The 82,878-nt window shown below is 72.4% G+C and carries 61 protein-coding genes, 1 other RNA gene and 2 pseudogenes; 27 read left to right on the top strand and 37 right to left on the bottom strand.

Annotated features, from left to right (window positions below; all coding sequences use genetic code 11):
* Positions 1 to 224 precede the first annotated feature (224 nt).
* The 8 genes from ACIHAA_RS30515 to ACIHAA_RS30480 form a co-directional block, all read right to left on the bottom strand.
* Positions 225 to 506, bottom strand: coding sequence for an HU family DNA-binding protein (locus tag ACIHAA_RS30515; protein WP_007498188.1), 282 nt, complete (start codon positions 504 to 506; stop codon positions 225 to 227).
* A 478-nt stretch (positions 507 to 984) separates the two neighbouring features.
* Positions 985 to 2,409, bottom strand: coding sequence for an NAD-dependent malic enzyme (locus ACIHAA_RS30510; protein WP_399822832.1), 1,425 nt, complete (start codon positions 2,407 to 2,409; stop codon positions 985 to 987).
* 417 nt (positions 2,410 to 2,826) lie between these two features.
* Positions 2,827 to 5,136 carry a HelD family protein gene (locus tag ACIHAA_RS30505; protein ID WP_399822830.1) on the bottom strand — a complete coding sequence of 770 codons (2,310 nt, stop codon included), beginning with the start codon at positions 5,134 to 5,136 and terminating at the stop codon, positions 2,827 to 2,829.
* A 148-nt stretch (positions 5,137 to 5,284) separates the two neighbouring features.
* Entirely contained in the window at positions 5,285 to 6,112 is an 828-nt protein-coding gene (locus ACIHAA_RS30500) for an anti-sigma factor family protein (protein ID WP_399822828.1), read from the bottom strand.
* Positions 6,109 to 6,645, bottom strand: a complete 537-nt coding sequence (locus ACIHAA_RS30495; protein WP_399822826.1) for a sigma-70 family RNA polymerase sigma factor — start codon at positions 6,643 to 6,645, stop codon at positions 6,109 to 6,111. Before ACIHAA_RS30495 ends, ACIHAA_RS30500 begins: the two co-directional genes overlap by 4 nt.
* Before the next feature lie 601 nt (positions 6,646 to 7,246).
* Positions 7,247 to 7,834 (bottom strand): CGNR zinc finger domain-containing protein, encoded by a 588-nt coding sequence (locus ACIHAA_RS30490; protein WP_399822824.1) that lies wholly within the window; start codon positions 7,832 to 7,834, stop codon positions 7,247 to 7,249.
* A gap of 157 nt (positions 7,835 to 7,991) precedes the next feature.
* Positions 7,992 to 8,654, bottom strand: coding sequence for a DUF4328 domain-containing protein (locus tag ACIHAA_RS30485; protein WP_399822822.1), 663 nt, complete (start codon positions 8,652 to 8,654; stop codon positions 7,992 to 7,994).
* 283 nt (positions 8,655 to 8,937) lie between these two features.
* Positions 8,938 to 9,918 (bottom strand): LysR family transcriptional regulator, encoded by a 981-nt coding sequence (locus ACIHAA_RS30480; protein ID WP_399822821.1) that lies wholly within the window; start codon positions 9,916 to 9,918, stop codon positions 8,938 to 8,940.
* An 83-nt stretch (positions 9,919 to 10,001) separates the two neighbouring features.
* Here ACIHAA_RS30480 and ACIHAA_RS30475 point away from each other — a divergent pair, with 83 nt between their 5' ends.
* Entirely contained in the window at positions 10,002 to 11,231 is a 1,230-nt protein-coding gene (locus ACIHAA_RS30475; RefSeq protein WP_399822819.1) for an MFS transporter, read from the top strand.
* Here the strand turns inward: ACIHAA_RS30475 and ACIHAA_RS30470 are convergent.
* Together ACIHAA_RS30470 and ACIHAA_RS30465 are read right to left on the bottom strand one after the other, a co-directional pair.
* A complete protein-coding gene (locus ACIHAA_RS30470) occupies positions 11,204 to 12,247 on the bottom strand; it encodes a hypothetical protein (RefSeq protein WP_399822817.1) in 1,044 nt (347 codons plus the stop codon). The two genes, ACIHAA_RS30475 and ACIHAA_RS30470, sit on opposite strands and share 28 nt — an antisense overlap.
* A gap of 198 nt (positions 12,248 to 12,445) precedes the next feature.
* A complete protein-coding gene (locus tag ACIHAA_RS30465; RefSeq protein ID WP_399822815.1) occupies positions 12,446 to 13,051 on the bottom strand; it encodes a hypothetical protein in 606 nt (201 codons plus the stop codon).
* Positions 13,052 to 13,066: 15 nt separating this feature from the next.
* Between ACIHAA_RS30465 and ACIHAA_RS30460 the strand changes: the two are divergent.
* Positions 13,067 to 13,354, top strand: a pseudogene (locus ACIHAA_RS30460) (MFS transporter); the annotation flags it as partial.
* Positions 13,355 to 13,370: 16 nt separating this feature from the next.
* On the opposite strand, the gene ACIHAA_RS30455 reads toward ACIHAA_RS30460, so the two are convergent.
* From ACIHAA_RS30455 to ftsE, 6 genes are all read right to left on the bottom strand, one after another.
* Positions 13,371 to 14,000 carry a hypothetical protein gene (locus tag ACIHAA_RS30455; protein WP_399822813.1) on the bottom strand — a complete coding sequence of 210 codons (630 nt, stop codon included), beginning with the start codon at positions 13,998 to 14,000 and terminating at the stop codon, positions 13,371 to 13,373.
* Positions 14,001 to 14,171: 171 nt separating this feature from the next.
* Positions 14,172 to 14,540: a transfer-messenger RNA gene (gene ssrA / locus ACIHAA_RS30450) on the bottom strand.
* 152 nt (positions 14,541 to 14,692) lie between these two features.
* Complete coding sequence (gene smpB / locus ACIHAA_RS30445; protein ID WP_399822811.1) at positions 14,693 to 15,172, bottom strand: SsrA-binding protein SmpB; 480 nt, start codon at positions 15,170 to 15,172, stop codon at positions 14,693 to 14,695.
* Positions 15,173 to 15,281: 109 nt separating this feature from the next.
* Entirely contained in the window at positions 15,282 to 16,457 is a 1,176-nt protein-coding gene (locus ACIHAA_RS30440) for a S41 family peptidase (protein ID WP_399822809.1), read from the bottom strand.
* A gap of 67 nt (positions 16,458 to 16,524) precedes the next feature.
* Positions 16,525 to 17,445, bottom strand: coding sequence for a permease-like cell division protein FtsX (ftsX, locus tag ACIHAA_RS30435; protein ID WP_399822807.1), 921 nt, complete (start codon positions 17,443 to 17,445; stop codon positions 16,525 to 16,527).
* Positions 17,446 to 17,473: 28 nt separating this feature from the next.
* Positions 17,474 to 18,163, bottom strand: a complete 690-nt coding sequence (gene ftsE / locus ACIHAA_RS30430) for a cell division ATP-binding protein FtsE (protein WP_359396975.1) — start codon at positions 18,161 to 18,163, stop codon at positions 17,474 to 17,476.
* A 247-nt stretch (positions 18,164 to 18,410) separates the two neighbouring features.
* Here ftsE and ACIHAA_RS30425 point away from each other — a divergent pair, with 247 nt between their 5' ends.
* Positions 18,411 to 18,602 (top strand): hypothetical protein, encoded by a 192-nt coding sequence (locus ACIHAA_RS30425; protein WP_399822804.1) that lies wholly within the window; start codon positions 18,411 to 18,413, stop codon positions 18,600 to 18,602.
* Positions 18,603 to 18,796: 194 nt separating this feature from the next.
* On the opposite strand, the gene ACIHAA_RS30420 is transcribed toward ACIHAA_RS30425, so the two are convergent.
* From ACIHAA_RS30420 to ACIHAA_RS30405, 4 genes are all read right to left on the bottom strand, one after another.
* Positions 18,797 to 19,438, bottom strand: coding sequence for a hypothetical protein (locus ACIHAA_RS30420; protein ID WP_399822802.1), 642 nt, complete (start codon positions 19,436 to 19,438; stop codon positions 18,797 to 18,799).
* A gap of 333 nt (positions 19,439 to 19,771) precedes the next feature.
* Positions 19,772 to 20,878, bottom strand: coding sequence for a peptide chain release factor 2 (prfB, locus tag ACIHAA_RS30415; RefSeq protein WP_399822800.1), 1,107 nt, complete (start codon positions 20,876 to 20,878; stop codon positions 19,772 to 19,774).
* A gap of 160 nt (positions 20,879 to 21,038) precedes the next feature.
* Positions 21,039 to 22,271: a serine/threonine-protein kinase gene (locus tag ACIHAA_RS30410; protein WP_399822798.1), complete on the bottom strand. Its 1,233-nt coding sequence runs from the start codon at positions 22,269 to 22,271 to the stop codon at positions 21,039 to 21,041.
* Positions 22,272 to 22,638: 367 nt separating this feature from the next.
* Positions 22,639 to 24,348, bottom strand: coding sequence for a serine/threonine-protein kinase (locus ACIHAA_RS30405; RefSeq protein WP_399822796.1), 1,710 nt, complete (start codon positions 24,346 to 24,348; stop codon positions 22,639 to 22,641).
* Positions 24,349 to 24,808: 460 nt separating this feature from the next.
* Between ACIHAA_RS30405 and ACIHAA_RS30400 the strand changes: the two genes are divergently transcribed.
* From ACIHAA_RS30400 to ACIHAA_RS30370, 7 genes are all read left to right on the top strand, one after another.
* A complete protein-coding gene (locus ACIHAA_RS30400) occupies positions 24,809 to 28,546 on the top strand; it encodes an FHA domain-containing protein (RefSeq protein ID WP_399822794.1) in 3,738 nt (1,245 codons plus the stop codon).
* A 221-nt stretch (positions 28,547 to 28,767) separates the two neighbouring features.
* Positions 28,768 to 30,156: an ABC transporter substrate-binding protein gene (locus tag ACIHAA_RS30395; RefSeq protein ID WP_399822792.1), complete on the top strand. Its 1,389-nt coding sequence runs from the start codon at positions 28,768 to 28,770 to the stop codon at positions 30,154 to 30,156.
* Between the two features lie 79 nt (positions 30,157 to 30,235).
* Entirely contained in the window at positions 30,236 to 31,516 is a 1,281-nt protein-coding gene (locus ACIHAA_RS30390) for a carbohydrate ABC transporter permease (RefSeq protein ID WP_399822841.1), read from the top strand.
* Positions 31,513 to 32,421: a carbohydrate ABC transporter permease gene (locus ACIHAA_RS30385; RefSeq protein WP_399822790.1), complete on the top strand. Its 909-nt coding sequence runs from the start codon at positions 31,513 to 31,515 to the stop codon at positions 32,419 to 32,421. The genes ACIHAA_RS30390 and ACIHAA_RS30385 overlap by 4 nt, the downstream gene beginning before the upstream one ends.
* A gap of 164 nt (positions 32,422 to 32,585) precedes the next feature.
* The gene (locus ACIHAA_RS30380; protein WP_399822788.1) at positions 32,586 to 34,838 is read left to right on the top strand and encodes a CDP-glycerol glycerophosphotransferase family protein; all 2,253 of its coding nucleotides are present in this window, start codon (positions 32,586 to 32,588) and stop codon (positions 34,836 to 34,838) included.
* A gap of 155 nt (positions 34,839 to 34,993) precedes the next feature.
* Entirely contained in the window at positions 34,994 to 37,186 is a 2,193-nt protein-coding gene (locus tag ACIHAA_RS30375; RefSeq protein WP_399822786.1) for a CDP-glycerol glycerophosphotransferase family protein, read from the top strand.
* Positions 37,187 to 37,190: 4 nt separating this feature from the next.
* Positions 37,191 to 39,404: a CDP-glycerol glycerophosphotransferase family protein gene (locus ACIHAA_RS30370; RefSeq protein ID WP_399822784.1), complete on the top strand. Its 2,214-nt coding sequence runs from the start codon at positions 37,191 to 37,193 to the stop codon at positions 39,402 to 39,404.
* A 198-nt stretch (positions 39,405 to 39,602) separates the two neighbouring features.
* Here the strand turns inward: ACIHAA_RS30370 and ACIHAA_RS30365 are convergent, their stop codons facing one another.
* Complete coding sequence (locus ACIHAA_RS30365; protein ID WP_399822782.1) at positions 39,603 to 40,016, bottom strand: organic hydroperoxide resistance protein; 414 nt, start codon at positions 40,014 to 40,016, stop codon at positions 39,603 to 39,605.
* A gap of 129 nt (positions 40,017 to 40,145) precedes the next feature.
* Between ACIHAA_RS30365 and ACIHAA_RS30360 the strand changes: the two genes are divergently transcribed.
* The gene (locus ACIHAA_RS30360; protein WP_399822780.1) at positions 40,146 to 40,658 is read left to right on the top strand and encodes a MarR family winged helix-turn-helix transcriptional regulator; all 513 of its coding nucleotides are present in this window, start codon (positions 40,146 to 40,148) and stop codon (positions 40,656 to 40,658) included.
* Here the strand turns inward: ACIHAA_RS30360 and ACIHAA_RS30355 are convergent.
* Positions 40,570 to 42,345, bottom strand: a complete 1,776-nt coding sequence (locus ACIHAA_RS30355; protein WP_399822779.1) for a hypothetical protein — start codon at positions 42,343 to 42,345, stop codon at positions 40,570 to 40,572. The two genes, ACIHAA_RS30360 and ACIHAA_RS30355, sit on opposite strands and share 89 nt — an antisense overlap.
* A 128-nt stretch (positions 42,346 to 42,473) precedes the next feature.
* On the opposite strand from ACIHAA_RS30355, the gene ACIHAA_RS30350 reads away from it, so the two are divergent.
* The 3 genes from ACIHAA_RS30350 to galE are packed head-to-tail and all read left to right on the top strand — an operon-like array spanning position 42,474 to position 46,442.
* Positions 42,474 to 43,778 (top strand): glycosyltransferase 87 family protein, encoded by a 1,305-nt coding sequence (locus ACIHAA_RS30350; protein ID WP_399822839.1) that lies wholly within the window; start codon positions 42,474 to 42,476, stop codon positions 43,776 to 43,778.
* Positions 43,779 to 43,833: 55 nt separating this feature from the next.
* Positions 43,834 to 45,435, top strand: a complete 1,602-nt coding sequence (locus ACIHAA_RS30345) for a glycosyltransferase (protein ID WP_399822837.1) — start codon at positions 43,834 to 43,836, stop codon at positions 45,433 to 45,435.
* Positions 45,436 to 45,461: 26 nt separating this feature from the next.
* Complete coding sequence (gene galE, locus ACIHAA_RS30340; protein ID WP_399822777.1) at positions 45,462 to 46,442, top strand: UDP-glucose 4-epimerase GalE; 981 nt, start codon at positions 45,462 to 45,464, stop codon at positions 46,440 to 46,442.
* Between the two features lie 48 nt (positions 46,443 to 46,490).
* Here galE and ACIHAA_RS30335 read toward each other — a convergent pair whose 3' ends face one another.
* The gene (locus ACIHAA_RS30335) at positions 46,491 to 47,429 is read right to left on the bottom strand and encodes an oxidoreductase (RefSeq protein ID WP_399822775.1); all 939 of its coding nucleotides are present in this window, start codon (positions 47,427 to 47,429) and stop codon (positions 46,491 to 46,493) included.
* A 100-nt stretch (positions 47,430 to 47,529) separates the two neighbouring features.
* Here ACIHAA_RS30335 and ACIHAA_RS30330 point away from each other — a divergent pair, with 100 nt between their 5' ends.
* Both ACIHAA_RS30330 and ACIHAA_RS30325 read left to right on the top strand, forming a co-directional pair.
* Positions 47,530 to 48,135: a TetR/AcrR family transcriptional regulator gene (locus ACIHAA_RS30330; RefSeq protein ID WP_399822773.1), complete on the top strand. Its 606-nt coding sequence runs from the start codon at positions 47,530 to 47,532 to the stop codon at positions 48,133 to 48,135.
* A gap of 80 nt (positions 48,136 to 48,215) precedes the next feature.
* Positions 48,216 to 49,143: pseudogene (locus ACIHAA_RS30325) on the top strand (ADP-ribosylglycohydrolase family protein).
* Between the two features lie 81 nt (positions 49,144 to 49,224).
* Here ACIHAA_RS30325 and ACIHAA_RS30320 read toward each other — a convergent pair.
* Positions 49,225 to 49,863 carry a TetR/AcrR family transcriptional regulator gene (locus tag ACIHAA_RS30320; RefSeq protein ID WP_399822771.1) on the bottom strand — a complete coding sequence of 213 codons (639 nt, stop codon included), beginning with the start codon at positions 49,861 to 49,863 and terminating at the stop codon, positions 49,225 to 49,227.
* Between the two features lie 249 nt (positions 49,864 to 50,112).
* Between ACIHAA_RS30320 and ACIHAA_RS30315 the strand changes: the two genes are divergently transcribed.
* Together ACIHAA_RS30315 and ACIHAA_RS30310 are read left to right on the top strand one after the other, a co-directional pair.
* The gene (locus ACIHAA_RS30315) at positions 50,113 to 51,027 is read left to right on the top strand and encodes an ABC transporter permease (RefSeq protein WP_399822769.1); all 915 of its coding nucleotides are present in this window, start codon (positions 50,113 to 50,115) and stop codon (positions 51,025 to 51,027) included.
* On the top strand, positions 51,020 to 51,865 hold the full coding sequence (locus ACIHAA_RS30310) for an ABC transporter ATP-binding protein (RefSeq protein WP_399822767.1): 846 nt from the start codon (positions 51,020 to 51,022) through the stop codon (positions 51,863 to 51,865). Before ACIHAA_RS30315 ends, ACIHAA_RS30310 begins: the two co-directional genes overlap by 8 nt.
* 156 nt (positions 51,866 to 52,021) lie before the next feature.
* Here ACIHAA_RS30310 and ACIHAA_RS30305 read toward each other — a convergent pair whose 3' ends face one another.
* The 3 genes from ACIHAA_RS30305 to ACIHAA_RS30295 all read right to left on the bottom strand — a co-directional run bounded on the left by ACIHAA_RS30305 (position 52,022) and on the right by ACIHAA_RS30295 (position 59,255).
* A complete protein-coding gene (locus ACIHAA_RS30305) occupies positions 52,022 to 53,581 on the bottom strand; it encodes a hypothetical protein (protein WP_399822766.1) in 1,560 nt (519 codons plus the stop codon).
* The gene (locus ACIHAA_RS30300) at positions 53,578 to 54,102 is read right to left on the bottom strand and encodes a GtrA family protein (protein WP_399822764.1); all 525 of its coding nucleotides are present in this window, start codon (positions 54,100 to 54,102) and stop codon (positions 53,578 to 53,580) included. Before ACIHAA_RS30300 ends, ACIHAA_RS30305 begins: the two co-directional genes overlap by 4 nt.
* A 212-nt stretch (positions 54,103 to 54,314) precedes the next feature.
* Positions 54,315 to 59,255 (bottom strand): NAD-glutamate dehydrogenase, encoded by a 4,941-nt coding sequence (locus ACIHAA_RS30295; protein ID WP_399822762.1) that lies wholly within the window; start codon positions 59,253 to 59,255, stop codon positions 54,315 to 54,317.
* 761 nt (positions 59,256 to 60,016) lie between these two features.
* On the opposite strand from ACIHAA_RS30295, the gene ACIHAA_RS30290 reads away from it, so the two are divergent.
* Entirely contained in the window at positions 60,017 to 60,583 is a 567-nt protein-coding gene (locus ACIHAA_RS30290; RefSeq protein ID WP_399822761.1) for a DJ-1/PfpI family protein, read from the top strand.
* Positions 60,584 to 60,656: 73 nt separating this feature from the next.
* On the opposite strand, the gene ACIHAA_RS30285 is transcribed toward ACIHAA_RS30290, so the two are convergent.
* Both ACIHAA_RS30285 and ACIHAA_RS30280 read right to left on the bottom strand, forming a co-directional pair.
* Positions 60,657 to 61,322 carry an HAD family hydrolase gene (locus ACIHAA_RS30285; protein ID WP_399822759.1) on the bottom strand — a complete coding sequence of 222 codons (666 nt, stop codon included), beginning with the start codon at positions 61,320 to 61,322 and terminating at the stop codon, positions 60,657 to 60,659.
* A 136-nt stretch (positions 61,323 to 61,458) separates the two neighbouring features.
* Positions 61,459 to 61,974 carry a DUF6912 family protein gene (locus ACIHAA_RS30280; protein ID WP_399822757.1) on the bottom strand — a complete coding sequence of 172 codons (516 nt, stop codon included), beginning with the start codon at positions 61,972 to 61,974 and terminating at the stop codon, positions 61,459 to 61,461.
* Between the two features lie 315 nt (positions 61,975 to 62,289).
* Between ACIHAA_RS30280 and ACIHAA_RS30275 the strand changes: the two genes are divergently transcribed.
* Positions 62,290 to 63,105: an Rv3235 family protein gene (locus ACIHAA_RS30275; RefSeq protein ID WP_399822755.1), complete on the top strand. Its 816-nt coding sequence runs from the start codon at positions 62,290 to 62,292 to the stop codon at positions 63,103 to 63,105.
* A gap of 101 nt (positions 63,106 to 63,206) precedes the next feature.
* Here the strand turns inward: ACIHAA_RS30275 and secA are convergent, their stop codons facing one another.
* Complete coding sequence (gene secA, locus ACIHAA_RS30270; RefSeq protein ID WP_399822754.1) at positions 63,207 to 66,020, bottom strand: preprotein translocase subunit SecA; 2,814 nt, start codon at positions 66,018 to 66,020, stop codon at positions 63,207 to 63,209.
* A gap of 309 nt (positions 66,021 to 66,329) precedes the next feature.
* On the opposite strand from secA, the gene ACIHAA_RS30265 reads away from it, so the two are divergent.
* Together ACIHAA_RS30265 and ACIHAA_RS30260 are read left to right on the top strand one after the other, a co-directional pair.
* Positions 66,330 to 66,908, top strand: coding sequence for a GNAT family N-acetyltransferase (locus ACIHAA_RS30265; RefSeq protein ID WP_399822752.1), 579 nt, complete (start codon positions 66,330 to 66,332; stop codon positions 66,906 to 66,908).
* Positions 66,909 to 67,132: 224 nt separating this feature from the next.
* On the top strand, positions 67,133 to 68,335 hold the full coding sequence (locus tag ACIHAA_RS30260; RefSeq protein ID WP_399822750.1) for a winged helix-turn-helix domain-containing protein: 1,203 nt from the start codon (positions 67,133 to 67,135) through the stop codon (positions 68,333 to 68,335).
* 41 nt (positions 68,336 to 68,376) lie between these two features.
* Here ACIHAA_RS30260 and ACIHAA_RS30255 read toward each other — a convergent pair whose 3' ends face one another.
* From ACIHAA_RS30255 to mtnA, 7 genes are all read right to left on the bottom strand, one after another.
* Positions 68,377 to 69,123 carry a response regulator gene (locus ACIHAA_RS30255; protein ID WP_399822748.1) on the bottom strand — a complete coding sequence of 249 codons (747 nt, stop codon included), beginning with the start codon at positions 69,121 to 69,123 and terminating at the stop codon, positions 68,377 to 68,379.
* A 216-nt stretch (positions 69,124 to 69,339) separates the two neighbouring features.
* Positions 69,340 to 70,032, bottom strand: coding sequence for a ribosome hibernation-promoting factor, HPF/YfiA family (gene hpf, locus ACIHAA_RS30250; RefSeq protein WP_399822835.1), 693 nt, complete (start codon positions 70,030 to 70,032; stop codon positions 69,340 to 69,342).
* Between the two features lie 311 nt (positions 70,033 to 70,343).
* Positions 70,344 to 71,201: a ComF family protein gene (locus ACIHAA_RS30245; RefSeq protein WP_399822746.1), complete on the bottom strand. Its 858-nt coding sequence runs from the start codon at positions 71,199 to 71,201 to the stop codon at positions 70,344 to 70,346.
* Positions 71,202 to 71,324: 123 nt separating this feature from the next.
* Positions 71,325 to 73,163 carry an LpqB family beta-propeller domain-containing protein gene (locus tag ACIHAA_RS30240; RefSeq protein WP_399822745.1) on the bottom strand — a complete coding sequence of 613 codons (1,839 nt, stop codon included), beginning with the start codon at positions 73,161 to 73,163 and terminating at the stop codon, positions 71,325 to 71,327.
* A gap of 21 nt (positions 73,164 to 73,184) precedes the next feature.
* On the bottom strand, positions 73,185 to 75,200 hold the full coding sequence (gene mtrB, locus ACIHAA_RS30235) for an MtrAB system histidine kinase MtrB (protein WP_399822743.1): 2,016 nt from the start codon (positions 75,198 to 75,200) through the stop codon (positions 73,185 to 73,187).
* Position 75,201: 1 nt separating this feature from the next.
* Complete coding sequence (mtrA, locus tag ACIHAA_RS30230) at positions 75,202 to 75,891, bottom strand: two-component system response regulator MtrA (protein ID WP_311692199.1); 690 nt, start codon at positions 75,889 to 75,891, stop codon at positions 75,202 to 75,204.
* A gap of 8 nt (positions 75,892 to 75,899) precedes the next feature.
* Positions 75,900 to 77,045 carry an S-methyl-5-thioribose-1-phosphate isomerase gene (gene mtnA / locus ACIHAA_RS30225; RefSeq protein ID WP_399822741.1) on the bottom strand — a complete coding sequence of 382 codons (1,146 nt, stop codon included), beginning with the start codon at positions 77,043 to 77,045 and terminating at the stop codon, positions 75,900 to 75,902.
* Positions 77,046 to 77,186: 141 nt separating this feature from the next.
* Here mtnA and ACIHAA_RS30220 point away from each other — a divergent pair, with 141 nt between their 5' ends.
* From ACIHAA_RS30220 to ACIHAA_RS30200, 5 genes are read left to right on the top strand one after another with little or no spacing between them, the layout of a single operon-like run.
* Complete coding sequence (locus ACIHAA_RS30220) at positions 77,187 to 78,494, top strand: hypothetical protein (protein WP_399822739.1); 1,308 nt, start codon at positions 77,187 to 77,189, stop codon at positions 78,492 to 78,494.
* A 4-nt stretch (positions 78,495 to 78,498) separates the two neighbouring features.
* Positions 78,499 to 79,215 (top strand): DUF4129 domain-containing protein, encoded by a 717-nt coding sequence (locus tag ACIHAA_RS30215; protein ID WP_399822737.1) that lies wholly within the window; start codon positions 78,499 to 78,501, stop codon positions 79,213 to 79,215.
* Positions 79,212 to 80,402: a DUF4350 domain-containing protein gene (locus ACIHAA_RS30210; protein WP_399822735.1), complete on the top strand. Its 1,191-nt coding sequence runs from the start codon at positions 79,212 to 79,214 to the stop codon at positions 80,400 to 80,402. Before ACIHAA_RS30215 ends, ACIHAA_RS30210 begins: the two co-directional genes overlap by 4 nt.
* Positions 80,402 to 81,391 (top strand): AAA family ATPase, encoded by a 990-nt coding sequence (locus ACIHAA_RS30205; RefSeq protein ID WP_399822733.1) that lies wholly within the window; start codon positions 80,402 to 80,404, stop codon positions 81,389 to 81,391. The genes ACIHAA_RS30210 and ACIHAA_RS30205 overlap by 1 nt, the downstream gene beginning before the upstream one ends.
* On the top strand, positions 81,391 to 82,701 hold the full coding sequence (locus ACIHAA_RS30200) for a DUF58 domain-containing protein (protein WP_399822731.1): 1,311 nt from the start codon (positions 81,391 to 81,393) through the stop codon (positions 82,699 to 82,701). Before ACIHAA_RS30205 ends, ACIHAA_RS30200 begins: the two co-directional genes overlap by 1 nt.
* Positions 82,702 to 82,878: the final 177 nt, after the last annotated feature.

The raw sequence follows: 82,878 nt of genomic DNA, 5'->3' as shown, positions 1-82,878 counted from the left end.
GGGGGGGGGGGGGGGGGGGGGCGCGCGGGGCGGGGGGGGGGGGGTGTTTGGGGGGGGGGGGGGGCCCCCCCCCCCCCGGGGGGGGCCCCCCCCCGGCGGGGGGCCCCCCCCCCTTGGGGTCCTGCTGGGCCCGTACGCCGTCCCGAGGGGGCGTCAGCGGGCCGTGGGCGCCGCGGCCGGAAGCCACGGCTCCGTACGCCGTTCCACGGCGTACGACGGCAAGGTCACTTGCCCTTCGCGGCTTCCTTGAGCTTGGAGCCCGCGGAGACCTTCACGCTGTAGCCGGCCGGGATCTGGATGGGGTCGCCGGTCTGCGGGTTGCGCGCGGTGCGAGCGGCACGGTGGGTGCGCTCGAAGGTCAGGAAGCCAGGGATGGTGACCTTCTCGTCGCCCTTGGCAACGACCTCGCCGACGGTCTCGGCGAACGCGGCCAGCACGGCGTCGGCGTCCTTGCGGGTCACCTCGGCGCGGTCGGCCAGCGCGGCCACCAGCTCACTGCGGTTCATGTTGTTACTCCCGTGTTCTTCTTGCCGTTGAGGCGTGCCACGCGGCGGAGCCGCATGATGGGCACAGCGAAGTCGATGCTGCCAGGGTCCTCGGTGAGTCCCCGGACCCGGGTCCTTCGTCAGACCCTCGCGCCCGAAGACGCATCCTGCCCCCACCTGCGGCGGGAAAGCCAATCCGGCACCCGCAGGAGTCGCGAGAACACCCTTGGGAGTCACACGGAAAGCGCCACCGCCCCGGCATGGTGACGTTCGGTCCACTCCGGGCAACGCTTCGCAGGGCCTTGGGGGGCAAGAGCCTGCCCGCCACCCTAGGGGGCGCCCGGGACCGAGACCCTGAACGACGCGCCGCGCCTACGCACCGTGGCAATGGTCACAGCCCGCACACCGCCCCCGGGCGGCCGTACGGCCGCCCGACGGGCCCGGGGAACCGTCGGACTGACGGTCCGGCAGCTCCCCCGGATCCCTCGAAGGGCGGTGGCTACGCGCCCGTCGCCGACTCGCCCGCCGCCTTCACCGCGTCCCGCACCGCCCCGGCCACGGCGCCCGCGACCTTGTCGTTGAAGACGCTCGGGATGATGTAGTTCGGGTTCAGCTCGTCCTCGGTGACCACGTCCGCGAGGGCGGTGGCGGCGGCCAGCATCATGTCCGTGGTGACCGTGCGGGACTGGGCGTCCAGCAGGCCGCGGAAGACACCCGGGAACACCAGGACGTTGTTGATCTGGTTCGGGAAGTCGGAGCGGCCGGTGGCCACAACTGCCGCCGTCTGGCGGGCGATTGCGGGCTCGACCTCGGGGTCGGGATTCGCGAGCGCGAACACGATCGCGCCCTCGGCCATGGCCGCCACGTCCGTGCCGTCGAGGACGTTCGGCGCGGAGACGCCGATGAAGACGTCGGCGCCGTGCACGGCCTCCTTGAGGGTGCCGGTCAGGCCCTCGTGGTTGGTGTTGTCGGCGATCCAGCGCAGCGGGGAGTCCGGGGCGGCGTCCACCAGGTCCTCGCGGCCCGCGTGCACCACACCGTGGATGTCCGCGACGACGGCGCTCTTCACACCCGCCGCGAGCAGCAGCTTGAGGATGGCGGTACCGGCGGCTCCGGCGCCCGACATCACCACGCGGACGTTCTCGACGGCCTTGCCGACCACACGCAGCGCGTTGGTCAGCGCGGCGAGCACCACGATCGCGGTGCCGTGCTGGTCGTCGTGGAAGACCGGGATGTCGAGGGCCTCGCGCAGCCGGGCCTCGATCTCGAAGCAGCGGGGGGCGGAGATGTCCTCCAGGTTGATGCCCGCGAAGCCGGGGGCGATCGCCTTGACGATCTCCACGATCGCGTCGGTGTCCTGGGTGTCCAGGCAGATCGGCCAGGCGTCGATCCCGGCGAACCGCTTGAAGAGGGCCGCCTTGCCCTCCATGACGGGCAGCGCGGCCTTGGGGCCGATGTTGCCGAGGCCCAGCACGGCGGAGCCGTCCGTCACGACCGCAACCGAGTTGCGCTTGATGGTGAGGCGGCGGGCGTCCTCGGGGTTCTCCGCGATCGCCATGCACACGCGGGCGACGCCCGGGGTGTAGATCATGGAGAGGTCGTCACGGTTGCGGATGGGGTGCTTCGACGCCATCTCGATCTTGCCGCCGAGGTGCATCAGGAACGTACGGTCGGAGACCTTGCCCAGGTTGACGCCCTCGATGCCGCGCAGCTGCTGGACGATCTCCTCGGCGTGGGAGGTCGAGCTGGCGGCGATGGTGACGTCGATACGGAGCTTCTCGTGACCGGAGGCCGTGACGTCGAGGCCGGTGACCGAGCCTCCGGAGGACTCCACGGCGGTGGTGAGCTGCGAGACGGCGGTTCCGCTCGCGGGCACCTCCAGCCGGATCGTCATCGAGTAGGAGACGCTGGGCGCCGTTGCCATGGCCGACTTCCTCTGCTTTCACCGTGTGGCTGAGTTGTGCCGTCCGATCGTCGCACCTACCCCCGAGTACGTGGTAGTCGCCATGGATTACGAACGTTTTGTTCCGCCTGTACAGGCAACTTCGGAAAAGCTTTTCCACGATACGAGAAGTTCCGGAGCAAGAGAAGAGGCCCACGTCACACGGTGACGTGGGCCTCTTCTGTCGTTCAATGACACCGACCCGCCATGCTCGCCTCGCGGCAAGTGGTCGCTCGCGGCGACTAAGGTTGGGCCCGGGGGCTTGGATCGGGCCGGTGCCACACCCAGGCTAACAAACAGAAGCCGTAAGGCCATTCCCGGAGCGAGAGTTCATCTTCCGTACGGGTCCCGCACCGCCCCGGACGGCTCAGCGCGGGTTCCCGGGCGCCCCCGGACGGCTCAGTCGCGGAGCAGGTCGGGCACCCCGGCGGCGTCCGGCTCGTCCCGCTCGCCCGAGACCACCGTCAGCTGCTGGGTCGCCCGGGTGAGCGCCACGTACAGCACCCGCAGGCCCGCCGGGCTCTCATCGGCGATCTCCGCGGGCGAGACCACCACCGTCGCGTCGTACTCCAGACCCTTGGCCTCCAGGCTGCCCAGCGCCACCACCCGGTCGCCGAGACCCTCCAGCCAGCGGGCCGCCTCCTCCCGCCGGTTCATGGCGACGACCACCCCGACCGTGCCCTCGACCAGGCCGAGCAGCCGTGCCGCCTCGTCGCGCACGGTCCCCGCCAGACCGTCCCGGACGGCGGCGAAGCGCGGCTCGACGCCCGTGGAGCGCACCGCGGCCGGGGAGGTGGAGCCCGGCATGGCCAGCGCGAGCACCTTGGCCGCCAGCTCGGCGATCTCCGCCGGGTTGCGGTAGTTGACGGTGAGCGTGAAGCGGCGGCGGGGCCGGGTGCCGAGGGCCTCCTCCCGGGCCTCCGCGGCCTCGTCCGGGTCGGACCAGGAGGACTGGGCCGGATCGCCGACCACGGTCCAGGTGGCGTGCCGGCCGCGCCGCCCCACCATCCGCCACTGCATCGGGGTGAGGTCCTGCGCCTCGTCGACGATCACATGCGCGTACTCGGTGCGCTCCTGGGCGAGCCGCTCCGCGCGCTCGCGCTGCGTCTCCTCGCGCACCGGCATCAGCTCTTCGAGGCCGGTCAGCTGGTCCAGCGGGTCCAGCTCGCGCTTCTTCCTGGGCCGGGCCGGGAGACCGAGGACGGCCTGGAGTTCGTCCAGCATCGCCACATCGTGCACGGACAGCCCGTCCCGTCTCAGGGAGCGCGCGACCCGGCGCACCTCGCCGGGGTTGAGGATGCGCCGGGCCCAGCGCCCGAGCCGCTTCTCGTCGGCCATCGCCCGCAGCACGGCCTGCGGGGTCAGTTCGGGCCACCAGGCGTCCAGGAACTCCAGGAAGGAGTCCTCGAGGGAGACGTCCTCGTCGAAGGAGGAGCGCAGTTCGGCGGCCAGCTCGGGGTCGGCGTGCCGGTTCCCGGCGCCGGAGCGCGCGTACAGCGCGTCCAGCAGCAGCTTGCGGGCGCGCGGGCGCAGCAGGTTCACCGGGGCGGTGCCGCTGAGCGCGGTGTGCCGGATGCGCTCCAGTTCCTCGCCCTGGAGTTCGAGGCGGCGGCCGAAGGCCACGACCCGCAGCCGGGTGGGCGCGCCGCTCAGCTCCAGGGCCCCGCGGGCCGCCTTCCTGAGCACCTTGAGCATGCGGTACGAGCCCTTGGCGCGGGCCGTGGACGGGGAGTCGTACAGGGTGGCCTCGGCGCCGTCGACCAGCGAGCCGATCGCCCGGATGGCGACCTGGCCCTCCTCGCCGAGCGAGGGCAGCACGCCCTCGGTGTAGGCGACCAGCAGCGGGGTGGGCGAGACGATCAGGATGCCGCCCGCGTATCTGCGCCGGTCCTGGTAGAGCAGATACGCCGCCCGGTGCAGGGCGACGGCCGTCTTGCCGGTGCCGGGACCGCCCTCGACGTACGTCACCGAGGAGGCGGGGGCGCGGATGACGAGGTCCTGCTCGGCCTGGATGGAGGACACGATGTCCCGCATGCTGTGGGTGCGGGCCTGGCCGAGTGCGGCCATCAGGGCGCCGTCGCCGATCACGGGCAGTTCCCGGCCGTCGAGCGACGCCGTCAGCTCGGGGCGCATCAGGTCGTCCTCGACACCGAGCACCCGGCGCCCCTTGGAACGGATGACCCGGCGGCGGACCACCCGGCCGGGGTCGACCGGGGTGGAGCGGTAGAAGGGTGCGGCGGCCGGCGCCCGCCAGTCGATGACCAGGGGCGCGTACTCCTCGTCGAGGACGCCGATGCGGCCGATGTGCAGGGTCTCGGCGATGTCGGCGGTGTTGTCGGGCCGCACCGCGCCCTCCGCGGGCTCCACGGCCGTGTACGCGCCGTCCGGGCCCTTCTTGCCGTCCTTGCCGAGCAGCAGGTCGATCCGGCCGAAGAGGAAGTCCTCGAACTCGTTGTTGAGCCGGTTGAGGTGGATGCCCGCCCGGAAGACCTGGGCGTCCCGCTCGGCCAGCGCGCCGGGCGTGCCGACATGGCCGCGCCGGGCCGCGTCGGCCATCAGGAACTCCGCCTCGTGGATCTTCTCCTCGAGGCGCCGGTACACCCGGTCCAGGTGTTCCTGTTCGGCGCTGATCTCCCGGTCGCGGAGCGAGTCCTGCGCGGACCTGCCGACCGGACCGCGCACCGTTTCCTGTTGAACCTGAGCGGCCACCGGGCCCCCTTCTGACGTGCTGCGCAGCCGTCCACCGTACGCGAAGGAGGCCCGTACAGGCTATGGACCTGCCACGGGCCCCGCGCGCACGTCGGCCCGCGGCGTGCTCTGCTCGCCGCGGGGGTGCTCGGGCGGATGCGCCGAACGCTTACGCGTTCACCTCCACCAGCCGCTTTCCGTCGAAGGTCATGACCTCGAAGTGGTCGATCTGGTTGGGGGTGAAGGCGGCGCCGCCGTGCACGTAGAGCGGGTTCTTCGCCTTCTCGCTCTTGGCGTCCGGCATGCCGTAGCCCCAGGTCGGGACGGACCAGGAGGTGACCGTCTCGCGCTCGCCGTTCTTTCCGACCGCGATCAGGGAGCACTTGAGCGGCCCCTTGACGTTCTTCAGCTGGAGGACGGCGTGGGTGCCCCAGTCCCTGGGCTCCACCGCGACCACGGCGTTGACCTTGGTGGTCGGGTCGGTCGCCGCGTGCTTGTCCTTCATGACCTGGAAGGCCTGCTGGGCGGGGCCCATGGCCATCGGGTCCTGGGCCATGGAGCTGTCGCTGCCGCCGCCGTTCACCGCCATCACGGTGAGCGGGCCGCCGATGATCAGCGCGGCCGCGGCCGCCACCAGGTAGAAGCCGCGGCGGCGCTTGTGGGCGCGGCGCTCGGAGACCTCGTCGACCAGCCGCTCCACCAGCCGTGGGCTGGGCTTCGCGGACAGGGACTCCCCGATGACGGGGCTGCCCTGACTGCCGGGCAGGTCCGCGAGGGCGGCCAGCATGGGTTCCATGCCCGCGAGGTCGTCCAGTTGCTGGGCGCACCAGTCGCAGGTGGCGAGATGGGCCTCGAAGGCCGTCGCCTCGGCGTCGTCCAGGATCCCGAGGGCGTAGGCGCCGACGGTCTCGTGGATGTCACCCGGTCCCTCGGGTCCTTGGGGACCTCTTACGGCTCCGGGGCCACCAGGGCCGAACCCCCCGTACAGATTGCTCATGCCGTCACCCCCCGCTCCTCCAGTGCCAGCTTCATGGACCGCAGGGCGTAGAACACCCTGGAGCGCACCGTTCCGCTGGGGATGCCGAGCGTTTCGGCCGCCTCATTGACCGTACGCCCTTTGAAGTACGTTTCGACCAGGACCTCCCTGTGTGCCGGGGTCAGGTCGTCCAGCGCGTCCGACAGTGTCATCAGCCACAACGCCTTGTCGATCTCGTCCTCCGCGGGGATGACCTCCAGCGGCGACGGGTCGACCTCCTGCGGCCGGGCCTGCCGGCTGCGGTGGCCGTCGATGACGATGCGCCGGGCGACCGTCACCAGCCAGGGGCGTACCGAACCGGTCGCTCGATTGAGCTGACCGGCGTTCTTCCAGGCACGGATGAGCGTCTCCTGCACGACGTCCTCGGCGCGCTGCCGGTCGCCCGCGACCAGGCGCAGCACATAGGCGAGCAGGGGTCCCGCGTGTTCCCGGTACAGGGCGCGCATCAGCTCCTCGTCCGGCTCGGTCGAGGATGCCGCCGGGGACGAGGTCATGCGATGTCGGGCCCTTGGCCTTCGTTCATCAGCCACGGCGGAATCCTTGCGCACGCCTACCTCCGGTGTCCGGGGGTTCCCCCAGTCGGTCGCTCGCATCCGGGTACGCAGACGGGGGCCGTCGTGTTCAAAGCGACAGCAGAATTTTCTGGGAAGAGGTGTGGGCAGCCCCGTTTTTGGGCACCCATTCCTGCCTCAACGGGACATACGGTCGACCGCCGGAGAGACCCAGGTCACAGCACCATCAGGGCTTCACTTCCGGAATCCCACTCCCCCACTCTGTGAAAATCCCGCTTGACCCCGGTGGAGAAAGTGTCGAGGCTCGCGAATTCAACCATCACTTTCAGCCACCGTTGCCATGACTCGCCCGTTTTCCGCGAGTTCCGCGAATCCCCCCATTTACCGCTTACCTCCGGAGTCCGTGTTCACAGGAGAGATTCCGGCCCACTTGGGGCGGGTGAGGGGCCCGCTTGGGCCGGATGAAGGCCCCGCTCGGGCCGGACGAAGGCCCCGCTCGGGCCGAGTGAGGAACCCTCCGGGACTGGGCGAGGCTCCACTTGGACCTGGACGAAGGCCCCGTCTGGGCCGGATGAAGGCCTGGCTAGGTGCGGGCGAGGGCCGCGCGGCGGCGGTGGCGGGCGACGCGCTCGCGGTTGCCGCAGGTCTCGCTGGAGCACCAGCGGCGGCGACGGCCGCGGGAGGTGTCCAGGTAGACGAGGGGGCAGTTGTCGCCCGCGCACTGCCGCAGGCCCGCCCGCGCCCCGGGGTCGGTCAGCAGCTCGATCGCCTCCCGGGCCACCAGGGCGAGCAACTCCTCGGGCCCGGGCGCCGTCCGCAGCCGCCGCACCAGCACTCCGTCGTCCGCGCGGACCGCGCACGGCACCGGCGGCGCCTGCCGGGCCACCGCGTTCACCCGCGCCAGCGCCCCTTCCGCGGGCCGCCCGTCCAGTTCGGCGCACACCAACACCCCGAGGTGGAGGCGGAGTTCGCGGAAGCCCGTCAGCCACCGGACGTCCACCGCCGTGAGCGGGGTGCCCGCGGGCACCAGACCGGCACCGGTGACCCAGTCCCGCAATCGCTCCACCGAGTCGAGGCGTTCCTCGGGATGCGTCGTCGCCAGCAGATCCAGACAGATTCGCCCGGAGTCGAACCGCAGCTCGCAGGGGGCCGTTGCCGTGGCCACCGCCATATGCCTGTCACCGCCTTGGAGTTGCCGCCGTGAGCGACGGCCGGTGAGGTCCGCCGGGGGCGCGTCCGCGCGGGGGCGCCCGGGGCTCGCACCCTCGTTCGTACCCTCCACAGTGCCCGCCCTCACCTGCTCCGGGAAGGCTCCGCGGCGAAGCGGGTCAGCTCCGGTCGAGCGGTCCGGCGGCCGGGTCGCTCCGGACGGCGGCACCCTGGAGGGCCGTGATGTCCTGGATCACGCAGATCACCAGCACGCCCGCGGCGGCGAACAGCACGCCCGAGAGCGCCGCCAGGGCCGGGCCCCAGGCAGCCCGGGACACCACGGCGAGCACGGCGAGCACGACGCGCGCGACCCACGCCGCCCACCAGGCGTTCACCAGGCCACGCCGGTCCGCCTTCCCGCTCGCGGCGGCGCTCGCCCGCCGCACCTCCAGCAGAAGCTGCCGCGGCACCCACAGGTTGACCACCGGAATGAGCCAGGCCAGCACCGCCCAGCCGGCGGACCCGGCGACGGAGCCGGTAGAGAGCAGCAGCGCGGTGCGCCGGGCCCGGCTGAACCAGATCAGAAAGAGCACGGCCGCCGCCGTCATCGCATACACCAGCACCATGGAGGCGAGCCCCGACGCGCTCACCGAGGCGTCCGTGGACCCGGGGTGGCGGTCCCTCTGGCCCACCACCCCCTGGACGACCCCGGCGACGGTCGCCACGGCGATCGCGCCCTGTGCGAACCGGGCGAGGAGCCAAGGGGGTTGGACGGCAGGAGCGGGAGTGGGAGCGGGGGCCGGGTCGCGGGAGGCGGCATCGGCAGAGTTGGTCATGGCCATGACCGGATCTTATGGGCACGAGAGGGAGAAGCGGGACGGATTTCCGCTCCGGCGTGCGGGGCCGTTCCGGCACGCGGGTCCGTTCCGTCCGCGGCACGGACTTCCGCTCCGGCACGCGGGCCCGTGCCATCCGCGGGACGGACTTCCGCTCCGGCACACGGGTCTGTTCCGTCCGCGCGGCCCGGAGTCCGCCGTCGGCCCGCAGTCCGCCGCCGGGCCGAGGGCCGGACGGCAACCGCACCCGATCACCCTCCGGATCGGTCGAGCGTGGTGGCGTCCCCCCTCAGGGTCCGGCCGCGCGCATGACCTCCGCGTCGGCCGCCGGGATCCAGGCTCCGGGTGGCCGCCGCAGCCATCCCCCGGCGGCAGCGGTCTCGGTCGCGGCGCGTCGCAGTGCGTCGATCCCCGGGTGGGCCGCGCCCCTGCGCCACACCAGCGAGACCGGGGACAGCGGCACCGGGTCGACCAGCGGCCGCAGGACCGTACGCGGCATGGGCGGGAAGTCCGTCACCGCCAGGACCGGGTGCCCCTTCTTCGCCATGATCCGCTGGAACTCCTCCGCTCCGACGGCCAGCGGGGCCGGGGGCGCGATGCCGATGCCCCGGTTCTCGAACAGCGCGCGGGCGAGGTCGGTCCACTCCGGGGTCCGGGGGTTGCCCGCGCCCGCGTACACGGTCTCGCCCGCCAGGTCGGACAGCCGCACCTCGGTCAGCGGCGCCAGGCGGTGGCCCTCGGGCAGGACGATCGCCATCGGCTCGTACCGCACGGGCTGCTGCTCCAGCCGGGCCTGCACCACCGGGTCGAGCCCGGCGAACCGGCCGAACGACACATCGAGCCGCCCGGCGAGGATCTCCACGGCGGCCCCGGTCAGACCGCTCTCGTAGCGCGCCATCAACTCGGCGTCCGGGAGCAGTTCACGGGCGCGGTCGAGGATCCGGCAGCCGAGGAGGCCCGGGCTGTTGACGTCCACCAGCAGCGGGCGGTCCGGGTCGCCGTCTCGCCCGAACGCGGCGAGCAGCGCGCTCTGCGCCTCCAGCACCCGGCGCGCGTACGGCAGCAGACGCGCGCCCTCCGGGGTCAGGGACACCTGCCGGGTGGTGCGCACGAACAACTCGGCGCCCAACTCCCGCTCCAGCCGCCGGACATCACGGCTGAGCGCCTGCTGGGCGACGTAGAGGCGGGTCGCGGCACGGCTGAAGTGCAGTTCCTCGGCGACGGCGAGGAAGGCACGGAGCAGCCGGGGGTCGACGGTGGCGGCGGGCACCCGCAGAACCTACAACCGGGGTGCGTCAATCGCCACGGAGTAAGTGTTGGACCGCAGGTCAGGGGGCGGGCGACGGTGGCCGTATGCCGCACCCCGCCCCGGGCACCACCGTGTCCCGCAATCCGTACCGCCGTCTCTTCGCCGTACCCGGAGCCCGCGCCTTCACCGCCGGGAACCTCGTCGCGCGCCTGCCCATCGGCATGTTCAGCGTGAGCGCGGTCATCATGATCGCGGGCGCCCGGGGCTCGTACGCCCTCGCCGGTGCTGTCACCGCCACCGGGCTCGCGGCGACAGCCGTGGCGGGCCCCTGGGTCGCACGGCTGATCGACCGGTACGGACAGGCGCGGGTCGCCGTGCCCGCCACCGTGTTCGCCGTCCTCGGCGGGGTGTCCCTGCTGCTCTGTGTGCACTACGACGCCCCCGGCTGGACCCTCTTCGCCGCCTACGCCGCCACCGCCACCACCCCCAACATCGGCGGTCTGTCCCGGGCCCGCTGGGCCCATCTCCTGCACGACGACCCGGACGCCCTGCACATCGCGAACTCCTTCGAACAGGCGGCGGACGAGCTGTGCTACCTGCTGGGCCCGGTGCTCGCCGCCTTCCTCTGCGGCTCCCTCTTTCCGGAGGCGGGCACGCTCGTCGGGGGGATCCTGCTGCTGACGGGGATGCTGCTGTTCACGGCCCAGCGCGCGACGGAACCCCCACCGGGCGGCGGCGACCGCGCCTCGGCCCCGTTCCGGGCGCCCGGTATGCCCCCGCTGCTGCTCGGACTGCTCGCCACGGGGGCGGTGTTCGGCTCGATGGAGGTCGTCACCATCGCGTTCGCGGACGCGCAGGGACACCGGTCCGCCGCGGGCGCCGTCTTGGCATTGCAGGCGGCCGGCTCGTGCGCCGCCGGACTGCTCTACGGCGCGCTGAAGCCGGGCGGGCCGCCCGGGCGCCGCCATCTGTGGTGCCTGGCCGCCATGACGGCCCTGATGACGCTGCCCCTCCTCGCGGCCCGCACCACCGGCTCGCTGGCCGCGCTGGCCCCCGCCCTGCTGCTGGCGGGCATGGCCACGGCTCCCACGATGGTCACCGCGATGTCCCTGATCCAGCAGCGCACCCCCGAGGGCCGTCTGAACGAGGGCATGACCCTCGCGGTAACGGCCCTCCTGGGCGGCGTCGCCTGCGGCTCCGCAACGGGCGGCTGGGCAGCGGACCACTTGTCCCCCACAACAGGCTTCGCCCTACCGCCCACAGCAGCGGCACTGGCCCTGCTGACCGCCGCGGGCAACCGCCGCGCTCACTGGACCAGTTCGAGGTGCGGATGATCCAGGGACACCGGACAGACATGGAGTTGCAGATCGTAGCCCCGGGCGAGGATGAGCCGGGTGTAGTTCGCCGGGGGAACACCGGGGGGAAGCGGGTCACGGGCCTGGTCTCCCTCGGGGGCCCAGCTGTTGCTGCCGCGGTTCCATTCGGTCGTGGCCATGGTCAGCAGCGGGTCCATCCCGGTGCCGCAGGCGGAGCAGACCCGGGGCATGGGGTCGGTGAGGCCCCAGCGGGTCCAGCCACCGGCCTTCCAGCCGGGAGAGACGGACAGGCTGTCCTTGTAGAACTCCTGCGGCGCCACGGCGTAGGCGCTGTCCACCGCTGCTCCGGCCGGCTGCCACCTGCTCCAGTCCGCCAGCTCCGCCTGCGACTCCTTGCTCAGTTCCAGGAAGTTCGGGTACTCGGTGACCTCCTCCGGTGAGAACAGGCACGGCTCGGGCACGTAGTCGGCGAACTGGACCGCGGGCGGCTCGGGCGGTGCGCCGAGGACATCGGTGACCGCGGCGGCGGACCGCCAGAACAGCGCGGTCCTGGGATGGTCCGGGTGGTCGAAGGGGCACCACAGCACCTGGAGCAGGTCGGCGTCGGCATGCCCGGGCGGGCGCAGCGAGGGGATGTCACGCGTGTACAGCTGGGCCACGGGCAGCATGGCGACCGGGCCCTCGGGCCAGGGGCGGCCGGCATTGATCCGCTCAATGACCGCCCGCTCCTCGGGCGTGTAAGGGGACGTGTAGGGATCGCCCTGCGGCCGGTTCGCTGCGGCCGCGTGGATGCGCCGCTGCACCCGTACGTCCTCCGCTGAAGTGGGCTCGTTCACCCCGTCCCACTCGTGCGGCCCGTCGCAGTACGGCCACGGCTCGTCGGCGGGCCACAGCAGCGGGCCGCCGACCGAGCTGTCCTGCGGCGACGGAGAACCGGAGCGGGGATGCAGCCGGGTCGCCATGCGCGCCATCGGGGCCAGTTGAGGGAAGAGCGCGGCGACGTCGAGCGGCCGCGGCGGGGTGATACGACTCATTGTGGCTCCCGAGAGCGCGATGCGACTGAGGTCATTTTTCCGAGATTGTGCGGCCCGCTGCTTCCCCGGGCATTGATGATGTGGACGTCGGGGAACGGTGGCTTGGGGGCCCGCATCGGGTACGGGGAGAAGCGCCGAACGGCGTACTCCTCGGGAAGTCGTCCCGGAGAGAACGCCGTTCGTAGGTCTGGGAATCGCTCACTGGTCCTGTTCGACCAGGTATCTGATGTTGTCCACGACGAATTCACCGTACTGGAGGGCCGAACCGATGGCCTCCAGCCTCGCGTACTGGTCCGAGGTCAGCGAGGCGCCCGGGGTGCAGCCGATCGCCCTCAGGAGCACCCGGAACGCCACGTCAGGGGTGCAGCGGCGCGCGCAGTCGGTCAGTGCCGTCCGCACCTGGGCATCCAGGAACCGCGCTCCCTCGATCTCGGCGACGACCGCGTCGAGACAGGCCGTTCCGTCCTCCGTGTCCGCCCCCTTGAGCGGGCGCACATCGGCCCGTGTGGCCAGGCGGGCATCACACAGGTCGACCACCGTCCGCGTCCACTCCGCTCCTCCCCCGATCCGCTCCGGGCCGGGCAGGTAGTCCGTCCCGGCGTCCCACAGCACCTCCAGCGTTTCCGAGGAGAGATTGCCGAGAACCTGCGCGTCCCGGCGCACCGCCACAGCCGACTCGTCGATCCACTCCGCGAGGTGATGCGCAACGATGTCGGCGGCCGTGTCCCCGTAGTGGGTCGCGTCCTGATGGAAGAAACCCATCACCCATGACACACCGAAGTCGAAATCCGTGAACCGCGGCATTCCGCCTCCCCTCCCTCACTGCTGCTGGCGGGCATGGCCACGGCTCCCACGATGGTCACCGCGATGTCCCTGATCCAGCAGCGCACCCCCGAGGGCCGTCTGAACGAGGGCATGACCCTCGCGGTAACGGCCCTCCTGGGCGGCATCGCCTGCGGCCCCGCAACGGGCGGCTGGGCAGCGGACCACCTGTCCCCCACAACAGGCTTCGCCCTACCGCCCACAGCAGCGGCACTCGCCCTACTGATTGCTGCGGGCCACAGGTCGCTGCTGGCGAAGACAGCGGCGTCCGGACTCGAACCATGACTGTGGGTCGCTCACATCAGCCGTCGGCCACCAGGTGCTTCACCTCGGACACGACATACGGCCCGTAGTGCATGGCCGAGCCGAGCCTCTCCAGTCTCGCGTACTGGTCCGGAGACAGCGGCATGTCACATCCCTTCACGCTTCCGGGGATCGCCCTCAGCAGGAGCCGGAAGGCCAGGTCGGGAGTGCAGCGGCAGACACACTCCTCCAACGCGTGCCGGACACCGTCCGGCAGGAATCGGGCCTGTCCGACCTCACCGAGGACGGCGTCCGCCACCTTTGCCCCGTCTTCCGTGTCCGCGCCGCTGAGCGGGCGAATGTTTCCCTTACGGGACAGCCGTTCGTCGCACAGTCCGGCGATCGTCCCCATCCACTCGTCACCCGACGTGAAACCCCGCTCCGGATCTTGGAATCTGCCGTCGGGATACGTCCCCGCCTGCCACAGGTTTTCGATCGTGCCGGGGGTGAGACGCTCCAGAAGGAGTCGGGCGTCACGACGAAGACACAGGACCTCTTCAGGATCCTGTTCCGCTCCCAGGTGATATCGGACTGCTTCAGCACCGGTCTCTCCGTTGTGCGTCCAGTCGTAGTGGAACATGGACATCAGCCACGAAATCCCGAAATCCGACTCGGTGAAACGCTGCATGATTGGCACCTCCTCTACGGCAACGGGAACGCCGTGTATACGGCATGAGTCACCCAGCCAAGGGAGTTCCACACCCCGAAAGCCCCTTCCCATACCTTCTCCTGCGATGTCCACGGAAGGCACGACAAAGGCCCCACCGCTCGGGAGCGGCAGGGCCTTGGTCACATGGGGTGGTGGAGATGGCGGGAATCGAACCCGCGTCCAACGGTGCAGAATCAGGGCTTCTCCGTGTGCAGTCCGCTTCGATTTTCTCAGCCCCGGAGATCACGCGGACAAGTCTCCGACGGGCTCAGTCACTGTTTGGTTTCCCTCTTCACCCCGTGACCGGGATCAAGGTTTAGTCCCCTAGCTGATGCCAGGATCCGGGTCGGGAACAGCCCCGGGCTGACACTTCGCAAGTCGCTACTTAGGCAGCGAGGGCGAAGGAATCGCGCTTGGTGTTGGCGATTATTGTTTTCGGCCTGTGGTTTACGAGATCATGGCCGCTTCCTCGACACGCTTCCCCTGCTTCGACAGCCGCTGTCGAAACCGATCATCCCCATGTTGATTTTTCAATGCTCACACCGTCTTGCGGTGCAAGCAGCATCGTACGTGACCAACGCAGGTCGATGCCACTGTATTCCCGGCGGTCACCCCGTGGGGGTACCCGGTTCAAGGGTGCCGGGGCTCCGGGGCGGGCCCGGGCGGGAGGCTCAGGCCCGCTGCCGGCGGCGTGCCGCGGCCACCGCGCGGTCGGTCTCGCGGCGGTCCTGCTTCTCGCGGAGCGTCTGCCGCTTGTCGTACTCCTTCTTGCCCCGCGCCAGAGCGATCTCGATCTTGGCCCGGCCGTCCTTGAAGTACAGGGCCAGGGGCACGATCGTGTGACCCGTCTCCTGGGACTTCGACGCCAGCTTGTCGATCTCTGCGCGGTGCAGCAGCAGCTTCCGCTTGCGGCGGGCGCTGTGGTTGGTCCAGGTGCCCTGGGTGTACTCCGGCACATGCACGTTGTGCAGCCAGGCCTCGTCCGCGTCGAGCTGCACAAAGCCGTCGACCAGCGAGGCCCGCCCCTGGCGCAGCGACTTGACCTCGGTCCCGGTCAGGACGAGACCGGCCTCGTAGGTGTCGAGGATGTGGTAGTCGTGCCGCGCCTTCTTGTTCTGCGCGATCAGCTTGCGCCCTTTTTCCTTAGCCATAGTGCCGACCATTTTCGCACTACAGGGGGGTGTCGGGGGAAGCCGATTACGGAGGGTGCGGTCGTTCGGTCACGGAGCGTGCCGCAAGCCGGTCACGGGGGCGGTGCCGTCAGGGTGTCCGGCCCAGGCCGCCGAGGACCGTCCTCGCCCGGTCCAGCGCCCGGTCCCCGGCCTCCAGGTCCGGGGTGATGCCCCGGCCGTCGACGGTGTGGCCCGCGGGGGTGCGGTAGTGCCCGACGGTCAGCTCCGCCACGGAGCCGTCCGGCAGGCGGCTCGGCATCTGGATCGAGCCCTTGCCGAAGGTGCGGGTGCCCACCACGACCGCCCGGCCGCGGTCCTGGAGCGCCCCGGTGAGCAGCTCGGCGGCGCTCATGGTGCCGCCGTCGACGAGCGCGACCAGGGGCCGGGCGGTGTCGCCGCCCGGGGCGGCGTGCAGGGCGCGCTGGTCGCCGTTGACGTCGTAGGTCGCCACCAGGCCCCCGTCGAGGAAGGCGGAGGCGGCGGTGACGGCCTCGGTGACCAGGCCGCCGGAGTTCCCGCGCAGGTCGAGGATGATCCCGGCGCCCGCCGGGGCACGCTCGACCGCGTTCCGTACGGTGTCGCCCGAGCCCTTGGTGAAGGCGGCGATCCTGATCAGGGTGGCGCCGCCGGGCAGCCGCCGCACGGTCACCGAGTCGGTGGACAGCCGGGCCCGCCGCAGTTGCTCGGTCCAGGTGTGCGTGCCGCGCTGGAGGCCGAGCCGGACGCGGGTCCCGGCGGCCGCGTCGTCGCCGCCGCCCGAGTCGCCGCGGAGCAGGGAGACCACCTCGGTGACGGGCCTGCCGTCCACACTGCTGCCGTCGATGCTGCGCAGCCGGTCGCCGCCGCGGATCCCGGCGGCGGCCGCGGGCGAGCCCGGCCGCACCCCGGTCACCTCGATCCGGCCGTCGCGCTCGCGCCGGGCGGACAGGCCGACACCGGTGTACCGGCCGTCGAGGGCCTCCTGGAACTCCTGGTACTCGCCCTGGGAGTAGACGGCGCTCCAGCGGTCCCCGCTGCGGCTGACGGCGCGCTCGGCCGCCTCCATGGGCGACTTCCCGTCGGCCATGGCGCGGGCGGCCGCCTCGGTGACGGCGTCGCCGTACGCCGCCGGGGCCGGGGCTCCGGTGCCGTGGGCCCGGCGGGCACCGCCCTGGCCGAAGGAGCCCGTCGCGGCGCCCGCGATGAGAACACTGGCGAAGACCAACGTCAGAGCCGCCCCGTGGCGCACGCGGCGGGGCTGACAGAACAGGTCACGGCCGGACATGCGGGTGAGTCTAGGACAACGCACAGGGCCGTACGGACGGTTGCCCGTACGGCCCTCTTGGTGTGCGTCACACCTTCAGGTACTTGCGCAACGCGAAGAACGCGGCCAGCGCCGGCATCAGCAGGCTGGTGGCGAGTATCAGCGGGAGCTTGGTCAGCACGGCGTCCCAGCCGATGAAGTTGATGAGGTTCAGCTTGTGGGACAGATCCAGGCCGTGGTCGATGATGAAGTACCGGGCGACCAGCAGGAATCCGCACGCCAGGGTGCCACCGATGACTCCGGCGACCGCGGCCTCCATGATGAACGGCGCCTGGATGTAGAAGCCGGAGGCGCCGACCAGGCGCATGATCCCGGTCTCGCGGCGGCGGCTGAACGCGGAGACGCGCACGGTGTTGACGATCAGCATCAGCGCGACCACCAGCATCATCGCCATCACCGCGCGAGCCGCCCAGTTCATGCCGTTCAGCAGGCCGAAGAGGTTGTCCAGGATGCCCTTCTGGTCCTGCACCGACTGCACACCGTCACGGCCGTTGAAGGCGCTCGCGATGACCTGGTACTGCTCCGGGTTCTTCAGCTTGATGCGGTACGACTCCTGCATCTGGTCCGGGGTCAGCGAACTGGCCAGCGGGGAGTCGCCGAACTGCTCCTTGTAGTGCTTGTAGGCGTCGTCCTGGGACTCGTAGGTCACCTTCTGGACGACGGACGTCATCTTGTCGAGATCGCCGAGGATCTGCTTCTTCTGCTCCTCGGTGACCGCGCCCTTGGAGCAGTTGGGGTCGGACTCCGCATCGCTCTTGTTGCACAGGAAGATCGAGACGTTGACCTTGTCGTACCAGTAGCCCTTCATCTGGTTGACCTGGTCGCTCATCAGCAGTGAACCGCCGAAGAGGGCGAGGGAGAGGGCCACCGAGACGATCACCGCGAAGGTCATCGTCAGGTTGCGGCGGAGACCGACACCGATCTCCGACAGAACGAACTGGGCGCGCATGGCGTCTGCTCAAGCCTTTCCGTGGAACTCAGTGCTGGTAGCCGTAGACGCCGCGCGCCTGGTCGCGGACGAGACGGCCCTTCTCCAGCTCGATGACGCGCTTGCGCATCTGGTCCACGATGTTCTGGTCGTGGGTCGCCATCACCACGGTGGTGCCCGTCCGGTTGATCCGGTCGAGCAGCTTCATGATGCCGACGGAGGTCTGCGGGTCGAGGTTGCCGGTGGGCTCGTCCGCGATCAGCAGCTTGGGCCGGTTGACGAAGGCCCGCGCGATGGCGACGCGCTGCTGCTCACCGCCGGACAGCTCGCCGGGCATCCGGTCCTCCTTGCCGCCGAGCCCGACGAGGTCGAGCACCTGGGGCACGGACTTGCGGATCTCGCCGCGCGACTTGCCGATCACCTCCTGCGCGAAGGCCACGTTCTCGGCGACCGTCTTGTTCGGCAGCAGGCGGAAGTCCTGGAACACCGTCCCCAGCTGGCGGCGCATCTGCGGCACCTTCCAGTTGGAGAGGCGTGCGAGGTCCTTGCCCAGCACATGCACCTGCCCGGTGCTGCACCGCTCCTCGCGGAGGATCAGCCGCAGAAAGGTGGACTTTCCGGAGCCGGAGGACCCCACGAGGAACACGAACTCGCCCTTCTCCACCTCCAGGGAGACATCCCGGAGGGCAGGGCGGTTCTGTTTGGGGTAGACCTTGGACACGTTGTCGAATCGGATCACGGATGCACCACGGGCCGTTGGAGTAGGTGAGCGTGACCATACGCGAAGCGGGTGTGCAAGCGCAGTCGCCGGGAGGGGTTGCACGAGAGTTGCACGTTTTGTCCCCGCGTCCGAGGGTGCCCGCCGCCGGATGCGCGCGCTGCCGACCCCGCGCAGCGGCTCGCGGAACCTGGCACAGTGGTGTGGGGAACGGTCGCGTTCCCGTAGGCGTTGTGCATGTGGAAGCGGCACAAGGAGGGCGAGGCGCATGACGTACGACCGATTGGTGTGCGCTAACTGTGCGGCGCCCGTCAATGAGGGCCGCTGCCCCGTCTGCCGCGCGAGCCGGGAGCGGCTCCAGCAGGAGAGCCCCTGGGCGGGCCTCAGCCCCGCGGCGCTGATCGCGCTGCTGGCCGTGCTGATCGCGGCCGTGGCGCTGCTGGCGCACCAGACGGCATAGCGCACGGCGGTACGGCCGCCGCCGCGAGCCAGGACGTACGGCGTACGGGAAGGGCCCGGGGCGATGGCCCCGGGCCCTTCTCACGCGTTTCTTGCCCTGCCAGGCCTTCTCACCGTGCTCCTGCCTCCCCGGGGGGCGGGTGGGGCAGGCGGACGCCTGTCACTGCCGGGCGGGCGGGCCTACGGGCCCGCGGGTCAGGCGGCAGCCTGGCCGCGGCCCTCCATGAGGCGCGGCAGCACCCGGAAGCCGATGCCACCGGCGATCATGGTGGCGGCGCCGACCAGCAGGAACGCGGTCTGACCCGCACCCGTCTCGGCCAGCTGCTTGCCGCCGCCCTGGGCGGTGGCGTTCGAGGCGTCCGAACCGGTGTCGGTCAGGCCCGAGGAACCCTTGCCCTGCTGGACCGGGCCGTTGCCGCCGTCCGGGTTGGTGTCGTTGCCGCCACCGCCGCCGCCCTGGCTGCCGCCGCCGCTGTCGGACGGCTCGTCCGTCGGCTCGGTCGGGTTGTCCGTGGGCTGCGTCGGCTCATCGGTCGGGCCGGTGGGCGTCACCGGGTCCGTCGGCGTGCTCGGCTCGTCCGTCGGTGTCACCGGGTCCGTCGGCGTGCTCGGCTCGTCCGTCGGCGTCACCGGGTCCGTCGGCGTGCTCGGCTCGTCCGTCGGGATCCCGGTGTCGCTGGGCGACGGAAGGGTCGGGTCGTCGGGCCCGCCGGTGACGGAGATGCCGACGTTCACGTCGAGCGCCGAGGCTGCGCCCGCGGCGGTCAGCGACGCACCCGCGGCGATCACGACGCCTGCGGCTATCCGCGCCACGCGGATCCGCGTCTTCTTGGTCATCTGGCTGCTACCCCCAGTAGCTGATCGTCATTGGAGCAGCGCACGGGGCCACGGCGTGGGGGGCGAATGCGCTGAGCCCCCCGGTTCACATGCGCCCCTTGGATACGCATGCCGAGCCTCACCTTCCCGATTTTTCAATGCAACGTCAAGGTCGTTGCGTACGCGATGTCCGGTAAGGCGTCTTTTGCGAGAGAGGTTGGGCTGTAAGTGTGATGCAAAACCCAGACATTGGGGAACGGAAAAGGCAACTGCCCCTGATCCCGGGGCAGTTGCCTTGTCGATAAAACGTTGTTTCGGGGGGTGGTGCCGCAGATGCCGCGGAGGCGGGCGGTACTACTTCTCCTGCTGCTTGCGCCAGCGAATTCCGGCCTCGATGAACCCGTCGATCTCACCGTTGAACACGGCCTCGGGGTTGCCGATTTCGAAGTTGGTCCGCAGGTCCTTGACCATCTGGTACGGGTGCAGGACGTAGGAACGCATCTGGTTGCCCCAGGAGTTTCCGCCGTCGCTCTTGAGGGCGTCCATCTTGGCCTGCTCCTCCTGCCGACGGCGTTCGAGCAGCTTGGCCTGGAGGACGTTCATCGCGGAGGCGCGGTTCTGGATCTGCGAGCGCTCGTTCTGGCAGGTGACCACGATGCCGGTGGGCAGGTGGGTGATGCGCACGGCGGAGTCGGTGGTGTTGACGCCCTGGCCGCCGGGGCCGGAGGAGCGGAACACGTCCACCCGCAGATCGGACTCGTCGATCTCGACATGGTCGGACTGCTCGACCACCGGCAGGATCTCGACACCGGCGAAGGAGGTCTGGCGCCGCCCCTGGTTGTCGAAGGGGGAGATCCGGACCAGGCGGTGGGTGCCCTGCTCGACGGAGAGGGTGCCGTAGGCGTACGGGGCCTGGACGGCGAGGGTGGTGGACTTGATCCCCGCCTCTTCCGCGTACGACGTCTCGTAGATCTCCGTCTTGTATCCGTGCCGCTCCGCCCAGCGCAGATACATGCGCTGGAGCCGCTCGGCGAAGTCGGCGGCGTCGACGCCGCCGGCCTCGGCCCGGATGTTGACGAGCGCCTCGCGGGCGTCGTACTCACCGCTGAGGAGCGTCCGGACCTCCATCTCGTCCAGCGCCTTGCGGACGTCGGTGAGCTCACCCTCGGCCTCGGCCCGGGCGTCCGGGTCGTCCTCGGCCTCGGCCAGCTCGAAGAGCACCCCGAGGTCGTCGATGCGGCCGCGCAGGCTCTCGGCCTTGCGCACCTCGGCCTGGAGGTGGGAGAGCTTGCTGGTGATCTTCTGCGCCTCGTCCGGGTTGTCCCAGAGGGACGGCTCGGCCGCCTGCTCCTCGAGCACGGCGATGTCTGCCCTCATCCTGTCGAGGTCCAGAACGGCCTCGATCGACTCCATGGTCGAGGAGAGGGACTTGAGCTCTTCGGATACATCGACGACTGCCACGCATCCAGCGTAACGGCTCCACCGGCGAGCCAGTGCCCGTCAACCACCGGTTTCCGGGGAGACGCGCCCCGGGAGCGCGCCCGCCGCAAGCCCGGTCACCCAGCGCCGCCCCCTGGTCACGCAGGGCACCGGCACCGCCCCGGAAAGGCGGAATCCCCGGTTACGGAGACGCCGGGGCCGAGTTCCGGGTGTCCGAGGGGCCCGACGCGTCGTCCCCCGAGGTGGCCAGCCAGGCGCCCACCCCGACCGCCGCCAGGAGTGCCGCCGTGGCCGCGCCGAGCGCGATCCGGCGGCGGCGGGCCTGCGCGCGGTGGCGGGCCGAGCCCGGGCGGGGGGCGCCCGGGGTCCGGGGCGCGCGGGCCGTGCCGCGGGCGCCGCCCGCCAGCTCGTCCGGGGCGGGCACCCGCATCGACGTATGGGTGTCCCGGCTGGAGTCCGGCTTGGCCCCGGGCACCAGCGGCACCGCCCCGCGCCGCACCCGGGCTGCCGCGGGCTCCCCGGGCTCGGCCGTTTCGAGGGGCTCCTCCGCCGCCTCGGTGTCCGGCTCGTCGACGTCCAGCGGCGGCATTCCGGCCAGCAGCGGCAGCTGCTCCCGCAGCCGGGCCGCCAGCTCCGAGGCGCGCAGCCGGGACGCGGGGGCCTTGGCCAGGCACTGGACGATCAGCTGCCACAGCTCCTCGGGGATGCCGGGGAGCGGGACCACGGTCTCGGTGACATGGCGGCGCAGCACCGCTCCGGGGTGACCGCCGCCGAAGGGGGTGAAGCCCGCCAGCAGCTCGTAGAGGAGCGTGGCCAGCGCGTAGATGTCCACCGCGGCCCGCGGGGGCAGCCCCTCCACGATCTCCGGTGCCAGATAGTCCGGGGTTCCGATGATCTTGGTCGCCTTGGTGCGGCGCGGCGAGTCGATCAGCTTGGCCACGCCGAAGTCGGTCAGCAGCGCCGGGTGCGCGCCGCCCGGCCCCAGCGGACCCTGCATGTCCAGCAGCACGTTCTCCGGCTTGACGTCCCGGTGCACGATGCCCGCCGCGTGCGCCGCCGCCAGACCGTCCGCCACGTCCGCGGCGATCGCCACCGCCGCCTCGGGCGCGAGGCGGCGCTCCCGCTCCAGCCGGGTGCGCAGATCGGTGCCCCGGACCAGGTCCATGACCAGCGCCAGATCGGTGCCGTCGACCACCATGTCCCGTACGGAGACCACATGCGGATGGTCCAGCCCCAGCAGCGCCGTGCGCTCCTGGACGAAGCGGCCCACCAGCTCCTGGTCGGAGGCGAGGTCCTCCCGCAGAAGCTTGATGGCGACGGGGCCCTCCGGACCCTCACCCAGCCACACCGTGCCGGCGCTCCCCCGTCCCAGGATCTGGTTCGCGGTGTACCGGCTGCCGATCTTCCGTGCCAAGACTGCTCCTACTGGGACGCCTGTTGCCGACGCTGCGCCGTGCGGGGTCCTGGCGGCGCGTGAGCGGCCGGCGCCGCGGGCGCGTCCGGCCCCCGATCGACAAAACTACGCGTCCGGAGGGGCAACCTTCACCGCCGAGGCGGAAATCACCCCCCGGATGTCGACAAATCCCCAAACTCGCGGCCCGGCCAGGGTCTTTCGTTGGGATCGGGCCGGATCAGGGAGCGGGGTCTGGTGCCGTGCACCGCAAGGCGGAGGAGGGCGTCATGGCGGAGCCATGGCAACCGACGACAACGCCGCGAGGCGCGGTGCCAGGGCCCGCGAGCCCGGCATGATCCACACGAGAGGCCCTGGGCCGCCGGGTCCGCTAACGGGAGCTCAAGTCGCCGATCCAGCCGCTCACTTTGTCGAACCAGCTGCTCAGCAGCCCCCAGTACGACTTGGTGGTGCCGATCCAGTCCTGGAGCGGACTGAACTCCCAGACCAGCCATCCGGCGACGAACAGGATGACGATGACGAACAGGCAGCCCTTCAGGCAGCCGAGACCCGGGATCCTCATCGGGTTGGCGCTGCGCTGGCGCGGGGGCCGCGGCTCGCGCGCCGGACGCGGCTCCGGCCGCTGGGGCTGCTGCTGCGGCTGCTGTTGCTGGGGCGCATAGCGCTGCTGGGACTGCTGCTGGGGCGCGTACCGCTGCTGCGGTTGCTGCTGCTGCGCGGGGGCGTACTGCTGCCGCTGGGGCGGGTACCCCTGGGGCTGCTGCGGCTGGCCGTAGCCCGGGCCCTGCTGCTGGCGGGGCTGCTGGGGGCTCTGCTGCGGGCGTGCCACCTGGCGCTGCGGGCGGCGGCGCAGCGGGTCCTCGCCGGGGTCGAGATACGACTGGACCTGTGTCTGCTCGTTGCGGTCGCGGGCCGCGCGCAGCTGGTTCTGCCAGGGGTGCGGCTCCTCGGGGCCGGGGCCGCCACCGGGCCCGTTCTGCGGTACCGGCGGCATCACGGCCGTCGGGTCGGCCGCGCCCCGGTTCGGCAGGACGGCCGTGGGGTCCGCGGCGCCCACGGGGCCCGAGGTGTGCGGCAGGAAGCTGGTCGCCGCGTTCGGGTCGTACGCACCGGCCGCGCCCTGCGGCAGCACCTGGGTGGGCTCGGCGGAGCCGGGCACGGGGGCGGGGTCCGGGTCGGGGGCGAGCAGTGCGGTCACCCCGTCCGCGGCGGCGATCTGCGCGGCGCTCGCGTGCACACCGACGCCCTCGGCGACCACCCGCAGCGCACGCGCCAGGTTCTCGGCGCTCGGCCGGTCCTCCGGGTTCTTGCGCAGACACCGCTCCATGACCGTCCACAGCGGTTCGGGCACGGTCGAGGGGCGGCGCGGCTCGGCGCTCAAGTGCTGGTGGAGGACCTCGAGGGCGGTCCCGCCGGAGAACGGCGGACGGCCGGTGACCAGCTCGTACAGCAGGATTCCGGCGCCGTAGATGTCGACGGCGGAGGTCTGCGGGCGGCCCTCGGCGGACTCGGGCGCGACATACGCGGGTGTGCCCACGAACTCATGGGTGCGGGTGAGGCCCGGCGAGTCGGCCAGCCGGGCGATGCCGAAGTCGGTCAGCATCGGGTGCATCTGGCCGTCCTGCTGCGCCAGCAGGACGTTCGCGGGCTTCAGATCGCGGTGGACGACGCCGTCGGCGTGGCTCGCGGCCAGCGCGTCGGCGACCTGCGCGGTGAGCAGAGCCGCGGCGACCGGGGTGAAGGGCCCGTTCTCGCGGAGGTAGCGGTGCAGGTCGGGGCCGTCGACGAGGTCCATGACCAGCGCCAGCAAATCGCCCTCGACCACCAGGTCGCGCACCCGGACGATATTGGGGTGGGTGAGCCGGAGCAGGACGGAGCGCTCCCGAAGGAACCGCATGACGATGTCCGGGTCGCTCGCCAGCTCCTCCTTGAGGACCTTGATCGCGACCGTCTCGCCGGGCTGGCCGGCCACGGCCGCCTCGGCACCCGCGGTCTCCCGCTGGCGGGCCCGCCAGACGGTGCCCGTGGCGCCGCGTCCGAGCGGCTCCTCGAGGAGGTACTTGCTGCCTACCGGCCGCACGTCATGCGCTCCCTGCTGCTTGCTTGCCTGGTCCGTACCCCCGGCTCCGGTCACCGCCCCGGTGCGCCGAGCGTGTTCCGACCCACTGTAGTGCCGCACGGGACGGCACTACCTGTCGTCCGGGTCGTCCTGTCCGTCCCGCGTTCCGCTTCCCGCGCGTGTCCGCAGACGTGTGTTCGAGGAGAAGACGCTCCCCCGGGTCGCTTGGTTGCCGCGGCCGGACGTGACCGATCTCAAGCGGCCACCGGCCGGGCTATGGTCAGGCACTTTTGCGGGCAGAGCCGACCAATCAAGATCACTTGGCCCGGGAGGGCGGGCGCGTTGTCGGTGGCAGGTGCAAGGATGCATTCCGTACTGGCCGCTGTGCTCGTGCGCGGTGGGGGGAGTTCGCGGTGGGGGGACCGCGGCGCGGCTCCGCCCTCGTGCGCGGGCGCCCGCGCAGAAGGGACCGCAGACGGCGATGCAGATCCGGCTGACCGTCGTAGACCCGGGGAGCCCGCTCCCGGAGTCCCGGGTGCGCCCCGCGAGCTGCGACGTCCTGGTCACCGCCCCCGCCGGTACGGCACTGGCCGCGGTGTCCTCGGGCCTGGCCTCGGCGGTCGGCGCGGCCGGGGGAGCCCCCGCGCCCGAGCGCGGCCGGGAGCCCGGCGCCGGTGCCCCGGTGCTCTACGCGGGCTCCGAGCGGCTGGATCCGCAGCGCTGCACGCTGGGCGAGCCGCCGCTGCTGGACGGCGCGGTGCTGACCCTGGGCGCGCCCGCGGAGCCGGGCCCCGAGCCCGACGAGGACGCCGCCCAGCTGCATGTGGTGGCGGGTCCGGACGCGGGCGGTGTCCATCTGCTGCACGGCGGTGCGGTGCGCATCGGCCGCTCCGCCGACGCGGACGTCCCGCTGGACGACCCCGATGTCTCCCGGCTGCACTGCGCGGTCACGGTCGCCGCCGACGGCCGTGTCTCGGTCGCCGACCTGGGCTCCACCAACGGCACGGTGCTCGACGGCAGGCAGGTGACCGACCGCCCGGTACGGCTGGCCCCGGGGGCGCTGCTGCGCCTCGGGGAATCGGCCCTGCGGCTGGCTCCCCCCGGCGCGCACCGACGCGTGCGGACGGCACCGGACGGCGAGGGTCAGGTGCGGATCGCGGGGACGGTGGGGACTGGGGGGAACGGGGGAACTGGGGAGTCTGGGGGGACTGCCGCGGAGGAGGGGGCCGCGGGCTCGGTGGGTTCCGCGGGCTCGGTGGGTTCCGCGCGCTCCGGTGGTTCGCCGTACGCGGGTGGTACGCCGTATGCGGGTGGTACGCCGTATGCGGGTGGTACGCCGTACACGGCCGGATCCCCGTTCGCGGCCGAGGCCCCGCACACCGGCGGATCCCCGTACGCGGCCGGATCCCCGCGCCTGGGGAGGGTGCCGCAGGCGCGTGGGGAGAGCGTTCCGGAGCGCAGGGGGAACCCCGCGGGCGGAGACGCGGGCCCGTACGACGCAGGCCCATACGACGCACACACGCATGACGCGGGCACGTACGGCGCGGACACCTCCGACACGGACACGTACTCCGGCGGCGCGGCCACCCCCGGGCGGGGCGGGCCCGCCCTCGCCTCCGGGGACACCCACCACGGCTTCGGTACCGGGGGGTGGGGCGCCTCCGGCGGGGCCACCGCCGGGGCTCAGGGGCACGGCCCGGCGGAGCCGACTGCTCCCGGGCGCCCGGACGTGCCCGGCCCCATGGCGCCCACCGTGGCCGGGCAGGGCGAAGCGCCCGGCATCGGGATTCCGGGCGGGGAGGCGGTGCCCGGGGCGCGCAGGCGCGGCGGCTTCGGCGCCTGGGCCCGGCGTTTCACCGGGGGCCGCGGCGAAGGGGCGGTCACCGCACGTCCCGGCCTGGACCTTGCCGGCGTCGCCCCGGCGCCCGCGCCCTCAGGTGCACCGGCCCCCGAGACCTGGCCGGATCTCGCGGCACTGCTGCTGAGCGCGCTCGGCCCCGGGCCGCGGCTGTGGGAGCGCGGACCCGGCCATCCGGAGACCCTCACCGTGCGGCTGGGCACGGCCGACCGGACGGCGCCGGACGGCACAGGGCTGCTGCCCGCGGTGCCGGTGACCGCGGGGCTGCGCGAGGCGGGCTCCCTCGGGCTGGCCGGGCCCCGGGCGCGGCTCGGCGGGCTGGCGCGCGCGGTGGTGGCGCAGCTCGCCGCGCTGCACTCCCCCGACACGCTGGAGCTGGTCCTGATCAGCTCCGACCGCTCCCGCCCGCTTCAGGAGCGCACCGCCGACTGGGCCTGGCTCGGCTGGCTGCCGCATCTGCGCCCGGCGCACGGCCAGGACTGCCGGCTGCTGCTGGCGTACGACCGCGAGCAGGCCGCGGCGCGTACCGAGGAACTGCTGCGCCGCCTCGACGACCAGTCGGCGGACCTCGAAGGACCTGCGGCGGGCCGGAAGAACGGCCCGGTCTCCCACCCCGGCTCCAGCCACGGCTCCCATCCAGGCTCCGGCACAGACCAGTCGTACCCCGCAAACGCCCCCACCACGGACGGCAGCGGCGCGCCCTCCGTCTCCACCGGCCCGCTCACCGCTGCCGCCCCCGGCACCCGAGGCGCCCTCCGCCGCCCCTCCTGGGCGCGGGACGACGACGGGTCGCCGGGTGCCTTTCCCGGGCCGTACACGGTGGTCGTCGTGGACGGCGACCCCGGCACCGCCGAGGTGCGCGAGGCCGTCGCGCGGCTGGCGCGGCACGGGGCGCGGGCCGGGATCCATGTGCTCTGTCTGGCCGAGGCGCCCTCCGCCTCCCCCGCCTCTCCGGTGACGGAGACCTATGAGGCGGCGTGCGCGGCCTCGCCCGTGTTCCGGGAGTGCGGGGCGGTCGCGCTGCTGTGCGGCGAGGTGGCGACGGCGCTGCGGCTGCTGCGGGTGGCGCCCGGCGGGGGCGGGGACCCCCGCGGGCCTCGCGCCCCGGTGGGACACGGCACGGTCGCGGCGGTGGACGCGGTGTCCCCGGCGTGGGCGGAGCGGTTCGCGCGGGCGCTCGCGCCGCTGCGCACCGATGGCGCCGGGGACCGGCACCCCCGGGTGTCGGTGCCGCTGCCGCAGGCGGCCCGGCTGCTGGACGAGTTGGGGCTGGCACGGGCCACCCCGGCTTCCCTGATGGCGCGTTGGGCCGACGCGGCGGACGACACCCGGTCGCCGGGCGGGCGCGCCTGGGCGGTGCTCGGCGCGGGGCCGCGCGGTCCGGTGACCGTGGATCTCGCCGTCGACGGGCCGCACATGCTGGTGGAGGGGCCGTCCGGCAGCGGGCGTACGGAGCTGCTGCGCTCGGTGGCCGCGTCGCTCGCGTCCGCCGAGCGGCCCGACCGGCTGGGGATCGTGCTGGTCGAGGGCGGCGGCTGCGGGCCGAACGGGGCACCCGACGGCGAGGGCCTGCGGGTGGTCACGGACCTGCCGCATGTCACCACCCATCTGCTGGCCAACGACCCGGTCCGGATGCGGGAGTTCGCGCAGTCCCTGAGTGCGGAGCTGAAGCGGCGCGGGGAGTTGCTGGGGCGGCTGGGCTTCGCGGAGTGGCACGCCCAGCGGGGGCTGTCGGGGCGGATCGGCCCGCAGCGCACGAGCGCCCCGGCCGGGGGCGATCTGGAATCCCCGCCGAGCACCACCCTGCGGCTGCGGCCCGGGGCACGGCAGCGGCCCGAACCGGTGCCGCCGCCAGCCCGGCTCGTGGTGCTGGTGGACGATCTGGACGCGCTGCTGTCCCCCGCGCTGGGCGCGCCCGGCCGTCCGGCCGCCGGTTCGGTCGTCCGGGCCCTGGAGGCGGTGGCCCGGGACGGTGAGCGGCTCGGGGTGCATCTGGTCGCCGCGGCGGGCCTCGGCGGCCGGACGGCGGACTGGGAGCCCACGCGCACGGCCTCGCTCCGGATCGCCCTGGACCCGGTGGCGCCCGGACCCGACGAACCGGCGCCCGGACGGGGCCGGTTGACCGGCCCGGACGCCCGGGTGACCCCCTTCCAGGGCGGCCGGATCACCGGACGGATCCCCCGCACGGCGACCCTGCGCCCCACCGTCCTGCCCCTGGAGTGGCACCGCATGGGCGACCCGCCCGCGCGCCGCCCGGTCCGGGAACTGGGCAACGGGCCGACCGACCTGGCCCTCCTCGCCAGCGCGCTGGAGCGGGCGGCCCGTTCGGTGTCGGCCGCGGAGATGCCCTCGCTGCTGTAGTCCCCGTCCGCCGGGAGGCTGCGCCCGGCGGGGCGTAGCCGCAGAAGGCCGCGAGCGGCGGACGGGCGAGGCACTCACGGTACGTCACGAGGCGGTCACGATCGCCCCGTTGACGGCGCATGCGCTCTTGCCGCCCCGATCGTCCCCGCGTACACCGGAGCGCACGGGACCGTGCTCGACGTTCGACGGGACACAGAACGAGGCACCAGAACGGGGCAGCGATGCGCAGGACGAGCAGCACCATCCGGACCGTCCGGGCCGCCAGGACCGCGGCCGCCCTCCTCGCGGGAGCGCTTGCGCTCTCGCTCACCGCGTGCGGCGGAGGCGACGACAAGAAGAGCGTCGACGGCAAGCAGAGCGGGGGCACGCCCTCCGCGGCCACCGTCGCCCTCCCCGAGTTGGACGGGCAGAGCCTGGAGGTCGCCGCCGTATGGACCGGCGCCGAGCAGGCCAACTTCAAGAAGGTGCTGGCCGAGTTCGAGAAACGCACCGGCGCCAAGGTCACCTTTGTGCCCGCCCAGGACCCGATCGTCAACTTCCTCGGCTCGAAGATCGCCGGTGGTCAGCCGCCGGACGTCGCCCTGCTCCCGCAGCCCGGCGCCGTACGGCAGGCCGTGCAGAAGAAGTGGGCCAAGCCCCTAGGCGCCCAGGCCCGGGCCCAGATCGAGAAGAACTACTCCCGGGGCTGGCAGGACATCGGCAAGGTCGACGGCACCCAGTACGCGGCGTACTACAAGGCCGCCAACAAGTCGCTGATCTGGTACAACGCCCAGGTCTTCGCGAACGCGGGGGCCACCGAACCGGCGACCTGGGCGGACCTGCTGAAGACCGCCCGGAGCGTCTACGACTCCGGGGTCACCCCCTTCTCCGTCGGCGGCGCCGACGGCTGGACCCTCACCGACTGGTTCGAGAACGTGTATCTGTCCCAGGCGGGCCCGGAGAAGTACGACCGGCTCGCCCAGCACAGGATCAAGTGGACGGATCCGTCCGTGCGGCAGGCGCTGGCCACGCTGGCGCAGCTCTGGGGCACGAAGGACTACCTCGCGGGCGGCGCCGACGGCGCGCTCCAGACCGAGTTCCCGGCCTCCGTCACCCAGACCTTCACCGGAGGCGCCCAGCCCAAGGCGGGCATGGTCTTCGAGGGCGACTTCGCGCAGGTCAACATCGGGGAGACCAAGGCAAGGGTGGGCACGGAGGCGAAGGTGTTCCCGTTCCCGGCGGTCGGGGGCCGGGCGCCCGTGGTCTCCGGCGGCGACGCGGCGGTCGTCCTCAAGGACTCCCCGGCGGCGCAGGCGCTGGTCACCTTCCTCGCCTCGCCGGACGCGGCCACCGTGCAGGCCCGGCTCGGCGGCTATCTCTCCCCGAACAAGGGGGTCCCGCTGTCCGCGTACCCCAACGCGGTGCAGCAGAAGGTGGCCAAGGCGCTGATCGCGGCCGGTGACGACTTCCGCTTCGACATGTCCGACCAGGCCCCGCAGGCGTTCGGCGGCACCCCCGGCAAGGGCGAGTGGAAGGACCTCCAGGACTTTCTGAAGAACCCGGCGGACATCGCGGGCACCCAGGCGAAGCTGGAGAAGGACGCGGCGGCGGCCTACGGAAGCGGGAGCTGATCCGGCCGTGGCGGCGGCAGCCGCGGAGGGTGTCGCCGAGGGCCCGGCGACACCGCCCGCTCCCCGTCCGCGCAGGAGCGTGACCGGCACCCGCAGGGCCGTGGCGGCCCTGTTCCTGCTGCCTGCGCTGGTGCTGCTGGGCGCGCTCGTGGTCTACCCGATCGGGTACTCGGTGGTCCGCAGCTTCGGCACCGCCTCCGGCCACGGCTTCGCCGGATTCGGCAACTACCGGGCGCTGTTCACCGACGACGGCATCCGCACCGCCCTGCGGAACACCATCATCTGGGTGGTGGTCGCCCCGGCCGTCTCCACCGCCCTCGGCCTGGTCTTCGCGGTGCTCACCGAACGGGTGCGCTGGGGCACGGCGTTCAAGCTCGTCGTCTTCATGCCGATGGCGATCTCGATGCTGGCGGCGGGGATCATCTTCCGGCTGGTGTACGACCAGGACCCGGACCGGGGTGTGGCGAACGCCGTGTGGGTGGGCGTCCATGACACCTTCGCCCCGTCGTCCGCGTTCCCGAAGGCGCACCCCGGCCGGGAGTCGCCACTGGTGGCGCAGGGCGGCGGCTTTGTCACCCGGGCCCCGGTCCACGCCGGGCAGCCGGCCGCCCTGCCGCTGGTGGGGGTCGCCCCCGACCGGATGCCGGACGGTGCGCGGCGAGCCGTGGCGGCCGTGCCCGAGCCGGGGAAGGTCACCGGCACCACCTGGCAGGACTTCACCCGCGGCAAGGGGGTCGGCAGGCTGGGCGTGGTCGACGCCCCGGAGCTGGGCTATGCCGGGATGCGGATCGAGGCCGTCCGGGACGGCCGGGTCGTGGCCTCCGCCAAGGCCGCCGCCGACGGCACCTTCACCCTGCCCGCCCGGGCCGACGGCGCCCTGCTGCGGCTCCCGGCGGCCAACTTCAAGGAGCCGTACAACGGAGTGGACTGGCTGGGTCCGTCGCTGGTCACCCCGGCCGTCATCGGCGCGTACGTGTGGATGTGGGCCGGTTTCGCGATGGTGCTGATCGCGGCGGGCCTCGCGGGCCTGCCCCGCGAACTGCTGGAGGCGGCGCGGGTGGACGGCGCGAACGAGTGGCAGGTGTTCCGGCGGGTCACGGTGCCGCTGCTCGCTCCGGTGCTCGCGGTGGTCGCGGTGACGCTGATGATCAATGTGCTGAAGATCTTCGACCTGGTCTTCATCATCCCGCCGGGCTCCTCCCAGGACGACGCGAACGTGCTGGCGCTGGAGCTGTACCGCAAGGGCTTCTCGGAGGACCAGCCGGGCGTCGCGAGCGCAATCGCGGTGCTTCTGCTGCTGCTGGTGGTCCCGGTGATGCTCGTCAATGTCCGGCGGCTGCGGCGGGAGGTCCGGCGATGACGGCCCGGGTCCGAAAGCTCCCGGCGGCGGCGCCCGGCACCGCGGTCCGGGCGCGGCGCTCGCTCGGCGCGCGGCTCGCGGAGCGCGCGGGCGGCGGTCTGGTGCGGCTGTTCCTGATCGCCGTGGCACTGTTCTGGCTGGTGCCGACGGTCGGGCTGCTGCTGTCCTCGCTGCGCTCGCCGTCGGACATGAGCGCCTCCGGCTGGTGGACGGTCCTCCAGAAGCCGTCCCGGCTGACCTTCGAGAGCTACCGGAAGCTGCTGGAGAACGGGGACATCACCCACTCCCTGCTGAACACGGTCCTGATCACCGTGCCCGCGACGGCCCTGGTGGTGGCGATCGGCTCCCTGGCGGGCTATGCCTTCGCCTGGATGGAGTTCCCCGGCCGCGACTGGTGGTTCGTCGGGGTGGTCGGGCTGCTGGTGGTGCCCGTGCAGGTGGCGCTGATCCCGCTCGCGGAACTGTTCGGCAGGATCGGCCTGTTCGGGACGGTCCTCGGGGTGGTCCTCTTCCACACCGGCTTCGGCCTGCCCTTCGCGGTGTTCCTGCTGCGGAACTTCTTCGCGGAGATCCCCCGGGAGCTGCTGGAGGCGGCGCGCCTGGACGGGGCGGGTGAACTGCGGCTGTTCGCCCGGGTGGTGCTGCCGCTGGGCGGCCCGGCGATCGCGAGCCTCGGCATCTTCCAGTTCCTGTGGGTGTGGAACGACATGCTGGTGGCGCTGGTGTTCACCAAGTCGGGCACCCAGCCGATCACGGTGGCCCTCCAGACACAGGTCCGCCAGTTCGGCAACAACATCGATGTGCTGGCGCCCGGCGCGTTTCTGTCGATGGTGATCCCGCTGGCCGTGTTCTTCGCGTTCCAGCGCCAGTTCGTCTCGGGCGTGACGGCCGGAGCCGTCAAGTAGCGTCACTAGTACGGCAGTTCAGGGGTGGACCGGTCCCCGGCCCACCCCGCGCCGTTCACCTGGGGTTTCCTTCCCCGTTCCCCCTCATGCCGCACCCGGGCGTAACCAAACCACTCCATCGGACGTTTTCGGGCAGTATGCCCGCGCCGACCCATGGATTCCCCTTGCCCAGGTTCAGTGTCATCGTTCCCGCGTACAAGGTTCAGGCCTACCTGGCGGAATGCCTCACGTCCGTGCTGGAACAGTCGTACCCCGACCTCGAATTGATCGCCGTGGACGACTGCTCGCCGGACGCCTGCGGCTCCCTGATCGACGAGTTCGCCGCCCGGGACGCCCGGGTGCGCCCGCTGCACCTGCCGGAGAACGCCGGGCTCGGGCCCGCCCGCAACGCCGGTCTGGAGCAGGCGCGGGGCGACTACGTCCTCTTCCTGGACGGCGACGACACCCTGGCCCCGGACGCCCTCCAGGACATCGCGGACCGGCTGGCGGCGACCGGCGGCCCGGACGTCCTGGTCTTCGACTACGCCCGCACGTACTGGACCGGCCGGACGGTCCGCAACCGGCTGTCCGGCCTGCTCACCGAGGAAGGCCCGGCGCCCTTCCGCCTCGACGACCGGCCCGGGCTGCTCTCGCTGCTGATGGTGGTGTGGAACAAGGCGTACCGCCGGGAGTTCGTCGAGCGCGAGGGCTTCACCTTCCCGCCGGGCTACTACGAGGACACGCCCTGGACCTTCCCGGTGCTGCTGACCGCCGGGACGATCGCCACCCTCGACCGGGTCTGCGTCCACTACCGCCAGCGCCGCCAGGGCAGCATCCTGGGCTCGACCAGCCGACGCCACTTCGATGTGTTCGACCAGTACGACCGGGTGTTCGCGCATCTGGACGCGCACCCCGGACTCGACCGCTGGCGGCCGGTGCTGTTCGGCCGCATGGTCGACCATCTGGCCACGGTGTTCGCGCGGCGCGGCAGGCTGCCGCGGGGCAGCCACGGCGAGTTCCTGCGCCTGGCCCGCGACCACTACCGCCGCCACCGCACCCCGGGTGCCCCGCTGCGCCCGCGCCATCTGCTGGTCCGCTTCGGCGCGCACCGCACCTTCCGGCTGCTGTCGCTGGCGTCCCGGCTGGTCCACGGCACCCGGCGGCTGGCCGCGGGGGCCGGGCGGCGGGCGGCCGGGGTGGCGCTGCGGGCGCACTACCGGCTCCAGTCGCGGCTGCCGCTGCGCGACGACCGGGCCGTCTTCGCCACGGCCGAGGGCGGCTACACCTGCAACCCGGCGGCCCTGGAGTCCGCGTTCCGTCGGCTGTTCCCCCGGATCCGTACCGCCTGGATCGCCCGCCCCGAGCACCGGCACACGGTCCCGGCGGCCACCCGGCGGCTGCGGCCCGGCACGGCCGCGTACTGGACGGCGCTCGCCCGCTCCCGGTATCTCGTGCACAACGCCGACTTCGGCCCGGAGGTGGTCAAGCGGCGCGGCCAGATCCTGGTCCAGACCCGGCGGGGCACCCCGCTCAAGCGGATGGGCCTGGACCTCCGGGACCGCCCGGCCGCCGCCCGCGACACCGATCTGGCGCGGATGCTGCGCTCCGCCGACACCTGGGACTACGTGGTGTCCGGCAACCGCCACTCCAGCCTGGTGTGGGAGCGGGTGTTCCCGTCCCGCTTCACCACCCTGGAGTACGGTCTCCCCCGCAATGACGTCTTCGCGCGGGCGACCTCGGCGGATGTGACCCGGCTGCGCGAGACGCTGGGCATCCCCGCGGACGCGGTGGCCGTCCTGTACGCGCCGACCGGCCGCGACTACCACCGCGGCCCCCGCCCCGGACTCGACCTCGAACGCTTCCTCAGCAGACTCGGCCCGCGCTTCGTCCTGCTGACCCGGGCGCACCCCGCGTACGGCGAACCGCTGACCCGGGCCACCGGCGGGCGGCTGATCGATGTGAGCGGCCGGACGAGCGTGGAGTCGGTGTGCCTGGCCGCGGACGCGCTGATCACCGACTTCTCCTCGCTGATGGTCGACTACGCCAACCTGGACCGGCCGATCGTGGTGTACGCGGACGACTGGGAGGCGTACGAGGCGGCCCGCGGCACCTGCTTCGACGTCCGGTCCTTCCCGCCGGGCGCGGTGGCACACAGCGAGGACGAGCTGATCGACATCTTCACCACCGGCCACTGGTGCGGCTCCCGTTCGGCACGGCTGCGGGCCGCCTTCCGCGAGCGCTTCTGCCCCTGCGACGACGGGCGCGCCGCCGAGCGGATCGCCCGCCGGGTGGTGCTCGGGGAGAGCGCCGTGCTGCCGTCGGTGATCCCCCCTTCGGGCCGCCACCCGGTCCCGTCCGCCACCGCTCCGCCAACCCCCGTGGCTCCGGCCGCCGTTCCGGCGCCCGCGGGTGCCGTCCCGGCCGCCGGACGCCTGTAGCCCCCGACGCACCCGGAGTTCCGTATGCCGCGCAGACCCACCCCCACCCGGCCGTTCACCTGGCGTCCCGCCGGGCGGCCCGGGCGCTGACCCACCCGGCGCCCCACCCCGCACAGGCCCCGGCGCAGGCACCGGGGCCCGAGAGAAAGACCAGAATGCCCCGCTTCAGCATCATCGTTCCCGCGTTCGGTGTCGCCGGCCGTCTGTCCGAGGCGCTGGACTCGGTCCTGCGCCAGTCCTTCGACGACATCGAGGTGATCCCGGTCCTCGACGCCCCCGACTCCCCCGCGGGCACGGTCGCCGCCGCCCACGCCGAGCGGGACGGCCGGGTGGTGCCGGTCGGCTCGCCGCCCGCGGGCGGCCTGGGTGTGGCCCGTACGGCCGGGATGGCGGCGGCGACCGGGACCTATCTGCTGTTCCTCGACGGCGACGACACCCTCACGCCGGGGGCGCTGGCCGCGCTCGACGCGCGCCTTGCCGCGACCGGCGAGGTCGACGTCCTCTTCTTCGGGCACGAGCGGGTCCACTGGTGGGACGCCGGGACCTCCGCGCCGCCGCTGGGCCCGGCGCCCGAGGGGGCGTTCGCGCCGGGCGGCGCGCCGGAGCTGACCGGGGTGTCCGTACCCGCCTGGAGCGCCGCCTACCGCCGCGACTTCGTCACCGGACACCGGCTCGCCTTCCCGGCGGGCCACTTCACCGACATCGGCTGGGGCGGTCTGGTCACCCTCGCCGCGGAGCGGCTGGCCGTGCAGCGCTCGGTCTGCGTACGGCATCTGCTGCGCCGCCAGGGCAGCCGTCTGCACAGCCCCGGCGCCCATCAGCTCGAACTGCTCGACCAGGTGGAGCTGGTCCTCACCCGGGCCACCGAACTCCCGCTGCCCGAGGAGCGGTTGCGGCCGCTGTTCGAGCAGCTCTTCGCCGCTGTGCTGAGCACCGCCGCCCATCCGGAGCGGCTGCCCGCGGAGCTGCGGCGCGCCTTCTTCCGGCGGGCGGCCGGGCTGTACCGGCGCCACCGCCCGGCCGGGTTCCGTCCTCCGGCGGGCGCCGCCGGGGTGCAGCACCGGCTGCTGGCGGCCGGTGCCCATGACGCCTTCCAGGCGCTGCGGGCCGTCAACCGGGGCCTGGCCCAGGTCGCCCGGCAGGCGCCCGCGCCCCGGGCCCTGCGCACCCGCGCCCGGTACGCCCTGCACCTGCGCCGCCCGCTGGATCCCGACCTCGCGGTGTACTGCGCGTACTGGGGCCGCGGCTACGCCTGCAACCCGGCCGCGATCCACGCCAAGGCCCGCGAACTCGCCCCGCACCTGCGGCAGGTGTTCCTGGTGGAGCCGGACGCCGTGGACAGCCTGCCGAAGGACGTGGAGTACGCGGTGCTCGGCAGCCATGCCGCCTGGGAGGCGCTCGCCCGGGCCCGCTTCCTGGTGAACAACGCCAACTTCGCGGACGCCGTGGTCAAGCGCCCCGGCAGTGTGCACCTCCAGACCCAGCACGGCACACCGCTGAAGAAGATGGGCGTCGACCAGTCCGTGCACCCGGTGGTGGCGGCCGCCTCCGGAAGCTTCGCCAAACTGCTGGCGCGGGTGGACCGCTGGGACTACAGCCTCTCCTCCAACCAGCACTCCACCCGGATGTGGGAGCGGGCGTTCCCCGGCTCGTACGAGACCCTCGAATACGGCTATCCGCGCAATGACGTCTACTGCACGGCGACCGCCGAGGACGTGGCCCGCGTCCGCCGTGACCTGGGCGTCCCCGAGGGCAGGACGGCCCTGCTGTACGCGCCCACGCACCGCGACCACAGCAGCGGCTTCGACGCCCGGCTGGACCTGGAGGCGTTCTGCGAGGCGATCGGCGACGAGTACGTGGTGCTGCTGCGCGCCCACTACTTCTACGACCGGGGCCGGGCCCGGCGCGAGGGCCGGATCATCGACGTCACCGGGCACCGCTCCGCGGAGGACGTCTGCCTCGCCGCCGACGCGCTGATCACGGACTACTCCTCGATCATGTTCGACTACGCCAATCTCAACCGGCCGATCGTGGTGTTCGCGGACGACTGGGACGTCTACCGGGAGGTGCGGGGCGTGTACCTCGACCTGCTCCGGGAACCGCCGGGCCGGGTGGCGCGGACCCCCGGGGAGCTGGCGGCCCTCTTCCGCGACGGCACCTGGGCGGACGCCTCCGCCGCCGCCCTGCGCGCGGCCTTCCGGCAGCGCTTCTGCCCGTTCGACGACGGGCTGGCCGCCGAACGGGTGGTGCGCCGGGTGCTGCTGGGCCAGCCGCCCGAGTCGATCCCGCCCGTGATCCCGCTGGCCGAGCGCGTTCCCGCCCCGGCCCACTCCCTGGTGAGGAGCTGACCCCGTGCCCCGCTTCAGCGTCATCGTCCCCGTCTTCAAGGTGCAGGGCTTCCTCGGCGAGTGCCTCGACTCGGTGCTCGGGCAGTCGTACGACGACTTCGAGGTGATCGCCGTCGACGACTGCTCGCCCGACGGCTGCGGAGCGATCCTCGACGAGTACGCCGCGCGCGACCCGCGCCTGCGGGTGCTGCATCTGCCCGAGAACGTCGGCCTGGGCCGGGCCCGTAACGCCGGGATGCCGTATGCCACCGGGGACTATCTGTTCTTCCTCGACAGCGACGACACCCTCACCCCGGGGGCGCTCGGCGCGATCGCCGAGCGGCTGGCGGAGACCCGCGACCCGGATGTGCTGGTCTTCGACTACGCCCGCACCTACTGGTGGGGCGGCACCCGCCGCAATGTGCTGGCCCGGGTGCTCGCGGAGGCGGGCGCGGGGACCTTCACGGCTGCGGACCACCCGGAGATCCTGGATCTGCTGATGGTGGTGTGGAACAAGGTCTACCGCCGGGGCTACGTCACCGCGCACAACCTGAGCTTCCCGCCGGGCTACTACGAGGACACCCCCTGGACGTTCCCGGCGCTGCTGAGCGCCGGGCGGATCGCGGCCCTGGACCGGATCTGCCTGAACTACCGGCAGCGCCGCCAGGGCAACATCCTGTCCACCACCAGCCGCAAGCACTTCGACATCCACGACCAGTACGAGCGGGTCTTCGCCTACGTCGACGCCCGTCCCGAACTGGCCCGCTGGCGGCCCTTCCTGCACCGCAAGATGGGCGAGCACTGCCTGGACATCCTCGCCAAACCGGACCGGCTGCCCCCGTCCGACAAGGGCGAGTTCTTCGACCGCACCGCCGAACTGTTCCGCAGGTACCGCACCGACGAACCGGTCCCGGCGCAACTGCGGGTGCTCCAGGGCGGCTACGCGGGCTACCGGGCCCGGGAGCGGGCCGCCGCGCTCCGCCGGACGCTGGGGCGGCAGCGGAAGCGGGCCCGGGCTGCGGCGTCCGGGCGCGTCAAGCGGGGCTGGGCCGGGGCACACGCACTGCGGCCGCTGGACCCGGAGCTGGCGGTCTACTCGGCGTTCACCCACCGGGGCGTCCTCGGCGACCCGGCCGCCGTCTACCGCGCGGCCCGCGAACTCGCCCCGCACATCCGGGGCGTGTGGGTCGTACGCCAGGACCAGGTGGAGCACCTTCCGCCGGACATCGAGTACGTGCTGCCGGGCACCCTGGACTACCACCGGCTCACCGCGCGGGCCATGTACTTCGTCAACAACGTCAACTGGCCCGGCTCGCTGGTGAAGCGGCCCGGCAGCGTCCATGTCCACACCCACCGGGGCGCCCCGCTGAAGTACCAGGGCGCCGATCTGCTGGACCGGCCGGGCGCCCGGTACGGGGTGGACGTGCCGGGGATGCTGCGCCGCGCCGACCGCTGGGACTACAGCCTGGTCGCCAGCCGCCACGCGGAGCTGGCCTGGGAGCGCGCCTACCCCTGCCGCTTCGCCTCGGTGCGCACCGGCAGCCCCCGCAACGACGTCCTCGTCGGCGCGCGGCCCGGGGACGGCGCCGCCTTCCGGGCGCGGCACGGCATCCCCGGGGACTCCACGGTGGTGCTCTACGCGCCGACCCGCCGGGACCATGTCCGGGGCGGCCACACCGAACGCCTCGACCTGGCCCGGTTCGCCGCGGACCTGGGCCCGGACCGCACCCTGGTCGTCCGGCTGCACCCCTCGCTCGCGCAGGGCCCGGCCCGCGCCCTGGGCCTGGCCGAACTGCACCGGCGCGGGGTGTTGGTGGACGCCACCGACGAGCCACGGGCCGAGGAGGTGATGCTCGCCTCGGACGCCCTGGTCACGGACTACTCGTCCCTGATGTTCGACTACGCCACGCTGGACCGGCCGATCGTGGTGCACGCCGACGACTGGGACACCTTCACGGCGGCCCGGGGCACGTATCTCGACATCACGGCGGACGCGCCGGGCCATGTCACCCACTCCCAGCGGGAGTTGAGCGAGCTGTTCGCCTCGGGGGCCTGGCGTGACGCGGAGTCGGCGCGGCGGCGGGCCGGATTCCGGGCACGGTACTGCGAGTTCGAGGACGGCCAGGCGGCCCGGCGGGTGGTACGCACCCTGCTGCTGGGCGAGCCGGACACCCGGATCTCGATCCCGGCCCCGGCGACGGGCGAGCGCGGGACGGCGGGGGTGGCACGGGGGCACTGACCGCCCCTGGGCGCCGGGGCGCGGTAGGGCGCCGGGGCGCACGGACGTGCCCGGCTCGGAGCGCGCCGCGTGGCGTCCGGCACGCAGGCGGGCCCGGCGCCGGGAGGTGCCTCACCGGGGCCGGGCGCGGGTCCGCTCGGGAGTCCGGTCCGCGGTCGGCGGCGGACCGGGCTCCCGACGGCGGGAGCGGGCCGAGGGTTACTCGACGACCAGCTCGACCGGGATGTTGCCCCGGGTGGCGTTGGAGTAGGGGCAGACCTGGTGGGCCTGCTCGACCAGCTTGCGGCCGGTCTCCTGGTCCACCGAGTCCGGCAGCTCGACGCGCAGCGTGACCGCGAGCCCGAAGCCCTCGCCCTGCTTGCCGATGCTCACCTCGCCGGTCACCGCGGCGTCGCTGACGTCGACCTTGGCCTGGCGGCCGACGAGGCCGAGCGCGCTGGCGAAGCAGGCGGCGTATCCGGCGGCGAACAGCTGCTCGGGGTTGGTGCCCTGGCCGCCGCCGCCCATCTCCGCCGGAACGGCCAGCTGGAGGTCGAGCTTGCCGTCGGAGCTGACGGCGCGCCCGTCGCGGCCGTGGGTGGCGGTGGCTACGGCGGTGTAGAGCGCGTCCATGGAAAACCATCCCTCTCGAAGTCTCGTCCGGCGGCCGGTCGTGCCGTCCGGACCGCCTTGCGGACACCATTAGAGCACGCAATTCAATTGTGCACAACTCAATGCCGCGCCGGGCGTTACCCTGGAGCCATGACCACCACGCCGACCCCTGGCACCCAGGCTCCCGAGGACGCAGCGGCCGACGAGTATCTGCGCCTCGACCGCCAGATCTGCTTCTCGCTGCACGCCGCCTCCCGCGCCTTCAACGGCGTCTACCGGGTCGTCCTCAAGGAGCTGGGGCTCACCTACCCCCAGTACCTGGTGATGCTGGTGCTGTGGGAGCGGGGCGAACTGGGGGTGAAGAAGCTCGGCGAGCATCTGCGGCTGGACTCCGGGACCCTGTCGCCGCTGCTGAAGCGGCTGGAGGCGGCGGGTCTGGTGCGGCGCGAGCGCAGCACCGCGGACGAGCGGTCCGTACGGGTCCGCCTCACCGAGGACGGTTCGGCGCTGCGGGAGCGGGCCCTGCTGGTGCCCCGCCGGATCGGCGCGGCGACGGGCTTCGACCTGGCGGAGATCAACGATCTGCGGGACCGCCTGGACCGTCTGACCCGGGCCCTGGACTCGGCGGCGCTGAACCCGGCGACCCTGGAGGAGACTCCGTAGCCCCGCCGGGACGCCCGCCCTGCCGCGCCTGGCGCCGCACATAGAGGCGAAGGGTGACGCCGCGGGACACGTACTTCTCCCGGGTGATGAACTCCTCCTTCAGTACCGCGAGTTTGGCCGCTTCGGTGGCGTCCCCGGGGGTCCAGGAGGGCCGTAGCGCGAACCGTCCGCCGACCACCCAGACCCGGTCCAGCCCGTCGAGCCGCCGCCGCAGTTCTCGGGGGCCGGTCTCCCGGCCGTAGAGGGTGCCGTCGACGGGCGCGGGCACCGCGAGCGCCACGTCCCGGACACCCCGGAACCCGGCGGGATAGGCCAGCGCCGACCGCCGCTCCAGCGAGGGCAGGAACAGCACCGGGTCCCCGGGCCGCACCGCGCGGCTCACGGCGGCGGCGACGGCGGCGAGGTCGTCGGGCCGGTTGGCGGCCTTCCGGTCGGCCTCCAGCGCGGGAAGCTGCACCACCAGCGCCGTACAGACGAGGGCCGCCCCGGTCAGCGCCCCGGCGTGCCGCCGGACCGGCGCGGGCCGCCGCGGGACCGGGAGCCCGCCGGACGCGGGGAGCGGGGGCCGCTCCCGCAGCGCCACCCCGGCACCACCCGGCACCTGCGGACGCGGCACCGGGAGCGGGGCCCCGCAGGCGATCCCCCCGCCGGGGCACGGGAGTTCATCCGGCGGCGGGAGCAGAGCCGGGCGGCCACCCCCGCCCCGGCGGACGGACGACACCCAGCCCGCCACCCGCTCCGCCCCCGCCGCGGCCAGCAGGGGCGCACCGGCCAGCGCGTACAGCACATAGCGGTCGTCGTAGAGCGGGGTGAGGCGGGACACCGCCATCAGGACCACCGGCGGGACCAGCAGCAGCGGCAGTGCCACCGTGCTGGGCGAGAGTCCCCGCCGGGCACCGGGCGCGCCCACCGCGGCCGCCATCAGCAGGAGATACGGCACCAGCACCGCCCGCGACGGCCCCGCGAACTCCCGCAGCAGCCGCTCCGCGCTGTGCCAGTCGGGCCGCGCCAGCCACGCCACCTGTGCCGACTGCCCCCGTGACACCAGCGCCAGGGGCAGCAGCACCAGCACCGCGGCACCCGCCGCGCACGCCCACCCCCGCCACACCCTTCCCGGCACCCGGGCGAGGGCCAGCGTGCAGGCATGGGCGAGCAGCACCAGGACCGCGAACTCGTGCAGCACACAGGTGACGGCGAGGACGGCCGCGTAGAGACCCCATCCGGCGCCCCCGGCCGCCCGCACCAGCAGCAGGGTCGCGCCCGCGACCCCGGCGGCGACCAGCGCGTAGCTGCGGCCCTCCTGCGCATAGTGCCCGACCATCGGTGTGACCGCGTAGAGCAGGCCCGCCCACAGTCCGGCGCGCGGGCGGCACAGCCGGACGCCCAGCGCGGCGACCAGTCCCGTGGCCGCGACCGCCCCGCAGACCGAGGGCAGCCGCAGCAGCACCTCACCGGGGTGGACGGCCAGCACCCCGTGCATCAGCAGGTAGTACAGGCCGTGCACCGCGTCCACCTGGTGCAGCAGATGCCAGATCTGCGCGGGAGAGCGGCGCGCGACCTCGAAGGTGGCCGCCTCGTCCCGCCACATGCCGCCGCGGTCCAGCCCCCACAGCCCGAGCGCGAGCATGACACCCATGGGCACCAGGACGGCCGCGCGCTCCGTATGCCTCACCACCGAGCGACTCATGGGGGCATTCAACAGGTACCGACTTAGTACTATTAACCAACCTTTGCCGCGTATTGACGGCGTATCTGCACACTCGTGACATCCGGGCGGCTTACCATCCGGGCTTGATGAGTGCCTTGAAGAGTGCCATGGAGCCACCCGCGCCCCCGCCTGCGTCGCCACCGCCGTTCCGGAAGAGGGGCCGCAGGACACTTCGGTTGCTTCTCCTCGCCACCGGCTGGCTAGCCACCCGGACGCTGATGCTGTGGCTGCTGGCGCACGACCAGTACCCGCTGCTCGGCCGGGGCGGAGTGGCCCGCGAGGTGTGGAGACTGTACTTCCACTGGTACGGCGTCCTCTCGCACGGCGCGTTCCCCTCGGGCGACCAGCTGTGGCAGTACCCCCCGGGCGCGGGCGCGGTCCTGCTGTCACCCGCGCTGCTGCCGGGCCTGACCTACTTTCAGGCGTTCGTCGCCCTCACCCTGCTCACCGACGCCGTCATCACCCTCGCCCTCGCCGTGGCGGGCAGCCGCCCGGGCCGCTCGCTGCGGGGCGCGGTCCTGTGGACGGCGGGCCTGCCCCTGCTGCTGCACATTCCGCTGGCCCGGTACGACGTCCAGGTCACCGCCTTCGCGGTGATCTCGCTGCTGACGCTGTCCCGGCTCCCCCGGGTGGGCGGCGCGTTCGCGGCCCTGGGCGCCCTGGTGAAGGTCTGGCCGGCCCTGGCGCTGCTCGGCACCCCGCGCGGCCGCGGCACCCGGCAGGCGTGGACGGCGGCCGCGGTCACCGCGGTCACCCTGCTCGCCCTGCTGGTGGCGCTGTTCCGCAACCCGCTGGACTTCCTGCGCCAGCAGGGCGGCCGGGGCGTGCAGATCGAGTCGCTGGGCGGCACGGCGCTGATGCTCGCGCGCCGGGCGGGCTGGCCGGGGCGCACCCGCTACCAGTACGGGGCCGTGGAATTCGTCGGCCCGCATGTGCACACGGTCGCCACCGCTTCGCTGGTGCTGACCGCGGTGGCCTTCGCGCTGCTGGTGCTGTGGCGGGTGCGGGCCCGCCACTGGACGCCCGCGACGCCCTTCGACGCGGCCCTGGCGGCGGTGCTGCTGTTCACGGTGACCAGCCGGGTGATCAGTCCCCAGTACATGGTGTGGCTGATCGGGCTGAGCGCGGTCTGCCTGACCTCGCGGCACACCACCCAGCGGGCGGTGGCCCCGCTCGTCCTGGCCGCGAGCGCGGTGAGCACGATGGAGTACCCGGCCCTCTACGCGGATGTCATCAACTGCACCTGGACGGGCTGTCTGCTCATGGTCGTACGCAACGGGCTGCTGGCCCTCGCCGCGATCCTGTCCTTCGTCCGGCTGTGGCGCTCCGGACGCCCCGCCCCTCGGCGGACCGAGGACGTCCCGCCGGGGGATCCCGACCGGATCCCCGCACTTTTCCCCACGCACGGTTAAGTCACTCTTAACGGATCATTACCAGGTCTGCCTACGCTCCGGGTTCGTGGAATCGATGCACCCTCACGATGGACAGGTCGGCGTCGTCGTCATCGGCTACGACGACGCCGCGCATGTCACCGTCGCGGTGCGCTCGGCCCTGGCACAGGGCGGGATCGTCCGCGAGGTGATCGCGGTCGACGACTGCTCGGCGGACGGCAGCCCCGCGCTCCTCGACGCCCTCGCGGCCGAGGACCCGCGGGTGAAGGTGGTGCGCAGGACCGTCAACAGCGGCGGCTGCGGCACCCCCCGCAACGACGGGATCGACGCGGCGACCGCCCCGTATCTGATGTTCCTGGACAGCGACGACATCCTGCCGCCCGGCGCGGTGGACGCCCTGCTGATGGCGGCCGTCGCGCACGGGACCCCGGTCGCCGCGGGCCTGTGCGTGCGCCGCGAACTGCCCTCGGGCCGGGAGGTCCCCTGGGAGCCGGAGCTGTACGAGCGGCCCGCGCTGGTCTCCCACCCCTCCCGGCGCCCCCGGCTGGCGCACGACACCCTGTGCGTCAACAAGCTGTACCGCACCGACTTCCTGCGGGAGCACGGCATCCGCTTCCCCGAGGGCCGCTTCCCCTACGAGGACTTCGTGTTCACCGCGCGGGTGCTGGCCGCGGGTCCGGACATCGCCCTGGTGCCGGAGACCGTGTACATCTGGCAGGTGCGCCGGGCGGCACGGCGGCTGTCGATCTCCCTCGACCGCGCCGGGGTCGACAACTGGCAGGCCCGGATCGAGGCCTCCCGCCAGGCCCACGAGATCCTGCTCGGCGCCGGGGAGAAGCGGCTCGCCCGGGCGGCTCGCGCCACCTTCCTGGACCGGGGCCTGCGGATGTACGCGCGGGAACTCCCGCTGCACGACGCCGAGTACCGCCGCCGGTGGTGGGCGCTCACCCGGGCGTATCTGGCGGACTTCGACGCCGCCGACCTGGCGCAGGCGTCCGTGCCGGGGCGGGTCGTGGCACAGGTGGTGCTCGCCGCCGAGGAGCCCCGCGATCTGCACCGGATCAAGGAGCTGGCGGCCCGCCCGGCGCGGCTGGCCCCGCCCTACGCACGGGCCGAGGACGGCACCCCGCTCTGGGCGGCGGATCTGCCGCAGGTCCGGCTCGAACATCTGCTGCACCGGCCCCTGCGCCACCTCCCGCTCGCCGTCGACGCGGAGCTGCGGCCCCGCGCGCACGGCACCCGGCTGCGGCTGCGCCTGCACGAGCTGTACGGACGGGTGGAGAACGCGCGGCCGCACCGGGTGGACGTGGAGTTCGTACGGCGGGAGGGCGACGCCCGGGTGGGACTCGCCGCCACCGCCGCGCTCCGGCCGGACACGGCGTCCGGCGGCTGGACGGCCGAGGCGCCCGTGGACCTGGCCGCGCTCGGCGCCGGGACCTGGGACCTTCGGCTGACCCTCCGCTTCGACGACGGCACCAGCCGCGACACCACCGCCCACGCCCTGGCGGGCCCCGGACTGCTGGCCCGCCGCGCGGTGCCGAGCGCCCGGCACGGGATCCTGCTGGTGCAGCCCTACGCGACGCACTCCGGGGCGCTGGCCCTGCGGGTGGCACCGGGCCTGCGCGGCACGGCGGCGGTCGCGGGCCGCAGACTCCGGCGCCTGCTTCACTGGACCTGACGCGTCGGAGGAAGGAAGGGCAGCTCATGACGTGGCTGATCACCGGCGGCGCCGGGTACATCGGGGCGCATGTCGTCCGCGCGATGACCGGGGCGGGCGAACGCGCCGTGGTGTACGACGACCTGTCCACGGGCATCGCCGAGCGCGTACCCGCCGACGTACCGCTGGTGCGGGGCTCCACCCTGGACGCGGCGCTGCTGCGCCGGGTGCTGGCGGAGCACGCGGTGCGCGGGGTGGTGCACCTCGCGGCCAAGAAGCAGGTCGGCGAGTCGGTGGAACTGCCGCTGCACTACTACCGGGAGAACGTGGAGGGCCTGCGGGTCCTGCTGGAGGCGGTGACGGACGCGGGGGTTCCCTCGTTCGTGTTCTCCTCCTCCGCCGCGGTGTACGGCATGCCGGACGTCGATCTGGTGACGGAGGACACGCCGTGCGTGCCGATGTCGCCGTACGGCGAGACCAAGCTGGCGGGTGAGTGGCTGGTCCGCGCGACCCACCGCGCCAGCGGCCTCGCGACGGCGTCCCTGCGCTACTTCAATGTCGCGGGAGCGGCGGCACCGGAACTGGCCGACACCGGTGTCTTCAACCTCGTCCCCATGATCTTCGAACGGCTGACCGAGGGCGCGGCCCCGCGCATCTTCGGCGACGACTACGCGACCCCCGACGGCACCTGCGTCCGCGACTACATCCATGTGGCCGACCTCGCGGAGGCCCATGTGGCGGCGGCCCGCGCGCTCCGGGCGGCCCCCGGCACCGGCCTCACCCTCAACATCGGCCGTGGGGAGGGCGTCTCGGTGCGCGAGATGATCGACCGCATCAACGCGATCACGGGCTACGACATCCCACCGGCCGTCACCCCGCGCCGCCCCGGCGACCCCGCCCGGGTCGTCGCCTCGGCCGACCGCGCCGCCGAACAACTGGGCTGGACCGCGAAGCACGACGTGACGGACATGATCGCCTCCGCCTGGGAGGGCTGGGTCCGCAGGCATCCGGGGGCGGCCCGGAGTTAGGGCCTCTCGTTTGGATCAGGCCGGGCTCGCGGGCCCTGGCACCGCGCCTCAGGCCGCGGTCCTCGTACGGTCCGGGAGCTGCGGGAAGACGACACCGGTCAGCTCCTCCGAGACCGTCCACAGGCGGCGGGCCGAGACGGGGTCGCTGGCCGCGTGGGAGCGGCCGACCAGGGTGGGCGCGCCCCGCATCTCGCCGGGTCCGTCCGGGCCGACGTAGCTCGCGCCGGGCAGCTCCCGGAGGGCGGCGTAGAGGGTCGGCCGGGCGCCCGCCCGGTCGTCCTGGGCCAGGAACCGGTTGCCCGCCAGCATCGCCGCCCGGCGCAGGGCACTGGCGTCATGGCTCTGGAGGTTGGTCGCGGCCCAGCCGGGGTGGGCGGCGAGGGCGCGCACCGGTGAGCCGGACTCCGTCAGGCGGCGCTGGAGTTCCAGGGTGAAGAGCAGATTGGCGAGCTTGGACTGCCCGTACGCCACCATCGGCGCGTACTCGCCGGTCAGATTCAGATTGTCGAAGTGGATGTGCATGCCGACCGGGAGGCGGTGCGCGCCCGAGGAGACGGTCACCACGCGGTCCGTGACCTGGGGCAGCAGCAGGTTGGTGAGGGCGAAGTGCCCGAGGTGGTTGGTGCCGAACTGAAGCTCGAAGCCGTCCTTGGTGGCGGCTTCGGGCACGTTCATCACACCGGCGTTGTTGATGAGCAGGTCCAGGTCGCCCTGCCAGCGCGCGGCGAACTCCCGTACCGAGGAGAGGTCGGCGAGGTCCAGCCGGCGCACCTCGACGCGCCCCCGCGCACCGCGGATGGTCTCGGCGGCCGCCGCGCCGCGCCGCTCGTCCCGCACGGCGAGCACCACATGGGCGCCCGCCCGGGCCAGCGCACCGGCGGCCGCGAGACCTATCCCGCTGTTGCCTCCCGTGACCACGGCGGTACGACCCGCCTGATCGCCTATATCCGTCTCATCCCATTTACGCGGCTTCTGCTTCTTCGTCATGTCCCTCAATGTAGGCGTCGACAACAATGCTGTCAATGACAACAAAGGTGACACCGTCCACAATGTAGGCGCCGTTCACATCGCCGCTAGAATGCCCCGCATGCACACGCGCCGCCGCTACCACCACGGAGACCTCCGCGCCGCCCTGCTCGACCGCGCGGAGGAGACCCTCCGGGAGAAGGGCCCGGGCGCCCTGTCCCTCCGGGAACTCGCGCGCGAGCTGGAGGTCAGCCACGCCGCACCGAGCCGCCACTTCAAGGACAAGCAGGCGCTGCTCGACGCCCTGGCACTGACCGGCTTCGACCGGCTCGACGAGCGGATGAGGGCGTCACTCCAGGAGGCGGGCGAGCCGTTCGCCGACCGGCTGAGGGCCACCGCGCACGCCTACGTCGACTTCGCCACCGCCAACGCGGAACTGCTCGACCTGATGTACTCCATCAAGCACACCCCCGAGGCGTCCGAGGCCCTGCTCGCCGCCTCCCAGCGGTGGACGGAGCGCACCCTGAGCCTGATCGCCGAGGGCCAGCGGCGCGGCGAGGTCCGCGAAGGCCCCCTGGAGCGCGTGGGCATCGGTGTCTTCTCCACCCTGCACGGCTACGCCACCCTCGCCGCGAGCGGCTCCCTCCCCGCGGAGATCCGCGCCCACGGCCTGGACGACCTGATCACCTACGTCCTCCACGGCTGCGCACCGGAGAAAAGAGCCTGAGACCGGCCGCGGGACACCCGTACGCTGCCCCGACGACCGAAGCGCACTCCGCGGACGCGGCCCGCCCCTTCGACCGCGCGATCGCCGCCGTCCTCGGCTCCGCCGTGGGCGACGCGCTGGGCGCGCCCTTCGAGTTCGGCCCGGAGGGGGCGTTCTCCGCCCGCTTCCCCCGGCCGGGGCAACGGCGGGGAGATGTGCGGGGGCGGCGGCTGGGACCCGGGCGAGGCGACCGACGACACGCAGCTGGCGGTGCTCCTCGGGGAGTCGCTCGCCGAGTGCGGCGGGCTCCGGCTCCCGGACGTCTTCGAGCGGTTCCGGCGGTGGGCGGCGGCGGACCCCAAGGACATCGGCCTGGCGACCGAGGCCGTCCTCACCGGCGGCGACCCGTGGGACCTCGCCGCCGCACTGCACTTCCAGGTGAACCAACGGGCCGCGGGAAACGGCGCGTTGATGCGCGCGACCACCTCGGCGGTCCACTTCGCGCCCCTGGGGCGGCGGGCCACCATGGATGCCGCCCGCAGGATCGCCGCACTCACCCATGGGGACCGCGCGGCCTGGGAGGGCACCGCGCTCTTCCACGAACTGATGCGCGTGGCGCTGGCCGGGGAGGACCCCCTCGCCGCCCTCCCGGAGGCCCTCGCGGCCGTCCACCCCGGACACCGCGCCCGCTATGCGACCGTCCTGGCCCCGGACTGGCATCCGGACCGGGCCACGGAGTTCAACGGCGCGGTCTGGCCCTGTCTCGGCTCCGCCGTCTGGGCACTGCGGACCACGACGTCGTACGAGGAGGCCGTGCGCGCCGCCATCGATCTGGGCGGTGACACGGACACGGTCGCGGCGGTGACCGGCGCCCTGGCCGGGGCGGTGCACGGGCCGGAGGCCATCCCCGAGCGCTGGACGGACGTTCTCCATGTGCCCCTGCCGGGCTTCGGCGCCCGGATCCTGCGCACGCCCCACCTCACCGAACTGGCCCGACGGCTGGTGTCCCCGACGGTCACCCCGTCCTGAGCGATCCCCGCCCGAGCACACCGTCCCGGCCGTCGGGCCGCGCCCTGTCCCGGTCCCAGAGAACCCCAAGACCCCCGGGCTCTACAGCGCCTTCAGTGCCCCCGCCGTGGCGCGGGCCAGGCCCGCCAGATAGCCCTTCGGCAGCTTCGGGCCCCGTACGACGGCCGCGCGCCAGTACAGGGGGCCGGAGATCAGGTCGAGGGCCAGCTCCTGGTCGATGTCGGGGCGGATCTCGCCGCGGGCGGCGGCCGCCGCGACGATGCCGCTGGCCACGCTCTGCTGGCCCTCCCGCAGCGCCTTCTGCATGGCGTCCGCGATCTCCGGGTTGCGGGCCGCCTCCGCCTGGAGGTCCGGGATGATCTGCCCGGCGACCGGGTGGCGCAGGGCGCGCGACATCACCTCGTACAGCAGACGCAGATCCGCCTCCAGGGATCCCGTGTCGGGAGCCGGGAGGCCCTGGACCGCGACAGCCGAGACCAGGTCGAGCACCAGGTGCAGCTTGGAGCGCCACCGGCGGTACACCGCCGTTTTGCCGACGCCGGCCCGGCGCGCGATGCCCTCGATGGACATCCGGGCGTAGCCGACGGCCGCCAGCTCCTCGAAGACGGCCACTCGAATGGCCTCGGTCACGTCCTCGCGCAGTACGGCCGCACCCGCGGGCGCCCTGCGGCGCCGTTTCACCTGGGGAGTGTCGGCGTTCGTGGTCATGCGGACCAGCATAGGGCGTGACGTCGAAACGGTTGCGTTCCGACGTCAAAACGGCTTACGCTCACGTTACGACGATACGGTCCCGTCCCGACGTAAAGAGCAGGAGTCCAAAGTCCCAAGGGCGGCAAAAATCCCGCCACGCGAGGCAAGACCCGGGCAAGAAAGATGAGAAAAGCCGGGCCGAGCCCCCCAGTCGGGACATCGCGGCGGAAGACTGCGGACCCGTTCGCGCAACCGACCCCCCGAGCGAAAGCAGCGGATGTGAGCCAGGTCCTCCACACACCGCCCCCCACGGCAGCCGAAGCGGCCGAGACCCCGGAACAGCTCGCCGCCCGGCACGGCCTCACGGTCAGCGGTGCACGCCCGACACTGCCCGAGTACGTCCGCCAGCTGTGGGCGCGACGCCACTTCATCTCGGCGTTCGCCACCGCCAAGCTCACCGCCCAGTACAGCGAGGCGAAGCTCGGCCAGGTGTGGCAGATCATGACGCCCCTGCTGAACGCGGCGGTGTACTACTTCACCTTCGGTGTGCTGCTGGGCACCAAGCACGGCGTCCCGGACTACATCCCGTTCCTGGTCACGGGTGTGTTCGTCTGGACGTTCACCCAGAGCTCGATCATGGCGGGCACCCGCGCGATCTCCGGGAACCTGGGCCTCGTCCGTGCCCTGCACTTCCCGCGTGCCGCGCTCCCCGTCTCCTTCTGCATCCAGCAGCTCCAGCAGCTGCTGTTCTCGATGGCCGCCCTGGTCGTCATCCTGCTCTGCTTCGGCGTGCCGGTGGCGGTCTCCTGGGTGCTGGCGATCCCCGCGCTGGTCCTCCAGTTCATGTTCAACGCCGGCATGTCGCTGATCATGGCCCGGATGGGCGCGAAGACCCCGGACATCGCCCAGCTGATGCCGTTCATCCTGCGCACCTGGATGTACGTCTCGGGCGTCATGTGGAGCATCGACCGGCTCACCAAGGCGGACCACCTGCCGCACCTGGTCACCGTCGCCCTGGAGACCAACCCGGCCGCCGTCTACATCGACCTCATGCGCTTCGCGCTGATCGACAGCTTCCACGCGCACCAGCTGCCCCACCACGTCTGGGCGGCGGCGATCGCCTGGGCCGTGATCGTCGGCATCGGCGGCTTCATCTACTTCTGGAAGGCTGAGGAGACGTACGGCCGTGGCTAATCCGATCAGCGACTCGAACATCCCCACCGTCATCTGCGACGGCGTCGACATCGTCTACCGCGTCAACGGCACGGGGGCCGGCCGCGGCTCCGCGACCGCCGCGCTCAACCGCATCATGCGCCGCCAGCAGGCGGAGAAGGCGGCGGGCGTCCGCCGGGTGCACGCCGTCAAGAACGTGTCCTTCACCGCCTACAAGGGCGAGGCCATCGGCCTGATCGGCACCAACGGCTCCGGAAAGTCGACGCTGCTCAAGGCCGTCGCCGGACTGCTGCCCGTCGAGAACGGCAAGATCTACACCAACGGCCAGCCCTCCCTGCTCGGTGTGAACGCGGCCCTGATGAACGACCTCACCGGCGAGCGGAACGTCTACCTCGGCGGCCTCGCCATGGGCATGTCCCGGGAGCAGATCAGGGAGCGCTACGAGGGCATCGTCGACTTCTCCGGCATCAACGAGAAGGGCGACTTCATCACGCTGCCCATGCGGACCTACTCCTCCGGTATGGCCGCCCGGCTGCGCTTCTCCATCGCCGCCGCCAAGGACCACGACGTCCTTCTGATCGACGAGGCCCTCGCCACCGGCGACCGCTCCTTCCAGCGGCGGTCCGAGGAGCGCATCCGCGAGCTGCGCCAGAGCGCGGGCACCGTCTTCCTGGTCAGCCACAACAACAAGTCGATCCGGGACACCTGCGACCGGGTGCTGTGGCTGGAGCGCGGAGTGCTGCGCATGGACGGCCCGACCGAGGAAGTCCTGGAGGCTTACGAGGACTTCACGGGCGGCCGGGACAAGAAGGACCCGGAACCGGCGCCCCAGCCGAAGGCAAAGGCGCCCGCGCAGTAGTTGTTCCGTCCGCGGACGGCGCGCGACGGCGGCGGCCCCCCGGACGACGGCGGTACCGCTGCCGGACGGCACGGGCGACGAATGATGAGGGGGGGGCGGACCAGGTGGTCCGCCCCCCCTCACTCGCCCGTCCGCCGCCCGTCCGCCGCCGCCCGCTCAGCGCACCACCGCGTACAGCACCTGGCCCGCGGGCCCCGAGGCGACGCGGCGCAGCCCCGGGTCGCCGGGCTTCAGTCCGCCGTCCGACGGGCGCTGCACCACCCACCGCACCTGGTAGGAGCGCAGCACCTCCAGCTGCGCGCTCCGCGTCGACCCGGCCGCGAAGTACGTCCGCACCGCCGCGTTCCGCTTCGCCTCGTCCGGCAGGAAGAAGTCCGGGTAGCCCGGCGCCACGGTGTACGCGCCGTACGCCGGGACCTGCCGGGCGGGGAACACGGGCGCCATCACCACGTCCCCGTACCGCACCCACGGGGTGATCCAGTGGTAACCGGTCCAGGGCGGCCGGTACTTGGCGGCGACCGGCGCGGGCAGCGCGTGCCGCCCCACCGCGTAGCCGAGTACCCCCGCCTGCGCCCAGGCGCCGAAGGTGAGCGCGGCCGCCAGCAGGGCCGCCCCCGCGTTCCGCAGCGCGCCGCGTGTCGCGCCGGCCACCTCGACGGCCGCCGCGAGCTGCGCCGGGACCAGTACGGCGGGCAGCGCCCGACCCCAGGAGTAGTGGCCGGTCAGCCCGCCCGCCGCGAACACCGCCACGCCGAGCAGGAAGAACACCACCAGCGGGTCCCGCGGATCGCGGCGCGCCCGCACACCGAGCGCCGCCACCCCGAGCAGGACCAGACCGAACCGCGTCAACAGGTGCTGGTACAACGGCCGGTGGATGGCCTCCAGACCGCCCGCGCCGAACAGCGCGAAGAAGTCGTAGTACGGCCACAGCGCGAGGACCAGCACGCCGAGCAGGATCCCGGTGCCGAGCCGGAGCCAGGCCCGGCGCCCGGCGCGGGCACCGGCCAGCGTCCCGAGCGCGCCCAGCGTGGCCACCACACCGGTGAACTGATGGCAGAGCAGGATCACCGCCCACAGCGCACCGAGTCCGAGGAAGACGCCCCACCCCGCGGGTTCGCCCTTCAGGGCCCGGGTCAGCAGGGCCCAGAAGTGGAAGGCGAGCCCCAGCGCGAGCGCGCTCGGGTAGGCCACCGTCAGCGCCAGGGAGTTGAGGCCGATGAAGCCGCTCCAGTTGAACACCTGGGAGCCCCACAGCAGCACCAGGCAGAGCAGGGCGAGCGGCGGCGCCGACCGGCGGTCGGTCAGCTCGCGGACGTATCGCCATACGCCCGTCACCAGCAGGGTCAGGCCGAACAGGGCACCGATGCGCAGCACGGCCCAGACGGACAGCCCGGTGAGCCGGGCGAGCACGCCGAGGAAGACGGTCCACGGCGAGTAGTACGGGCTCGGGGTGTTCTCGTCGACCAGGGGGTTGCCGGGGTCCAGCAGCCGGTGCCGCAGCCGCTCCACGGTGGCCGCGTGCATACCGAGGTCACCCGCCCAGGGCAGCCGCACGATCACCAGCAGCATCAGGACCACGAACAGGGTTACGGCCGCCCAGAGGGCGGTGCCCGCGGCGCCGCGCGGGGTGCGGACGGCCGCGAGGGGCCCTCCGGGTCCGGTGAGCCGTCTGCCGGGCCCCCGGGTTCCGCCGGTGTTCCCGGTGGTGACACTCATCGGGCGACAGGGCCCTGCTTCGCCTCCTGCTGGAACACCCAGGTCCGGTACACCAGGAATCGGAACGCCGAGGCCAGCACGATCGACAGCGCCTTGGCGGCGTTGGAGCCGAACGGGCCGTCCATGCCCAGGCTGTGGTAACCGGCGTAGAAGAGCACGCTCTCCATCACCACGCCGAGCCCGCTGAAGACGAAGAACAGCATGATCTGCCGACGGGTGCGCGAGGCGCGGTCCCGGTAGGCGAAGAAGCGGAAGCCGAGGTAGTTGGTGCCCATGGCGATGACGCTGGCGAGCACCGTCGCCGTCATGGGCGCCCAGCCCAGGCCGTGCAGCAGGGCGTTGAAGACGAGGAAGTTGACCGCGACACCGCTGCCGCCGACGACCCCGAACTTGGCCACCTCGACCGCGATGTGCCGGGCCCGCGCCAGCGCCGGTGCGACGGCGGGCGCGGGGGCGGCGACAACGGTCTCGGCTGCCGGGCCGACGACCTGCGGCAGCGGCTCGGAGAGGTTCACAGTCACGGGAAGGGGTCCTCCACACTCGTCGGACGATCACGCCAAACCTAGTCCAAATGACGTGTTTAGCGAGCGCGGGTAAATCGATCGCCGTATTTCCCCTAGGTCTTGACAAGAAAGCGGTACGGGACGGGCGGCCGCGGGCAGGGTCTCCGGATACGCGAAACGGGGGCGCCCCCCGTGAGGGGCGCCCCCGCCGTCGTACCGCGGACCGCGCGCTAGCTGTGCGTCCGCAGCAGCGTCCGCATGGTGCGCATGGCGACCGAGAGGTTCGCGAGGTCGAAGGAGTCCGAGCCCGCGATCTCGTCCAGGGTCGTCCTGGCCCGGGCCAGGATCGCCCCGTTCTTCTCCTGCCAGGTCTCGAACCGCTGCTCCGGGGTGGCGGTCCCGTCGCCCGCGGCCAGCACCTCGGCCGTCAGACCCGCGTGGGCCGCGTAGAGGTCCTCACGGATCGCCGCGCGGGCCATCGACTGCCACCGGTCCGTGCGCGGCAGTTCGATGATGCGGTCCATCAGCTGGGTGATGGAGAGGCGGTCGGCGAGGTCGTAGTAGACCTCGGCGACGTCCATCGGGTCCTTGCCGGTGCGATCGGCGACGGAGACGATGTCCAGCGCGGGGAAGGCCGAGGAGAAACCGGCCACCCGGGTGGCGACCTCGTCCGGGACCCCGGCGCCGGTCAGCTCGTCGTAGATCTTCTGCCACCACTCCAGGTCCGCGCCGCGCAGCAGCTTGGGCAGCTCGCTCCAGACCTGCTCGACCCGGTCGCCGAAGAAGGCGATCGTCCCGGTGAGTTCCAGCGGCTGCGGCCGGTTGTTGAGCAGCCAGCGGGTGCCGCGCTCGACCAGCCGCCGCGAGTGCAGCCGGATCCGGGTCTGGACGTCGGCGTCGACCTTGTTGTCGAGGGCCTCGACCGCGTCCCACACCGCACCCGAGTGGAAGATGGCGCGGGACGCGGTCTGCGCCCGGACGATCTCCTCCAGCGAGGCGCCCGTCTCCTCGCGCATCCGGTGCAGGAAGCTCGTACCGCCCGTGTTGACCGTGTCGTTGACCAGCAGGGTCGTCGCGATCTCCCGGCGCAGCGCGTGGCCGTCGATCTGCTCGGGGAACCGCTCGCGCAGCGCCGTCGGGAAGTAGTCGTGCAGCAGGCCCCGCAGATACGGGTCGTCGGGCAGCTGCGTCTCCAGCAGCTCCTTGGCGACCGTGATCTTGGTGTACGCCAGCACGACGGCCGTCTCCGGGCCGGTCAGGCCCTGGCCCGCGGTCAGCCGCTCGCGGATCTGGCGGTCGCTGGGCAGGAACTCCAGCGCCCGGTCGAGGTGGCCCTCGCGCACCAGGTGGCGCAGGAAGCGCGCCTGCGCGTGCAGCATGTCCTTCGACTGGAAGAGGGCGTTGGCGATCGCCGTGTTCTGCGCGTAGTTGTTGCGCAGCACCAGCGTGCCGACCTCGTCGGTCATCTCGGCGAGCACCCGGTTGCGCTGCTTGACCGTCAGATCGCCGTTGGCGACGACCGCGTTGAGCAGGATCTTGATGTTCACCTCGTGGTCGGAGGTGTCCACGCCCGCGCTGTTGTCGATGGCGTCGGTGTTGATCCGGCCGCCGTCCTGGGCGAACTCGATCCGGCCGAGCTGGGTCAGGCCCAGGTTGCCGCCCTCGCCCACGACCTTGACCCGCAGGTCCTTGCCGTCGACCCGGATGGCGTCGTTCGCCTTGTCGCCGACGTCCGCGTTGGACTCCGCGGAGGACTTGACGTAGGTGCCGATGCCGCCGTTCCACAGCAGGTCCACCGGCGCGCTGAGGATGGTCCGCATCAGGTCGGCCGGGGTCATCTTGGCGACCGTGCCCTCGATGCCCAGCGCCTCGCGGATGTGCGCGTTCAGCGGGATCGACTTCGCGGACCGCGGGAAGATGCCGCCGCCCGCGGACAGCAGGGCGGTGTCGTAGTCGGCCCACGAGGAGCGCGGCAGGTCGAACAGGCGGCGGCGCTCGGCGTAGGAGGACGCCGCCTCCGGGGCGGGGTCGATGAAGATGTGCCGGTGGTCGAAGGCCGCGACCAGGCGGATGTGCTCGGACAGCAGCATGCCGTTGCCGAACACGTCGCCGGACATGTCACCGATGCCGACCACGGTGAAGTCCTCGGCCTGGGTGTCCACGCCCAGCTCGCGGAAGTGCCGCTTCACGGACTCCCAGGCGCCGCGCGCGGTGATGCCCATCTTCTTGTGGTCGTAGCCCGCCGAGCCGCCGGAGGCGAAGGCGTCGCCCAGCCAGAAGCCGTAGCTCACGGCGACCTCGTTGGCGATGTCGGAGAACGTCGCCGTGCCCTTGTCCGCGGCCACCACGAGATAGGTGTCGTCGGTGTCGTGCCGGACCACGTCCGCGGGCGGCACGACCTCGCCTGCCACCATGTTGTCGGTGATGTCCAGCAGCGCCGAGATGAAGGTGCGGTAGCTGCGGATGCCCTCCGCCAGCCAGGCGTCCCGGTCCTCGGCGGGGTCGGGCAGCTGCTTGGCGACGAAGCCGCCCTTGGCGCCCACGGGCACGATGACGGTGTTCTTCACCATCTGCGCCTTGACCAGGCCGAGGATCTCGGTGCGGAAGTCCTCACGCCGGTCGGACCAGCGCAGACCGCCGCGCGCGACCTTGCCGAAGCGCAGGTGCACGCCCTCGACACGCGGCGAGTACACCCAGATCTCGTACGCCGGGCGTGGCGCCGGCAGATCCGGGATGGCCTGCGGGTCGAACTTCATGGACACGTAGTCGTGCGGGGTGCCGCCGCGCGACTCCTGGAAGAAGTTGGTGCGCAGGGTCGCCTTGATCAGGGTGAGGAAGGACCGCAGGATCCGGTCCTCGTCCAGCGAGGCGACCTGGTCGAGGGCGGCGTCCAGCTCCTCCAGCAGGGCGTCGGTCAGCTCCAGACCGGCCCGCTGCCGCTCGGGCGACATCCGCGCCTCGAACAGCGAGACGAGCAGCCGGGTGGTGTGGACATTGTTGCGGAGGGTGTCCTCCATGTAGTCCTGGCTGAAGGTGGAACCGGCCTGGCGCAGGTACTTGGCGTACGCGCGCAGCACCATCGCCTGCCGCCAGGTGAGCCCGGCACTCAGCACCAGGGCATTGAAGCCGTCGTTCTCGGCCTGCCCGGTCCAGGTCGCGGCGAAGGCGTCCTGGAAGCGCTCACGGGCGTCGTCGCCGAGCTGGTCGCCGCCTGCCACCAGGGACTTCGGCAGGCGCAGTCCGAAGTCGTAGATCCACGCGATGGTGCGGTCCGTGCAGCGCAGCTCGTACGGGCGCTCGTCGATGACCTCGACGCCGAGCCGCTGGAGCACCGGCAGCACGGCGGACAGGGAGACCGCCTCGCCCTTGCGGTAGATCTTGAAGCGGCGCTCGCCGGGGCCGACACCCACCGGCTCGTACAGGCTGAGCGCGAAGTTCCTGCCGCCCTCGTCGGTGGTGAGCTGCTCCAGGTGGACCAGGTCGGCGACCGCGGCGCGGGGGGTGTGGTCGGCCTTGTAGCCCTCGGGGAAGGCGTTGGCGTAGCGGCGCTGGAGCTCGGAGGCGCGCTCCTCGCCAAGTTCGGCGTTCAGCGCCTCGGCGAAGGAGTCGGCCCAGGAGCGGGCGGCCTCCGCCAGGCGTGCCTCGATGCGCTCCTTGTCGGCGTCGGACAGCTCGGGCAGCTCGGTGCCCTGCGGGACGCGCACCACGAAGTGCAGACGGGACAGGATGGACTCGGTGTTCCAGGCCGTGAAGTCGACGCTGGTGCCGCCGAGTTCCTCCTTGAGGATGTCGATGATCCGCAGCCGGACACCGGTGGTGTAGCGGTCGCGCGGGAGGTAGACGAGGGCCGAGTAGTAGCGGCCGTACTCGTCCTGGCGCAGGTAGAGCCGCAGTCGGCGGCGCTCCTGGAGGTAGAGGACCGAGGTGACGATGGAGCGCAGTTCGTCGACCGGGGTCTGGAACAGCTCGTCGCGCGGGTAGGTCTCCAGGATCTGGAGCAGGTCGCGGCCGTCGTGGCTGTGCGGGGAGAACCCGGCGCCCTTGAGGACCTGGTCGACCTTGCGCCGGATGACCGGCACCCGGCGCACGGACTCGGTGTAGGCGGCGGACGAGAACAGGCCGAGGAAGCGGCGCTCGCCGACGACATTGCCGTTCTCGTCGAACTTCTTCACGCCGACGTAGTCGAGGTACGAGGGCCGGTGCACGGTCGCGCGACTGTTGGCCTTGGTGAGGACCAGCAGCCGGTGCTCGCGGGCCTTGGCGCGGGCGTCGGCGGGCAGCCGCTCGAAGGACGGGCTGACCGGGTGGGCCTCGTCGCTCGCGTGGTGCGGGTCCGAGCGCAGTATGCCGAGCCCGGTGCCTGGCACGGCGGCCAGCGAGTCGTCCTCGCGCAGCTCGTACTCGCGGTAGCCGAGGAAGGTGAAGTGGTCGGCGGACAGCCAGCGCAGCAGCTCACCGGCCTCCTCGAGCTCCGCGTCGGGCAGGTCCGCGGGCACCGGCTCCTTCTGGAGGTCGGCGGCGACGCGCAGCGCGCAGTCGCGCATCTTCTCCCAGTCCTCGACGGCCTCGCGGACGTCGGACAGGACGCGCAGCAGGTCCGCGGTGATCTGCTTGAGGTCGGCGCGGTCGGTCTCGCGGTCGATCTCGACGTGGATCCAGGACTCGACATGCGCGTCGTGCGGCAGGTCGCCGCCGGGTACCGCGGGCAGCACCTCCAGCAGCTTGCCGGTCAGATCGCGGCGGACCACGAACTGCGGGTGGACGACGACATGGATGCCGCGGCCCTGCCGGGACAGCTCATTGGTGACCGAGTCGACCAGGAAGGGCATGTCGTCGGTCACGACCTCCACCACGGAGTGGCTGCAGGTCCAGCCGTTCTCCTCGACGGTGGGGGTGTGGACGCGCACGTTCGCCGTGCCCTGGGGGCGCGTCTCGGCCAGCCGGTAGTGCGAGAAGGCGGCACCCAGCACGTCGACCGGATCGCGGTCGGCCAGGTCCTCCGGGGCGGTGTGCAGGTAGTAGCGCTGGAGGAACGTGAGCACGGTGTCCCGGTCCGGGGCCCCCGCGCCCTTCGTCCCAGTCGGTAGGTGCCCCCCGACCGGGCTGTTCTCAGCTACCCGGGCGGCCCTCTCGAGCAGCTCGGCCTTGGCTTCGTCCAGCTTGGTCTGCATTGTCCTCTGGCTCCTGTCGCGCGCCGTTGCGTGACGTAGAAGGAAGTACGGTCTCTTCTCCGACGTGACGCCGTGACGCGGGATGTCCGGTCTCTGTCGACGCCATGCCGCTTGGAGAGATGAGCGAGGAGTTGTCGGCCGTGTCCGGCACCCTCGGCGACTGTGACGCTGCTCCCGGCGCGTTCCGCGCCTCTCGCGTCCCCGGCGCCCCAGCTGCCGCACCGGGCGCCTGCGGCGCCCTGTACGACCGGCCCCGCCTGCGAAGACCAGCGACCGCCGCCCGGTCACGGACACAGTCCGTGCTCACCGGGCGCACAGCAGGGACGACGACGTCCCCGCGAGGTATCGCGCTGATCACGCCCCCAGGCTATCGCTCTCCCCCGGGGGCACGTCATGAGCCGTATGTGTACAAAAGAGGGGGGTGAACTTTGACGTTCTGCACAGGGACGAAGTGGGCCCCTCCGTGCAGGGCCCCCGAAAAGCACCGCGCAGGACCCCCGACGGACCCACGCAGAGCCCACGACGGACCCGCACAGAGCCCACGACGCCACACCGCGCCGGGTTCCCCGCGTGCCGCACGGGGCCGTGTGTGCCGTCGGTACTCGGTGTGCAGGGCCGTCGGTGCACGCCGTGCGGAGCCGTCGGTGCGAGCATGGCGGTACGAACCGTACGGGCCCCCTTGGCAGCGCCCCCGGCCTTGAGGCACGTTGCCGGAAGGCACTCGACGGGCCGACCGCACGACCGAGGGGAGCACAGCGCACATGACGCAGAAGATCCTGATCGTGACCGGCGACGCGGCGGAATCACTGGAGGTCCTCTACCCCTACCAGCGCCTTCGCGAGGAGGGATACGAGGTCCACATCGCGGCACCGAGCCGCAAGACCCTCCGCTTCGTCGTCCATGACTTCGAACCCGGCTTCGACACCTACACCGAGAAGCCCGGCTACACCTGGCCGGCCGACCTGGCCTTCGCCGATGTCGACCCCGGGGACTACGTCGCCCTGGTGATCCCCGGCGGCCGCGCCCCCGAATACCTCCGCAACGACCCCGAACTCCGCAAGATCGTCAAGTCGTTCTTCGACACCGACCGGCCGGTCGCCCAGATCTGCCACGGCCCGCTGCTCACCGCCTCGGTCGACGCCCTGCGCGGGCGGCGGGTCACGGCCTATCCGGCGCTGGAGCCGGACATGCAGGCCTGTGGCGCCACTTTCCAGGACACCGAGGCGGTCGTCGACGGCACCCTCGTCTCCTCCCGCGCCTGGCCGGACCATTCCGGCTGGATGCGGGAGTTCCTCACGGTGCTGCGGGCGAAGGCACCGGCGAGCTGAGAGGCGGCGCCGGGACAGCGGCATGAGGGCGCGGCGTCCCTCGGGGGGCCTCCGGGGTGGCGCCGCGTCCCCCTCACGCCACCAGACGCCCGGCCTCCGCGACGGCTTCCTCCAGCGTGTCGACCACCGGCGCGCCGGCCCCCTCCAGGCTCGCTCGGCCGTGCGAGCCACCGGTGTAGAGCACGGCCCGCGCCCCGACGTGCCGGGCGGCCAGCGCGTCGTCGGCGGCGTCCCCGATGACCACCGTGCGCGCGGGGTCGACGGTGCCGAGGGCCTGTATATGGCGGACCATGTGCTCGGCCTTGCTGCCGCCGGAGGGGCCCGTCCGCCCCTCCACCCGCAGGAAGTGCGTCTCGATCCCGAACCCCCGCACGAGCGGCACCAGTTCCTCGTGCACATACATGCTCAGCAGGGACTGGCTGCGGCCCGCCGAGCGCCAGCCCGAGAGCAGCTCCACCGCGCCCGTGGTGAGCCCGCACCGGACCCGGTGCTGCGCGTAGTGGCGGTGGAAGGCCCCGTCCATGACCTCCCACTCGATCTCGGTGGGCAGCCGCCCCATCAGCCGCTCGTAGAACTTCGGCACGGGCACGCAGTACAGCGCCCGGTACCGCTCCAGCGTGATCGGCTCCAGACCCAGCTCCGCGAACGCCGCGTTCGTGGCTCCGATGATCGCGTCATTGTCGTGGAACAGCGTCCCGTTCCAGTCCCAGACGATGTGCGCGTTCTCCTGCATCCCCATGCCTGAAAACGTACCCGGCCCCACTGACAATCACCGCACCCCGGCCACGAGAGGCCCGCGGGGGCTGATCAGAGGGAACGGGGTCGGCAGGGTGGATCACTGAGCCGGGCCAGCGGGGCGCGTAGGTGGAGCCGGGTCAGCGGGGCGAACCCAGGAGGTTCGGGATCTCCTGGGTCGCGTACCAGAGCAGCTCGTGATCCTCGGCACCGTCCACGACGAACTGGGCGTCGTCGTCCCCGCCCTCGGCGGCCGGGACGGCCCGGGCCGCCGCGGCCACCTCCGCCTCGGCGTCGTCCGCGTCGACATGCACCGCGGCCGCCTTGGCCAGCGGGACGGCTCCCGCCACCCGTACCTCGCCGAGCGCGGCCGGGTCCAGCGCGCGGTCGGGGTCGGCCGCCGCCGCGCCGTCCGGCACGTCCACCGCGACGACGACCCGGCGCCGCGGCGCGTCCGGGTCCTGCGCCAGCAGCCGCAGGGAGGCCAGCGCGGCCCGGCTCAGCGCCGCGTACTCCAGCTCCTCGATGTCGTCGCAGAGGTACCACTCGCGCAGGGCGGGGGTGACGGCATACGCGGCCACCGGTCCGGAGCCCAGCTCGCCCGTCTTGTACGCCTCGGCGAGACCGGAGAGGGTCAGAGGGACGTAGACGCGCATGACGAGCCGCTTTCGTAGTCGGTCAGGGACGCCGGGCGGCCCCTGGGAGCCTCCGGCGAGTCACCCCAGGATACGTGCGCGTGTCCCCCTTCGAGCCCCTCCGAACCCGTACCCCACCGTCAACCGGGCAGCGCGATCTCACCCTCCCCGTCCCCTCCGCGCCAGGGCCAAGGCCCCCTCTCCCACCCTGATAGGTGAACTTTCCGTGCGACGGCGCCCGGCCCCGCGCCGCCGAAGAATCCGCTTCACCCGGTGGAGGATCCCGGCGACAAGTTACCCACTGGTACCAGCCGCTCCCGCGAAACGGGGATCCGCATGAACAAGGTCATGACCAGGAACGGCACACCCTCCGTCAAGCCCCGCCCGACCACCCGCCCACCGTCCCGCCACGACCCCCGCCACCCCACCGCAGCCCCGCACCGCACACCCCGCCGCCAGAACCCACCCTCGGGCACAACCCCGACGACGTCCGAAACACCCGCCACGACCCCGGCCCCGGCCTCGGCACGGCCCCGGAACGCACCGCCCACGGCACCGCGCACCCGCCAGAAGGCAACGACGCCGGGCTCCAGGCAGAAGGCGACAGCACCGGGCTCCAGGCAGAAGGCGACGACGCCGGGCACCCGGCGAAAGGCGACGACACCGGACGCCGCGAGGAGGCCGCCGACAACGGCCAGCCGCGCCCCCAGCGCCCGGGGCACGGCCACCGCACCGCCCCTGCCCGGCACCCCGGCCCAAGCGGCCCCGGCCCCCCACAAGATCCCGGTCCCCCGCGCGGTCCCCGTTCCCCAGCCGCGCCCGACCGACCTCTTCGCCGACCGTCTGCTGTCGGTGCTCAGCGGGCAGCGCCCGGTGCACAGCATGCTCCGCCACACCGCCGGCCGGGCCTACGACGAGCTGATCCGGCTCGCCGCGCACGGTCCGCTGCGTGCCCACGGCACCCGCCCGGTCGTCCGCGACATCGGCTACTACGTCCCGCGCCCGGGCGCGATCGAGGCCTTCGCCCGGATCGGCGCGGGCGACCAGCTGCGCGCCATGGCGTTCCGCCTGGAGTGCGGCCGCGACCGCCGCTGGCGCTGCACGGCGGTGGAACTGGGCGGCCCCCGGGCATCGCGGACCGACGAGGACTGAACGCAACGCCGAGGGGCCGGGCACCCCCAGGTGCCCGGCCCCTCGCGGAACTCATCCAGCCGTACCGCCGGGAGGCTGTCGCTCTCCCACCGAAGGCTGCCTCACTTCTTGCGGCGACGGCCGCCCTTGGCCTGCTTGCGGCGCTCCGCACGCGTCAGGCCGTCCGCCTCGGAGCGGACCGGCTCGCCGTCGTCACCGGCGAAGTCGCCCTCGACGATGCCGCCCTCGCCGTCCACGGTCGGCGCGGAGAAGTGCAGCCGCTCGCGGCGCTGCGGGGCCTCCAAGCCCTTGGCCCGGATCTCCGGGCGGGCCGCCTGGGCCGCCACGGCCTCCTCCTTCTCCAGCGAGGGCTGGGCCTCCTCGACGGGGACCTCCTCGACCTGCTGCTCGACCTGGACCTCCAGGTTGAACAGATAGCCGACGGACTCCTCCTTGATGCCCTCCATCATGGCGGTGAACATGTCGAAGCCCTCGCGCTGGTACTCGACCAGCGGGTCCTTCTGCGCCATCGCGCGCAGGCCGATGCCCTCCTGGAGGTAGTCCATCTCGTAGAGGTGCTCGCGCCACTTGCGGTCCAGGACCGACAGCACGACCCGGCGCTCCAGCTCACGCATGATCTCGGAGCCGAGCTGCGTCTCACGCTGCTCGTACTGCTCGTGGATGTCGTCCTTGATGGACTCGGCGAGGAACTCGGCGGTCAGCCCGGCGCGGTCGCCCGCGGCCTCCTCCAGCTCCTCGATGGTGACCTTCACCGGGTAGAGCTGCTTGAAGGCGCCCCACAGCCGGTCCAGGTCCCATTCCTCGGCGAAGCCGTCGGCGGTCTCGGCGGCCACATAGGCGTCGATCGTGTCGTCCATGAAGTGCTGGATCTGCTCGTGCAGGTCCTCGCCCTCCAGGACGCGGCGGCGCTCGCCGTAGATGACCTCACGCTGCCGGTTGAGGACCTCGTCGTACTTGAGGACGTTCTTCCGGGTCTCGAAGTTCTGCGTCTCGACCTGCGACTGGGCGGACGCGATCGCGCGCGTGACCATCTTGTTCTCGATCGGCACATCGTCCGGGACGTTCGCCATCGACATCACGCGCTCGACCATCTGGGCCTTGAACAGGCGCATCAGGTCGTCGCCCAGCGAGAGGTAGAAGCGGGACTCGCCGGGGTCGCCCTGACGGCCGCTGCGGCCGCGCAGCTGGTTGTCGATACGGCGGGACTCGTGACGCTCGGTGCCCAGCACATACAGGCCGCCGAGATCCTCGACCTCGTCCTTCTCGGCCTTGACCGCGTGCTCGGCCCGCTCCAGGGCGGTCGGCAGGGCCTGCGCCCACTCCTCGATGTGCTCCTCGGGGTCGAGCCCGCGCTGCCGCAGCTCGGCCTCGGCGAGGTCCTCGGGGTTGCCGCCGAGCTTGATGTCCGTACCACGGCCGGCCATGTTGGTGGCCACGGTCACCGCGCCCTTGCGGCCCGCCTGGGCGACGATCACGGCCTCGCGCTCGTGGTGCTTGGCGTTCAGCACCTCGTGCTGGATGCCGCGCTTGCTGAGCTGCTGCGAGAGGTACTCGGACTTCTCGACCGAGGTGGTGCCGACCAGGATCGGCTGGCCCTTCTCGTGCTTCTCGGCGATGTCGTCGACGACCGCCTCGAACTTCGCGACCTCGGTGCGGTAGATCAGGTCCGACTGGTCCTTGCGGACCATCGGCCTGTTGGTCGGGATCGGGACCACGCCGAGCTTGTAGATCTGGTGGAACTCGGCGGCCTCGGTCATCGCCGTACCGGTCATGCCGGAGAGCTTGTTGTAGAGGCGGAAGAAGTTCTGGAGGGTGATCGTGGCGAGCGTCTGGTTCTCGTCCTTGATGTCCACCCCTTCCTTCGCCTCGATCGCCTGGTGCATGCCCTCGTTGTAGCGGCGGCCCGCGAGGATACGGCCGGTGTGCTCGTCGACGATCATGACCTCGCCGTCGATGACGACGTAGTCCTTGTCCTTCTTGAACAGTTCCTTCGCCTTGATGGCGTTGTTCAGGTAACCGACGAGCGGGGTGTTCACCGACTCGTAGAGGTTGTCGATGCCCAGCCAGTCCTCGACCTTGGAGACGCCGGACTCGTGGATGGCGACCGTGCGCTTCTTCTCGTCGACGTCGTAGTCGCCGGTCTCCTCGAGGCCCTTCAGCGGGTTGCCCGCCTCGCCGCGCTTCAGCCGGACGACCAGCTTGGCGAAGTCGCCGTACCACTTGGTGGCCTGGTCGGCGGGGCCCGAGATGATCAGCGGTGTACGGGCCTCGTCGATCAGGATGGAGTCGACCTCGTCGACGACCGCGAAGTTGTGCCCGCGCTGGACCAGCTCGTCCTGCGACCACGCCATGTTGTCGCGGAGGTAGTCGAAGCCGAACTCGTTGTTCGTGCCGTAGGTGATGTCGCAGGCGTACTGCTCGCGGCGCTGGGCCGGGGTCATGTTCGCCAGGATGCAGCCGACGTCCAGTCCCAGGAACCGGTGGACGCGGCCCATCATCTCGGAGTCGCGCTCGGCCAGGTAGTCGTTGACCGTGACGATGTGGACGCCGTCTCCGGACAGGGCGTTCAGATACGCGGGCAGGGTACCGACGAGCGTCTTGCCCTCACCGGTCTTCATCTCGGCGACATAGCCGAGGTGCAGCGCGGCACCGCCCATCATCTGCACGTCGTAGTGACGCTGGCCGAGGACGCGCTTGGCGGCCTCGCGCACCGTGGCGAATGCCTCGGGCAGCAGGTCGTCGAGGCTCTCGCCGTCGGCGTACCGCTGCTTGTACTCATCGGTGAGGGCCCGCAGCTCGGCGTCGGAGAGGTCGACGAAGTCCTCTTCGATGGAGTTGACCTGGTCCGCGATGCGGTGCAGCTTGCGCAGGATCTTGCCTTCGCCTGCACGCATGATCTTCGAGAGGACGGACACGGGGGTTTGTCTCCTTGCCGGTCGGGCCTGGGACGGTCTTGTTATGTAGGACAGCTTGAGCAACGGCCATCGTAAGCGAGGACCCCGCCACGCCGGGAGGTCTGTCGCCGACAGCCACTAGGACAACGGACGGGCACGGCGGAAGGTGCCGCGTCCGTACCACGAAAAGTAACCGTCGCCTCACACGATGGTGGACGTGGGGGCCCGACGGCGTGGCGGCTGCGGCCCGGCGGCGCCGGGGGCCGGTCCGCCGCGGGAGAGGAGGGCCCGGTGTGACGGCGGTCCGGGAGCCGGGGTGAGAATCGGGCGATGGACCCCGTCACTCTGACCACCGACCGTCTGGTGCTGCGCACCGTGTGTCCGCAGGACGCCGACGCCGTGTTCGCGGCCGCCCAGGACCCCGACATCCAGCGCTGGACGACGATTCCGTCCCCGTATCTGCGTGAGCACGCGGAGGAGTTCACCGGCCGGATCGTCCCCGACGGCTGGGCCGACGGCTCGATGTTCACCTTCGGCGTCTTCCTGCCGTCCGGGGCGCTCGTCGGAATGCTGGGACTGACCCCGCACGCCCCGGACGCCGCCGAGGTGGGCTTCTGGACGGCCAGGGAGCACCGGGGCAACGGCTACACCGTCGAGGCGACGCTCGCCGCCGCGCGCTGGGCCTTCACCCGGCTGCCGGTCGACCGGCTGGAATGGCGTGCCGAGGTGGGCAACGCGGCCTCCCGCGCGGTCGCGCAGCGCGCGGGCTTCACCCTGGAGGGCGTCCTGCGCTCCGCGATCGAGAACAAGGGCGTCCGCAGGGACTGCTGGGTGGGCTCACTCCTGCCGTCCGACCTGGGGCTGCGGTCATCGATGCCGTACCTCCCGGCACCGACGACGACCGGGTAGCCGGAGGCCGGGGCCCACCGGCCGGCCCCCGGGCGTCGTCCGCAGGGTCCGACCGGGCCCCGGCGTTGTCCGCAGGGCCCGGTGCCCAGTCACGCGGCGTCGTCCACGGGACCGGGCGCCTCGGGCCGCCCGGCGTTGTCCGGGAGCCCCGCGCCAGGCCACTCGGCGTTGGGCCCGGCGCCAGGCCACCCGGCGTTGTCAGTGGGGGGCCGTACGGTGTCACCATGTCGAGCCTGCCGCCCCCCGCCGCCGAACTGACCGCCGACGAAGCCCGCCGTATCGTCCTGCGCGCGCAGGGCCTCCTCGGGGCGCCCGACCGCCGGGCGGGAGTCCGCGGAGTGCTGCGCCACCTCGGCGCGGTCCAGCTCGACACCATCTCGGTCCTCGCCCGCTCCCACGAGCTCATCCCCTACGCCCGCCTCGGCGCCCTGGGCCGCAAGGCGGTCGACGCGGCGTACTGGACGCAGACCCCGGACGGCCCGGACGGCCCTCGCCCCCATGCCTTCGAGTACTGGTCGCACGCCGCCTGCATCCTGCCCATCGAGGAGTGGCCGCACTTCGCCTTCCGCCGCCGCGCCTACCGCTCCCGCCCGCACTGGAATCACGCGCTGCCCGACGGCGTCTACGACCAGGTCGTCAAGCAGTTGCGCGCCGAGGGCCCGCTGACCGCCACGGACCTGGGCGGCGCCAAGCGGACCAGCGAGTGGTGGGACTGGTCCGGCACCAAGGTCGCGGTGGAGCGCGCGCTGATGTACGGAGAGGTGGTGTGCGTCGAACGCCGCGGCTGGAAGCGGGTGTACGACCTCGCCGAGCGCGCCGTCCCCGGGGAACTGCTGCACGACGAACTGGACGACGCCGAGTGCCTGCGCAGGCTGGTGCGCCTCGCGGGGCAGTCCCTGGGTGTCGGGACCCGCGCGGACATCGCGGACTACCACCGCCTCAAGGGCGAGCAGGTGGACGCGGTGATCGCGGACTCCGGGCTGGTGCCGGTGACGGTCGAGGGCTGGGGCAAACCGGCGTGGGCGGATCCGGCGGCCCTGGCGGCCCCGGCGCGGGGCCGCCACCGCACCACACTGCTGTCGCCCTTCGACTCCCTGATCTGGGAACGGGCGCGCACGGAGCGGATCTTCGGCTTCACCCACCGGCTGGAGGCCTACGTCCCCAAGCAGAAGCGGGTCCACGGGTACTTCGCGATGCCGGTGCTCGCGGGCGGGCGACTGGTCGGCCGGGTGGATCCTGCGCGCGAGGGCAGGACCCTGGTCGCCAAGCAGGTCACGGTGGAGGATCCGCGGTCGGTCCCGGCGGTGGCGCAGGCCCTGCTGGAGGCGGCGTCCTGGGTGGACTGCACCGACGTGCGCGTGGAACGGATGGACGCCACGGAGCTGAGGGAGGCACTGGTGCGGGAGCTGGCCCGCGCCCAGGACTGACCCCGCGGCCGCCCGAGGGGGGCAGCGGACGTCAGCGGGCGTCAGCGGATTTCGAGGATCTTCTCCCGCATCGCGTAGACCACGGCCTCCATCCTGGAGTGCAGTTGCAGCTTCTCCAGGATGTTGCGCACATGGTTCTTCACGGTGTTCTCGGAGATGAAGAGTTCCTTGGCGATGTCCCGGTTGTTCATTCCGGTGGCGACGAGCTTGAGGACCTCCAGCTCGCGGTCGGTGAGCCGCGGCGCGGGGACCAGCCGGCGTTCGTCGGTGCGCTGGATCATCGACTTGAACTCGGTGAGGAGCTTGGACGCCATGGAGGGGCTGATCTGCGACTGGCCGTCGGCGACCGCGCGAATGGCCGTGGCCACCTCGTCCGTGGAGATCTCCTTGAGGAGATAGCCGGTCGCGCCCGCCTTGATGGCGTCGTAGAGATCGGCCTCCTCGTCGCTGATCGTCAGCATAATGATCTTGGCGCTGGGGGCCACCTCCTTGATGGAGGTGCAGGCCTCGATCCCGCCCCGCTTGGGCATCCGCACATCCATCAGCACGATGTCGGGCAGCAGATCGGCCGCCTTGTCGACCGCCTCCGCACCGTCCCCCGCCTCGCCGACGACCTGGATGTCCTCCTCGGCGGCCAGCACGATCTCCAGACCGCGGCGGAAGAGCGCATGGTCGTCCACCACGAGGACGCGGATGGGCTCACCGCCAGAGGAGCCCGCCTCCGGGTCCATGCCGACGGCGCCGTCGTCGGCGTCCGCGCCATGCATCGGTCCGAAGCTGTCCGCCATCGTTCCTCCCCCTGAAGGCTGTGGCCCATGGTCCTTGTGCCATCGCCAACCCAAGGCAACGGCCCACCGGTTGAGCCGTTGCGGCCATGATTCCATGTCCAGGCGGCCATCAGGTGACAGAGCGCGGCGAGAAACAGCCGCACACGGATGCCCCTGGGGGGCGCACGGGCTCTCCCAGGGGCACACCGGTACAGCTTGTCACCCGGCGGGGTCGGATCAGCCGCCGACCACTCCGCCTGCCGCGGCCGGCTGTGTCTGGGTGACCATCTGGTCGGTACTCAGGTGGATGACGCCGTAGTCGTAGGCGTGCCGACGGTAGACGACGCTGGGCTGCTTGGTCTCGGAGTCGACGAACAGATAGAAGTCGTGCCCGACCAGCTCCATCTCGTAGAGCGCCTGGTCGAGCGACATCGGGGACGCGACATGTGTCTTCTCACGGACGATGAGGGGGCCTTCACCCTTCACCTCGAGCGATCCGATCTTCTTGGTCGGCACACCGTCGGCCTCTTCGTCCGACACGATGATGCCGTTGCCGTTGAGGGTCGCCGCGCCCGGGACGTGGTCGGGCACCTCGGCCGCCGTGAGCCTGCGGACCCCGCGGCGGGTGTGGCGCTTGTCGTGCTCCTTGCGCAGTCGCGCCTCGAGCTTCTCCGACGCCAGGTCGAGTGCCGCATACGGATCGCTGGCCGCCGCCTCGGCCCTGATCACCGGACCGCGGGAGCGGAGGGTGATCTCCACCCGGTCGGAACGGTCGGCCTGTCGGGGGTTGGGCTCCTTGGACACCTCGACGTCCAGGCTGATCACCTTGGCATCCAGCTTCTGGATCTTGTCCAGCTTCAGCTTCTCGGCCACGTGTTTCCGGAACCGCTCGGGCACCTCGGTCTTGCGGCCCTTGACGACGATGTCCACGCAGAACTCCGTTCCCGGATAGCTCCGCATTCCTGGCGGAGCATCTCCCTTGTGCACCAGGCTCCGGTGACGTCCGGAGCCACGGACTCGGTGACTTCCACCTCCTCCTCCCCCGTGGGCGATCCATCCCACAGCTGCGGCTGATTGCAGAAAGCCCGCAGCACGGCATTCGGATAAGCGAGGGATGGCCTGCGCCTTTCTCTCACAACCGAACATATCTCGCCCGGACGGATGGCGTCACCCTCTACTGCCGCGTACCTCCATTCCGGTGAATTGACCTGCCTATTACCTGCAACGACGCACGTCCTCAGTCAGTTCCGGTTGAATTCGAAAGAATCCGGCGAGGCGGCGATGACCGCCGCGCGGACCGTGTCCGCGGCGCCGTCTACGGCGGCCGTTCCCGAGGACGACCGCTTCCGCGATGTCACTGCCGTCGCCTCCTGTGGTCTTCGTTCCCCCCTTGCTTCCCCTGCCTCGCGCCCATACACCTCCCTGTCCCTCATTCGAGGGTGCCCGAGCGCCGCCCGCACCGCCCGCGCCGCCTCCGCCAGGGACGCCCCCGTCGTCATCAGATCGTCGACCAGCACCACCGGCCCGGCGGCCAGCAGCCGGAGACCCCCTTCACCCACCTCCAGGGCCCCGGCGAGGTTGGCGAGCCGCTGCCGGGAGCCCAGCCCCGACTGGTCGGCCACCGCCCGCCGCTGCCGCAGCACGGCCGCGACCCGGGCCGCCGTCCCCGTCCGGCGCAGCTCCCCCGCGGCTGCCAGCGCGATACGGCGGGCGGGATCGTGCCCCCTGGCCCGCACGGCCCCGCGCGAGGACGGCACGGGCACGAGCAGCACCGGAGGCCGTCCGCCTCCGTCCGGGCCCCGGGGCTCGCCCAGTCCCGCCCGTACGGCCCCGGCCAGTGCCGTGCCGAGCGGCCGTGCGAGCGCCAGGGCGCCGCGCTCCTTGTGGGCCAGGAGCGCGGCCCGCACGGCACCCTCGTAGGGGGCCGCCGCATGCACCGCGGGCAGCCCCACCGGCTCGGGCACCGGTCGCACCCGCCGGGGTGCCCTCCCGTGCAGGGCCGCCCGGCACCGCGGACAGAGCACCGCGCGCACTCTCCCGCAGCCCCCGCACTCGGTCGGCAGCACCAGGTCGGTCAGGTCCTGCCACCACCCGCGCATGGCCACCACTGTGCCAAGCCGGAGAGCGGCCTGCCAGGCCTGTGGAAAACCCACGGCGGACCGCCGGGGACGGATGTGCAAGGGCCGGGCGAGCGGCCCCCTCGGACCCACGCGGCCCGGGGCTCACCCCGGATAGACCGGAGCCGTCCCCGCCTTGACGACCTTCTGCCACTGCGCCCCGGCCGACAGCCGTACGATCCCGTCCTCGGAGTACGCCACCAGCGGCAGCCGTTCGTCCTCCGACGCCGCGATCTGCTTCACACCGGTCAGCGAGGGCGGCGCGTTGCCCGCCGGTTCGGAGCCGTCGACCTGGACGTAGCGCATCTGCTGCACCCCGCCGGACTCGCGCCCGACCACCACCAGCCGGCTGTCCCCGGCCCAGGACATGGCCGTGACCTCCTCCAACTGCGGGGTGACGGAGTGCAGTTTGAGGAGCGACACCGCGGAGCGCCCGTCGCCGCCGTGCTCCCGTTCGACCCGCCCGATCTGGAGCGACGTCTTGCCGTCCTTCTCCACGATCAGCGCGATCCGCACACCGTCGGCCGCCACCCGCACCGCCTCGACACGCCCGTCGAGACCGGGTGTGCTCACCACGACCGGCTGTCCGGAACCCTTCTCCAGCACCACCAGCCGGGAGTTGCGCGGATCGCGGTCGGCCACCCACAGGTCGCCCCCGCCGTCCCAGCTCGGCGTGGTCAGCCGGTCGTCCTCCGACAGACCCTGGCTGGCCAGCACCGCGCTCCCCAGCGGCGGGGCGCCCGGCTCCAGCGACCCGGTGTACAGATACCGGCCGTCGGCCGACACCCCGGCCGCCTTGTCCTCGTCGCGCGAGACGGCGGCCGCGCGCAGCGCCCGCTCCCCGTCGCCCAGGCCCCCCGGCACCGGTTCGAACTCATGGGAGCTGCTGCCGCTCGGCAGCCGTACCAGCCGCTGCCTGCCGTCGATGAAGTACTCGTACTCGGGACGCTTGGCCGTACCGTGCGAGGCGATGATCTCGGCCCGGTTCTCGTCCAGTTCGCACAGCTTCCGGCCGTCGGAACCCTCCAGCTCGACCTCGCTCACGCCGGTCGGCGTCAGATCCTGGAGGGTGAACAGGAGTTGCGCCGCCATCCGCGAGCACTGCGTGCGCCCGACCCGGTCGGCCTTGCCGTTGAGCGGCACCGTCAGTTTGTTCTGGTCGTCGGGCGACAGCGAGGTGACGTCCTTGCGGAGCGCGGTCCCCGGCGGGAAGCTCGATGTCGCGGCCGGGTCCAGCCAGCGCGTGGGGCCCGTCAGCAGCGTACGGACCATCGAGGTGACGGCGTCCACCTTGCTGCGCACATACACCGGGTCGGCGACCGTGCTCAGTCGGCCGCCCTCCGCCGCGGGTACGTTCGAGGCGTAGTAGTACTTGTTGACCGACACATAGTTGCGCTGGAAGTCGGACCTGCCCATGACCACGCCCGGCGGGAGCGAGTCGATACGCCACTGGTTGGTCTTCTTGTCCAACGTGAGATGCACCGTACTGCTGTACGTCCCCGACTGCGGCGTGTACGCGTGCTGGGCGTCCACGACGGCGAATCTGCTGCCGGTCAGCGCGTAGGTGTAGTCCTCGTCCGCCTCGCGGATCCTGCTGCTGTGCTCGGGCACGGTGTTCGGCCCGTCGGACAGCACGGTGGTGGACCGGTCCGGGTGCCAGCCGCGCGACGCGCCCGCGGTCAGATACTCGCGGGCCGTCTCATAGCCGGGGTCGTCGCTGGTCAGCGCCTCCAGGAAGCCCTGCACGATCTCCGCAGGCCCCGCGTTCTCCCGCGGCGGCATGGCGAACACGCGGACCTGGGCGTCCTGCCGCGGCGTCGACTCCACGCCGCGCAGATCCCCGCTGTCCGGCATCGAGGCACACCCGGCCAGCAGGACCGCCCCGCAGCCGGCGAACACACCCGTGCGCGCCGCGCGCCGCCGCCTGCCCCCCTCAGCGCCCACGAACTGCCTCCCCTTGCTCACTCACTCGTGCAGCCCGCCGCCCGGCGACGGGTCCTGTGTGCTGTCGTCCAGGGCCCGCGCGGTCCCGGTGGGCCGTGCCACCACCCGCGCGCCGCTGCCCGGCAGAGCCGTCGGATCGGCCGTGGGCGCCACCGCGGCAGGCCGCGGCGTGATCCCGGTCCGCTCGCCCGTGGCCTGCGCGGGCACCGTGGCGAGCTTGCCCGAGCCGCCCTGCGGCAGCCCGGCGTCGTTCAGCCCCCGGTTGCGCCGGGAGTCCAGGGGCTCCAGGGGTATCGGGGAGCCCCGCAGCGGCTCGTCCGCGGTCCGCGGCAGCGTCAGCCGGAACTGCGAACCGCCACCCGGCTCACCCCACGCCTGCAACCAGCCTCCGTGCAGCCGGGCGTCCTCCAGGGCGATCGACAGCCCCAGGCCCGTACCGCCCGTGGTGCGCGCCCGCGCCGGATCCGCCCGCCAGAACCTGCTGAACACCCGGGTCGCCTCGCCCGGCTTCAGCCCGACGCCGTAGTCCCGCACCGCGATCGCGACCGCGCCGCCTGCCGCGGCGAGCTTGACGACGACGTCCTTGCCCTCGCCGTGTTCGACGGCGTTGACGACGAGGTTGCGCAGCACCCGCTCCACCCGCCGGGCGTCGGCCTCCGCGACCACGGGCTGCTGGTCGCCGACGACACGTATCTGTGTGCCCTTGCGCTCCGCGAGCGGTTCGGCCCCGCTCACCACCCGCCGTACCACCACGCGCAGGTCGATCGGCTCGGCCTCCAGGGCCGCCGCGCCCGCGTCGAACCGGCTGATCTCCAGCAGATCCGCGAGCAGCGACTCGAACCGGTCCAGCTGGTCCGCGAGCAGTTCCGCCGACCGCGCGGTCACCGGGTCGAAATCGACCCGCGCCTCATGGATGACGTCGGCCGCCATCCGCACGGTCGTCAACGGTGTGCGCAGTTCGTGCGACACGTCCGACACGAACCGCCGCTGCATCCTCGACAGGTCCTCCAGCTGCTGGATCTTCAGCTGGAGGTTCTGCGCCATCTTGTTGAAGGCCTCGCCCAGGCGGGCGATGTCGTCCTCGCCGGTGACCTTCATACGTTCCTGGAGCTGCCCGGCGGAGAGCCGTTCGGCGATGCCCGCCGCCATCCGTACGGGGGTGACGACCTGGCGCACCACCAGCCAGGCGATGGCTCCGAGCAGCACCACGACGAACAGCCCGGCGGTCGCCAGCGTCCCCTTCACCAGGCTGAGGGACTTCTCCTCCTGGGTGAGCGGGAACAGGTAGTACAGCTGGTACGCATGCCCGTTCGGGTCGTTGATCTGCTTGCCGATGATGAGCGCGGGCTGCGGATCGCGGTCGGAGTCGGTGTAGACGATGCGGGTGTAGGTCTGGGCCACGCCCATGCCCGCTCCGACGCGCCTGCGCAGATCCTCCGGCACGCTCTGGCTGGGGTCCACGTCACCCGACGCGCGCGGTCCGAGCCCGCGGTTGTCGCCGCTGTCCACGGCGGTGGTGCTGAGCGTGACCACGTCGAAGGCGCCCTGGCCGCCGCTGGACAGCGACTCCACGAGGTCGCTCATCCAGCCGCTCACGTTCTGCACCGGGTTGGCGCCCGTGCCCGAGGCGTCGTCGCCGCCGCTCGCGCTGGCCGCGCTGTCCGCCTTCTGACCGGCCACCGTGAAGCCGCCGACCGCCTGGCTCTGGGACGCCTTCACCTTGGCGTCGAGCAGGCCGTTGCGCACCTGCCCGATGACGACGAAGCCCAGCAGCAGCACGACACCCAGCGACATCAGCAGCGTCGTGACGACGATCTTGAGCTGGATGTTGCGCCGCCACAGCCGCATCACGGGCAGCAGCGGACGGCGCACCCAGCGCATGACGAGCCGGAGGACCGGGCTGCCCTGGACTCCGCCCTGAAGCAGCCCGCCCTCGAAGAACCGTTCCCATCCGGAACCCGCCGTGCGCCGTCCGACAGGCCGCTCCGGGCGGTCCCCCGGCCTGCCGGGGGCCGAAGCGGCACTGTCGTGCGGCACGTCAGCTCGGTCCGGCCTTGTAACCGACGCCACGAACGGTCACCACGATCTCCGGCCGCTCCGGGTCCTTCTCGACCTTGGAGCGAAGCCGCTGGACATGCACATTCACGAGACGGGTGTCCGCCGCATGGCGGTAGCCCCAGACCTGCTCCAGCAGGACCTCGCGGGTGAACACCTGCCACGGCTTGCGCGCCAGCGCCACCAGCAGGTCGAACTCCAGCGGGGTCAGCGCGATCGACTGCCCGTCCCGCTTCACCGAGTGACCGGCCACGTCGATGACGAGGTCGCCGATGGCGAGCTGCTCCGGCGCCGGCTCCTCGGACCTGCGCAGCCGCGCCCGGATCCGGGCCACCAGCTCCTTCGGCTTGAACGGCTTGACGATGTAGTCGTCCGCGCCGGACTCCAGGCCGACCACCACGTCCACGGTGTCACTCTTGGCCGTGAGCATGACGATCGGAACTCCGGACTCCGCCCTGATCAGACGGCACACCTCGATGCCGTCCCGACCGGGCAGCATCAGGTCGAGCAGCACCAGGTCGGGCTTGGCCTCACGGAAAGCCGCCAACGCCTTGTCGCCATCGGCTACGAAAGACGGCTCAAAACCTTCACCACGCAGCACGATGCCGAGCATCTCGGCCAGTGCGGTGTCGTCGTCGACGACAAGGACTCGTCCCTTCATGGACCACATCATCCCATTAACTAAATTGTTACCTGGCGTGACCTGTCACACAGCGCAGCGAGTGCACCGGCCGTCACAGGAGACACGACACCCTCCTCGGTGACGATCGCCGTCACCAACTCGGGCGGCGTGACGTCGAAAGCCGGGTTGTACGCCTGGGTCCCCAGAGGTGCCACCGGTATCCCGCCTCCCGCTTCCGCTCCCGCCACCGGCACCCGGGGCGCGGTGATCTCCGTCACCTCGTGCCCGGGCCGCTGCTCCACCTCGATGGCTGCCCCGTCGGGCGTGTCCGGATCCACCGTCGTCACCGGCGCCACCACGATGAACGGCACATGGTGATACCTGGCCAGCACCGCGAGCGGATAGCTCCCCACCTTGTTCGCCACCGAACCATCGGCCGCGATCCGATCCGCTCCGACCAGCACCGCGTCCACCTCGCCCGCCGCGAACAGCGAACCGGCCGCGCTGTCCGTGAGCAAGGTGTACGCCATCCCGTTGCGGGCCGCCTCGTACGCCGTCAGACGAGCACCTTGCAGCAACGGGCGCGTCTCGTCCACCCACAGCCTGCGCAGCCGCCCCGCCCGGTGCGCCGCCAGCGCCACCGCGAACGCCGTGCCCTCACCCCCGGAGACCAGCGCCCCCGAGTTGCAGTGGGTGAGCAGCCGGTGGCCGCCGCCCGGCGACAGCTCGTCCAGCAGCGCCAGACCGTGCCGCGCCATCCGCGCCCCGGCCTCGGCGTCCTCCCGGTGCAGCGCACGCGCCGCCGCCAGCGCCGCCCTGGCGGCCCCCGGCAGGTCCCCGCCACCGGCGAGCACGGCCCGATGCGCGTTCTGCGCCCGGCGCACACCCACGGCGAGGTTCACCGCGGTCGGCCGGGCCGCGGACAGCGCCACGGCCGCCTCGTCCACGTCGAAGCCGCGCGCGGCGGCGAGCGCCACACCGTACGCACCGGCGATCCCGAGCAGCGGAGCCCCGCGCACGGCCAGCGTGCGGATCGCGTCCACCAGCGCGGACGCGTCCGTGCACACCAGCTCGACCTCCTCGGCCGGCAGTCTCCTCTGATCGAGCAGCACCAGCACGGGCCCCTCCGGCGGCTCGTCCCAGCGGATCACGGGTATCTCGGTCGACTGCTTGTCCTCGCCCGGTCGCGCGTCCTGATCAGCCATGCCGTCAGTCTGCCCCGTATCCCGCCGACAATTGAAGGTGTACAGCCCAGACCACCCCTGGTCCTTCGCCGGAGGCAGCGTGGCACGATGTCCCCCAACTCGCCCGCGCGTCCGCGGAGCGGGCACCGTGAAGGAGCGACGATGAACGACACTCCGGGCTGGGCATCGCCCGGATCCGCCCCCTCCGACGGAGAGCAGCCGTCCGCCGCCGGCGCGCAGCCCCCGGAGCAGCCTCCGGCCCAGAGCCCCGGCGACCAGCCACAGCCGCCGACGCAGTGGTCCAAGGAGCAGCCCCCGTCCGGGCAGTGGAGCGCGCCGCACCCCCAGGTCCCCGCTCAGGCGCCGCCGCCTCCGCCCGGCCCGGGCTGGGGCGGCGGCCCGGCCCACGGTCCCGGCGGCCACGGCGCCGGAGGCTGGGGCGCACCCGGCCACGGTCCCGGCGGCTGGGGCGGCTCCTGGGGTCCGCCGCCCGCCGCCAAGCCCGGAGTGATCCCGCTGCGCCCGCTCGGCGTCGGCGAGATCCTCGACGGCGCGGTCTCCACCATGCGCACCCACTGGCGCGCGGTCCTCGGCATCTCGCTGGGCGTCTCCGTCCTCACGGAGATCGTCACCATCCTGTTCCAGAAGCTCGTCCTCGACGACCGCGTCGGCGCCGACACCCTTAGCGACCCCAACGCCTCCGCCCACGAGGTGGGCCGCGCCATGGGCGCGCTCTTCCTCGGCTCCGGCGGCGTCGGCCTGGTGACCCTGATCGGCACCATCCTCGCGACCGCCCTGCTCACCACGGTCACCAGCCGGGCGGTGCTCGGCCGCTCGGTGACCGTCGCGGAGGCCTGGCGCGACGCCCGCCCCCAGCTGCTGAAGCTGTCCGGTCTGACGCTGCTGCTTCCGCTGATCGCCGTCGCGATCGCCGCCGTAGGCACCCTGCCCGGCATCCTCGTCGCCGTCGGCGGTGCCGTCGGCCCGGGCGTCGCCCTGGCCGTCCTGGGCGGCCTCGGCGCCATGGTGGTCGCCATCTGGATCACCATGCGCTACTCGCTGGCGTCGCCCGCGCTGATGCTGGAGAAGCAGAGCATCCGCACCTCCATGAGCCGCTCCGCCAAACTGGTGCGCGGCGCCTGGTGGCGGGTCACCGGAATCCAGATCCTCGCGCAGTTCATCGCGGGCATCGTGGGTTCGCTCGTCGTGGTCCCCTTCGCCATCGTCGCCTCGGTCCTCAGCGGCGACGGCTTCAACAGCCTCGTCACCGCGACCGGCGGCGGCCCAGGCTGGACCTACCTGATCATCACCGGTGTCGGCTCGGTGATCGGACGCACCCTCACCTTCCCGATCAGCGCCGGGGTGACCGTCCTCCTCTACATCGACCAGCGCATCCGCCGCGAGGCCCTCGACCTCGACCTGGCCCGCGCCGCAGGCGTCCAGGACCACGGCACCACCCCCGGGAGCTGACAGGGTGGGGCCGACGGGGGGAGCGCACCGGGCCGCGCCGGTGCTGTGGCGTGCGGACGGCACGCCACCGGTCACCGTCCCGCGCGATCCCGCGCGGGAGGCGGCCCGCCGTGAGCTGGCCAAGCGGATGTACCACGAGAACGACCCCGGCCTGGTGCGGCGCGCCCTGAACGCCTTCTGGGACTGGGTCGGCGGCCTGCTGGACTCCGCCTCGTCCGCGACACCGGGCGGCCTGGTGGGCCTGCTCGTGATCGTGCTGGCGGCCGCGGCGCTCCTCGGCGCGCTCTGGTGGCGTCTGGGCACCCCGCGCCGCACACCCCCCTCGTCCGCCGCGCTCTTCGAGGACCACCCCAGAAGCGCCGCCGAACACCGCGCGGCCGCCGAGGCACACGCCGCCCAGAGCCACTGGAGCCAAGCCGTCCAGGAACGCATGCGCGCCGTCGTCCGTGCCCTGGAGGAACGCGCCCTGCTCGACGTACACCCCGGCCGCACCGCCGACGAGGCCGCCATCGAGGCGGGCCACGCCCTGCCCGGCCACGCGGACCGCCTCCGCGCCGCCGCCCGGGACTTCGACGACGTCGCATACGGCGGCCGGTCAGCCGACGAAGGAACGTACCGCCGGCTCGCCGCTCTCGACGACGACCTCGCGCGCACCAGGCCCCGGCTCACCGGCAGCAGCCCCGCCGCCGTCTCCAACACCCGTAGGGGAGCCGCCGGATGACGTCCGAAGCCACCCTCCCCGCCACGTCCGACTCTCCCACCGCCCGCGGACTGTGGACCAGGTCGCGGGGCGTCCTGCTGGCCGCCGTACTCCTCCTGACCGGTGCCGTGGTGATCGCCGTCGTCCGCTCCGACGCCCACCACGGCCGCCTCGACCCGCGCTCGGCGGACCCCTACGGCAGCCGCGCCGTCGCCGCGCTCCTCGCCGAACAGGGCGTCTCCACCCGGGTCGTCACCACCCTCGACGAGGCCCGCACCGCCGCCGCCCCCGACACCACCCTGCTGATCGCCGCCCCGGACCTTCTGACCCACCGCCAGCAGGACCGCCTGGAACAGGCGGCGCAGCACTCCGGCGGCCGGACGGTTCTGATCGCCCCCGACACCTCCCTCGCGCGCCTCGCCCCCGGGGTCTCCGCGGACCCCGTACCCAGCGTCGAATCGCTGCTCGAACCCGGCTGCACACTGCCCGCCGCCCGGAGCGCGGGCACCGCCGACACGGGCGGCATCCGCTACCGCACAACGGCCGCCCACGCCGACCGCTGCTACCCCGGCGACGGACTGCCCACCCTGGTCCGCCTCCCGGCCGCATCCGCACACGGCGACACCGTCGTGCTCGGCGCGCCCGACATCCTCTACAACAAACACCTCGGCAAGGAGGGCAACGCCTCCCTCGCCCTCCAACTGCTCGGCTCCCGCACCCATCTGGTCTGGTACCTCCCCTCGCTCTCCGACACCTCGGCCACCGACGCGGGCAGCCGCAGCTTCTTCGACCTGCTCCCCCGGGGCTGGCTCTGGGGCACCCTGCAACTCTTCATCGCCGCAGCCGTCGCCGCCCTCTGGCGGGCACGCCGACTGGGCCCCCTCGTGCCCGAACAACTCCCCGTCGCGATCCGCGCCTCCGAAACCGTCGAAGGCCGCGCCCGCCTCTACCGCAGGGCGCGCGCCCGAGACCGCGCGGCCGCCGCTCTGCGCTCCACCACCCGCACCCGCCTCGCCCCCCTCGTAGGCATCCCCGTCGCCCAGGCGCACACGCCCGAGACCCTGCTCCCCGCTCTGTCCGCCCGCCTCCACAGCGACGACCGGACCCTGCGCCCCCTCCTCTTCGGCCCGCCGCCCGGCGACGACGCAGCACTGATCGCACTCGCCGACCAACTCGACGCCCTCGAAAGTGAGGTACGCCGTCCATGATGGACCCGACCACTGACAACGCCGGGAACACCGGGGATCCGGACACCGTCCGGGCCTCCCTGGAGGCCCTGCGCGCCGAGATCGCCAAAGCCGTGGTCGGCCAGGACCCCGCAGTCACCGGCCTCGTCGTCGCCCTTCTGTGCCGCGGACACGTCCTCCTCGAAGGAGTCCCCGGGGTCGCCAAGACCCTGCTCGTCCGCGCGCTCTCCGCGGCCCTCGAACTCGACACCAAGCGCGTCCAGTTCACCCCGGACCTCATGCCGAGCGACATCACCGGCTCCCTCGTCTACGACGCGCGGACCGCCGAGTTCTCCTTCCAGCCCGGGCCGGTCTTCACCCATCTGCTGCTCGCGGACGAGATCAACCGCACCCCGCCGAAGACGCAGTCGTCCCTCCTCGAAGCCATGGAGGAACGGCAGGTCACCGTCGACGGCACGCCCCGCCCGCTGCCCGAGCCGTTCCTCGTGGCGGCGACCCAGAACCCGGTCGAGTACGAGGGCACCTATCCCCTCCCGGAAGCCCAACTGGACCGCTTCCTGCTCAAGCTGACGATCCCGCTGCCGTCCCGTCAGGACGAGATCGACGTCCTCGCCCGCCATGCTGACGGCTTCAACCCGCGCGACCTGCGCGCCGCCGGCGTGCGCCCGGTGGCGAACGCCGACGACCTGGAGGCGGCGCGCGCGGCCGTCGCCAAGACGGCGGTGTCCCCGGACATCACCGCCTATGTGGTGGACATCTGCCGCGCCACCCGTGAATCGCCGTCACTCACCCTCGGGGTGTCGCCGCGTGGCGCGACGGCCCTGCTGGCCACGTCCCGCGCCTGGGCCTGGCTGACAGGCCGTGACTATGTCACCCCCGACGATGTGAAGGCCCTGGCCCTCCCGACGCTCCGTCACCGGGTCCAGCTGCGCCCGGAGGCGGAGATGGAGGGCGTGACGGCGGATTCGGTCATCAACTCGATCCTCGCCCACGTCCCCGTACCCCGCTGATGGCGTTCACCGGACGAGCCGCACTGCTCGCGACACTCGGCACCCTGCCGGTCGGCATCTGGGCACCCGACTGGACCGGTGTGCTCGCCGTCAACGGCTCACTCGCGCTGGCCTGCGCCTGTGACATGGCGCTGGCCGCGCCCGTGCGCCGTCTCAGCCTGTCCCGGTCCGGCGACACCTCCGTACGCCTGGGCGAGACGGCCGAGGTGGCGCTCACCGTCACCAACCCCTCCCGCCGGACCCTGCGCGCCCAGCTGCGCGACGCCTGGCCGCCCAGCAGCTGGGAACGGGGCACCGAACCGGCCGCTTCACGGCACCGCCTGACGGTCCCTCCGGGCGAACGCCGCCGGGTCACGACCCGTCTCACGCCGACCCGCCGCGGGGACCGCCACGCCGACCGGGTCACCATCCGCTCCTACGGCCCCCTCGGTCTCTTCTCCCGCCAGGGCACCCACAAGGTCCCCTGGGCGGTGCGGGCGCTGCCTCCTTTTGCCAGCCGCAAGCACCTTCCCTCCAAGCTGGCCCGCCTCCGCGAACTGGACGGCCGGACCAGTGTGCTGATCCGCGGCGAGGGCACGGAGTTCGACAGCCTGCGCGACTACGTCCCGGGCGACGACACCCGTTCCATCGACTGGCGCGCGACGGCCCGTCGGACAACGGTCGCCGTACGCACCTGGCGGCCCGAGCGCGACCGGCATGTCCTCCTGGTCCTCGACACGGGCCGGACGTCCGCCGGGCGCGTCGGCGACGTACCCCGCCTGGACGCCTCCATGGACGCGGCGCTTCTGCTGGCGGCCCTGGCCACCAAGGCCGGAGACCGGGTGGACCTGCTCGCCTACGACCGCCGGGTACGCGCCCTGGTCCAGGGCCGCGCCGTCCGCGAGGTCCTGCCGTCGCTGGTCAACGCCATGGCGACACTGGAACCCGAACTCATCGAGACGGATGCGCGCGGGCTGACGGCCACCGCGCTCCGTTCGGCGCCGCGCCGTTCTCTGATCGTCCTGCTGACCACCCTCGACGCGGCTCCCGTGGAGGAGGAACTCCTTCCTGTCCTCTCCCGCCTCACCGGGCGCCACACGGTCCTGGTCGCCTCGGTGGCCGATCCGCAGGTCGCACGCATGGCGACGGCCCGTGGCGACATCGACGCGGTGTACGAGGCCGCGGCTGCGGCGCGGGCTCAGACGGAGCGCACTCGCACCGCGGAGCAGCTGCGCCGTCACGGGGTCACGGTCCTCGATGCCACCCCGGACGATCTGGCGCCGGCTCTGGCCGACGCCTATCTGGCGCTGAAAGCAGCGGGCCGTCTCTGAGTGACAGACGGAGCCCAAAAAGAAAAAGGGGCCTCTCCGTCTGAGGGAGGCCCCCTGAACGCAGAAAACCCCCGTGCCCTCAGGCACGGGGGTTTCCCACACAATTAGTTCGGCGGCGTCCTACTCTCCCACAGGGTCCCCCCTGCAGTACCATCGGCGCTGTAAGGCTTAGCTTCC

The organism is Streptomyces sp. NPDC052040, from assembly GCF_044548405.1.
Taxonomy (GTDB): domain Bacteria; phylum Actinomycetota; class Actinomycetes; order Streptomycetales; family Streptomycetaceae; genus Streptomyces.
This window is presented reverse-complemented; position numbering and strand designations above follow the sequence as displayed.

Coding starts and splice junctions, on each gene's coding strand:
- ACIHAA_RS30385 (WP_399822790.1), top strand. CDS start 31,513: ATGACGGCCCGGGTCCGAAAGCTCCCGGCGGCGGCGCCCGGCACCGCG.
- ACIHAA_RS30320 (WP_399822771.1), bottom strand. CDS start 49,863: ATGCTGGTCCGCATGACCACGAACGCCGACACTCCCCAGGTGAAACGG.
- ACIHAA_RS30280 (WP_399822757.1), bottom strand. CDS start 61,974: ATGCGCGTCTACGTCCCTCTGACCCTCTCCGGTCTCGCCGAGGCGTAC.
- ACIHAA_RS30265 (WP_399822752.1), top strand. CDS start 66,330: ATGGACCCCGTCACTCTGACCACCGACCGTCTGGTGCTGCGCACCGTG.
- ACIHAA_RS30470 (WP_399822817.1), bottom strand. CDS start 12,247: ATGAGTCGTATCACCCCGCCGCGGCCGCTCGACGTCGCCGCGCTCTTC.
- ACIHAA_RS30425 (WP_399822804.1), top strand. CDS start 18,411: ATGACGTACGACCGATTGGTGTGCGCTAACTGTGCGGCGCCCGTCAAT.
- ACIHAA_RS30395 (WP_399822792.1), top strand. CDS start 28,768: ATGCGCAGGACGAGCAGCACCATCCGGACCGTCCGGGCCGCCAGGACC.
- ACIHAA_RS30305 (WP_399822766.1), bottom strand. CDS start 53,581: ATGAGTGTCACCACCGGGAACACCGGCGGAACCCGGGGGCCCGGCAGA.
- ACIHAA_RS30515 (WP_007498188.1), bottom strand. CDS start 506: ATGAACCGCAGTGAGCTGGTGGCCGCGCTGGCCGACCGCGCCGAGGTG.
- ACIHAA_RS30275 (WP_399822755.1), top strand. CDS start 62,290: ATGAACAAGGTCATGACCAGGAACGGCACACCCTCCGTCAAGCCCCGC.
- ACIHAA_RS30475 (WP_399822819.1), top strand. CDS start 10,002: ATGCCGCACCCCGCCCCGGGCACCACCGTGTCCCGCAATCCGTACCGC.
- ACIHAA_RS30290 (WP_399822761.1), top strand. CDS start 60,017: ATGACGCAGAAGATCCTGATCGTGACCGGCGACGCGGCGGAATCACTG.
- mtnA (WP_399822741.1), bottom strand. CDS start 77,045: ATGGCTGATCAGGACGCGCGACCGGGCGAGGACAAGCAGTCGACCGAG.
- ACIHAA_RS30285 (WP_399822759.1), bottom strand. CDS start 61,322: ATGGGGATGCAGGAGAACGCGCACATCGTCTGGGACTGGAACGGGACG.
- ACIHAA_RS30255 (WP_399822748.1), bottom strand. CDS start 69,123: ATGGCGGACAGCTTCGGACCGATGCATGGCGCGGACGCCGACGACGGC.
- ACIHAA_RS30375 (WP_399822786.1), top strand. CDS start 34,994: ATGCCCCGCTTCAGCATCATCGTTCCCGCGTTCGGTGTCGCCGGCCGT.
- galE (WP_399822777.1), top strand. CDS start 45,462: ATGACGTGGCTGATCACCGGCGGCGCCGGGTACATCGGGGCGCATGTC.
- ACIHAA_RS30245 (WP_399822746.1), bottom strand. CDS start 71,201: ATGCGCGGGTGGTGGCAGGACCTGACCGACCTGGTGCTGCCGACCGAG.
- ACIHAA_RS30335 (WP_399822775.1), bottom strand. CDS start 47,429: ATGACGAAGAAGCAGAAGCCGCGTAAATGGGATGAGACGGATATAGGC.
- ACIHAA_RS30350 (WP_399822839.1), top strand. CDS start 42,474: ATGGAGCCACCCGCGCCCCCGCCTGCGTCGCCACCGCCGTTCCGGAAG.
- ACIHAA_RS30440 (WP_399822809.1), bottom strand. CDS start 16,457: ATGTCCGGCCGTGACCTGTTCTGTCAGCCCCGCCGCGTGCGCCACGGG.
- ACIHAA_RS30490 (WP_399822824.1), bottom strand. CDS start 7,834: ATGGCGGTGGCCACGGCAACGGCCCCCTGCGAGCTGCGGTTCGACTCC.
- ACIHAA_RS30465 (WP_399822815.1), bottom strand. CDS start 13,051: ATGCCGCGGTTCACGGATTTCGACTTCGGTGTGTCATGGGTGATGGGT.
- ACIHAA_RS30400 (WP_399822794.1), top strand. CDS start 24,809: ATGCAGATCCGGCTGACCGTCGTAGACCCGGGGAGCCCGCTCCCGGAG.
- ACIHAA_RS30485 (WP_399822822.1), bottom strand. CDS start 8,654: ATGGCCATGACCAACTCTGCCGATGCCGCCTCCCGCGACCCGGCCCCC.
- ACIHAA_RS30330 (WP_399822773.1), top strand. CDS start 47,530: ATGCACACGCGCCGCCGCTACCACCACGGAGACCTCCGCGCCGCCCTG.
- ACIHAA_RS30420 (WP_399822802.1), bottom strand. CDS start 19,438: ATGACCAAGAAGACGCGGATCCGCGTGGCGCGGATAGCCGCAGGCGTC.
- ACIHAA_RS30365 (WP_399822782.1), bottom strand. CDS start 40,016: ATGGACGCGCTCTACACCGCCGTAGCCACCGCCACCCACGGCCGCGAC.
- ACIHAA_RS30260 (WP_399822750.1), top strand. CDS start 67,133: ATGTCGAGCCTGCCGCCCCCCGCCGCCGAACTGACCGCCGACGAAGCC.
- mtrA (WP_311692199.1), bottom strand. CDS start 75,891: ATGATGTGGTCCATGAAGGGACGAGTCCTTGTCGTCGACGACGACACC.
- ACIHAA_RS30360 (WP_399822780.1), top strand. CDS start 40,146: ATGACCACCACGCCGACCCCTGGCACCCAGGCTCCCGAGGACGCAGCG.
- smpB (WP_399822811.1), bottom strand. CDS start 15,172: ATGGCTAAGGAAAAAGGGCGCAAGCTGATCGCGCAGAACAAGAAGGCG.
- ACIHAA_RS30500 (WP_399822828.1), bottom strand. CDS start 6,112: ATGAGCAATCTGTACGGGGGGTTCGGCCCTGGTGGCCCCGGAGCCGTA.
- ACIHAA_RS30295 (WP_399822762.1), bottom strand. CDS start 59,255: ATGCAGACCAAGCTGGACGAAGCCAAGGCCGAGCTGCTCGAGAGGGCC.
- ACIHAA_RS30200 (WP_399822731.1), top strand. CDS start 81,391: ATGGCGTTCACCGGACGAGCCGCACTGCTCGCGACACTCGGCACCCTG.
- ACIHAA_RS30495 (WP_399822826.1), bottom strand. CDS start 6,645: ATGACCTCGTCCCCGGCGGCATCCTCGACCGAGCCGGACGAGGAGCTG.
- ACIHAA_RS30210 (WP_399822735.1), top strand. CDS start 79,212: ATGACGTCCGAAGCCACCCTCCCCGCCACGTCCGACTCTCCCACCGCC.
- ACIHAA_RS30510 (WP_399822832.1), bottom strand. CDS start 2,409: ATGGCAACGGCGCCCAGCGTCTCCTACTCGATGACGATCCGGCTGGAG.
- ACIHAA_RS30220 (WP_399822739.1), top strand. CDS start 77,187: ATGAACGACACTCCGGGCTGGGCATCGCCCGGATCCGCCCCCTCCGAC.
- ftsX (WP_399822807.1), bottom strand. CDS start 17,445: ATGCGCGCCCAGTTCGTTCTGTCGGAGATCGGTGTCGGTCTCCGCCGC.
- ACIHAA_RS30455 (WP_399822813.1), bottom strand. CDS start 14,000: ATGCAGCGTTTCACCGAGTCGGATTTCGGGATTTCGTGGCTGATGTCC.
- ACIHAA_RS30205 (WP_399822733.1), top strand. CDS start 80,402: ATGGACCCGACCACTGACAACGCCGGGAACACCGGGGATCCGGACACC.
- ACIHAA_RS30355 (WP_399822779.1), bottom strand. CDS start 42,345: ATGAGTCGCTCGGTGGTGAGGCATACGGAGCGCGCGGCCGTCCTGGTG.
- ACIHAA_RS30345 (WP_399822837.1), top strand. CDS start 43,834: ATGCACCCTCACGATGGACAGGTCGGCGTCGTCGTCATCGGCTACGAC.